The sequence below is a fragment of the Paraburkholderia sp. PAMB 6770 genome (assembly GCF_057748135.1).
Genome location: NZ_CM173239.1, coordinates 2508016 through 2623358, shown reverse-complemented (window position 1 = coordinate 2623358; position 115343 = coordinate 2508016). Strand labels below are relative to the sequence as shown.

The 115343-nt window shown below is 66.6% G+C and carries 102 protein-coding genes and 1 pseudogene (2 of these 103 only partly in view); 57 read left to right on the top strand and 46 right to left on the bottom strand.

Features of this window, described 5'->3' with window-relative positions; genetic code table 11:
* The 3 genes from AC3AP7_RS29240 to AC3AP7_RS29230 all read left to right on the top strand — a co-directional run.
* Positions 1-1579: the 3' portion of an adenine deaminase C-terminal domain-containing protein gene (locus AC3AP7_RS29240; RefSeq protein WP_487363778.1), read on the top strand. 191 nt of this gene lie to the left of the window's left edge; the window shows 1579 of its 1770 coding nt (coding positions 192-1770); its start codon lies off the left edge, out of view; its stop codon occupies positions 1577-1579.
* Between the two features lie 31 nt (positions 1580-1610).
* The gene (locus AC3AP7_RS29235) at positions 1611-2471 is read left to right on the top strand and encodes a YczE/YyaS/YitT family protein (protein WP_488324843.1); all 861 of its coding nucleotides are present in this window, start codon (positions 1611-1613) and stop codon (positions 2469-2471) included.
* A gap of 226 nt (positions 2472-2697) precedes the next feature.
* Complete coding sequence (locus tag AC3AP7_RS29230; protein WP_487365053.1) at positions 2698-3774, top strand: porin; 1077 nt, start codon at positions 2698-2700, stop codon at positions 3772-3774.
* 173 nt (positions 3775-3947) lie between these two features.
* Here AC3AP7_RS29230 and AC3AP7_RS29225 read toward each other — a convergent pair whose 3' ends face one another.
* From AC3AP7_RS29225 to AC3AP7_RS29205, 5 genes are all read right to left on the bottom strand, one after another.
* Entirely contained in the window at positions 3948-5474 is a 1527-nt protein-coding gene (locus AC3AP7_RS29225; protein ID WP_487363776.1) for an efflux transporter outer membrane subunit, read from the bottom strand.
* Positions 5471-6547 (bottom strand): HlyD family secretion protein, encoded by a 1077-nt coding sequence (locus AC3AP7_RS29220; RefSeq protein WP_487363775.1) that lies wholly within the window; start codon positions 6545-6547, stop codon positions 5471-5473. The genes AC3AP7_RS29225 and AC3AP7_RS29220 overlap by 4 nt, the downstream gene beginning before the upstream one ends.
* A 12-nt stretch (positions 6548-6559) precedes the next feature.
* On the bottom strand, positions 6560-8176 hold the full coding sequence (locus tag AC3AP7_RS29215; RefSeq protein WP_487363774.1) for an MFS transporter: 1617 nt from the start codon (positions 8174-8176) through the stop codon (positions 6560-6562).
* 319 nt (positions 8177-8495) lie between these two features.
* Positions 8496-9026 carry a G/U mismatch-specific DNA glycosylase gene (mug, locus tag AC3AP7_RS29210; RefSeq protein ID WP_487363773.1) on the bottom strand — a complete coding sequence of 177 codons (531 nt, stop codon included), beginning with the start codon at positions 9024-9026 and terminating at the stop codon, positions 8496-8498.
* Complete coding sequence (locus AC3AP7_RS29205) at positions 9023-10048, bottom strand: GlxA family transcriptional regulator (RefSeq protein ID WP_487363772.1); 1026 nt, start codon at positions 10046-10048, stop codon at positions 9023-9025. Before AC3AP7_RS29205 ends, mug begins: the two co-directional genes overlap by 4 nt.
* A 428-nt stretch (positions 10049-10476) precedes the next feature.
* Here AC3AP7_RS29205 and AC3AP7_RS29200 point away from each other — a divergent pair, with 428 nt between their 5' ends.
* The 4 genes from AC3AP7_RS29200 (at position 10477) to AC3AP7_RS29185 (ending at position 15106) form a co-directional block, all read left to right on the top strand.
* The gene (locus tag AC3AP7_RS29200) at positions 10477-13278 is read left to right on the top strand and encodes a 2-oxoglutarate dehydrogenase E1 component (protein WP_487363771.1); all 2802 of its coding nucleotides are present in this window, start codon (positions 10477-10479) and stop codon (positions 13276-13278) included.
* A 6-nt stretch (positions 13279-13284) separates the two neighbouring features.
* Complete coding sequence (locus AC3AP7_RS29195) at positions 13285-13917, top strand: AraC family transcriptional regulator (RefSeq protein ID WP_487363770.1); 633 nt, start codon at positions 13285-13287, stop codon at positions 13915-13917.
* Positions 13918-13929: 12 nt separating this feature from the next.
* The gene (locus AC3AP7_RS29190; protein WP_487363769.1) at positions 13930-14229 is read left to right on the top strand and encodes an ArsR/SmtB family transcription factor; all 300 of its coding nucleotides are present in this window, start codon (positions 13930-13932) and stop codon (positions 14227-14229) included.
* Positions 14230-14398: 169 nt separating this feature from the next.
* Positions 14399-15106 (top strand): SDR family NAD(P)-dependent oxidoreductase, encoded by a 708-nt coding sequence (locus AC3AP7_RS29185; RefSeq protein WP_487363768.1) that lies wholly within the window; start codon positions 14399-14401, stop codon positions 15104-15106.
* Positions 15107-15149: 43 nt separating this feature from the next.
* Here AC3AP7_RS29185 and AC3AP7_RS29180 read toward each other — a convergent pair whose 3' ends face one another.
* Entirely contained in the window at positions 15150-16082 is a 933-nt protein-coding gene (locus AC3AP7_RS29180) for a LysR family transcriptional regulator (RefSeq protein ID WP_487363767.1), read from the bottom strand.
* A 274-nt stretch (positions 16083-16356) separates the two neighbouring features.
* On the opposite strand from AC3AP7_RS29180, the gene AC3AP7_RS29175 reads away from it, so the two are divergent.
* The gene (locus AC3AP7_RS29175) at positions 16357-16821 is read left to right on the top strand and encodes a RidA family protein (protein WP_487363766.1); all 465 of its coding nucleotides are present in this window, start codon (positions 16357-16359) and stop codon (positions 16819-16821) included.
* A gap of 51 nt (positions 16822-16872) precedes the next feature.
* On the opposite strand, the gene AC3AP7_RS29170 is transcribed toward AC3AP7_RS29175, so the two are convergent.
* The 6 genes from AC3AP7_RS29170 to AC3AP7_RS29145 all read right to left on the bottom strand — a co-directional run bounded on the left by AC3AP7_RS29170 (position 16873) and on the right by AC3AP7_RS29145 (position 24383).
* On the bottom strand, positions 16873-18435 hold the full coding sequence (locus AC3AP7_RS29170; protein WP_487363765.1) for a DHA2 family efflux MFS transporter permease subunit: 1563 nt from the start codon (positions 18433-18435) through the stop codon (positions 16873-16875).
* 103 nt (positions 18436-18538) lie between these two features.
* Positions 18539-19861, bottom strand: a complete 1323-nt coding sequence (locus AC3AP7_RS29165) for an EmrA/EmrK family multidrug efflux transporter periplasmic adaptor subunit (protein WP_487363764.1) — start codon at positions 19859-19861, stop codon at positions 18539-18541.
* A gap of 34 nt (positions 19862-19895) precedes the next feature.
* Positions 19896-21338, bottom strand: a complete 1443-nt coding sequence (locus AC3AP7_RS29160) for an efflux transporter outer membrane subunit (RefSeq protein ID WP_487363763.1) — start codon at positions 21336-21338, stop codon at positions 19896-19898.
* A gap of 90 nt (positions 21339-21428) precedes the next feature.
* Positions 21429-21866, bottom strand: a complete 438-nt coding sequence (locus AC3AP7_RS29155) for a MarR family winged helix-turn-helix transcriptional regulator (protein WP_487363762.1) — start codon at positions 21864-21866, stop codon at positions 21429-21431.
* Positions 21867-22233: 367 nt separating this feature from the next.
* Entirely contained in the window at positions 22234-23217 is a 984-nt protein-coding gene (locus AC3AP7_RS29150; protein WP_487363761.1) for a T6SS immunity protein Tli4 family protein, read from the bottom strand.
* Between the two features lie 98 nt (positions 23218-23315).
* The gene (locus AC3AP7_RS29145; protein WP_487363760.1) at positions 23316-24383 is read right to left on the bottom strand and encodes an esterase/lipase family protein; all 1068 of its coding nucleotides are present in this window, start codon (positions 24381-24383) and stop codon (positions 23316-23318) included.
* Here AC3AP7_RS29145 and AC3AP7_RS29140 point away from each other — a divergent pair.
* The 4 genes from AC3AP7_RS29140 to AC3AP7_RS29125 all read left to right on the top strand — a co-directional run bounded on the left by AC3AP7_RS29140 (position 24376) and on the right by AC3AP7_RS29125 (position 26846).
* Positions 24376-25556, top strand: a protein-coding gene (locus AC3AP7_RS29140; RefSeq protein WP_475764380.1) for an IS3 family transposase whose coding sequence is annotated in 2 segments (ribosomal slippage) — positions 24376-24628 and positions 24628-25556 — 1182 coding nt in all. Because the reading frame shifts where the segments join, the coding sequence is not laid out codon by codon here. The two genes, AC3AP7_RS29145 and AC3AP7_RS29140, sit on opposite strands and share 8 nt — an antisense overlap.
* Positions 25557-25735: 179 nt before the next feature.
* On the top strand, positions 25736-26311 hold the full coding sequence (locus AC3AP7_RS29135; RefSeq protein ID WP_487365052.1) for a recombinase family protein: 576 nt from the start codon (positions 25736-25738) through the stop codon (positions 26309-26311).
* 29 nt (positions 26312-26340) lie between these two features.
* Positions 26341-26568: a helix-turn-helix transcriptional regulator gene (locus tag AC3AP7_RS29130; protein WP_487363759.1), complete on the top strand. Its 228-nt coding sequence runs from the start codon at positions 26341-26343 to the stop codon at positions 26566-26568.
* Entirely contained in the window at positions 26565-26846 is a 282-nt protein-coding gene (locus AC3AP7_RS29125; RefSeq protein ID WP_487363758.1) for a helix-turn-helix transcriptional regulator, read from the top strand. Before AC3AP7_RS29130 ends, AC3AP7_RS29125 begins: the two co-directional genes overlap by 4 nt.
* 105 nt (positions 26847-26951) lie before the next feature.
* Here the strand turns inward: AC3AP7_RS29125 and AC3AP7_RS29120 are convergent, their stop codons facing one another.
* Genes AC3AP7_RS29120 through AC3AP7_RS29105 form a run of 4 tightly spaced genes read right to left on the bottom strand, consistent with a single transcriptional unit; the run spans position 26952 to position 31227 of the window.
* Positions 26952-27698, bottom strand: a complete 747-nt coding sequence (locus AC3AP7_RS29120; RefSeq protein WP_487363757.1) for a DUF2894 domain-containing protein — start codon at positions 27696-27698, stop codon at positions 26952-26954.
* Positions 27691-28338 (bottom strand): OmpA family protein, encoded by a 648-nt coding sequence (locus tag AC3AP7_RS29115; protein ID WP_487363756.1) that lies wholly within the window; start codon positions 28336-28338, stop codon positions 27691-27693. The genes AC3AP7_RS29120 and AC3AP7_RS29115 overlap by 8 nt, the downstream gene beginning before the upstream one ends.
* Positions 28335-30452, bottom strand: a complete 2118-nt coding sequence (locus AC3AP7_RS29110) for a DUF802 domain-containing protein (protein ID WP_487363755.1) — start codon at positions 30450-30452, stop codon at positions 28335-28337. Before AC3AP7_RS29110 ends, AC3AP7_RS29115 begins: the two co-directional genes overlap by 4 nt.
* Positions 30453-30477: 25 nt before the next feature.
* On the bottom strand, positions 30478-31227 hold the full coding sequence (locus AC3AP7_RS29105) for a DUF3348 domain-containing protein (RefSeq protein WP_487363754.1): 750 nt from the start codon (positions 31225-31227) through the stop codon (positions 30478-30480).
* 124 nt (positions 31228-31351) lie between these two features.
* On the opposite strand from AC3AP7_RS29105, the gene AC3AP7_RS29100 reads away from it, so the two are divergent.
* From AC3AP7_RS29100 to AC3AP7_RS29080, 5 genes are all read left to right on the top strand, one after another.
* On the top strand, positions 31352-32467 hold the full coding sequence (locus AC3AP7_RS29100; protein ID WP_487363753.1) for a succinylglutamate desuccinylase/aspartoacylase family protein: 1116 nt from the start codon (positions 31352-31354) through the stop codon (positions 32465-32467).
* A 44-nt stretch (positions 32468-32511) separates the two neighbouring features.
* Entirely contained in the window at positions 32512-34449 is a 1938-nt protein-coding gene (locus tag AC3AP7_RS29095; RefSeq protein WP_487363752.1) for an amylo-alpha-1,6-glucosidase, read from the top strand.
* A gap of 491 nt (positions 34450-34940) precedes the next feature.
* The gene (locus tag AC3AP7_RS29090) at positions 34941-37667 is read left to right on the top strand and encodes an MGH1-like glycoside hydrolase domain-containing protein (protein WP_487363751.1); all 2727 of its coding nucleotides are present in this window, start codon (positions 34941-34943) and stop codon (positions 37665-37667) included.
* Positions 37668-37785: 118 nt separating this feature from the next.
* A complete protein-coding gene (zwf, locus tag AC3AP7_RS29085; RefSeq protein WP_487363750.1) occupies positions 37786-39411 on the top strand; it encodes a glucose-6-phosphate dehydrogenase in 1626 nt (541 codons plus the stop codon).
* 10 nt (positions 39412-39421) lie between these two features.
* Positions 39422-40261: an ROK family protein gene (locus AC3AP7_RS29080; RefSeq protein WP_487363749.1), complete on the top strand. Its 840-nt coding sequence runs from the start codon at positions 39422-39424 to the stop codon at positions 40259-40261.
* Between the two features lie 24 nt (positions 40262-40285).
* On the opposite strand, the gene AC3AP7_RS29075 is transcribed toward AC3AP7_RS29080, so the two are convergent.
* Both AC3AP7_RS29075 and AC3AP7_RS29070 read right to left on the bottom strand, forming a co-directional pair.
* Positions 40286-41281 carry an aldo/keto reductase gene (locus AC3AP7_RS29075; RefSeq protein WP_487363748.1) on the bottom strand — a complete coding sequence of 332 codons (996 nt, stop codon included), beginning with the start codon at positions 41279-41281 and terminating at the stop codon, positions 40286-40288.
* 258 nt (positions 41282-41539) lie between these two features.
* Positions 41540-42355, bottom strand: a complete 816-nt coding sequence (locus tag AC3AP7_RS29070; protein WP_487363747.1) for a HigA family addiction module antitoxin — start codon at positions 42353-42355, stop codon at positions 41540-41542.
* On the opposite strand from AC3AP7_RS29070, the gene AC3AP7_RS29065 reads away from it, so the two are divergent.
* Entirely contained in the window at positions 42332-42859 is a 528-nt protein-coding gene (locus tag AC3AP7_RS29065; RefSeq protein ID WP_487363746.1) for a ProQ/FinO family protein, read from the top strand. The two genes, AC3AP7_RS29070 and AC3AP7_RS29065, sit on opposite strands and share 24 nt — an antisense overlap.
* Before the next feature lie 114 nt (positions 42860-42973).
* Here the strand turns inward: AC3AP7_RS29065 and AC3AP7_RS29060 are convergent, their stop codons facing one another.
* Positions 42974-43423 (bottom strand): hypothetical protein, encoded by a 450-nt coding sequence (locus tag AC3AP7_RS29060; protein WP_487363745.1) that lies wholly within the window; start codon positions 43421-43423, stop codon positions 42974-42976.
* 421 nt (positions 43424-43844) lie between these two features.
* On the opposite strand from AC3AP7_RS29060, the gene AC3AP7_RS29055 reads away from it, so the two are divergent.
* Positions 43845-44639: a TSUP family transporter gene (locus tag AC3AP7_RS29055; protein ID WP_487363744.1), complete on the top strand. Its 795-nt coding sequence runs from the start codon at positions 43845-43847 to the stop codon at positions 44637-44639.
* A 29-nt stretch (positions 44640-44668) separates the two neighbouring features.
* On the opposite strand, the gene AC3AP7_RS29050 is transcribed toward AC3AP7_RS29055, so the two are convergent.
* Positions 44669-45400: a hypothetical protein gene (locus AC3AP7_RS29050; RefSeq protein ID WP_487363743.1), complete on the bottom strand. Its 732-nt coding sequence runs from the start codon at positions 45398-45400 to the stop codon at positions 44669-44671.
* Between the two features lie 100 nt (positions 45401-45500).
* Here AC3AP7_RS29050 and AC3AP7_RS29045 point away from each other — a divergent pair.
* Positions 45501-46076: pseudogene (locus tag AC3AP7_RS29045) on the top strand (nitroreductase); the annotation flags it as partial.
* A 49-nt stretch (positions 46077-46125) separates the two neighbouring features.
* Here AC3AP7_RS29045 and AC3AP7_RS29040 read toward each other — a convergent pair.
* The 11 genes from AC3AP7_RS29040 to AC3AP7_RS28990 all read right to left on the bottom strand — a co-directional run bounded on the left by AC3AP7_RS29040 (position 46126) and on the right by AC3AP7_RS28990 (position 56302).
* Positions 46126-46479 carry a DOPA 4,5-dioxygenase family protein gene (locus AC3AP7_RS29040; RefSeq protein ID WP_487363742.1) on the bottom strand — a complete coding sequence of 118 codons (354 nt, stop codon included), beginning with the start codon at positions 46477-46479 and terminating at the stop codon, positions 46126-46128.
* A 248-nt stretch (positions 46480-46727) separates the two neighbouring features.
* A complete protein-coding gene (locus AC3AP7_RS29035) occupies positions 46728-46892 on the bottom strand; it encodes a glycine zipper 2TM domain-containing protein (protein WP_487365051.1) in 165 nt (54 codons plus the stop codon).
* Between the two features lie 91 nt (positions 46893-46983).
* Positions 46984-47577 (bottom strand): DUF4337 domain-containing protein, encoded by a 594-nt coding sequence (locus AC3AP7_RS29030; protein WP_487363741.1) that lies wholly within the window; start codon positions 47575-47577, stop codon positions 46984-46986.
* A 97-nt stretch (positions 47578-47674) separates the two neighbouring features.
* Positions 47675-47851, bottom strand: coding sequence for a DUF1427 family protein (locus AC3AP7_RS29025; RefSeq protein ID WP_487363740.1), 177 nt, complete (start codon positions 47849-47851; stop codon positions 47675-47677).
* 124 nt (positions 47852-47975) lie between these two features.
* Positions 47976-48938 carry a quinone oxidoreductase family protein gene (locus tag AC3AP7_RS29020; RefSeq protein ID WP_487363739.1) on the bottom strand — a complete coding sequence of 321 codons (963 nt, stop codon included), beginning with the start codon at positions 48936-48938 and terminating at the stop codon, positions 47976-47978.
* A 276-nt stretch (positions 48939-49214) separates the two neighbouring features.
* A complete protein-coding gene (locus AC3AP7_RS29015; protein ID WP_487363738.1) occupies positions 49215-49754 on the bottom strand; it encodes a hypothetical protein in 540 nt (179 codons plus the stop codon).
* Between the two features lie 227 nt (positions 49755-49981).
* Positions 49982-51082, bottom strand: a complete 1101-nt coding sequence (locus tag AC3AP7_RS29010) for a GlxA family transcriptional regulator (RefSeq protein ID WP_487363737.1) — start codon at positions 51080-51082, stop codon at positions 49982-49984.
* Between the two features lie 6 nt (positions 51083-51088).
* On the bottom strand, positions 51089-52471 hold the full coding sequence (locus tag AC3AP7_RS29005) for an MFS transporter (RefSeq protein ID WP_487363736.1): 1383 nt from the start codon (positions 52469-52471) through the stop codon (positions 51089-51091).
* Between the two features lie 97 nt (positions 52472-52568).
* Entirely contained in the window at positions 52569-53846 is a 1278-nt protein-coding gene (glyA, locus tag AC3AP7_RS29000; protein WP_487363735.1) for a serine hydroxymethyltransferase, read from the bottom strand.
* A 62-nt stretch (positions 53847-53908) separates the two neighbouring features.
* Positions 53909-55120 carry a M24 family metallopeptidase gene (locus AC3AP7_RS28995; RefSeq protein ID WP_487363734.1) on the bottom strand — a complete coding sequence of 404 codons (1212 nt, stop codon included), beginning with the start codon at positions 55118-55120 and terminating at the stop codon, positions 53909-53911.
* A 159-nt stretch (positions 55121-55279) separates the two neighbouring features.
* Positions 55280-56302 (bottom strand): GlxA family transcriptional regulator, encoded by a 1023-nt coding sequence (locus AC3AP7_RS28990; protein WP_487363733.1) that lies wholly within the window; start codon positions 56300-56302, stop codon positions 55280-55282.
* Positions 56303-56664: 362 nt separating this feature from the next.
* On the opposite strand from AC3AP7_RS28990, the gene AC3AP7_RS28985 reads away from it, so the two are divergent.
* The 5 genes from AC3AP7_RS28985 (at position 56665) to AC3AP7_RS28965 (ending at position 61227) form a co-directional block, all read left to right on the top strand.
* Positions 56665-57921, top strand: a complete 1257-nt coding sequence (locus tag AC3AP7_RS28985; RefSeq protein ID WP_487363732.1) for an amino acid ABC transporter substrate-binding protein — start codon at positions 56665-56667, stop codon at positions 57919-57921.
* 83 nt (positions 57922-58004) lie between these two features.
* Entirely contained in the window at positions 58005-58886 is an 882-nt protein-coding gene (locus tag AC3AP7_RS28980) for a branched-chain amino acid ABC transporter permease (RefSeq protein WP_487363731.1), read from the top strand.
* Complete coding sequence (locus AC3AP7_RS28975; RefSeq protein ID WP_487363730.1) at positions 58879-59820, top strand: branched-chain amino acid ABC transporter permease; 942 nt, start codon at positions 58879-58881, stop codon at positions 59818-59820. The genes AC3AP7_RS28980 and AC3AP7_RS28975 overlap by 8 nt, the downstream gene beginning before the upstream one ends.
* Positions 59810-60517 (top strand): ABC transporter ATP-binding protein, encoded by a 708-nt coding sequence (locus AC3AP7_RS28970; RefSeq protein WP_487363729.1) that lies wholly within the window; start codon positions 59810-59812, stop codon positions 60515-60517. Before AC3AP7_RS28975 ends, AC3AP7_RS28970 begins: the two co-directional genes overlap by 11 nt.
* Positions 60517-61227 carry an ABC transporter ATP-binding protein gene (locus tag AC3AP7_RS28965; protein WP_487363728.1) on the top strand — a complete coding sequence of 237 codons (711 nt, stop codon included), beginning with the start codon at positions 60517-60519 and terminating at the stop codon, positions 61225-61227. The genes AC3AP7_RS28970 and AC3AP7_RS28965 overlap by 1 nt, the downstream gene beginning before the upstream one ends.
* Before the next feature lie 467 nt (positions 61228-61694).
* On the opposite strand, the gene katG is transcribed toward AC3AP7_RS28965, so the two are convergent.
* Positions 61695-63875, bottom strand: a complete 2181-nt coding sequence (katG, locus tag AC3AP7_RS28960) for a catalase/peroxidase HPI (protein ID WP_487363727.1) — start codon at positions 63873-63875, stop codon at positions 61695-61697.
* A gap of 340 nt (positions 63876-64215) precedes the next feature.
* On the bottom strand, positions 64216-64425 hold the full coding sequence (locus tag AC3AP7_RS28955) for a hypothetical protein (protein ID WP_487363726.1): 210 nt from the start codon (positions 64423-64425) through the stop codon (positions 64216-64218).
* Positions 64426-65283: 858 nt separating this feature from the next.
* Here AC3AP7_RS28955 and hpnJ point away from each other — a divergent pair.
* From hpnJ to AC3AP7_RS28940, 3 genes are all read left to right on the top strand, one after another.
* Positions 65284-66705 carry a hopanoid biosynthesis associated radical SAM protein HpnJ gene (gene hpnJ / locus AC3AP7_RS28950; RefSeq protein WP_475763454.1) on the top strand — a complete coding sequence of 474 codons (1422 nt, stop codon included), beginning with the start codon at positions 65284-65286 and terminating at the stop codon, positions 66703-66705.
* Between the two features lie 91 nt (positions 66706-66796).
* On the top strand, positions 66797-68032 hold the full coding sequence (gene hpnI / locus AC3AP7_RS28945) for a bacteriohopanetetrol glucosamine biosynthesis glycosyltransferase HpnI (RefSeq protein WP_487363725.1): 1236 nt from the start codon (positions 66797-66799) through the stop codon (positions 68030-68032).
* Positions 68033-68136: 104 nt separating this feature from the next.
* A complete protein-coding gene (locus AC3AP7_RS28940; RefSeq protein ID WP_487363724.1) occupies positions 68137-69177 on the top strand; it encodes a lysylphosphatidylglycerol synthase domain-containing protein in 1041 nt (346 codons plus the stop codon).
* 126 nt (positions 69178-69303) lie between these two features.
* Here the strand turns inward: AC3AP7_RS28940 and AC3AP7_RS28935 are convergent, their stop codons facing one another.
* Positions 69304-70248, bottom strand: coding sequence for an AEC family transporter (locus AC3AP7_RS28935; RefSeq protein ID WP_487363723.1), 945 nt, complete (start codon positions 70246-70248; stop codon positions 69304-69306).
* 100 nt (positions 70249-70348) lie between these two features.
* On the opposite strand from AC3AP7_RS28935, the gene AC3AP7_RS28930 reads away from it, so the two are divergent.
* Both AC3AP7_RS28930 and AC3AP7_RS28925 read left to right on the top strand, forming a co-directional pair.
* Complete coding sequence (locus AC3AP7_RS28930) at positions 70349-71242, top strand: LysR family transcriptional regulator (RefSeq protein ID WP_487363722.1); 894 nt, start codon at positions 70349-70351, stop codon at positions 71240-71242.
* Positions 71243-71429: 187 nt separating this feature from the next.
* Entirely contained in the window at positions 71430-72836 is a 1407-nt protein-coding gene (locus AC3AP7_RS28925) for a beta-1,3-glucanase family protein (protein ID WP_487363721.1), read from the top strand.
* Positions 72837-72903: 67 nt separating this feature from the next.
* Here the strand turns inward: AC3AP7_RS28925 and AC3AP7_RS28920 are convergent, their stop codons facing one another.
* Both AC3AP7_RS28920 and AC3AP7_RS28915 read right to left on the bottom strand, forming a co-directional pair.
* Complete coding sequence (locus tag AC3AP7_RS28920; protein ID WP_487363720.1) at positions 72904-74064, bottom strand: sensor domain-containing diguanylate cyclase; 1161 nt, start codon at positions 74062-74064, stop codon at positions 72904-72906.
* 220 nt (positions 74065-74284) lie between these two features.
* The gene (locus AC3AP7_RS28915) at positions 74285-75034 is read right to left on the bottom strand and encodes a GNAT family N-acetyltransferase (protein ID WP_487363719.1); all 750 of its coding nucleotides are present in this window, start codon (positions 75032-75034) and stop codon (positions 74285-74287) included.
* A gap of 107 nt (positions 75035-75141) precedes the next feature.
* Here AC3AP7_RS28915 and pdxR point away from each other — a divergent pair, with 107 nt between their 5' ends.
* Entirely contained in the window at positions 75142-76623 is a 1482-nt protein-coding gene (gene pdxR, locus AC3AP7_RS28910; RefSeq protein WP_487363718.1) for a MocR-like pyridoxine biosynthesis transcription factor PdxR, read from the top strand.
* A 22-nt stretch (positions 76624-76645) separates the two neighbouring features.
* Here pdxR and AC3AP7_RS28905 read toward each other — a convergent pair whose 3' ends face one another.
* A complete protein-coding gene (locus tag AC3AP7_RS28905) occupies positions 76646-77470 on the bottom strand; it encodes an AraC family transcriptional regulator (RefSeq protein ID WP_487363717.1) in 825 nt (274 codons plus the stop codon).
* 220 nt (positions 77471-77690) lie between these two features.
* Here AC3AP7_RS28905 and AC3AP7_RS28900 point away from each other — a divergent pair, with 220 nt between their 5' ends.
* The 8 genes from AC3AP7_RS28900 (at position 77691) to AC3AP7_RS28865 (ending at position 83207) form a co-directional block, all read left to right on the top strand.
* Entirely contained in the window at positions 77691-77990 is a 300-nt protein-coding gene (locus AC3AP7_RS28900) for a YXWGXW repeat-containing protein (protein ID WP_487363716.1), read from the top strand.
* Between the two features lie 78 nt (positions 77991-78068).
* Positions 78069-78704: an RNA polymerase sigma factor gene (locus AC3AP7_RS28895; protein WP_487363715.1), complete on the top strand. Its 636-nt coding sequence runs from the start codon at positions 78069-78071 to the stop codon at positions 78702-78704.
* Complete coding sequence (locus AC3AP7_RS28890; RefSeq protein WP_487363714.1) at positions 78701-79120, top strand: hypothetical protein; 420 nt, start codon at positions 78701-78703, stop codon at positions 79118-79120. The genes AC3AP7_RS28895 and AC3AP7_RS28890 overlap by 4 nt, the downstream gene beginning before the upstream one ends.
* A complete protein-coding gene (locus AC3AP7_RS28885) occupies positions 79117-79602 on the top strand; it encodes a periplasmic heavy metal sensor (RefSeq protein WP_487363713.1) in 486 nt (161 codons plus the stop codon). Before AC3AP7_RS28890 ends, AC3AP7_RS28885 begins: the two co-directional genes overlap by 4 nt.
* Before the next feature lie 88 nt (positions 79603-79690).
* Entirely contained in the window at positions 79691-81091 is a 1401-nt protein-coding gene (locus tag AC3AP7_RS28880) for a DUF1800 domain-containing protein (RefSeq protein ID WP_487363712.1), read from the top strand.
* Between the two features lie 5 nt (positions 81092-81096).
* Positions 81097-82245: a DUF1501 domain-containing protein gene (locus tag AC3AP7_RS28875; protein ID WP_487363711.1), complete on the top strand. Its 1149-nt coding sequence runs from the start codon at positions 81097-81099 to the stop codon at positions 82243-82245.
* Between the two features lie 57 nt (positions 82246-82302).
* Positions 82303-82521: a YXWGXW repeat-containing protein gene (locus tag AC3AP7_RS28870; RefSeq protein WP_487363710.1), complete on the top strand. Its 219-nt coding sequence runs from the start codon at positions 82303-82305 to the stop codon at positions 82519-82521.
* Between the two features lie 104 nt (positions 82522-82625).
* Positions 82626-83207 carry a flavin reductase family protein gene (locus tag AC3AP7_RS28865; RefSeq protein ID WP_487363709.1) on the top strand — a complete coding sequence of 194 codons (582 nt, stop codon included), beginning with the start codon at positions 82626-82628 and terminating at the stop codon, positions 83205-83207.
* 9 nt (positions 83208-83216) lie between these two features.
* Here AC3AP7_RS28865 and AC3AP7_RS28860 read toward each other — a convergent pair whose 3' ends face one another.
* On the bottom strand, positions 83217-84251 hold the full coding sequence (locus tag AC3AP7_RS28860) for a methyl-accepting chemotaxis protein (protein WP_487363708.1): 1035 nt from the start codon (positions 84249-84251) through the stop codon (positions 83217-83219).
* Between the two features lie 234 nt (positions 84252-84485).
* Positions 84486-85157, bottom strand: a complete 672-nt coding sequence (locus tag AC3AP7_RS28855) for a glutathione S-transferase family protein (protein WP_487363707.1) — start codon at positions 85155-85157, stop codon at positions 84486-84488.
* A gap of 191 nt (positions 85158-85348) precedes the next feature.
* Here AC3AP7_RS28855 and AC3AP7_RS28850 point away from each other — a divergent pair, with 191 nt between their 5' ends.
* Positions 85349-85963, top strand: a complete 615-nt coding sequence (locus AC3AP7_RS28850; protein WP_487363706.1) for a cytochrome b — start codon at positions 85349-85351, stop codon at positions 85961-85963.
* Between the two features lie 145 nt (positions 85964-86108).
* Here AC3AP7_RS28850 and chrA read toward each other — a convergent pair whose 3' ends face one another.
* Positions 86109-87341: a chromate efflux transporter gene (gene chrA, locus AC3AP7_RS28845; RefSeq protein WP_487363705.1), complete on the bottom strand. Its 1233-nt coding sequence runs from the start codon at positions 87339-87341 to the stop codon at positions 86109-86111.
* A gap of 305 nt (positions 87342-87646) precedes the next feature.
* On the opposite strand from chrA, the gene AC3AP7_RS28840 reads away from it, so the two are divergent.
* Complete coding sequence (locus AC3AP7_RS28840) at positions 87647-88633, top strand: chemotaxis protein CheW (protein ID WP_487363704.1); 987 nt, start codon at positions 87647-87649, stop codon at positions 88631-88633.
* 150 nt (positions 88634-88783) lie between these two features.
* Positions 88784-89029: a hypothetical protein gene (locus AC3AP7_RS28835; RefSeq protein ID WP_487363703.1), complete on the top strand. Its 246-nt coding sequence runs from the start codon at positions 88784-88786 to the stop codon at positions 89027-89029.
* 350 nt (positions 89030-89379) lie between these two features.
* Here AC3AP7_RS28835 and AC3AP7_RS28830 read toward each other — a convergent pair whose 3' ends face one another.
* On the bottom strand, positions 89380-90657 hold the full coding sequence (locus AC3AP7_RS28830; protein WP_487363702.1) for an MFS transporter: 1278 nt from the start codon (positions 90655-90657) through the stop codon (positions 89380-89382).
* Positions 90658-90765: 108 nt separating this feature from the next.
* Between AC3AP7_RS28830 and AC3AP7_RS28825 the strand changes: the two genes are divergently transcribed.
* Positions 90766-91680 (top strand): LysR substrate-binding domain-containing protein, encoded by a 915-nt coding sequence (locus AC3AP7_RS28825; RefSeq protein WP_487363701.1) that lies wholly within the window; start codon positions 90766-90768, stop codon positions 91678-91680.
* A 122-nt stretch (positions 91681-91802) separates the two neighbouring features.
* On the opposite strand, the gene AC3AP7_RS28820 is transcribed toward AC3AP7_RS28825, so the two are convergent.
* The 4 genes from AC3AP7_RS28820 to AC3AP7_RS28805 all read right to left on the bottom strand — a co-directional run bounded on the left by AC3AP7_RS28820 (position 91803) and on the right by AC3AP7_RS28805 (position 94639).
* A complete protein-coding gene (locus AC3AP7_RS28820) occupies positions 91803-92117 on the bottom strand; it encodes a hypothetical protein (protein ID WP_487363700.1) in 315 nt (104 codons plus the stop codon).
* The gene (locus AC3AP7_RS28815) at positions 92114-92596 is read right to left on the bottom strand and encodes a DUF2778 domain-containing protein (protein ID WP_487363699.1); all 483 of its coding nucleotides are present in this window, start codon (positions 92594-92596) and stop codon (positions 92114-92116) included. Before AC3AP7_RS28815 ends, AC3AP7_RS28820 begins: the two co-directional genes overlap by 4 nt.
* 19 nt (positions 92597-92615) lie before the next feature.
* Positions 92616-93092 (bottom strand): Hcp family type VI secretion system effector, encoded by a 477-nt coding sequence (locus AC3AP7_RS28810; RefSeq protein WP_487363698.1) that lies wholly within the window; start codon positions 93090-93092, stop codon positions 92616-92618.
* A gap of 443 nt (positions 93093-93535) precedes the next feature.
* Positions 93536-94639, bottom strand: a complete 1104-nt coding sequence (locus AC3AP7_RS28805; protein ID WP_487363697.1) for a LacI family DNA-binding transcriptional regulator — start codon at positions 94637-94639, stop codon at positions 93536-93538.
* Positions 94640-95074: 435 nt separating this feature from the next.
* On the opposite strand from AC3AP7_RS28805, the gene AC3AP7_RS28800 reads away from it, so the two are divergent.
* From AC3AP7_RS28800 to AC3AP7_RS28770, 7 genes are all read left to right on the top strand, one after another.
* Entirely contained in the window at positions 95075-96823 is a 1749-nt protein-coding gene (locus AC3AP7_RS28800) for a solute:sodium symporter family transporter (protein ID WP_487363696.1), read from the top strand.
* A gap of 39 nt (positions 96824-96862) precedes the next feature.
* A complete protein-coding gene (locus AC3AP7_RS28795) occupies positions 96863-98890 on the top strand; it encodes an alpha-glucosidase (protein ID WP_487363695.1) in 2028 nt (675 codons plus the stop codon).
* Entirely contained in the window at positions 98887-99699 is an 813-nt protein-coding gene (locus tag AC3AP7_RS28790; protein WP_487363694.1) for a TSUP family transporter, read from the top strand. The genes AC3AP7_RS28795 and AC3AP7_RS28790 overlap by 4 nt, the downstream gene beginning before the upstream one ends.
* Positions 99696-101447: an IlvD/Edd family dehydratase gene (locus AC3AP7_RS28785; protein ID WP_487365050.1), complete on the top strand. Its 1752-nt coding sequence runs from the start codon at positions 99696-99698 to the stop codon at positions 101445-101447. Before AC3AP7_RS28790 ends, AC3AP7_RS28785 begins: the two co-directional genes overlap by 4 nt.
* A 73-nt stretch (positions 101448-101520) precedes the next feature.
* Entirely contained in the window at positions 101521-102354 is an 834-nt protein-coding gene (locus AC3AP7_RS28780) for an HpcH/HpaI aldolase family protein (RefSeq protein ID WP_487363693.1), read from the top strand.
* 48 nt (positions 102355-102402) lie between these two features.
* The gene (locus AC3AP7_RS28775) at positions 102403-103212 is read left to right on the top strand and encodes an SDR family NAD(P)-dependent oxidoreductase (protein WP_487363692.1); all 810 of its coding nucleotides are present in this window, start codon (positions 102403-102405) and stop codon (positions 103210-103212) included.
* 77 nt (positions 103213-103289) lie between these two features.
* On the top strand, positions 103290-104402 hold the full coding sequence (locus tag AC3AP7_RS28770; protein ID WP_487363691.1) for a porin: 1113 nt from the start codon (positions 103290-103292) through the stop codon (positions 104400-104402).
* Positions 104403-104442: 40 nt separating this feature from the next.
* Here the strand turns inward: AC3AP7_RS28770 and AC3AP7_RS28765 are convergent, their stop codons facing one another.
* Positions 104443-105267: a hypothetical protein gene (locus tag AC3AP7_RS28765; RefSeq protein ID WP_487363690.1), complete on the bottom strand. Its 825-nt coding sequence runs from the start codon at positions 105265-105267 to the stop codon at positions 104443-104445.
* Positions 105268-105890: 623 nt separating this feature from the next.
* Here AC3AP7_RS28765 and AC3AP7_RS28760 point away from each other — a divergent pair.
* From AC3AP7_RS28760 to AC3AP7_RS28730, 7 genes are all read left to right on the top strand, one after another.
* Positions 105891-106433 (top strand): cysteine hydrolase family protein, encoded by a 543-nt coding sequence (locus AC3AP7_RS28760; protein ID WP_487363689.1) that lies wholly within the window; start codon positions 105891-105893, stop codon positions 106431-106433.
* Between the two features lie 947 nt (positions 106434-107380).
* Positions 107381-109858, top strand: coding sequence for a type VI secretion system Vgr family protein (locus AC3AP7_RS28755; protein WP_487363688.1), 2478 nt, complete (start codon positions 107381-107383; stop codon positions 109856-109858).
* Positions 109859-109916: 58 nt separating this feature from the next.
* Entirely contained in the window at positions 109917-111488 is a 1572-nt protein-coding gene (locus tag AC3AP7_RS28750; protein ID WP_487363687.1) for an alpha/beta hydrolase, read from the top strand.
* Entirely contained in the window at positions 111488-112558 is a 1071-nt protein-coding gene (locus AC3AP7_RS28745; RefSeq protein ID WP_487363686.1) for a T6SS immunity protein Tli4 family protein, read from the top strand. The genes AC3AP7_RS28750 and AC3AP7_RS28745 overlap by 1 nt, the downstream gene beginning before the upstream one ends.
* A 294-nt stretch (positions 112559-112852) precedes the next feature.
* Positions 112853-113821, top strand: coding sequence for a T6SS immunity protein Tli4 family protein (locus AC3AP7_RS28740; protein WP_487363684.1), 969 nt, complete (start codon positions 112853-112855; stop codon positions 113819-113821).
* A 10-nt stretch (positions 113822-113831) separates the two neighbouring features.
* On the top strand, positions 113832-115088 hold the full coding sequence (locus AC3AP7_RS28735; protein ID WP_487363683.1) for a hypothetical protein: 1257 nt from the start codon (positions 113832-113834) through the stop codon (positions 115086-115088).
* Positions 115089-115168: 80 nt separating this feature from the next.
* Positions 115169-115343 carry the 5' portion of a PAAR domain-containing protein gene (locus AC3AP7_RS28730; RefSeq protein WP_487363682.1) on the top strand. Its footprint extends 116 nt past the window's final position, so 175 of the gene's 291 nt are visible here — the first part of the coding sequence; the start codon lies at positions 115169-115171; its stop codon lies off the right edge, out of view.

Genomic DNA, 115343 nt, shown 5'->3' with positions numbered 1-115343 from the left:
CGACAAGCGCATCGTCGCATTGAATCCCGATGAGGCATCGATCAAGGTGCGTCAGGTATTCGACGGCGAAGGTCTCTACGCGATTCCGGGCCTGATCGACGCGCACATCCACTTCGACGCGCAACTGGCGCATCCTGCCGCATTCGGCGAGGCGATCGTGCCGTGCGGGACCACCACGATCTTCTCCGAATGCCTCGACTTCGTCAGCGCGGCGGGCGCGGAGGCAGTGCAAGCCACCGAGCAGCTGTTCGAGAACCGCGAGCGGCTGCCTTATCGTGTGTTCGCGTTCGCTCCCGGCAAGAAGACGTCCGTCGAGGTGACGGATGCGCTGCTGAAGATGGATCCGGTAATCGGCCTGGGCGAACTCGCGCACCTGACCTACAGCGTCGGCAATGACGACGACTTCCGCAAATCCGCGCTGGGCCGCGCGAAGGGCGGCTTCATGAACACGCACTGGGGCGTGACCACGCTGTCGGACATGATGCTGAACTATATGCCCGCAATCGGCGCGTTCGCCAATCACGATGTATGGAAGGAGGACGACATCGAGAAGAGCGTGCGCTACGGCCTCCAGACGCAGGTCAAATTCGGCGTGGGCAGCAGCGAGGTGATCAAGATCATGTTGCGCGCGATCGTCAAGCGCAAGTGGCCTGCCGAGAATTTCCAGTTGTGCGCGGACAATATCTCGGTCGACCGCCTGCTGACGAAAGGCCACATGGACTGGGTCGTGTCGCTGTGCGCCGAGATGGGTATCGATCCGATCAAGGCGATCAAGATGGCCACGCTCTACACGGCACGTGCGTTCCGGATGGACAACCGCTTCGGCTCGCTGACGCCGGGGCGGTTCGCCGATATCGTGCTGACCGACAGCCTGTCGAAGATCAATCCGCGCTTCGTCTTCAAGGACGGCGAACTGGTCGCGCGGGACCGCAAGCTGCTGAAGCAGGCCGGGATCGATTATTCGGGCATGGTGAAAAAGCCGAATCCGGGGCTCGGCGATCTGACGCCGGCGCAGCTCGACCTAGTGCCGCTCGAAGTCTCGGCCGACGGCCAGCAGGCGAAGGTGTACCTGTTCGACGTCTACGGTCGCGGTCACGAGAAGTTCTACCAGGAAGTGTGGGTGCCGTTTCGCGACGGCAAGGTCGTGCCCGAAGTGGCGGGGACGACGCTCAACCGCATTTCGGTCGTCCAGCGCTATGCGAACGGCAAGCGTCATGTGGTCAACGGCCTGTTCAAGGGCGTGTTCGTCGACCGCGGCGCGGTGGCGACGTTCTGGCCCGCGCCGAAGGCCTACTTTGTCGCGGTCGGACAGGACAGCGCGGAAATGTGCCACTGCCTGAAGCAGGTCGACACGTATGTGGGCGGCTGCATCGTCACGGAGAACCAGACCGTGAAGGCGGTGCTGCCCCTTGACATCTACGGTGTGATGGCGAACATGAGCCTGTCCGACCTGCTTGCCGCGACACGGGCAATCGACACCGCACTCGAGGAGATGGGCAACCGCAATGAGGGCGAACCCGTCGTGAACAAGCTGCTGACGCTGTTCATCTCGCTCGACCGCTTCGGCTTCATGGCGTGACGCCGAGCCGATAGGAGGAGACGGCCGGCGAGTGTTCCAGGACACCGTCGGCCGGGGAGCGGAGGCGCGCGCCGGACATCCGGGCCGGGCCCTCCTCTGCATCCCCGCCATAGCGCGGCGCCCCGCTTTCGAACGAAGCGACTACGACCGCACAAAACAGGAAGACGACCAAGAGGCAGTCATGGCGCACCATGCAAGGGAAGCTGAAATCGTCGATACCGGCAGCCTGATACGGCGCTGGATCACATACGTCATCGGCATCTACATTCTGACGATGGGGATCAGTCTGGCGATCCGGGCAGGCATCGGCATTTCGCCGCAAAGCAGCCTGACCCGCACGATGACCCTCGTGTATCCGCATCTGAGCCAGGGTTCATACAACTTCATGCTCGAGTTGTTCATGCTGTTCCTGACATTCCTAGTCATGCGCAAGGATTTCAGGCTGAAGAATTTTGCGTCGCTGATTCCGGCATTCGTGCTTGCCACGTGCCTCGATCTGAACCTGATGCTGACGCGGCCGATCCATGTTCAGGAATACATGGTGAGGCTGTCCCTGCTGGCCTTCGCCGACGCACTGCTCGCGTTCGGCCTGTTCCTGATGATCCGCGCGAATCTGGTGCTCATGCCGATCGACATGTTCGTCAATACGCTCTTCAAGCGCACCGGATGGAAGTGGGGGAACATCAAGACGACCTTCGACTGCACGCTGCTGGTCATCAGTGCGGCGATCGGTTTCGCGTTCCTCGGGGAGCCGCACTTCATCCGGGAAGGCACGTTCATGAACGCGATCCTGGTCGGGCAGTACATCAAGCTCTATTTCTTCGTCTTCAGGAAGATCAAGTCCATCACCGATTCGCACTACAGAAGAACATTCGAACATCGGGCGAACTGACGCCGCTTCCGACGCGCCGCAGGGACGTACGGCCGCCTGGCCGGCTCCCGGTCGCCTGACGATTGCATCGGGCACGCGGGCGTCACCGATCCGCAACGCACCCGCAGGCCGCGGAGCCGGCTTCGGGGATCCGCTACACCTTCGCTCATCACGGGTTGGGAGACGTCGTTCATGACGTCGGCCGCCTCACGTCATTCAAAACAGTTGAAGAGACAACATCATGGTCATGGAATGTGATTGCATTACCACGCTGAAGAGAATCTGCCGCGTCGCGGCGGCGATTGCCCCTGTGGTCATGAGCACCCACGCTCATGCGCAATCGAGCGTGCAGTTATACGGGATTGTGGATAGCTGGACCGGTTATCAGCGGATCCCCGGCAAGTCCGGCGCGCTGGAGCTGGGCGGAGGCGGACTGTCGACGTCGTTCTGGGGATTCGGCGGCCACGAGGACCTGGGCGGCGGGTATAAGGCCGTGTTTGCGGTGGAGGGATTTTTCCGTCCGCAAAGCGGCCAATACGGTTCATACAATGGCGACGCGTTCTTTTCGCGCAATGCATACGTCGGCCTCGCATCGCCTGTCGGGACGGTGACGCTGGGGCAGCAAAGCAGCCTGCTTTATCTGCAATCCGCGCAGTTCAACCCGTTCTACGCGTCGTTCACGTTCTCGCCGACCATTCTCCAGCTGTATTCCAGTCTCGGTACGTACCCGGGCTATGCGACCGATCAGGGCATTCTGGGCGGTACGTCGTGGAGCAACGCGATTCAATATGCGACGCCCGGCAACAGCGGGTTGAGCGCCCACGTGATGTATGCACTCGGTAATCAGCCGGACGATAACGGCGCCAAAAAATTCGCGGCACAAACCGCGTTCACGCGGGGCGCGCTGGCGGTGGGCGCGACCTATCAATACCTGAACTTCAGCGCCACGCCCGGCGATCTCGGAAGCGTGCTGCGCGGTCTGCAGAGCCAGACGGCGGCGCAGTTGGGCGCATCGTACGATATGGGCGCCGTCAAACTCTACGGCGAATACACCTATACCGGCGACAAACTGCTCGCCAGCCGTTTCAGCGTGAACATGCTGCAAGGCGGACTGGCAATTCCGCTGGGGGTGGGCCGCGTGCTGGCGTCGTATGCGTGGTCGCATGACGACAGCGCGCTCGACCAGACGCGCCAGACTGCCACGCTTAGCTACGACTATCCGCTGTCCCGGCGGACCGACGTGTACGCCGGTTATATGTACGACCACGTATCGCGGCTGTCTGGCGGCATGACCGCAGGGGCGGGCATCCGGACGCGCTTCTGAGCGATTCAGGCGGTAACGGGGTTCGACCTTCAGTGCAGCCGTCCCGAGCCTTGCCTGGGACGGCTGCGGTGCCTCGGCAGGATTCGGCCGCCATGGATGGCACACCGCGCATTGAACGCGGTCTGAACCTGGCGGCGCGCAGGACCCGCGCACGATACGGGTTGCGCACGCACCTATTGGCTGGAATCGGCCGATTCCCACCCTCCGCCGAGCGCCTTGCACAGCGCGACGAGATTCGTGTCGGAGGCCGCGCGGCTGCGCTCCAGATTGCTTTGCGCGTCGAGTAACTGCTTCTGCACGTTGAGCACGTCGAGATAGTCGCCCGCTCCTTCCCTGTACCGCTGCTGCGCGATGGCGAGCGCGCGCTGGTTCAGCGCCACGACGGTCGCGAGCCGGTCGCGCCGGCGTTGCTCCGCATCGTAAAGGGTGAGCGCGTCGTCCACCTCCCGCCACGCTTCAAGGACGGTCCGCTGATAGCGGATGGCCGCTTCCTGCTGCTGTGCTTCGCGCAGGTGGAGCATGGCCTTGAGGCGTCCGCCCTCGAAGATCGGTAGCGTAATGGAAGGGCCGACGACAAACTGGCCCGATGCCCAGTCGCCGAGGCTCGAAAGCTGAAGACTCTGAAATCCCGCGCTGCCGTTCAACGATATGCGTGGATAGAAATCCGCCTTCGCCACGCCGATCATCGCGGTGGCCGCGTGCAACTGCGCCTCTGCCTGTCTGATGTCAGGGCGGCGGCGCAGCAGTTCGGACGGAAAGCCAATCGGTACCTGCGCGGGCAGCGCCGGAACCGCTTGCGGCTTGCCGAGGGTTGACGTCAATGCGCCCGGTTCTTCCGCGAGCAGCACGCCGATTGCGTTGAGGGTGGTCTCGGCATGGGATTCGAGCACAGGAAGGCTGCTCTGGATCGACTCGACCTGTGCGGCGGCGTTGGCGACGTCCAGATCCGTTGTGACGCCTTCGCGCGCGCGGATCTCCGTCAATCTCTCCGCATCTTGCGCAATCTGGAGATTTTGCCTGGTAATCCGAATCAATGACTGGGTTGCGCGCAGCTCGATATAGTCCCGGGCGAGTTCCGAGCGGGCGGACAGCAACACCGCGTTGCGATTCTCGTACGAGGCTTGCGTCAGCGCGGTGGCGCTTTCGACGCCTCGTCGGACGCGGCCCCAGATGTCGATCTCCCACGACGCATCGAAGCCCGACTGATACAGGTTGTACGCGGGCGAGCCGCTGGATCCCGGCAGCGGTGCTACGCCGAGCGGCGCGCCGCCCGAGGCGGATTGTGACGGCGTCTGCGTCGGCGTGACGCCGAGCAGCGACAAGATACCGTTCTCGCTTCCGCGCTCGCGGTCGTACGAGGCGGCGCCGTCGAGCGTCGGATATTCCGCTGCCCCCGCCGCGTGCTGCTCGGCACGGCTTTGCCGCAAGCGCGCGGACGCGGCGGCAACGTCGAGGTTCGCATCGGCAAGCTGCTTTTCGAGGGCGTTCAACGTGGGATCGTCGAACAGGGTCCACCAGGCTGCATCGAAGCGGGCTTCAACCGGCTTGCTCGGCGCGAGCGCCGAACCGGTACGGTCAAAGACGTCGGGCGTGACGGTCGTTGGGGGCTGGAAGTTCGGCCCCAACGTGCAACCGGTCATTGCAAGACAGGCGAGGAGCGCTGCGACCGGTTTCCGGATGGAGAGCGTGCGCGTGTTCATGTTCTGTCCGCTCCCGCCGCTGGGGCATGACGATGCTGACCGACGGCCACGTCCACTTCGACGGACAGTCCCACTTTCAATGCGGACGCAACCGCTTGCCCGGGATCGATCGAGATTCTGACCGGTACGCGCTGCACGATTTTCGTGAAGTTGCCTGTTGCGTTATCCGGCGCGATCGGCGCGAAGCTCACGCCGGTGGCCGGCGCGAGACTGTCGACGCGGCCCCGGATTACGCGGCCGGGAAGACTGTCCACCCGGATCTGCACCGGTGCGCCGTGCCGGATGTTCGTGATCTGGTTTTCCTGAAAGTTGGCAACCACGTAAGCTTGCCGCAGCGGAACGACCGCGAGAACCGGGGCGCCGGGCGTCACGAATGCGCCCACTCGCGCCGAGCGCCGCCCCACCGTTCCGTCGACCGGGGCACGGATCTGCGTGTACGAGAGGTTGAGTTCGGCCTGCTGGAGCGCGGCCGACGCGCGCGCCTCGACAGCGGTCGCCTTGTCGCGTTCGGTACGCAGGATTGCGAGGCTTTGCACGGTGGTCGTCAGCGCCGCTTCGTCATGGGCCTCGCGCGCGAGCTGTTCGGCAAGCGCGCTCGAAGCGCGCTGCTGCTCCTGTGCCGTTCCCGCTCCAGTTGCCGAAAGCGACTGATAGCGTGCGGCATTTGCTCGCGCAAATGCGATGGCTGCTGCATCGGATTGAAGCGTCGCGCGAGCCTGTGCGACGAGCGAAGGCTGCTGCGCGATCTCGGCGTCGTAGTTCGCGACAGACGCGCTCGCCGCCGCGACATCGGCCTGCGCGCTCAGCAACGCCGCGCGGAAGTCGCGGTCGTCGATGCGCACCAGCAGTTGGCCGGCCTTCACAGGCTGATTGTCCGCGACCAGCACATCGGCAATCTGGCCGCCGACCCGCGGCGCGACGAGCGTGAAGTCCGCCTGCACATAGGCATCGTCGGTGGACTCCGTCGAGGAGCCTGGGAAAAGTCCGGTGCAGCCGCATACGGCAGTGCCGAACAGAATGAGCGACGCGGCGATGCCTGCGATCTTGAGGGAAGCACGGTTAACGGTTGACATGAATTTCGACCCTTAAGGGGAGGAGGGGCGCGTCGTGCACCACGGCGGATAGATCCGCACCGGCAGCACGGGCACAAGGAGAAGCAGCGCGATGGCGACACCCGCCATCACGCGATACAGATCGGCTGACGCGAGCACCAGCGCCTGTTCGTGGATCCGCTGCGCAAGCGTGGCGAGATCCTGGGGGGTGCCGGCAGACGCGTCCGTCGCGGCGGTGTGATTGCCGAGATAGTCCACCAGCATGGTCGAGTGGAAGCGTTCGCGCGCCGTACCCACGCCTTCGATGAGACCCGTTGCCGCCGCCGCGGCGAACGTCTTGAGCGAATTGAACATTGCGGAGGCGAACGGGCCTTCTGTGGGGGGCAAGCCGGTCGTCACGCCCATCAGGATCGACAGGATCACCATCGGTTGCGCCACGATCTGCAGTGACTGAAGCAGGTAAAAGTTCTCCCGGTTCCACGCGGGGGTCATGCGGCTGCCCATCACGCACGTGGTGGCCATCAGTACCAGTCCGATCGCCAGCACCCATCGGGAGTCCACGCTGCGGAGGTTCAGCACGGCGGCGGTCAACGGCAGCGTGATCAGGAGCGGAATCGCCACCAGCAGCGACAGCGGTGTCGTCTGCAACGGACGATACGCGTGAAGCTCGGCGAGGTAGTGGCCCGGAATGACCGCGACGCCCGCCAGCAGCACCACGGCGCCCGCGAGCGTCAGGAGTCCGTGCGTGAAATTGCGGCGGGAAAGCAGCCGGAGCCTGAAAAACGGCAGCGGATGAAACCATTCGTTGACGAGAAACGCGGCAAACAGCAGCGTGCCGCCGCACAGCATCGCGCGTATGAGCGCCGAATTCAGCCAGTCGAGGCGATCGCCTTGCAGCAGCACGATCACGAGCATCGCCACGGCGGGAAATCCTGTGAGAAATCCAATCCAGTTGAACGAACGCAGCCGTTCGAGCTTGAGCGGATCTGCCGGCAGACCGAACTGGATCGCGAGGCAACTCACGACACCCAGCGGCACGATCTGAAAGAACGCCATGCGCCAGCTGACGTATTCGGTCCATAACGCCGCGAGCGGGGTGCCGAGCGCCGGTCCGACCGTCGCGGTGAGCGCGTACCCGGCCAGTCCGTAGAGCTTGATCTTCGGCGGCAGATAGCGCAGGGCGACGATGATCAGCATGGGCGGCAGGCATCCGCCGGCGATCCCCTGCAGCACGCGCAGCGCGTACAGCGCGGGCAAATCCGGAGCGAACGGACACAGAAACCCGAAGACCAGCGCGGCGAGCACGGCGCCGATCGTGAAGCGCTTCAGCGTGAACGTCATCCCGAACCACGGCGCGAACAGCATCGTCGCGACATTGGCCGCTTCGAACAATGCGGTCAGCCAGGTGCCGTCGTCGTGGCCGATCGAGAGCGCGCCCTGAATGTCCGCCATCGCCGACGCCGTGACATGCTCGTTGAGGATGGCGAGCAAGGACGCGAGCAGCATCCCGATCAGCCCGACCGCGATACGAAGCGACAGTACCGGTTGCACCTGGGGCGAGGGCGCGGATGACGTGGGCGGCCCGAGGGCGGCCGGCTGGATTGCGGCCGACAACGGCAACTCGACTATCAAATCGTTTGCAGTACTCATAAATATTCGAAGAAAGCCTGGGTTTGAAGAAGCGGTGCATCAAGGTGTGCATCACGCGTCGGCTGAATTCCGGTGTACCGGGCCATCGCGCTATCGCACCTACATGGCGACGGGATTCATTGTCGAAGATGCGCGGGTTTTCCCGAAGTCAAAACGTGTCGTGTTTTGGGCCAAAGATCGAGCGATTTTTGCCAACGCGTCGATCAGGGGCCGGCAACCGTCCTCCGCGCGACGCGGGCGATCGCGGTGCGCGTCGCCTTCGTTGAAACCCGTCGTCGAATACGGGACGTGTCAGCGACGCTGTACGTCGTATCCGCGCTCAACGGGCAGATGCGACGGCAATATGAAATGCGCGATAGGCGTCGACCAGCGATTCGAGGCTGAATGCGCGGTTGAGTCCGCTCGGATTCGGCAAAACCCACACGCGTGCGCCGCCGAATCGTTCGGCCTGCGGCCCCCACGGAATGTCGCGCGTGCCGGAGATCGCCGCGAGCGCCATTTTCCCGAGAAAGGCGACGTAACGCGGTGCATGGTGCTCGATCTTCCGGGCGAGCCCCGAGGCCGCCGCTTCGATCTCCTCACGCGACAGTTCGCCGGCGCGCGCGGTCGGACGCGAAACCACGGTGGTGAGGCCGCAACCATACCGAAGCAGCGTATGGTCCTCTTCGGGACGAAGCCGTTCGGCGGAAAACCCGGCGAGGTGAATCACGCGCCAGAAGCGGTTGCTGCCGTTCGCAAAGTGATGACCCGCCGAGGCCGAGCCGAGCCCGGGATTGATGCCGCAAAATATCACCGACAGATGCGGCGCGAGAATGTCCGGCAGCGCCTGAACGGCCTCCACGCGCTTCACGGATGCACCCGGCCGTGCGCACTGGGCCGCTGCCCGGCCTCGCTGCGGTGGGACGGCTGCGCGTCGGCCGCGCCCCGGAACCGCTGGCGGTATTGCTGCGGCGTCACGTTCAGGCGTCGGGCGAACGTCAGGCGCATATGCGTCGCGTTGTGAAAACCGCACTGGAATGCGACGGTCTTTAGCGGCGCATCCGAGGCCTCCAGCAGCTTTCTTGCCGTGTCGACGCGAATCTGCTCGACGAATGCAGACGGCGTCACATTCGCGTGCCTGGCAAAGAGCCTCGAAAACGTCCGGCGGCTGACCGACACGGCATTGGCGAGCTGTTCGATCGACAGCGCATCGGCAATGTGCTCGGTGACATACCGGTGCACGCGGCTGATGATCGGATCCTCTTCCTTGTCCGCCGAGATGAACGGGCTGTACTGGGACTGCCCGCCTTCGCGCTGGATATAGACCACCAGTTGCTTCGCCACGCGCACCGCCATCTCGTGTCCCCAGTCTTCCGACACGAACGACAGGCACAGATCGATGCCGGCGGTCACGCCCGCGGAGGTGAACAGGCGCCCGTCGCGGATGAAGATGCGGTCCGGCTGTACCTGGGCGAGCGGAAACGCGTCGGCGAGGCGGTCCGCGACGGCCCAGTGGGTCGTCACCTGCTTGCCGTCGATCAGGCCCGCGTGTCCGAGCAGGAACGTGCCGTTGCAAACCGAGCCGAAGCGTGCCGCGCCGTGCGCCTGATCCTGCAGCCAGATCAGGACGTCGCGCGACGGCTCGGCGTCCGGCAGATGCGGGCCCCCCGCGACGAGGACCAGGTCGTATTGCGCAGCGCGGTCTGCAAAACCGGACGGAACCGACAACTGCATGCCGTTCGAGCAGCGCACGACGCCCGCGCGGCTACCCACGAGCGAGACCTCGTATTGCTGATGCGTGGGAAGGGCGGTGTTGGCTTCCGCAAAAACGTCCAGCGGGCCCGCGACGTCCAGCGCCTGCACACCATCGAATACCACAATGGCGACTTTCATGTCTGACCTTCAACAAGGGTGGGCGGCGCCGGTGGGCGTCGCGGATCAGTGTCGCATCATGGCGTCCCGGCCTGGCACGATGGGCTGCGATAACGCGCGTTGCGCCAGCTTACTGCAAGCGCCGCAGCGCAAGACCGGCCACGGCGGCAAATGACTTTTGCGTCCGTGTAAGAAGCCGGAAGAGCCGTCGCCGCGCTGGCCGAAATTGCATCGCGATTGGCCCGGCACCGCGCCACACGCGTATTTCCGCGCGCCCAGGCGCCGACTAGACTGGGTTCCGGAAACGCGGCGAAACAGAGTACCCGGAATGACGGGCGCCGCAAGGCACCTGGCGCAACTTCGGGCGCGCCAGGACGAGAGGCGATGTGCGCCTCACGATGCGCACCGGTTTCACCCGGAACCCGGCGCGACGCAAGGATGGATTCATCATGTTGATTCAGGAACGTCAGACTTCTTTTTTGTTCGGCGGAAACGCACCGTATGTCGAAGAGCAGTACGAGCGCTACCTCGCCGATCCGGCGTCGGTCACCGACGAATGGCGCGCGTATTTCGACGCGTTGCGCGAGACGCCCGCCATCGACGGCACGGATCGGGATGACGAGCCGCACGCGCCTGTCGTGTCGCGCTTCGTCGAACGGGCGAAGCAGACGCCCCGCGCGGCGTTGCCCTCTGACGATGGTCTGCGCGTCGCGCGCAAGCAGGTGGCCGTGCAGGCGCTCATCGCGGCGTTTCGCACGGTCGGCACGCGGGCTGCCCGCCTGGATCCGCTGCAATGGACGCCGCCGCGCGCGCTGGCCGAACTCACGCCCGCCTACTACGGGTTGACGGCGGCGGACATGGCCACGCGGTTCAGTACCGCCGATACGTTCTTTTTCGAGGAAGACGCGCCGCTGCAGGCGATCGTCGACGCACTCGGGCAGACGTATACGGGGACGCTGGGCGCGGAGTTCATGCATCTGACCCACGCCGACGAGCGGCGCTGGTGGCAGATGCGGCTGGAGTCGACACGGGCGCGGCCTGCGTTCGGGGCCGCGGAGCAGCACCGGATGCTCGAACGGCTGATCGCGGCGGAAGGCATCGAGAAGTATCTTCACACGCGCTTTGTCGGGCAAAAGCGATTCTCGCTGGAAGGTGCCGAATCGCTGATCGTGCTGCTCGACGAAATCGTTCGCTATGGCGCATCGAAGAAAGTCCGCACGGTCGTGATGGGCATGGCGCATCGCGGACGCCTGAACGTGCTGGTGAACGTAGTGGGCAAGCCCTTGCGTGCGCTCTTCGACGAATTCGACGGCAAGGACGTCGACGCGCTTGCGGCCGGTGACGTCAAGTACCACAAGGGCTTCAGCGGCGTCACGCAGACCGCCGACGGCCCGGTCGACGTGGTGCTGGCGTTCAACCCTTCGCATCTGGAGATCGTGAACCCGGTGGTGCAGGGCATGGCGCGCGCGACGGCGGACCGGGACGGCGGGCAAGACGGCGCAGCAGTGCTGCCGGTCGAGATTCACGGCGACGCGGCGATATCCGGGCAGGGCATCGTGATGGAAACGCTGAGCTTGTCCTATACGCGCGGACATGGGACCGGCGGCACCGTGCACGTGGTCGTGAACAACCAGATCGGCTTCACGACTTCGGACCCGCGCGATACGCGTTCGTCGTTCTACTCGACCGACGTCGCCAAGATGATCGAGGCGCCGATCCTGCACGTCAACGCCGACGATCCCGAGAGCGTCGCCATGGCGGTGCGCCTCGCGCTCGACTATCGGACGGCGTTCAGGCGCAGCGTCGTCATCGATCTGGTCTGCTTCCGCAAGCACGGGCATCAGGAACAGGACACCCCTGCGATCACGCAGCCTCTGATGTATCGCGCGATCGCGGCTCATCCGGGTGTGAAGACGCTGTTTGCGACAAGCCTGATTGCGCAAGGCGTGCTGAGTGCCGGGCAGGTCGAGGACGACGTGCGGGCGTGGCGCGACACGCTCGATCGCGCATACGGCAGCGGCTCCGGCGAGGCGTCGGCTGCGGCGTCTGCCGCAGCCGAACCGCGTCAGTACAGCGCGCCGTCGCCGGCGCACCTGCGAGACCTCGCGCAACGGATTGCACACGTACCGGACGGGTTCGAGCTTCATCCGCTGGTGGGCAGAATGATGGCAGCACGGCGCGAGATGGCGGCCGGGCAGAAGCCGCTGGACTGGGGGATGGGAGAACATCTGGCGTTTGCCTCATTGCTGGGTGCCGGCACGGATGTCCGGTTGAGCGGGCAGGACAGCGAGCGAGGCACGTTCAATCATCGTCACGCGGTCCTTCACGATCAGCGGCGCACCCGCCGTGCGGACGGCGTATTCGTTCCGCTCGATCATGTCGCGCCCACGCAGGGGCGCTTCGGCGTGAGCAACTCCATTCTCTCGGAGGCCGCGGTGCTGGCATTCGAGTACGGCTACTCGATTGTGAATCGCGATGCACTCGTGATCTGGGAGGCGCAGTTCGGCGATTTTGCGAACGGCGCGCAGGTGGTGATCGACCAGTTCATCGCGGCCGGCGCGGCCAAGTGGGGGCAGCGCAGCGGGCTGACGCTGTTCCTGCCTCATGGCCAGGAAGGGCAAGGACCGGAACACGCGTCGGCGCGGCTCGAACGCTATCTTCAGCTAAGTGCTCAGGATAACTTGCGGATAGTGCAGCCGACGACACCCGCACAGCTGTTCCATGTGCTGAGGATGCAGGCGCTCGCGTTCGACCGCCGGCCGCTCGTCGTGATGACGCCGAAGTCGCTGTTGCGCCACCCGGCGGCGGTCAGCACGCTCGACGAACTCGCTCACGGCGCGTTTCAGGCGATTCTCGTGAACGCGGGAGACGAGCCGCTGCGGACGTCCGACGTCGAACGCGTCATCGTCGCCTCGGGGAAGGTCTACTACGACCTGCTCGAACACCGCCGCGCGTCCGGCATCGGCAATATGCCGCTCATCCGTGTCGAACAGTTGTACCCGTTTCCGTCCGGGCAACTGGCGGCCGAACTCGCCCGCTATCCGAAGCTGAAAGAAGTCGTCTGGTGCCAGGAAGAATCGCGCAACCAGGGCGCGTGGCGCCACGTCGAGCCGCAATTGCGCGAGATCGCGCCGGCGGGTGCGGCACTCGCGTACGCGGGCCCCGACGAGTCCGCCTCCACGGCGCCAGGCCATCACGCGGCGCACGTGGCGCGGCAGAAGGCGCTGGTTTCGCGTGCGTTTGGGGAGTAACAGCGAATGCGCGTCGCGATGATGCTGTATGCCGGGTTCCGTCTGCTCGAGGTGAGCGGACCGTTGGACGTGTTTCATGAAGCAAACCGCCTGGTCGGCGACGGGTTCTACGAACCGCATCTGGTCGGACCGTCTCGCGCTCCGGTCATGTGCTCGAACGGAACGGCGGTGAGTACCACGGCGTCCCTCGCCGATGCACCGGCTTCGTTCGACATCGTCCTGATACCCGGCGCCCCGTCCGTCGGCGCGGCGCACGAGCACCGGGAACTGGTGGACTGGCTCCATGAAAGCGGCCGCCGTGCGCAACGGCTCGCGTGCGTGTCCAACGGCGCGTTTCTGCTCGCGCGGGCCGGCCTCGCCGATCATCGCCGGCTGACCACGCATCGGCGCGACGCGCAGCGTCTTGCAAACGAACATCCGCGCGTTCACGTGATGACGGGCCTGAGTTGCCTGAAAGACGGCAATCTCTATTCGGCCGAAGGCGTAAGCGCGGGTATCCGTCTCGCGCTGGCGCTCGTCGGCGAGGATCTCGGCACAAGCGTGGTCGCGCGCATCGCCGCAGCAGGGCGACAGTCGCCGCCACAGTCGGGCAACGCTTCGGCGGAGCCGTTGCGTGTACAACCTCCTTTTCCCCATTGAGGGTCGAGCTTCATGATTGACGCGAATCTGATTCACAAGGCACTCGCCAACCCTTTCCGGCGCGACATTCTCGCGTGGCTGAAGACGCCGGAAGGCGTGTTCGGACGCGGACCGGTTCATTTTGGCCACGGCGTGCCGCCGAGCGCGATTCATGCGCACAGCGGCCTGTCGCAATCGACCGTATCCACGCACATCGCGATGCTGATGTCGGCCGGACTGCTCGTCTCGACCCGTGTGGGGCAGTGGACCTTTCTGTCCAGAAACGAAGCGGTCATACGCGCGTTTGCCGAGCAGGTCTGTTTGCATCTTTGACCCGCAGCGTCTTTGCTGCGAGGGCGTTGCGATTTGTTCGCGTGACGCAAGACTCTTGGTCCATGGTGGGTGTTCGAAATCGGCAGGCGCGCGCATACAGTGCATATCCATCGGATCCGTCGATTCGACCGGCCGTCAGGCCGATACCTATCTGATTTCGAGGCATATCATGAGCAACTCCAAGGTCATCATCGTTACGGGCGCATCGCAAGGCATCGGCGCGCAGACGGTCGACGCGTTTCTCGCGCAAGGTCATCGGGTCGTCGCGACGTCGCGCTCGATCGCACCGTCGAATAACGCCAATCTCGTCACGGTCGCCGGCGACATCGGCGACGCCGACGTCGCGCGACGCGTGATCGAGGCCGCGATGGAGCACTTCGGCCGCATCGACACGCTCGTCAACAACGCGGGCATTTTCATCGCGAAGCCGTTCACGCAGTACACCGCGCAAGACTACGCGGCGATCGTGAACGTCAATCTGACGGGCTTCTTCAACATCACGCAACTCGCGATCGAGCAGATGCGCAAGAGCGGAAGCGGTCACATTGCCACCATCACGACGAGCCTGACGGATCATGCGATCAGCGGCGTGCCGTCGGTGCTCGCATCGCTGTCGAAGGGCGGCCTGAACGCAGCGACCAAATCGCTGGCGATCGAATATGCGAAGGACGGCATTCGCGTCAATGCGGTGTCGCCGGGCGTGATCAAGTCGCCGATGCATCCGGCCGACACGCATGAATGGCTCGCGGCGCTGCATCCGGTGGGCCGCATGGGTGAAATGCAGGATATCGTCGACGCCCTGCTGTATCTCGATTCGGCGCAGTTCGTGACCGGCGAGATCCTGCACGTCGACGGCGGCCAAAGCGCGGGCCACTAGGCGAGTGACTGAGCGCGGGTCACCGGGCGCCGGCCTGCGGCGCTCAGTGCTTGCGCTTCTCGCGTGTTTGCCCCAGATGCTCGACGAGGAAATCGACGAACACCCGCACACGCGACGACAGATAACGTGCATGGGGATAAAGCAGAATGAAGGGGCGCGTGCGGCCGCCGCGCTCCTTCAGCACTTCCACGAGCCGGCCGTTCCGAAGGTCTTCGTCGACGACGAAGCGGTACACCTGAAACAGCCCCGCGCCGCTTCGCGCGAGGGTCGCCCCAGCAAGAAAGTCCCCCGACGTGCCGTAATTGCCGTTCGTGATCACGTCGGCTTCGCCTGCTCCATCGTGGAAAGTCCACGGAATATTGCGTCCGCTGCTCGGCAACTCGAACTGAATGCACTCGTGCGACTGCAGCGCCTCGATGGACTTCGGCACGCCCGCACGCTTCAGATAGTCCGGCGCCGCCACCACGACGAGTTCGGCGTCTTCGAGCTTGCGCGCCACGAGGCTCGAATCGGCCGGCGCGCGGCCGCGTATCGCAAGATCGAATCCTTCATCCGCGAAGTCGATGTTGCGGTTGCTCAAATGCGTCTCGACCTGCACTTGCGGATACTGCGCGCGAAACGCGGGCAGCAGCGGCAGCACCCGGTAGTGCCCATAAGGCGTCGGCATGCTGATCCTGAGCATGCCGGCCGGCGTCGTCTGCTGGCCCGTCACTTCACGCTCCGCGTCGACCAGTTGCGATAGCGCGGCGCGGCTCTGCTCGAAATAGCGCCGCCCGGAATCCGTCAGGCGGATCTGGCGCGTGGTTCTTACGAAAAGCCGTACACCCAGGCGCTCTTCGAGGCGCGCGACCGACCGGCTGACCGCCGCCGGCGTGACGCTCGCGGCCGTGGCGGCCAGGGTGAAGCTGCCGAGCTCCGCCGCGAGGCAGAACAGTTCGATGCTGCCCAGCAGCAAATCGTCGAATTTGCGTTGCATGTGGGGTTCCGTGCTGTCGTCGGTGAATGTGCCACGGCATCGGACGGGGCAGACAGGACGTGCCCGGCCGCGGATCGCATGCGTGAAAGTGTGCCCGAATATCGGGCCGGCAACCAGCGGAGCGCGGGCATTCGTTACATTGCGTCGCGAGACATTTTCCGCTTCGGCATTTACCCCGTACCGACGCAAAAGTACAGTGCGTGACAGGCGGCCGGTCCCGTGGCGCAGCAAGCTGCGCCGGCCTTTTCGACACCTGAAACGTAAGAGGAATGATATGGACATCGAACAGAAACTCGCGGAACGCGGCCTGACCCTGCCCGCGCCGCCGGCGCCGCTCGGAGCCTATACGGCGGTCAGCGAAGCAGGCGATCTGCTGTTTATTTCGGGGCAGGTGCCGATCGCGGCCGGGAAGATGATCTATGCGGGGCGCGTCGGCGAGCATCTGACGCTCGAACAAGGGCAGCACGCCGCGCAGCTCGCGGCGTTGAACGTGCTCGCGCAGATCCGCCAGCATCTGGGCGGATTCGAACGACTGCATCATATCGTCCGCGTCGAAGGGCACGTGAGCAGCGCGGACGGCTTTCACGACCAGCCGGCCGTGATCGACGGCGCGTCGGCGCTGTTCGCCGCGGTGCTGGGCGAGAAGGCCGGCCACGCGCGCTCGGCGTTTTCGCACGGACAGTTGCCGGCGAACGCGGCGGTCGTGCTGGTCGTCATCGCACAGATTCTGCCGGCCTGAGCGCAGGTCGCGCGCGGTGCGGGAGCACCGGCGCGCGCTTGCGCCGACGGGTCAATGGCCGCCCGCACCGGCCGCGCCGGCGCTGCCGCCCTTCGCCGGCTTCGTGAGCCAGATGAGTGGAATGATCGCGATGAAGATCACCGCCGAGAGCCAGAAAATATCGTCGAGACCCAGCATTGCAGCCTGCGCTGTCAGCGAGTGTTCGAAGAACGCAAGCGCCTGTTGCGGACTGCCGCCGAGCACGCTGCGCAGCGTATCGAGCGACGAAAGAAACACTGGATTGTCCACGCTCGCGCGCTCGGCGAGACGCGCGTGATGGAAGATCGTGCGGTCGTTCCACCCCGTGGCCGCCAGCGACGTGCCGATCGCGCCCGCGAAGACGCGCGCGAAGTTGGACAGTCCTGCGGCCGCGGGAATCTTGTCCGGCGACAGCCCCGACAGGATGATGGCGGTAAGCGGCACGAAGAAGAGCGCAGTCGGGATACCCTGCAATAGCGTCGGCAGCACGAGCGTCACCGTATCGACGCCGGTCGTGTAATACGAGCGCATGAAGAACACCGCCGCGAAGCCGAGAAAGGCCATTGTCGCGAGCACGCGTGCGTCCGAGCGCGGCATCACTTTGGCCATTACCGGCGCGAGCAGCACGGCGAACACGCCGAGCGGCGCGGTCACGAGGCCGGCGTCGACCGCCCGGTAGTTCAGGTAAGCCTGCATCCATTGCGGCAACAGCACGAGATTCGAAAAGAAGACGGCGTATGCGACTGAAATCGCCACCGTGCCGCCGAGAAAATTGCGCCCGGCAAAGAGCCGCAGATCGACAATCGGCGTTCGTTCGGTCAGCTCCCAGATCACGAAGAACACGAACGTCACGAGCGCAAACACGCCGAGCATGACGATCACGGGCGAATTGAACCAGTCGAGGTCCTTGCCCTTGTCGAGCATGATCTGTAGCGAGCCGACCCAGCCGATCAGCGCGAGGAGCCCGATCTTGTCGATCGGCAGGCGCTTGACCGGCGTCTCGCGGGTGCGGTAGATCGCCCACGTCACGCCGGCCGCGAACAGGCCGACCGGGACGTTGATATAGAAGATCCACGACCACGAGTAGCTGTCCGTGATCCAGCCGCCGAGCGCCGGCCCCGCGATCGGGCCGACGGTGGCGGTCATCGCCCACAGCGCGAGCGCATGCGAGCTCTTTTCCTTCGGATAGGTGTTGAGCAGAATCGCCTGCGAGAGCGGGATCAGCGGGCCGGCCACCGCGCCCTGCACGATGCGTGCGCCGAGCAGCACCGTCAGGTTCGGCGCGATGCCGCACAGCCACGACGACAGCACGAAGAGCAGGATTGCGCTGACGAAGAGCCGGATTTGCCCGACCCGCTGCGTGAGCCAGCCGGTAAGCGGAATCGAAATGGCGTTCGCCGCGGCGAACAGCGTGATGACCCAGGTTCCTTCGTCGATCGATACTCCGAGATTGCCGGAGATCGTCGGAATGGCGACGTTCGCAATCGACGAGTCGAGCACGTTCATGAAGGTTGCGAGGGCGACCGCCAGCGTCGCGAGCGCGAGCTTGCCGCCAGTCAGCGGCGGGTGTGTGGCGGGATGTGTCGGGTTGTGCATGGTGTCACCTGAATGCGTGTCGGAGAAGCCGTGACGAAGATTTATCAGACCTGTCAGTTAATTGGACGCGAAACGTCGTGCCGTTATGCCGTCGCGCCATGCGTCAGCCGGCGGCCCGCGCGTTGCCAGGCTTCGTCACCGGCTGCCGCGCCGGACCCGTGGCTGCCGCCTGTGTCAGCGGCAGATTGCGTGCAACGATCCGTGCGATCTCGGCGTCCGCCTGTTCGCCTTCGTCCGCGAACACGTCGGTGTGGTAGGTCGGGAGCAGGGCCGCGCCGAGCCGTGGGCCCGAGTCGTCGTGGGTGTCGACGTCGACGTTCATCGAGAGCCCGATGCGCAGCGGGTGCGCCGCCAGTTCGCGCGGATCGAGCTGGATTCGCGCGGGCAGGCGCTGCACGATCTTGATCCAGTTGCCCGTTGCGTTCTGTGCGGGCAGCACGGCGAACGCCGCGCCGGTGCCCGCCGAGAAGCCGACGACGCGTCCGTGATACACGACGCCGGAACCATAGGCATCGGCCGTGAGCGTGACGGGCTGGCCGATGCGCATGCGCCGCAACTGGACTTCCTTGAAGTTCGCATCGACCCAGACGCCGTTGAGCGGCACGATCGCGAGCAGCGGGGTGCCTGGCGAAACGCGCTGGCCGACCTGGACCGAGCGTTGCGCGATATAGCCGGTCACGGGCGCGGGCAGCGTGTCGCGCGCGGCGTTCAGGTAGGCGGCACGCACGTCGGCCTCGGCGGCGATGACGTCCGGATGCTGGGCGATCGTCGTGCGATCGGTGAGCACGCGGTTTGCGTCGGCCCGCTCGCGCGCGGCGTCGAGCGCGGCGCGTGCGGTGTTTACCGTGTCGCGCGCATGGGCGAGGTCTTCGGCGGATACCGCGCCGGTCGCGGCGACGGCTTCGCGTCGCTGGAGGTCGGCCAGCGCGCGAGCGAGATCGGACTCGCGTCCGGCGACGTTCGCCGCATAGAACGCGTCGTCCGCATACAGTCCGCTCACCTTGCGCACCGTGCGGGCGAGCGTTGCCTCGCTACGCTGGAGCGCGACGCGCGCGTCCGCGTGGTCGAGCGACACCACTGTTTCGCCCTGGTGGACGATCTGCGTGTCGTCCGCATTCACCGCGATCACGGTGCCGCTCACCTGAGGCGTGAGCTGCACGAGATTGCCGCTCACGTAGGCATCGTCGGTGGTCTCATGAAAGCGCCCGATCGTGTCGTAGTACGCGCCATAGGCCGCACCGGACACGGTGACTGCGGCGGCAAGCAGCGACAGCAGCAGCTTGCGCTTGCCGGACGGCGGCGTGGGGCGCGCGGGCGGCGGGGCGCCTTCCGGCGCGCGCGGCGGCGATGCGGCGTGGCGCGCTTCGTCGGTGTGGGGGGGCGCGGTGCGCTCGGCTGCGTATTCATCGTGCGAGATCTCGCTCATGTTGGGCTCCAGGCGAAAGACAAGAGGGCGCGGCTTAGCGCGCGGTATCGGTAGAGGGTTGGGCCGCGGCGTCCTGCACCGCATGCGACGGATCGACATAGCCGCCGCCGAGCGCCGACGCGAGCGCGATCTGGCGGTCGCGCCGGTCCATTTCGAGGTTGGCGACGCGGCGCTCGTCGTCGAGCACGTTCGCGTCCGCGTTCAACACCGTGAGCTGGTTCGCGAGGCCGGCGCGGTACTGCACGACCGCAAGCCGGTCCGCGTCCCGCGCGCAGGCCTGCGCGGTGCGCGCATCGGCAAGCTGCGCGTCGATCGAGCGGATCTGTGCAAGCTGCGTGGCGACGTCGGCGAACGCGGACACCAGCGTCTGGTTATACGACGCGACGGCGTAGTCATATTGCGCATAGCGGTCTTTCAACTGGGCGCGCAGCGCGCCCGCGTCGAAGATCGGCAGATGCAGCGCCGGTCCCGCCGAGGCGAAGCGGCTGCCCGCCGTGAGGAAGCGGCCGAAGCCGAACGCGTCGAGCCCGATTGCCGCACTCAGGTTGAGGTCGGGATAGAACTCGGCCTTCGCTTCCTTGACGCCGTGCGACAGCGCCTCGATACGCCAGCGCGCGGCAACGAGGTCGGGGCGGCGGCTCACGAGATCGGCCGGCAGGTCGTCCGGAACCTGAATTGCGTCGCTCGCGCGAAGCGCGGGACGCGCGATCGCGAGCCCGCGGTCCGGGCCCGCGCCGACGAGCGCCGCGAGGCGGTAGCGCGTCGTGAGGATGTCGCCGTCGAGCGCCGCAAGCGACGTGCGGCTCGCCGCGAGATCGGCTCGCGCGGTTTCGCGTTCGACTTCGCTATCGAGTCCCGTCGCAATGCGGCGCCCGGTGATCTGGTCGATCGATGCGCGCCGCGCCACTTCGGCTTGCGCAATGTCGCGCAGCGCGTAGAGCCGCGCGAGATCGTTGTAGGTGCGCGCGATCGACGTCGTCAGCGTGAGCTTCACGACTTCGGCGTCCGCGCGGCTCGCTTGCCACTGCGACAGCGCGGACTTCAGCGCTTCACGGTGCTTGCCCCACAGGTCGAGGTCGTACGAGGCCGACAGCAGGCCTTCGTTCCCGGTTTCCCAGGCACCGGCATAGGGCGGCGGAACCAGCGCGTTGCCGGTATATTGCTGACGGGTCAGAGAATAGGACGCGTCGATGCGCGGCATCGTGCTGGCACGTGCCGATTCTCCGAGCGCGGCGGCCGCGGCGACGCGCGCGCGCGCTTCGGCGACCGTCGGGTTGCCGCGCAATGCTTCGTCGATCAGCGCCTGCAACTGGGGATCGCCGAACGGCGCGGCCCAGTTTGCGGCCGGCCACCGGCCATGATCCGCCGGGATGCTCTGCGCGGTGCCGAGCGTCTGCGCCGGCATGATCCGGCTGTGGGCGCGAATGCCGGCGTAGTTGGCGCATGCGCTCAGCACGAGGGCGGATACCAGCGCCATGCCGCGCGCTGCGATGGGCCGCATACCCGGCCATTTAATCTGCAATTTCATTTTCTGACCTGTCAAATAAATAGGCAAAAAAAGACCGCATCAGTCTTCGAGAAATTTGTCGAGCAGACGGCGGAACTCTTCGAACTCGGCCTTGGTGAAGCGCTTCAGGCGGGCGTTCAGCACGGCGGGCGCGATAGACGGAATGCGCTCGGCGGCCGCCAGGCCCGCCTTTGTCAGCGCCAGGTTGACGACGCGGCGATCTTCGAGGTTGCGCGACCGCTTGAGCAGGCCCTTGGTTTCGAGCTTGTCGAGCAGGCGGGTCATCAGGCCCGTATCGATGCCGAGCAGCCTGGACAGTTCGAACGGCGTGGTCGCGATCTTGCGCTGCAGCGACAGCATGATGCCCATCTGCTGGCTCGTGATGTCCAGTTCCTTGAGCGCGGCGTCCATCTCGGCCACGAGCAGGTTGCGCGCCTTGTTGATCGCGAAGCCGATGCTCTGGGTGAGGGTGAAGGTGCCTTTCGTGTAATGGTCCATGATCCGCATTCCGCAAGTTGACGGACAGAACAATATCTGCAAAGTCAGATATGTGCAAGTGGAATTTTAGCGTTTTTTGAGGGACGGTTTCCGGCAGGTCCGGCGCGTCACCCGTGCGGTGCCGCAACGCACCGCACCGCCGGCGCTGGGCCGGCAGCCGCTGCAAAATCGTCCAATACTTCCGGCAGGCGTGCGGCTAGCATTTTCTGCGATTGCTTCGTCAGGAGAAAGCCCTTGCTAGTCCCTACCTGTAACGACCTGCAATCAAAGCTGGCCGGACCTGCAATCGACGGAATTTTCGGCCAGCATTAACTGCAACTGACGGCGCGCGCGAACCCGGATTATCTGCAACTGAAAAAGCGCTGAATCACAATGCGCCGGGTCTGAGCCTCAGCGTTCGCGATACGGCGTCCCATAGCGCAACGGCTTCGCCGGTGGTGAGGGAGGGTGGGTCAAATTTTACAAACTGCCCCTGAACCTCGTACTGACCGCCGGTGCTCAACCCCATCGAGAAGTATGGCGAGGCAGGTCTGCTCGTGGTTTCGTTGACGGCAATCGAGAAGGTGTCGCCACGTCCATCCCCCGGTTTCAGGCTTTCGTATAACCATTCTGTAGCCTTAAGGCCCGACAATTCCAGGGCCCCTTTGCGGACGTCCTTACCCCTCATGGCCTTGAGTGCCGCGCGCGCTTCGGCACTGTCGGCGTGCTGCGCTACGGTCGTGTCGTCAAGGAAATCAGGCGAGGTGAACATGTTCCAGATTACGTCTCGCATGTGAGTTGGGCTGAAGAACCCGGCATTCACCTCTTCGTTGCTTCCCGCTGGCGCTGGCAGAAATCCCCCTGCAAAGCACACGCCCGGCTCAGTCGGAATGTCGTCCGGGGAGCGTCCACGCAGCTTTTCCAGCAGGCTGAACATCACCGCTGTTTTCTCGGGAACTTCGTTCTTCACGTCGAACTGCTTGACGATGGGATCACTACTCCTGTCTGGATTGGTGTAGTCGTAGGTTTTTACCTTCAGCAGGAAGCGATAACCCCGATCCCACTTGTAGCCCTCTATATATCGCCTGTTCGGGGCTTCGTAGATAGTGCCGCGATGGATAAAGTAGTAGGTGTTTTCTCCGCGCGCCTTGCCTGCCTCATACAGGAACGGATACGCATCCCGGCTCTTCGTTGCTTTCAACACTACCTCGCGCTGCGCAATTTCCTGCCGCCACGCATTTTCCGTCATCGCCTTTGCCTCGATGCTGACGCCCTGTATCTTCGCGTAGCCGGATTCCTCGGCTTCCCCCGGCATGTCGATCAGATAGCGGCCCACACACCGCGTTTTGAGATTCGCAGTCAGTTCAGTCACGGTTAGCTTTTCCTGTTGGCTCAGCGGTGCCGCCTTGTGATCGCACGCGGCAACGGTAAATATCAGGCAGGCAACAGCGAGTGTTGCACGCGTTTTCCTCATGCCTTGTAGTCCAGCGCGGTGCCCTTCACGCTTTGCGCGATGCGTGTAATGGCGTGAAGCGTGAAGCGTCGGGTCGCATCCAGCTTGTAGGCCCCTTCGTGATCAACGCCAGCGAAGGCTGCACAGGCTCGGACCCGGTGGGCAGGCGCACGGCCCGAACGCACCGGCACCGTACCATCGCCATGTTCGTCGGCATCACGCAGGACGAACCTGGCGAACGAGGCTTTTCCATCGAGCATCGTCTTGACCAGTTGACCGCCGGTCGCAGGGTCATCGCTGCCGCGTGTTCCAAGCAGGTCGGTCATCGACGGAACGCCACCGCGCAGCAGCGGTGGCGTCTGCTGCATCCACGTAACGTTGCCGTATGCCTTGTGCTTTTCATCGTCACCGTAAAAGGCATAGGTGTTGGCGTGATACTTGCCACTGATATCGTCGTGGAATGGCTGAACGTCGTCTAGTATTAAGTCCGCAAACGTCTTCCAATCCTGATCGATGGTTTTCTTGGCTGGATCGAGCGGATTGAGCAGGTTGTCATCGCAGAGCCCCCACCATGTACCGCGCACGGTATAGATTTGGCTGTACGGATCGACTTTATTGTCCTTATCGGGCTGAGGCAGCGTGACGAACCGCTCACCATCCCGGATCCGCAGCCAGCCCATGCCGTAATCGCGGCCCGGCAATAACTGCAGGGGCCCAGGCGCACTGCCAACCACGGCGGTCATGGCTGCGGCGGTCGGCCCCAGCGCCAGCCCGGCTACGCCTTCGGTCCCGGTCTTCATCCGTTTGTAGGTCGCCGCTGCACCCGTGGCGGGCATCACGCCGTGCACGATGCCCAATACCTTGTCGCGCAGCCCCATGACTTCCGAGTAGTAGCGGGCTACCAGCCCGCCCATCGAGTGGGTGACCAGGATGACCCTGTCGCAGCGGTAGTTGAACTGCTTGCGGTACCAGGCAGTGATTTCATCGATCCGAGTCGCCAGGCGGGCTGAGCTTCCCCTGAATTTTCGCCTTCCAGCAGGTCGTGTATAAACTCGACCCAAAGGAAGGAAAGAAGAAATGTTCAAGGTACCGCACCAGGTGTACACGGCAGAGTTCAAGGAAGCTGCCGTGCAACGAGTCAAGGACGGGCAAGGCGTGAGCGCCGTGGCCCGCGAATTGGGTATGTCGACGCAGACGCTGCGCAACTGGCTCAAGGCGTCCGAAGCCGGCAAGCTGAACGGCGCCGGGGCGAAGGTCGTCACGGCAGAACAGATGGAGCTCTCGCGCCTTCGAGCGGAGAACAAGCGCTTGCAGATGGAGCTGGAAATCGCAAAAAAAGCGGCGGCGTTCTTCGCGAAGGACCTCCTGTGAAGTACGCCTGGATTGACACGCAGTGCCGGCACTATCCGCTGTCGGCGTTGTGCGAGGTCCTTGATGTCAGCGTGAACGGCTATCGCGCCTGGAAGCGCGGCGGCACGCCCGAGCGTCAGCGGCTGACCGATGCGCAGTTGCTCACGTTGATTCGGACGATTCACGCTCAGTACAAGGGCGCCTACGGCTCGCCGCGCATGACTGAGGAGGTTCGCGCTCGCGGCTTTCCAGCCAGCAAAGCACGGGTGGAGCGGCTGATGAGCAACAACGGTATTCGAGCCCGCCACAAGCGCCGTTATCGGGTGACAACCGATTCTCGACACAAACTGCCGGTCGCGCCGAACGTGTTGAACCGCAACTTCACGCCGGCCGAGCCCAATCAGGTGTTCACGTCGGACATCACGTACATCTGGACGGACGAAGGCTGGCTGTATTTGGCCGTCACGCTGGACCTGTTCAACCGGGAAGTCGTGGGCTGGTCCGTCAAGCCGCGCATGACGGCGGACCTTGTGACCGATGCACTGACGATGGCATGGTTCCGCCGCCGGCCCGCGCCCGGCGTGCTGCATCACTCGGACAGAGGCAGTCAATACGCGAGTCAAGAATTCCAGCGCAAGCTGAACTCGTACGGCATGCGCTGCTCGATGAGCCGCAAAGGCAGTTGCTGGGATAACGCGCCGACAGAAAGCTTCTTCAACAGCCTGAAGAACGAGCGGGTACACGGCACGAGGTATCGCACGCATCGCGAAGCCGTGGCGGACTTGTTCGAATACATTGAAGTGTTTTATAACCGCAGTCGTCGTCATTCATCACTCGGCTTCGTGTCGCCAACCCAGTTCATGCAAAACTGGCTTGCGGCTCAGCGAACAAAGGAAACGGCTGCATAACCCGGGGCCTCTGGAAGGCGAAAAACCGAGGGAACCTCAGTCCAGCAAACGATGGTTTGATGGACGCTGACGGTCCTGACGCCCGTCAGGTCGCGAAGCCGCATAAAAAACGTCCGGAATCGGCGTCCTTCTTTCAATGTCCGACTATAGTAAATTTTTATCTCAAAACTGGAATTCGTATATTGATTGGCTACGCACGGGTTTCGACCGACGACCAGCATCTCGACCTGCAACGTGACGCGCTCACGAAGGTCGGCTGCGAACGTGTCTTCGAGGACACCGCGAGCGGGGCAAAGGCCGAGCGCACCGGTCTGACCGCATTGCTCGCCATGTTGCGACCGGGTGATACCGTGGTGATCTGGCGCCTGGATCGGCTGGGGCGCCTGCTGAAGGATCTCATCTATCTGGTTGAACGGCTGGATACCGCCGGCGTCGGCCTGCGCAGCCTTCAGGAAAGCATCGATACGGCGTCGATCGGCGGCGGCCTCGTGTTTCATCTGTTTGGCGCGCTGGCTGAGTTCGAACGCAACCTGATCCGCGAGCGTACCCAGGCCGGCCTGTCGGCCGCCCGCGCCCGCGGGAGCAAGGGTGGGCGCAAGAAGCGGCTCGATCCGGAGCGGGAGCGCCTGGCCCTTCAGCTTTATCACGAGCGACGGCACACCGTTGCGGAGATCTGCCGGCTCATGGGCATTGGCAAGTCCACGCTCTATAGCTATCTGACCGAGGCGGAACGCAATGCCCAGCGGGCGGCGTAAGTCGATTCCGCCCGACTCCCTGATTTGCGGTGACGCCGTTCGTGCTGCTGCGTGCGTTTGTGCGCGAGGCGGGGCTCTGTCCGCACGCGTTCCAGCAGCAGGAGCGCGTGCGCCATGCGGTGCCGCTGCTGCGCGAAGGCCGGCCTATTGCCGAGGTGAGCACGCTCACGGGCTTCTTTGACCAGTCCCATTTCACGTGCGTTTTCAAGCAGCAGACTGGCGTGACGCCAAGGAGGTATCAGGCGGCGTTTTCGTGACCGGGTTCGCCGCCCCGTCGGCGGCGCTGACCCTCGACGCGGCGGCGGCGCATGTCGGGCTGAGTCGCCGCACCTTCACCCGGCTGTTTCGCGAGCAATTGGGGACGAGTTTCGTCTCGTGGCGCGAGCAGGCGTGCGTGCTTGCCGCCATCGCACGGTTTGCGCAGGGTGAATCGGTCACGCGCGTCGCCTATGACCTGGGCTATGGCAGTTCGACCGCGTTTTCCAGCATATTCAAGCGAGTCGCGGGCGTTGCACCGCATCGGTACCGGCCGTAAACGTCCGCGGGATGCGCGCGGTACGGCGCCGCGCAATCACCGAATGCGTCCGCCCTTGCTCCATTCGCACCGCGCCTACCGCCCGATTCGGCGTGCCGCTCTGCGCTAACGCCCCTTCCCGCGCCCCCCCGCGCGCGGCACGCCCGCGCTGCGCGATGCGTCCTTGCCCGCGCTGCGCGCGCCGGTCCGCGCATCGAGCGCTTCCAGCCATGACAGCGCATCCACGTATGCAAGAAACTGCTTCAGATAGCCCGGCGACATCGCGCGCATCAGCGTCAGCGAACGATGCACGAGGCTGCTCGAATTGAGCGGGCCGGCCTGGCTTGGCACCTGGTCGAGCGCGTCGCGCAGTTGCGTGCGTGCACTCACGCTCGACCAGACTTCGCGGAAGTAGTCGAGCAGCGGCGGCTCCGTCGAGCCGGCGTCGCGGTCCTGCCCGCGGGCGGCGGCGAGGCGGTCGAGCAGCGTGTGCAGCGCATGCAGCGAATCGTGCGGCGCGACGACGTGCGTGGCCGCGTGCGCCGGCATCCCGGCGTCGTGCGCCGGCATCGCGGCGTCGCGTGCGGGCACCACGGCGTCGTGTGCGGGCACCGCAGCGTCGTGCGCCGGCACCGCAGCGTCGTGCGCCGGCACCGCAGCATCGCGCGCCGGCAGAGCGTCCAGCATGCGCGCGTAGTCTTGCATCAGCGCGGCGATGCGCGTGTCGAGCAGCGCGCGCGCTTCGCCACGATGCGCGGCGGCGCGCCGCTCCAGCGCGTCGATGAAGCCGAAGCGCAGCGGATCGGCCCGGTCGGCGCCGCTTGCGCGCCAGCGTTCGAGTTGCGCCCGGGCGGACGAAGCGGCCTCAGTCACGGTGCGCGCCGGTGACGGGTGTGCGCTTCGGCACCGCCGCGATCTCGACGCGCCGGTTGCGCGCGCGGCCCGCGTCGTCGGCGTTCGAGCTGACCGGCTGTTCGGAGCCGAACGCCGCGGCGAACACCGACGAAGCCGGGATGCCTTCGTCGATGAACGCACGTGTCACGGTCAGCGCGCGTTCGGCCGACAGTTCCCAGTTGTCCGCGAAGCCGTGGTTGCCGGCGCGCACCTGCCGGTCGTCGGCGAAGCCGCTGACCATCAGCATTTCGTCGCGCGACTTCAGATAGACCGACAGCGGGCCCGCGAGGCTCTGCAGCAGCGCGCGCCCGGCCGGCTGCAACTGGTCCGAGTTCGGCGCGAACAGCACGTTGCCGCTGATGCCGATGCGCCCGTCGACGAGCGTCACGCGTCCCGCCGCGAGCGGCGCGGCGAGCGCGTGTTCGAGCGCCGCGCGCCGTTGCGCTTCCTGACGCTGCGCGGCAAGCGCGTGATCGAGCCGCGCCGACAGCGCAAGCTGCGCGCCGATCACGCCGACAAGCATCAGCACGAACACGCCCAGCAGCACCGACATCAGGTCGCCGAAGGCCGCCCAGACCGGCGTGCCCGGCTCGACGCCGGTGTCGATTTCGTCGCTCATGCGGGCTGTGCTCCGTCGATGGTGCGCGTCTCGGCAAGCTGTTGCAGTTCCTCGATGATCTGCTGCTGCGCGCGCAGGCTCAGGTCGACCACGTCGCGGGCCTGCGCGACGTAGTACGCGAGCTGCTCGTCGCCGCGCGCGGCGGACTTGTCGAGTGCCGCCTCGATGTGCTGCAGCTGCGCCACGAGCGCATCGTTCGACGCGCCGAACCGCTGCACCGCCGCGCCGAACGTGTCGCCGAGGCTTGCCACCTCGGCCGCGCCGCTCGCGACCTGGGCCGATACGGAGGCGAGACGGTCGGCTTCGCGTTCGAGCTGCGCGCTGAACTGGCTGCCGGCCCGCGACAGCAGATCGGCCGACGTCGTGACGAGTGCGTCGATCGCGGTGCGCTGCTCGGTCGACGCATGATTGAGCGCGCCGAGCAGCGTCTCGACGTTCTGCAGCAGACGGCTGCGCTCTTCGAGCATCGCGGCGTCGCGCGCCATGCTGTCCGACAGCCTGGCGCGCAGCTCGCCGATGGCCTCGGCCGCGGCCTGCGGGGCCTGCGCTGCGGCGTGCACGAGCCGTTCGATCTCGGCGATCGTGTCGCGCGCCTGCGCCTGCGTGTGGACGCCGATGTCCTGCGCGGTGCGCGCGAGCGCGTCGCAGATGTCCTGCTGGCGCCGCGCCGTTTGCACGCCCACGGCTTCCCATTGCTCGCGCAGCGCCGCAGCGATCGCATCGAGCGCGCCGTGCCACGCGGCGAGCCGCTCGTCGTCGCGCGCGGCGAGTTCCGCGCGCAGGCGCGCATGGGCGTCGTCGAGCGTGTGCACCAGCGCATCGGCGTGCTGCGCGAAGGTTGCCGCCGCGCTGTTCAAGGCGCGCTCGTGGCGACCGGACAGCGCGGCGTGCGCGCTTTCCTGCGCGGCGAGCGCGTCGCGCCACGCTTGCGCGACGTGCCCGGTCGCGCTATCGAGGCGCGTCGCGACGCGTGCGAGCCATTCGCCCGAGCGCTCGTCGAAGCGCGTGCTGAACTGTTCGAGCGTGCCGTGCAGATGCTGCGCGCGCGCTTCGTCGACGCGCTGCTGCGCCTGCTGCGCGTCGTGCCAGATGCCGGCCAGTTTCGCGGTGCTCGCGTCGAATCCGCTCGCGAGGCTGTCCAGTTGCCGCTGCACCGCGTGCGATACGCTGTCGTGCAGCGCGGCGGTCTGGCGTTCGAGATGCGCCATCGTCGTTTCGACGAGCGGGGTCAGCGCGGCGCCCGCCGCGCGCGCGCTGGCTGCGGCGCTGTCTTGCAGCGTCTGGCCGAGCGATGCCGCGAGTTGCGCATACGCGGTGCGCGTGCTGTCGATGAACGTTTGCTGGCTCGCGATCTGCTGCGCGTGCGATGCGTCGCTGCGCTGCGCGATGGTCTGCATCAGCGTCTGCAAACCGTCGATCAGCGTGGGCATCAGCGCGCTTTGCTGCTGCATCAGCGCGAAGTGATCGTCCTGGCGCTGCGCGCGCGAGTAGCGCCTGAGCGCGGTCGCGCGCGCCGTGTCGAGTTGCCGCGTGGCCTCGATCCGTGCGCGCCCGCACAACGCGGACATCAGCCCGAGCGCCGCCGAGGTCGATACGCCCGCAATCGACGTGCCGAACGCGAACCCGAGACCCCGGACCGGCGCCGCGAGCGCGCTGCGGATCGCATCGAGATCGGCCGCGCTCGCGAGCGCCGCGCCCGTGCCGCGCAGCGTGACGACCATGCCGAGCAGCGTGCCGAGCATCCCGAGCAGCACCAGCAGGCCCACCAGATAGGGCGTGAGCGCGGGCGCGGGCAGTGCGGCGCGGCCTTCCTCGATGCGCAGGCGGACCGCGCCGCGCAGGCTCGCCGGCAGTCGCCCGAGCCAGTCGTCCAGCTGCGCGGGCGCGGCGGGGAGCGTGGCGAGCGCGTGCACGAGCGCGGCGTTCGCCGCGCGGTAGCGCCACAGTTCGAGCGCGCCCGCGACGTAGCAGGCGCCGATCAGCAGCGTGACGGCGCTGGCGGCCGGGTTCGCGACCGCGTAGCCGGCGGCGACCCAGCAGACGGCCGCTAGGCCGGCGAGAAACACGAAAAACACGAGAAACACGAGAAACACGAAGCGGTCGAGACGAAGCATGCGAAGTCCGGGCATAACGTTCTGGTTAGCGGGTGCGAAGTGCGGCAAGCAGCCCTTCGACCGGTTGAAACCGAACCTCCAGTTCGGCGAGCAAAACGCTCTGCATATCCTGGCGAAACACGTCCAGCCATGCGGCGGCCAGCGGTGGCGCGGCGTCGCCGGCCGGTTGCCGGCCGGTCTCGCGCAAGTGTTCGAAGTGCGCCGCGAGCAGCGCCGGCACACCGGCGAGCAGGCTGCGCTCGCGCTCGCCGAGCGTGCGTTCGAGCGCGGCGTCCAGCAGCGCGAGCCGCGCGAGGCCGGAGTCGCGCGCGGCAAGCACCGCGCGCAGACGGCTGCGCAGCGCGGCGATCTGCGTTTCCATGGCCTGCTGCATCGCGAGGTAGTGCTGGCGAAACAGCGCATAGTCGGCTTCGCCGTCATCCGGCAGCGCTGCGCCGCGGGTGTCGCGTGCAGCGCGCGCGTGACGCATGTCGCGTATGTCGCGCGCATGGCGGCCGGCGTCGCGGCGCTCGCCTGCTATCGCTGCGGCAAGCGCCGCGCGCACGCGCGCGCACTCGCGGGCGTCGTCATGGTCGAGCGCGCCGCCGCACTGTCCGCCGGGCGGTGCGCCGTTGAGCGCCGCCGACAGCGCAAGGGCGTCGGTCCATCCGAACCAGCCGCTCAGGCGGTCCGACAGCGATTGCGCCGGCTCTGCGACGTCGGTGCCGGCCACGCGGGCGAGCAGGCGAATCAGCGCCGGCGCGCAGGGCGCCGTTCGCGAAGGGGCTTGCACCATACCACAAGAGTCGAAAAAGGCAGCAGTTTACACGGCCGCGCGTCGCGCGCGGCGAAACGCACAGCCGGCGGGGCGCGCGCGATAATGCACGAATTCGTCCCACCGCTTTCTACACGGCCCGGTCATGAAAAAACACGTCACGCCGCTGGTGTCTCCGGTCATCGGCACGCAGCGCGAACTGGTGAGCTACCATTTCGGCCCGCAGGACAGTGCGCAAAAGATCTACATCCAGGCATCGCTGCACGCGGACGAAACCCCCGCGATGCTCACCGCCGTGCTGCTGCGCCGCCGTCTGCTCGAACTGGAGGCGCAGGGCGCGCTCGCCGCGGCCATCGTGCTGGTACCGGTCGCCAATCCGGTCAGCCTCGGCCAGAACGTGCTCGGGCAGTTCATCGGGCGTTTCGAGCTGGCGAGCGGCAAGAATTTCAACCGGCATTTCCTGCCGTTCGCCCCGGTGCTCGATGCTGCCCGCGCGCGTCTCGGCGCCGATCCGCTCGAGAACCGCCGCATCGTTCGCGCGCTGGTGCGCGATCTGCTCGCGCGGCAGACGCCGCACAGCGAGTTCGAATCGCTGCAACTCGCGCTGCTGCAGGCATCGTACGACGCGGATGTCGTGATCGACCTGCACTGTTCGCTCGAAGCGACGATGCACCTGTACACGAGCGAAGCCGCATGGCCCGCGTTCGAGCCGCTGGCCCGCTATCTCGGCGCGCACGCCTCGCTGCTCGCGACGGATTCGGGCGGCGCCTCGTTCGACGAAGCGCACAGCCTGCTGTGGTGGACGCTGCGGCACAACCTGCCCGCGCACCAGCCGCTCGGCGAGGGGACGATTGCGGTGACCGTCGAATGCCGTGGCCAGCGCGACGTGTCGTACGCGCTCGCGCAGCAGGATGCCGATGCGCTGATCGACTACCTGATCACGCGTGACGCGATTCGCGGCACGCCACGGCCGCTGCCCGCGCTGCTGGCGCCCGCGACGCCGCTCGCGGGCAGCGAGCATTTCTTCGCGCCGGTGAGCGGGATTCTCGTGCATCGCGCGAGCCTCGGCGCTGCGATCCGCGCGGGGGACCCGCTGTTCGACATCGTCGATCCGCTGACGGACGAGACCACGACGATTTGCAGCGGGACAGACGGCATCTTCTACATGCGCCGCGCGATCTGCTTCGTGAGCGCGGGCGCGCCGCTCGGACGCGTGAGCGGCACGCGCGCGCAGCACACCGGCGTGCTGCTGAGCGCCTGAGCACGCGCGCGCCGCCCCGACCCCACCGAGACCGATCCGCCGCGATGACCCGCATCGAAACCTTGCTCGATCCCACCCGCTTCGACGACGAATGGCTCGAAACGGACGGCCGGGGCGGCTTTGCGTCCGGCACGGCCGGCACCGAACGCACCCGCCGTTATCACGCGCTGCTGCTGGCCTCGGTGGACGCGGCGGGCCGCCGCGTCGTGCTCGTGAACGGCGTCGAAGCGTGGCTCGAATGCGCGGGCGCGCGCATCCCGCTGACGATGCAGCGCTACGTGCCCGATGTCGTCTACCCGGACATCCGCGCGGGCCTGCTGAGCTTCGACACGACGCCGTGGCCGACCTGGCGTTACCGCATCGCCGCCGATACGGTGCTGCGCGCCGAGGTGTTCGTCGCGAAGGCGAGCGGCGAGACCGTGCTGGGCTGGCGCGTCGAAGGCGGCGAGCCGCCGGGCGCCTGCACGCTGAACGTGCGGCCGCTACTGTCGGGCCGTGATTATCATGCGCTGCATCACGAGAACGGCGCGTTCGATTTTCGCGCGGACGTGTGCGCCGATCCGCGCCAGGTCAGCTGGCAGCCGTATCGCGCGGTGCCGGCGATTCACGCGTCCGCCAACGGCCGCTACGATCACGCGCCCGACTGGTACCGGCAGTTCTGCTATGCGCGCGAGCGCGAGCGCGGTCTCGACTTCAGCGAAGACCTCGCGACCCCGGGTGTGTTCGTATTCGACCTCGCGCAGCGCGAAGCATGGCTGATTCTGCGCAGCGGCGCACAGCACGATGCGGAGCCGGCCGACGCGCGCGCCGCCGCGCTCGCCGACGCCGAATTCGCGCGCCGCGGCGCGTTCGCGTCGCGCCTGCACCGGTCCGCGGACGCCTACCTCGCGACGCGCGGCGCGGGTCCCACGCTGATCGCGGGCTTTCCGTGGTTCACCGACTGGGGGCGCGATACGTTCATCGCGATGCGCGGGCTGCTGCTCGCGTGCGGCCGGCGTGACGCCGCCGAGGCGATCCTGCTGCGCTGGAGCCGCGCGCTGTCCGAAGGGATGCTGCCGAACCGCTTTCCCGACGACGGCGACGCGCCCGAATACAACGCGGTCGACGCGTCGCTGTGGTTCGCGGTGGCGGTGCACGACTATCTGGCTGCCGACCACGCGAGCGACGCAACGCGCGCGCGGCTGCAGCAGACCGTCGACGCGATTCTCGCCGGCTATACGCAGGGCACGCGCTACGGCATCCGCGCCGACGGCGACGGTCTGCTGCGCGCGGGCGCACCCGGCGTGCAACTGACGTGGATGGACGCGAAGGTCGGCGACTGGGTCGTCACGCCGCGCATCGGCAAGCCGGTCGAGGTGCAGGCGCTGTGGATCAACGCGCTGCGGATCGCGAGCGCGTGGAATGCGCGCTGGGCGCCGGCTGCCGCGCGCGCGGCACAGGCCTTGGCCGCACGGTTCGTCGATCCCGCGAGCGGCGCGCTGTTCGACAACGTCGACGTCGATCACGTGGCCGGCACCTTCGACCGCGCGATCCGGCCAAACCAGATCCTCGCGGTCGGCGGCCTGCCGTTCGCGCTGCTCGACGGCGCGGCGGCGCGCGCGGTGCTCGACCAGGTCGAGACGCATCTGCTCACGCCGCTCGGGCTGCGCTCGCTCGCGCCGTCGGACCCCGCGTATCGCGGCCGTTACGCGGGCGGCCCGCGCGAGCGCGATGCGGCCTATCACCAGGGCACTGTCTGGCCCTGGCTGATCGGGCCGTTCGTCGAGGCATGGCTGCGCGTGCATCGCGCGGAACCGGGCGCGCGCGCCGAGGCGCGCCGGCGTTTTCTCGAACCGCTCGTCGCGCATCTGGATCATGCCGGACTGGATCACGTGAGCGAAGTCGCCGACGGCGACGCGCCGCATACGCCCGGCGGTGCGCCGTTTCAGGCGTGGTCGCTCGGCGAGCTGCTGCGGGTCAAGCGGCTGCTCGCGCAGGGCTGAGGCGGCCGCGCGGGCGCTGCGGCGGGGTGCCGCGAGCGGCGGCGGAGCCGCGGCGCGTTGCAGGACGCGCGCGCTGCGACAGCACCGCGGCACCGCAGGACAGCAGGACAGCAGGACAGCAGGACAGCAGGACAGCAGGACAGCAGGACAGCAGGACAGCAGGACAGCAGGACAGCAGGACAGCAGGACCGCAGGACCGCAGGACCGCAGGACCGCAAGACCGCAGGACCGCAGGACCGCAGGACCGCAGGACCGCAGGACCGCAGGACCGCAGGACCGCAGGACCGCAAGACCGCAGGACCGCAAGACCGCAAGACCGCAAGACCGCAAGACCGCAAGACCGCAAGACCGCAAGACCGCAGCACCGCAGCACCGCAGCACCGCAGCACCGCAGCACCGCAGCACCGCAGCACCGCAGCCGCATCCCTGCGGCAGGCAAAACGCGCTAGCATGAGAGTCCCGCCGCCAGGCTTACTGCAAGAGGTCGCGCCATGCCGCCGCTGCGTGCCGCCAATCTGCTCGCCACTGTCGAAGGCAGCCGCCTGCATTCGGGCGAGGCCGCCCGCTGGCAACGCTGGGGGCCGTACCTGAGCGAGCGGCAGTGGGGCACCGTGCGCGAGGACTACAGCGCGAACGGCACCGCGTGGGACTACTTTCCGCACGATCACGCGCGCAGCCGCGCGTATCGCTGGGGCGAGGACGGCATTGCCGGCTTCGGCGACGAGATGCTCGACTGGTGCGTGTCGCTGGCGCTGTGGAACCGGCGCGACCCGATCCTGAAGGAGCGCCTGTTCGGCCTCACGAACGCGGAAGGCAATCACGGCGAGGACGTCAAGGAGCTGTATTTTTACCTCGACGGCACGCCCACGCATTCGTACATGCGCATGCTGTACAAGTACCCGCAGGCCGCGTTTCCGTATGCGGACCTCGTCGACGAAAACCGGCGGCGCGGCACCGACATGCCCGAGTACGAGATCCTCGACACCGGCGTGTTCGACGACGAGCGCTATTTCGACGTGCAGGTCGAATATGCGAAGCACACGCCCGAAGACATCGTGATGCGCGTGACGATCGAGAATCGCGCGAACGAACCGGCCTCGCTCGACGTGCTGCCGCAGATCTGGGCGCGCAACAGCTGGTCGTGGAAAGGTGGCACGTCGCGCGCGCGGCTCACGAAACAGCGCGTGCAAGGCGAAACGCGAGTCGTCGGGCGGCATTATCGTCACGACGGCATCGTCGTGACCGCGTGGACGCCCGACGGCCCGGCGCCGCGCTGGCTCTTCTGCGAAAACGACACGAACGTGCAGCGCCTGTTCGGCGCGGCGGCGGACGGCCCGTTCAAGGACGGCTTCAACGACTACCTGGTGCAGGGCAAGCGCGACGCGGTGCGCGACGACGCCGGCAGCAAGGCGGGCGCGCTCGTGCCGCTCGAATTCGCGCCGCACGCGCGCAAGGTGATCTATCTGCGCTGGCGTCCGGACGCGATGCCCGACGAAGTGCCGCTCGATGCCGATGCACTGTTCGCGCGCCGCCTCGCGGAAGCCGACGCGTTCTACGCCGCGCTGCAGCACGACATGCCCGACCCCGACGCGCGGCTCGTGCAGCGCCAGGCGCTCGCCGGCATGCTGTGGTCCAAGCAGTACTACCAGTACGACGTGCAGCGCTGGCTCGACGGCGATCCGGCCCAGCCCGCGCCGCCCGCGAGCCGCCGGCGCGGCCGCAATACGGACTGGCGGCATCTGTGCAATGCGGACATCGTATCGATGCCCGACAAGTGGGAATACCCGTGGTACGCGTCATGGGACCTCGCGTTTCATGCGGCGGCGCTCGCGCTGATCGATCCCGCGTTTGCGAAACATCAGTTGCTGCTGCTCGTGAAGGACCGCTACCAGCATCCGAACGGGCAATTGCCGGCCTACGAGTGGGCGCTCGGCGACGCGAATCCGCCGGTGCACGCGTGGGCCGCGTGGCGCGTCTACGAGATCGACCGCGCGCTCAACGGCACCGGCGACCGCGCCTTTCTCGAACGCATGTTCCACAAGCTGCTGCTGAATTTCTCGTGGTGGGTCAACCGCAAGGACGCCGACGGACACAACATTTTCCAGGGCGGCTTTCTCGGTCTCGACAACGTCGGCATCTTCGACCGCTCGGCGCCGCTGCCGACCGGCGGGCGGCTCGACCAGGCGGACGGCACCGCGTGGATGGCCGCGTATGCGCTCGACCTGATGCGCATGGCGCTGGAGCTCGCCTACGAGAACCACGTGTTCGTCGATATCGGCGTGAAATTCTTCGAGCACTTCCTGTACATCGCCGAGGCGGTCAGTTGCGACGACGGCTGCGATACGGGCCTGTGGGACAGCGTCGATGCGTTCTTCTACGACAAGCTGCGCCTGCCCGACGGCAGCAGCGAACCGCTGCGGATGCGCTCGATCGTCGGCCTGATTCCGCTGTTCGCGGTGCACGTGCTCGAAGAGCGTCTGCACGGCGGATTGCCGGGCCTGCGCGAGCGCCTCGTCTGGTTTCTCGAACATCGGCCCGATCTCGCGCGGCTCGTGTCGCGCTGGAACGAGCCGGGCAAGGGCAATACGCTGCTGCTGTCGCTGCTGCGCGGCCACCGGATGAAGGCGCTGTTGCGGCGCGTGCTCGACGAAGCGGAGTTTTTGTCGGACTACGGCGTGCGCGCGCTGTCGCGCGTGCACCGCGACGAGCCGTTCGTGTTTCGTCATGCCGGCGACCGGTTCTGTGTGAAATATTTGCCGGCCGAATCCGATTCGCGCGTGTTCGGCGGTAATTCCAACTGGCGCGGCCCCGTCTGGATGCCGGTCAATTACCTGCTGATCGAGTCGCTGTACGAGTTCCACCGCTACTACGGCGACGATTTCCGCGTCGAGTATCCGACCGGGTCGGGCCGCACCTGCTCGCTGAGCGAAGTCGCCGACCAGCTCGCGCAGCGCACCACGCGGCTCTTTTTGCTGAACCGCGCGGGCGAGCGTCCAGTGATGGCGGCGTATCCGCTGCTGCAGGCTGATCCGCGTTCGCGCGACCTCGTGCTGTTCCACGAGTACTTTCATGGCGATAACGGGCGCGGCGTGGGCGCATCGCACCAGACGGGCTGGAGCGGGCTCGTCGCGCTGCTGTTGCAGCCGCGCGTGAGCGCGCCGGCGGGCAGCATCCCCGCGCCGGCCACCGGCGAAGCGGAGCTGGCCGCGACGAAGTAGCGCCGGGACGCCCGGGCCCGGGTCTTGCGTCAACCGGATTGAACTGACCGGCCGCGCGCGGTGTCAGTCATCAGGTGTCCCATCCGCTTGACAGGCTTCCAGGAGGTGAGCGCTACCCATGTCGAATACCGCCAATCCATCCGCATCCGCCGCCGGGTCCACTCCCGCGGCCACGTCTTCCGGCGCCGCCGCCGGTTCGCGTCCGCCACCCGCGCCGGCCGGCACGCAGCCCGCGCCGCCGTGCACGCTCGTCATCTTCGGCGCCGCGGGCGATCTCACGAAGCGCCTGCTGATGCCGTCGCTCTACAACCTCTCGGCTGCCGGCCTGCTCGATGCGCAGATGAAGATCATCGGCGTGAACCGCGGCGACGAGCAGACGAGCGCGTGGCGCGATGCGCTTCATGACGCGCTGCATCAGTTCGCTGCCGACAAGGCGAGCACATTTCATACCGCGCACCTCGACGAAGCCGTGTGGGAGCAACTCGCGCAGAGGCTCGAATACATGGCCGGCGAGTTCACGGACGATGCCGCGTACACGCAGCTCAAGCAGAAACTCGCGGATACGCCCGGCGGCAACGTGGTGTTCTACCTCGCGGTGGGCGCGCAGTTCTTCCGGCCGATCGTCGAACACCTCGGCAAGGCGGGGTTGTTGAAAGAGGGCGAGGGCGCGGCGGGATTCCGGCGCATCGTGATCGAAAAGCCGTTCGGCACCGATCTCGCGTCGGCGCGCGACCTGAACGCGCATCTGCTGCGCTACGTGAAGGAAAACCAGATCTACCGGATCGACCACTTCCTCGGCAAGGACACGGTGCAGAGCATGCTCGCGATGCGCTTCGCGAACGCGCTGTTCGAACCCGTCTGGCGTCGCGAGTACATCGAATGCGTGCAGATCACCGCCTCGGAGACGATCGGCGTCGAGGGGCGCGGCAAGTTCTACGAACAGACCGGCGCGTTTCGCGACATGGTGCCGAACCACCTGTTCCAGCTGCTCGGCATGATCGCGATGGAGCCGCCGAACTCGTTCGACGCCGAAGCGGTGCGCGACCGCAAGGCGGACCTGTTCGCGGCGATCCAGCCGCTCGGACCCGGGGACGTCGTGCTCGGCCAGTATGCGCGCGGTCCGGCCGGCCCGGCCTATCGCGACGAGCCCGATGTATCGGCCGCGAGCCGCACCGAAACGTATGCGGCCGCGCGCGTGTTCGTCGAGAACTGGCGCTGGGCCGGCGTGCCGTTCTACCTGCGCACCGGCAAGCGGCTCGCGGCGCGCCGCACCGAAGTGTCGGTGTATCTGAAGGCGGCGCCGTTGCAGATCTTCCGCGACACGCCGGTCGATACGCTGAAGCACAACGTGCTCACGCTGCGGGTCGATCCGAGCCACGGTACGAGCTTCGCGTTCAACGTCAAGATGCCCGGCCCGGTCATGCAGGTCAGCCCGGTGCAGGCCGCATTCGACTACGACGACTTTTTCTCGCAACGCCCGAACGTCGGATACGAAACGCTGCTGTACGACTGCATGCTCGGCGACCAGACGCTGTTCCAGCGCGCCGACAGCATCGAGACGAGCTGGGCCGCCGTCGATGCGGTGCTGCATCCGCGCGGCGGCGACGTGCCGGTGCGCGACTACGCGGCGGGCAGCGCAGGTCCGGCCGAAGCCGACGCACTGCTCGCGCGCGACGGCCACGCATGGGCGCCGCTCGACAGGCAGCCTGCGGAGAACCCCTCGGCAAGCCCCGCCACACGATAAGGAAAACGACATGTCGACACGCAAAGCCACAGTCAGGCAACGAACCCGTGCCGCCGGTAGCGGGCAGCCGCAGGCGCACGGCAACCCGGAGCGCATCCTCGCAGTCGATGTGGGCGGCACGGGGCTGAAAGCGGCGATCCTCGATGCGCACGGCAAGATGCTCACCGAGCGCGTGCGGGTGGCGACGCCGCACCCGTGCACGCCGGCGCAGCTGGTCGACGCGCTCGTGAAGCTGGTCGAGCCGATCAACGCGCAGCAGCCGCCGACGCATGTTTCGATCGGTTTTCCCGGCGTCGTGCGCGACAACTGCATCCTGACCGCGCCGCATTTCGGCAACGAAGGCTGGCACGGGGTGCCGCTCGCGGAGTCGTTTGCGCATCGGCTCGGCGGCCTGCCGGTGCGGATGATCAACGACGCGGAAGTGCAGGGGCTGGCGGCGATCGAAGGGCGCGGCATCGAGTTCGTGCTGACGCTCGGCACGGGCGCGGGCACCGCGCTCTTTCGCGACGGCGAGCTGATGCCGCATCTGGAACTCGCGCATCACCCGGTCAGCAAGAAGCACGCGTACGACGAATACATCGGCGACGCCGCACGGCAGAAAGCCGGCAACAAGCGCTGGAACCGCCGGGTCGAAAAAGTGATCGGGATTCTCGCGTCGCTCGTGAATTACGACAAGCTGTGGATTGGCGGAGGCAACGCGACGCGGCTGACGTTCGCGCTGCCGCCGAACGTCGCCACGGTGTCCAACGACAAGGGAATCGAAGGCGGTGCGAGGCTGTGGCATCCGCGTTCGTGGCGCGACTCGCGCCAGTTGCCCGACGCCACGCACCGCACCGGCGTGTTCGGCTAACCCGCGGGCGCGGGGACGGCGTGCTCAGCGCGCTGCGTCGCCGAAGCGGTATTCGCGCGTGGCTTCGTCGAGCTGCGTCTTCAGCTCGGGCGCGAGCACGAGATCGGAGGCGCCGAGGGTGTCGGCCAGCTGATCCGGCCGGCTCGCGCCGATGATCGCCGACGTGATCGCAGGATGCGCGAGCACCCATGCAAGCGCGGTTTGCGTGAGCGACAGGCCGGACGGCGCGACGAGCGCGCGCAGCCGCTCGATGGTCTCGAACTCGCGTTCGTGCCAGTAGCGCTCCTGGTACATCGCGCCGGCCTTGCCGACCGTTGCCGTGAAACGCCCGTCGGCCGGCGGCGCGTCGTGCCGGTGCTTGCCGGTCAGCAGGCCGCCCGCCAGCGGGTTGTACGGGATCACCGCCAGCTGCTCTTCCGCGGCGAGCGGCAGCAGTTCGCGCTCGATCTGGCGGAACAGCAGGTTATAGCGCGGCTGCACCGAGACGAAGCGCGCGACGCGCAGCACGTCGGCGCGCCCGAGCGCCCGCGCGAGCCGGTAGGCGAGAAAATTCGACACCCCCACATAACGGGCGCGGCCGGAGCGCACGATCACGTCGAGCGCTTCGAGCGTTTCGTCGAGCGGCGTGTCGCGGTCGTCCGAGTGCAACTGGTACAGGTCCACGTAATCGGTGCCGAGACGATGCAGCGATGCGTCGATTGCATCGAGCAGGTGTTTGCGCGACGCGCCCTGATCCCATGGCGACGGCCCCATCTTGCCGACCGCCTTGGTGGCAACGATGAAGCGCGCGCGTTGCCCCTTCAGCCAGCGCCCGACGATTTCCTCGGTGCGCCCGACGATGTCTTCGCCGCCGCCGAGCGGGTACACGTCCGCGGTGTCGATGAAGTTCACGCCGGCATCGGCGGCCCGGGCAAGGATGTCGTGCGACACGCGTTCCTCGGTCTGCAAACCGAAGGTCATCGTGCCGAGGCACAAACGGGAAACGGTCAGGCCGGTGCGGCCAAAGCGGGTGTATTGCATGGTGGACTCCGCGAGAGGCGAGGATGGGGAACGGGCGACGCCAGAGCATAGCGCGGATCGGCAAAGCGGGTGCGGCGGCCGCACAGCGGCGCCGCGATCGCGCCGGGTCAGGCCTCGTCTGCAGATTGATCAGTAAAACTAAATAAAATGGACGGCACGCGAAGACGGAACGAACGTCATGCGATTGAAAGCGGAGAGAAGGCGGAGAGAAGGCGGAGAGAAGGCGCAGAGCCAGCGATTGCGCCGCGCAACGCCGGATCAGAACAGGCCGGGCTGCTGTTCGCCGACCACGCGCACGACGTTCAGCGCGTCGAGCCGCTTGCGCGCTTTCGCGAGGTCGTGCACGAGCTGCCGCTGCAGCCACGTTTCGGCGCCGCCGCCGAAGGCCTTGTCGAGCCGCAGCGCCATTTCGGGCGAGATGCCGGCCCGGCCGCTCAGCAGGTTGGTCAGTGCCTGGCGGCTGACGCCGAGCGCGGACGCCGCCTCGGTCACGCTCAGGTTGAAGCGTTCGAGGCAATGCTGGCGCACGGTCACGCCGGGATGGATGGAATCGGAATCGGCCATGACGCGCACGATATCGGCTCGAACGCGCTGCGTCAACTGACAAGCGATGCTTGCCGCAACCCGATGGCGACGCCGTGCGGCGCGCCGCGCGAACCGGCCGGCGGTTTTCGGTCGAACTGCTACAATCCACGCATTTTCCTTGTCGTAGACGGCATCATCATGGGTTTCGAACAACTCGCTGCACTGAAGGAGCAGCTCGCGAAGCAGGCCGAAGAGAAACGCGCGGCCCGCAAGGCGAAGCACGCCAAGCCGGATCGCGCAGCGCCTGCGCAGGGCCGCGGCGCGCCGGCACAGGGCCAGGGCCGTCCCGCAGGCGCGCAGGGCCAGAACCAGGGCCGCGCCGCAGCGGCGCAAGGCCAGGGTCGTGCAGCATCCGCGCAAGGTCAGGGCCGTGCAGCATCCGCACAGGGTCAGGGCCGTGCAGCAGGCACGCAAGGCCAGGGTCGTGCCGCGCCGGGACAGAGTGCGAAGCCCGTCGATCCGGTGGTGCTGACGATCGGCAAGCTGCAAAAGCGCTTTCCAAAGGCGTTTCCGCGCAATCCGGCGCCGAAGGTGCCGCTGAAGATCGGCATTTTCGAAGACCTGCTGCAGCACGCGGAAGAACTGAAGCTGTCGGAAGCGCAGTTGCGCGACGCGATCAAGGTCTGGTGCTGGGGCAGCCGTTACTGGGCGAGCGTCGTGGAGAACGCGGCACGCGTCGACCTGAACGGCGAGAGCGCGGGCCAGGTGCAGCCCGGTGAAGCGGCGCGCGCGCGCGGTTTGCAGGCGCGGCGTCAAAAGCCGAAAAACCCGGCGCAGCGCACGCAAAAAGCCGACGCGGCTGCGTCATCGGGCGGCAACGCGCCGTCCGCGCAAGCCGCGCCGGACCACGCGCCGGCACAGGAGGGCGCGCCGCAGCAAGGTGTCGCGCAAGCCGACGCCGCGCCGCAAGAGACCGCGCTTGCGGAAAACACGGCCGCACCGGAAACGGGCGCGTCCGATCCTTCCGCGCAAGGGCCATCCGGCGACGCCTGACGCGATCCGCGCGAGCGAGGCTCGCGGCGAGCGCGGCGTACCCGGTCCGGTCGCGCACACTGTCTGTGCCGCTCGCTTTCACGCGGTCTGCGTGAGCGAAGCGGCGGCCCTGTCTCACGCCATCAATGTAATCAATCCGCCTATCGTGATGCCGGCTGCGATCCAGCGCCCCAGTGTGTAATACGGATTGGTGTCGCTTTGCGGCTGGTCCGGACGTTCGAGGCCGAGTGTGCCGTAGGTGAGCGACGTGAGCGCAGAGGGGGCGTCCGCATCGGGGCTTGCGCCGCCGTCCGGCGCGCCGTCGGGGTTCGCGCTCTCGCCGGACGTGGAGGGCGTATCCGCGGATGCGGGCACGGTGCTCGCGTCGGCCGTGCTGCTATCGCGTGCGGCGGCGGCTGCGCCCGCCGCGGAGATCGTGACGGCGGCATCCTGGCTCGGGGCGTCCGGTGTTGCGCCGGCGCGCGGCGTCTGCGCGGCGCCGCCGCCGGTGGCATCGTCCGCTGCCGGGCCGGTATCCGACGGCGCAGGCAGCGTCGGTGACGACGCGGCGTTGCTGATCTGCATGGCAGTCTGTCCTCGTCCTGTTCGTCCTGTTCATGCGGTGCGTTCCGGTGGGAACGGCGCCGCCGGTATCGGGCGGCCTTGACCGGCCTATCGTCCGGTTCCGCGCCGGGCTTGAGGGTTGGTAAGACGGCGTAAGGCGCCGGCCGCGCCGTCCCGGTTCTTCACGCTTCGTGCCGCTCCGTGCTGCTTCGTGCCGCTTCGTGCTGCTTCGTTCCGCGCCGTCCCGGTTCGTCCCGCGCTGTCCCGCGCCGTCCCGTTCGCCGTGCGCGGTCGTATGCAAGCCGGGTTATGATGCGGCTCCGGCGCGGCACGTGCCGGTTGGCCAGCCGGCTTCGCGCGGCTGGCGCGGGCCGGGCGGGCAGCCGTCGAGCCTGAGCCACCGTGGCCGCCGCGCGGCCTTTGCAGACAGACTCCACCGGACATGACTCATATCGATCTTCTCCAGGGCGTGCTGGGCCCTGCGCTGCACGCGCTCAACGCGCCTGCCCTGATTGGCGTGCTCGCCGCGCTGGTGCTGGGCGGCATGGTCAAGGGCGTGGTCAGCATCGGCGTGCCGCTCGTCGCCATGCCGATTCTCAGCCACTTTCTGACGATCAAGCAGGCCGTGCTGCTGCTGTCGATGCCGATCGTGCTCGGCAATATTCCGCAGGCGCTCGAAGGCGGCGAGATGGTCGCGACGGTGCGCCGGATCGCCGCGCCGCTGGTGGGGACGGTGCTGGGCAATATCGTCGGCGTGACGGCGCTCATCTCGCTCGCACCGCATCGCGCGCAGGCGGCGGCCGGCATTGTGCTGATCGTGGCGGCGCTGCTGCTGTTCGTGTCGCCGCGCTTCTCGCTGACGCCGCGCATGGCGCGGCCCGCCGGCTTCGCGCTCGGCTTCGGCGCGGCCGTGATGGAGAGCATCGCATCGGTGCCCGGGCCGCTGCTCGCGATGTATCTGCTTGCGACGGGCGCTACCGGCAAGGCGTTCACGAAGCAGATCGCGATCATCCTCGTCGTCTCGGTGATCACGCTGATCGTTGCGTTCAGCGGCGGGGCGCACGCGAGCTGGGTCGATCTCGCGATCTCCGCGGCGGCCAGCGTGCCGGTGATCGCCGGCATGCTGATCGTGCGTCCGCTGCGCGACCGCCTGCACCCCGATACGTTTCGCAAGCTCGTGCTGCTGTTCGTCTGCGGCGCGGCTGTCCAGATGATCATCAAGTCCGGCGTGCTGTAGACGCGCGCACGTCCCCGCGCGCTGCGCACTCAGATCGCGACGTCGACGATCGCGCCCACCGGCTGCCACCCGAGGCTGCCGGCGCGCGTCGACAGGGCATCGAGCACGTCGGCGAGGCTGGGCGCCGCCACCTCGGCATTCGCTGCAAGCGCGGCGGCGTGCGTCTGCAGCGCGTCGTTCAGGCTCGACAGCGCGTCGGCGAGCGGATCCTGCGAGGCGTCCGCGGGTGCTTCACCGGGGGCGCTCACATCGCCGAAATCCGGATCCCATGCGCTCGCGGCGCTGCCCGCGAAGCCCGACACACGCGCTGCGTTCGACAGATCCGCGATGTGCGCGCCGAGGTCGCGATAGGCGGCGAGCATGTCGCCGGACGATGCGGTTTCGGCGCCATTCGAAGCGCCGCGGCCGGTGTCCGTTGCGGGCGTGACGCCAGTGCTGGCCGCAATCGACTGTTGCAGCGCGAGCGCCTGATAGAGCGCGGCGAGGAACTGTGCGGCGGTCGTATCCGCTGCGTCGGACGCGGCGGCATGGCCGTCGGCGCCGACGCCCTCGCGCGGCTCGGGCGAACCGGCGGGCATCTCGTAGCCGAGCTGGGTGAGGGTTTGCGACAGCGCGGCCAGCAGCGGGTCGGCATCCGCGCCGGAGGCCGATGCGGCGGCGCCCGTGGCGGAAGGCCCGGACGACGCGGCGTCGAGCGGCGCAGCGGCCGACGCGGCGGACGATAGCGACGACATCGTCAAATCAAAGGAATCGGACGGCATGGGGGGCTCCTCCTCGTGAGCGGGTGCGGTCGCCCGGGTTATCGGAGTGCGGTGCGCTTGCCTTGATGGTTTGTAAGGGCGGGAAAGCGGACCGGCGCCGCGCCGCGCGCCGTCCGGCACCAACACGCAGCCGTGGAAGGTTTATGTGGTGACCGGCGAGTCGCTGGCGCGCCTGTCGCAGGCGCTCGTGGCCGCCTACGACGACCCGCGGCGCGACAGCCTGTATCAGGAGGAGTACGCGTATTACCCGGGCCAGTGGGTGTCGCCGTATATCGACCGGCGCCGCAAGATCGGCTGGGATCTTTATGGACTCCTTGGTATTGGAAAGGGCGACAAGGAAAAGATGCACGCGCAACATGCGCAGAACTATCGCTTCTTCGGTGCGCCGGTCGGGCTCTTCTTCACGATCGACCGGATACTCGAACGCGGCAGCTGGCTCGACTACGGCATGTTCCTGGAGGCGGTGATGATCGCGGCGCGCGGCCGTGGCCTCGATACCTGCCCGCAGGCCGCGTTCACGCCGTTTCATCGGGTGATCGGGCAGCATCTGGAACTGCCGGAAAGCGAGCAGCTCGTATGCGGGATGTCGCTCGGCTGGGCCGACGAACAGGCGCTCGTGAACCGGTTGCGCACGACGCGCGAACCGGTCGGCGGATTCACGACGTTTCTCGACTAGCGGCTTGCGGACCCCGCGGGCCGCGCGGCTCACCTGTGCCGCGGGATGCTCAGCGCGCGAACGCGTCCAGCCGCAGCGTATGCGCGTGCCCGATCCACAGCGCGCAATCGCGATGGTCGCGCAGCGCGTCGTCCGTGTTCGGGTGCAGGAAGACGTCGAGCGCGCCGTGATTGAGCGCGAGCCAGCCGACGACGTCGGCGAAATGCGGGGTGCCGAAGGCAAGCTGACAGGACCATGCGGGATGCGGTCCCACCGGGCGTTCGTGGAAGCGGCCGATCTGCACGCGCCCGGCAAACCGCTGCGCGATGACATCGCGCAAAGCCCACGCGGCATCGCGGGACGTGGTGTCGAAATAGACGTGCGCGTGCCAGTCGCGGATGGCGGATGTGTCGAGTTCGGTCATGGCGGGAATCCCGGTTGCGGAAGCACCAGCTTATGCCAGTCTGGGCTCGCGCGGCGAAGGTTTGCCGCCTGAATCCGATCTGACAACCCGTGCGCAGTCAGAATGGACAACGGTCGGATCGAGTCGCAACTTCACTTCTACCGTTCTTGCGACCACACCCGCTCGCTATCCATAGGAGCCCGCTGCGTTCTCTCCCTCGACCGGGGCGCGGCCTGCGGCGCTCGCCTCATCCTCCACGCCGCCCGCGCTCATTTCCCCAGCTCATACCCCACCACGCCGCCCGCCACGGCGCCGCCCACGGTGCCGAGCGTGCTGTGGTGCGTCACTTCATTGCCGATCACGCCGCCTGCGGCCGCGCCGCCCAGCGTGCAGCCCGTCGTGAACGAGGCGAGCGTGAACAGTGCCGCAAGCATGACTTTGCCGATACCCTTGTTCATGATGTCCACCTTTACCGGTGACGTCGATACCGGCGAGGTAGCAATCCGCGTGCCCCGGCCCTCGTGCTCAGAGCGACAGAAACGCCGCCGCGCCCGCGAGCAGCCCCGCAACAGCGAGTCCGAGCGACAGGTTGCGCAGCCAGTTCTTGCGCGTGAGCAACGTGATCGCGGTCAGGGCGATTGAGATCTGGATCAGCGTCGTGGCTTGCGCCCAGCGGTGATGTCCGTGCAGCAGCTTCTCGCTGCGGGCCTCGTTGGCCGCGACTTCCTTTTCGAGCGCTTCCGCATTCGCGCGAATCGGGGCCTTCTGCTGCGTATACTTCGCGACGTCGGCGACGAACTTCGTGTGGGCGTCGCTGCCCGGCGCCGACAGCGCCGCGCCAAGCGCGGCGAGATTTTCCTTCTCGCCCTTCGCCTGGTAGTACCCCCATTGGTTTGCGGCTTCGGTCTTCTTGATCGCCGCTTCGTTCTTGTAGTAGAGCGCGAGATTTTCGCTCGTGCCGCTCTGGTACGCGTAGATCGCGCCCACCGACGCGAGAATCGCCGTCATCACCGCCATGCGGCTCGCGAACGGATCGGCGTCGCGATGCGCGTGATGGCCCGCGCCCACGTGTTCAACCGCATGGTCGTGCAGACCATGCACTTCGTACTCATCTGACATGCGTTGCTCCGGACACACTGAATCATGGCTGCATCGCGCACGGTGCAGGCCGCGCGCCATGCAGTGCGCAAGATTATCAGAGGCCGCTACCCGTTGCTCAGTTCACACCGAAACCGAGCAGCGAGCGCACGAGCGGCAACAGATGCTCGCCGCCCAGCATCCCGAGCAGGCCGACGAGCGCGACCGTCGGCGGCGCCGGCGATTTCACGTTGAGCGCGCTATAAAGCATGCCGACGAGGCCGCCGACGGCAAGCGAGACCAGGTACGCTTTCATGACCGTCGTGCCTCGCGAAGCCTACCGCCGTGCGCACGGTTCGCCACAGTCCTTGCCGTAGTTTTCGCCGCAATCCCCGCCGCAATCCCCGCCGCAACCCCCGCAGCAGTTCTCATGGCGCCGCTCACAGCGTGATCACCACGCGTCCGCGCGTGCCTGCGGCGACCGCGTGATACGCGGCGCGCGCGTCGGCCAGCGGGAAGCGCTGCGCGATCACCGGCGGCTGCAGCGCGCCGCTGTCGAAGCCGGCGGCAAGCGCGTCCATCAGCGGCGCCGAGTCGGCGACGCCGAGCTTCGCGCTGTCGACGCCGAGCAATTGCGTCTCGTTGTGATAGAAGTCGATCAGATCGAAGTCGACGCGGCGCTTGCCTGTCGCGCTGATTTCGATCACCCGGCCGCGGCGCTTCACGAGGCCGAGCGCCGTCTCGAACACGACGCCGCCGACCGAATCGTAGACCACGTCGACGCCGCCCGCGCTCAACGCCTTCACACGAGCTACGGCGTGCTCGTCGAGCGGCACGAAGTGATCGGCGAGGCGCGCCGCCGGTGTGTCCGCGGGCAGCGGATGGCGGTCCACGGCGATCACCCGGCTGCCGCGCGACTTCGCGATCTGCACGACCGCGCCGCCCACGCCGCCGCCCGCGCCGATCACCGCGATCGTCTCGCCGGCCTGCAGTTGCGCGTAGTCCACCGTGCCGAGCCATGCGACCACGAAGTTCACGCCGATCGCCGCCGCCTGCTCGTGGCTGAGTGCCGCGGGCTTGCGCGACAGGGCGGCCACGGGGATGCGCAGGTACTCCGCGTGGCTGCCGTCGCACGTGAAGCCGATGTCGCCGCCGGTGCCCCACACTTCGGCGCCGAGCCACGCCTGCGGTCCTTCGACGACCACGCCGCTGAAGTCGCGCCCCGGCGTGCGCGGCAGCGCCGTATGATCGAAATGGCCCGCAACGTTTTTCACATCGCTCGGATTCACCGACGCGCCATGCACGCGCACGACGGCGCCCTCCGCGCCGGCCGTCGGGGTCGGCAATTCGACGTAGTCGAGCGCGTCGGGGGAGCCGAAGGATTTGAACTGGATCGCTTTCATCGACAATGCTCCTGAAGAGTCCGCCGCCGGTGGGCAGCGCTGGACGCATTGTAGGTGGCCGGAACGACGTCGACCGGACAACGGATGTCGAATTTCGGACAACGAGCGTGCGGGGATATGCGTGTGGGCGAGGTGCAGGCGGCGTGTGGGCAAGGTAGACCGCGCCGGGGCGGGCGCCCGTCATGCAGGCAGAGCGCGACGCGCGGCCGGTGCCCCGGCGAGCGATTCGCCGGGCGTTCGGGCCGCGCGGATGCGCGCGCTCAGGCCTTCAGGGCGTCAAACCTTCAGACCCGGCGTGTGCGTGGCGGACGGGGGCGCATGCTGCGGCGCGACCACGAAGACCGCAGGCAGGCTGTCGAGCGTCACGGCCGGCGACACGAACATCACCGACAGCGGTGCCGGAAAACCGAATGTCTGCGTGAGCGCGGCCTGTTCGAGCGGCTGCATCGGCGGTCCGTCGAACACCGCTTGCTGGAGCGGCTGCGTCGGGACGGTGTCGAGCACCGCCTGCTGCAGTTGCTGCATCTGCGATTGCACCGCCATGAACTGCGTCTGCATCAGTTGCATCTGGCGCATGGCCCAGGCCGGCGGCGCGCCGCCCGTGCTCGTTTGCATGAAGAAGCTCGCATGGCCTTTCGGGCTGTGCCAGCTCCAGGTGCTGACCTTGGCCGGACCGGCGGAGGTCTGGACGATATGGGTCGTCTCCTGCGCGGGAACGGTCTGCCCATCGACGCTCACCATGACGGGCCCGGCGGCCATCGCCAGAGCCGGCGCCAGGGCAAGGGCGCCGGCCGTGAGTGCAGTATGAAGTCGCATTGTGCTACCTCCTTGTTTCAGCCTTGCTTCGAACGGATGAGACTCCGGTCGGAGTCGTATTGAATATGTCCGACGACTCTTAAGCGGCGCTTAAAGGAGGCGCGGCAGGCGCGCTTTCGTCGCATCGCATCGCAGTGCATCGCAGTGCAGCGCAGTGCAGTGCAGTGCAGTGCAGTGCAGCGCGGCCGGCGATGCTTGCAACGCGCTGTCGACTGCATGACGGCGCGTCAGCAATCCAGCCCGATACATGCGGGCGGCGGCGGATAACGCGTCGGGGCGCAGTCGGCCGGGCTAGCGACGCGCGTCGTGCCGATTTCGCGGAAGCGCTGCGGCGCTATCCCGTACTGCTTGCGGAACGCGCGCCCGAAGTGCGACGCGTCGGCGAAGCCGCAGGTGGCGGCGATGTCGGCGATCGTGCGTGGCGAACTCGTCAGCAGCCAGGCGGCGGTTCTCACGCGGATACGCCGTGCGTAGACGTAAGGCGTGTCGCCGGTCTGCGTCTTGAAGAGCCGCTGCAGATGACGCACCGACAGCTCCAGCCGTTCCGCGAGCGCCGGCAGGCTGAGCGGGCGGCCGAGATTCTGCTCCATCAGATGCACGGCGCGCTTCACGCGCGGATGCGTGACGGGCTCGCCGCCGGGCGGATGCGGTTGCGGTGCGCTCGCGCGCTGCGCATCGTCGACCAGCAGGATGCGCAGCGCCTTCTGCACGATCGATGCGTCGATATGGCGCTGCAAGATGGCGGCCGCCACATCGATCGACGCCCGGCCGCCCGAGCAGGTGATGCGCCCCCGGTCGATCACGAACAGCCGGTCCGCGACGACCCGCGCCGGGTCCGCGTTCGGAAAGCGCTTCACGAAGTCCCAGTAATGGAACCAGCTCACGCATGCGCGGTAGCCGTTCATCACGCCCGCATGTTCGAGCACGAAGGTCGCGGTGCACAGACCCACGAGCGTCGCGGAGGCGGCCGCGCTCCGGCGGATGAAGCGCAGCGTTGCGGCGCTCGCGAACGGCGCGCGATGCAGCAGGCCGCCGACCACGACCACATAATCGAACGGACCGGCTTCGTCGAACGTGCGCCACGGCTGCACCTCGATTGCGCAACTCGCGCGCACGGGCGCGAGCGTTTCGCCGACGATCGTCCACGTGCAGCGCACCGGCTTGCTGAAGTCGCTCTCGTCGCTTGCGAGCCGCAGCAGGTCGACGAAGCCCGAGAACGCGGTGAGCGTGAAGTCCGGCAGCAGCACGATGCCGAAGCGTACCGGCTGCGCGTGAGCGGGGCGGCTGTCGCGCATGCCGTTCGCCGGCGGGTTCGTCGGTGTGCGCATCGGGCGTTACTCGTCCGCGAGCGGACGGTATGACGTTTCGCGGCTGCAGATCATCGCGATCATCGCAACGGCCGCCGCGCCGACCAGGTACCACGCGGGTGCGAGCTTGTTGCCGGTCGCGCCGATCAGCCACGTCGCGACGAGCGGCGCAGTGCCGCCGAACAGCGCGTTGGCGGCGTTAAAGCAGAACGCGAAGCCGCTGTAGCGCACGCGGGTCGGAAAGATCTCGGACAGGAAGCAGGGCAGCGTGCCGTCGTTCATCGTCAGCAGTGCGCCGAACGCGACCTGGATCGCGACGATCGTCGCGAAGCCGGCCCCCGCGAGCCCCTTGAAGAGCGGCACCGTCAGCACGATGAACAGCACGGACGCGCCGATCAGCATCGTCTTGCGGCCGACCCGGTCGGACAGCGCGCCCATCAGGAAGATGAAGCCGATGTACGCGGCGAGCGAGATCGTCGCGGCGACGAACGACGCGGTCTCGCCCATGCCCATCTCGGTCGACAGATAGGTCGGCATGTAGCTCAGGATCAGATAGAACGCGACCGCATTCAGACACGTGACGCCGAACGCGATCAGCATCTTCGCGCGGTGGCGGCCGAGCAGTTCGGCAATCGGTGTGCGCGCAACATGATGGCTCTGGTCGAGCGCCCTGAAATGCGGCGTGTCTTCGAGCCGCACGCGGATGTAGCGGCCGATCAGCCCGAACGGCGCAGCGAGCAGGAACGGCAGGCGCCAGCCGAACGTGTGCAGCTGCCCGGTGCTGAGCACCGCATGCAGCACCGCGACGAGGATCGAGCCGAACAGCAGGCCCGCCGCGGTGCTGGCCGGCACGATGCTCGTATAGACGCCGCGCTTGTGCTGCGGCGCGTATTCGGCGAGAAACGCCGAGGCGCCCGCATACTCGCCCGATGCCGAAAAGCCTTGCACGACGCGCACGAGCAGCAGCAACAGCGGCGCGCACAGGCCGGCCTGCGCGTAGGTCGGCAGCAGCGCGATCAGGAAGGTCGAGCACGACATGATGAGAATCGACAGCGATAGCGCGGTGCGTCGGCCGACCCGGTCGCCGAAGTGCCCCCAGACGATGCCGCCGAGCGGCCGCACGACGAACGAGATGGCGAACACCGCGTAGGCGGCGAGCAGACCGGTCGTCGCGCTGGTTTTCGGAAAGAACACGACGGCGATGATCGTCGCGAGATAGCCGTACGACGCGTAGTCGAACCACTCGACGAAGTTGCCGATGAAACTGGCCAGCGCGGCGCGCCGCAGCAAGGCGCGCGCGGGGCCCGCGGCCGTGCCGGCCGCGTCGTGCGCGCGAGGATCGTGCCGGTCCGGCGCGGCGACGATGCCGGCCGCGGCCGGCTCACTCAACACAGCTTTTCTCGGATTCATTTGTCTGCCTCCCAACCCTGTCTGATGCGATTAGTGTGCACCGGCGACGATCGGATGCTTTTGACATCGTCGCACCGCCGCCGGTACCTGCGGATGCTTAATTGCGCAGTGCTCCACCCAGTGCCCCATAAACCGGCAGGCGCGCGCACAGCTGCGCGACTTCGTCGCGTACGCGCGCCTCGGTCGCTGCGTCGCCGAGCCGGTCGAGCACGTCGCAGACGAGCGAAGCGGTGTGCCGGGCGTCGTCTTCGAGGAAGCCGCGTGTGGTGATCGCCGGCGTGCCGATCCGAATGCCGCTCGTGACGAACGGCGATTGCGGATCGTTCGGCACCGCGTTCTTGTTGACCGTCATGTGCGCGCGGCCGAGCGCCGCGTCCGCTTCCTTGCCGGTGAGGCCGCGCTCGACGAGATTCACAAGGAACAGATGATTGTCGGTGCCCCCGGAGACGATCGTGTAGCCGCGCTGCGCGAATACGCCGACCATCGCCTGCGCGTTGGCGAGCGTGCGCCGCTGGTAGGCGACGAACCCGCTGCCGAGCGCTTCGCGCAGGGCGACTGCCTTGGCGGCGATCACGTGCATCAGCGGGCCGCCCTGGGTGCCGGGAAACACCATCGCGTTCAGCGCCTTTTCGATCGCGTCGTTCGCGCGGGCGAGGATCAGGCCGCCGCGCGGGCCGCGCAGCGTCTTGTGCGTCGTGCTCGTGACGACGTCCGCGAACGGCACCGGGTTCGGATAGAGACCGGCGGCGACGAGTCCGGCCACGTGCGCGATATCGACCAGCAGATACGCGCCGACGCGATCGGCGATCGCGCGAAAGCGGGCGAAATCGAGCACGCGCGAATAGGCGGAGAAGCCGGCGACGATCATCCGCGGCCGATGCGCGAGCGCAAGGCGCTCGACCTCGTCATAGTCGATCAGGCCGCTGCGCGCATCCACGCCGTATTGCACGGCGTTGAACACCTTGCCCGAAAACGACACCCTGGCGCCGTGCGTCAGGTGGCCGCCGTGCGCGAGACTCATGCCGAGAATCGTGTCGCCCGGCGCGAGCAGCGCGAGGTAGACGGCCGCGTTCGCCTGCGAGCCGCTGTGCGGCTGCACGTTCGCGTAGTCGGCGGCGAACAGCGCGCGGGCGCGTGCGAGGGCGAGCGACTCGACCACATCGACATGTTCGCAGCCGCCGTAGTAGCGCTTGCCGGGATAGCCCTCCGCATACTTGTTGGTCAGTACCGAGCCCTGCGCTTCGAGCACACGCGGGCTCGCATAGTTCTCCGAAGCGATCAGCTCGATGTGATCTTCCTGCCGGTGCCGCTCGGCGAGCATGGCCGCCGCCAGTTCCGCGTCGAAGCCGGCGATCGTCTGTTCCGATGAAAACATGAATGAACTCTCCTGCAAGGGCGCGGGCGCCGCGGATGCGGGCCCGTGCGCGGCGCGGCCGCTCAGCCCGTAATGATGTTGTGCGCGGGACCGTACGGGAGCCCGGTGAGGTTGGTCGCGCCGGTTTCGCCGACCACGAGGATGTCGTGCTCGCGATAGCCGCCCGCGCCGGGCAGCCCTTGCGGCAGCATGATCATCGGCTCCATCGACACCACCATGTTCGGCTCCAGCACGGTATCGATGTCCTCGCGCAGTTCGAGGCCGGCTTCACGTCCGTAGTAGTGCGACAGCACGCCGAACGAATGGCCGTAGCCGAACGTGCGGTACTGCAGCAGTCCGTACTCCGCGTAGATCCGGTTCAGTTCGCGTGCGATGTCGCCGCAGCGCGCGCCTGGCCGGATCAGCTTCAGCCCCGCCTCGTGCACCTCCACGTTGATCTTCCAGAGCCGCAGATGCGCATCGGAGCAGTGGTCGAAGAACATCGTGCGTTCGAGCGCCGTGTAGTAGCCGGCGATCATCGAGAAGCAGTTCAGGCTCAGGATGTCGCCCTTGCGGACCTGGCGGGTCGTCACGGGGTTGTGCGCGCCGTCCGTGTTGATGCCGGACTGGAACCACGTCCACGTGTCCATCAGTTCCGCATCCGGAAAGCGGCGCGCGATCTCGCGCACCATCGCCTGGGTCGATGCGAGCGCAACCTCGTGCTCGGGCACGCCTTCGCGCACCGCTTCGGCGAGCGCGGCGCCGCCGATGTCGCAGACGTTCGCGCCGTGCCGGATCAGCGCGATTTCCTCGTCGGACTTGATCATCCGCATGCGCATTGTCTGCGCGCCGACGTCGACGAACTCGACGGACGGCAACGCGGCCTTCAGCTTCGCGAGCACCTCGACCGGCACGTGATCGAACTCGATGCCCACGCGTCCGCGATTGTCGATTTCAGCCTGCACCGCGCGAAAGAAGTTGTCGCGCTGCCAGTCCGTGTAGACCACGTTGTAGTCGCCGACCGTGCGTCGCCACGGCTGGCCGCCGTCGATGTTCGCGGAGATCGACACGACTTTCGCGAGCGTGACGACAAGGCCGTACTTGCGGCCGAACGAGCAATAGAGAAAGTCCGCGTAATAGTTGATGTTGTGGTACGACGTGAACAGCACCGCATCGATGTTCTCGCGCGCCATCAGTTCGCGCAGCCGGCGCTGCCGGTTCGCGTACTCCGCATCCGTGAACGTGTGCTTCGCTTTCTCGCCGTTCTCGATGCGGATCAGGTTCTCCATGTTCATGCGCTCTACTCCTCGTGAAAAGATCGGGTGTGAGCGAATGGTAGAAGTCCGGCGATTTTTCAAATTTCCGGATTCGACGGATAACTCTGTCAATTCGACATCGAGGGTTAACCACAGGCGCGCGGCCGCGGCGGCCCTGCGCGCGTTTTCTGCGTCGTTCTAGAGCGCGGACTGGTAGCGGCGCCGGTCGGCCATCGGCGTGGTCCTGAACTGCGCCTTGTAGCGCGTCGAGAAATGCGTGAGCGACGCGAAGCCGGTGCGCGCGCAGACCTCTTCCAGCGCGAGCGCGGTGCGATACAGGAGTTGCCGTGCGCGCAGCAGGCGAATCTCCAGATACGTCTGCGCGGGCGTCTTGCCGAGCCGCTCGTTGAACCAGCGCTCCAGTTGCCGCTGCGACACCTGCAGCAGCGCCGCGATCTCGGCGACCGGCAGCGTCTCTTCGACGTTGCTCTCCATGAGCTGCAGCGCGGCGTCGAGCGGCGCATGCGCGGCGCCGATGTATTGCCGCAGCGACGTGACCTGCTGCTGCTCGTGGCTGCGCCGCTCGGCGACGAGCAGTTCGAGCACGCGCGCCGCGAGCGGGCGGCTGCCCGGCGGCAGACCGAGCAGATGCACCATCAGGTCGAGCGGCGCGACGCCGCCGCTGCACGTATAGCGGTCGCGATCGACTTCGTACAGACGGTTCGATACGGTGACGCGCGGGAACTGTTCGAGCAGCACGACCTGATCTTCCCAGTGGATCGTGCACCGGTAGCCGTTCAGGAGCCCCGCGCGCGCGAGGAAGTAGCTGCCGGTGTCGAGCCCGCCGAGCGCGGTGCCGCGGCGCGCGAGCAGGCGCAGCCAGTCGAGCACCCCGCCCGTGCCGCGCCGCGGAATCGGATTGGGGCCGACGACGAACACCGCATCGAACTCGCCGGCCTCCGCGATCGACGTATCGGCGATCACGCGAATGCCGTCGCTCGATCGCACGAACTCGCCGGCCGGTGCGATCAGCTGGTAGTCGTAGACGCGTCGCTCGACCAGCGCGTTGGCGATACGCAACGGATCCACTGCCGCGCCGAGTGCGATCAGCGAGAAGTGATCGAGCAGCAGAAAGCCGTAGCGCGTGAGGCGCAGATCGTGCAGCGGCGTGTCCGCGCGCGAGGGCGGGCGGGGCGAACGGGGCGCGTGGGTCGATGGCATGGCGGGCGGGAAGGGCGCGTTGTGAGCGGCGTAGCGTCATCATAGCGACGAATGACGTCGGTTTAGCGCGTACGCGTCATGGGGCGTCGAAAGGCGCGTGTCAGGCACGCGGGCAGCATGCGGGCAGCACGCGGGCCGCCAGCAGGCGATGGGCACGGCGCACGACGCGCCATGCATCTGCGGCAAAAATGCAATTGTGTGAGGTTTTCCCCAATGGGCATTCTGGCGTTCGCGGCGAAAAATAGTGTTGGAACGTCCAACGTTCCCTACCTCGAGCATCCTCAGAATGATGCGGCGCGCGACGATCCGTCGCCGCGCACCAACAAGGTTTCGCGATGGGAACCCACGCTATGGAGACATCGATGCACTCTGGCAACATCCGCAAGTCCCGCCGCTTCATGAAGACCATCGCCGCCTGCGCGGCGTCCGCCGCATTCAGCATCGGCGCGCATGCCGCGCCGGCCCCCAGCGAGATCACGATCGGCACGCTCTACGCGAGCACGGGCCCGTTCGCCGTGGCGTCGCTCGGGCAGTACGAAGGCCTCCAGTTCTGGGCGAGCGATGTCAACAAGCAGGGCGGTGTCTTCGTGAAAGCCTATGGCAAGAAGATTCCGGTGAAGATCGTCGCATACGACGACCAGAGCTCGACGTCGACGGCCACCACGCTCTACAACCAGCTGATCACGCAGGACAAGGTCGATCTGCTCGTTGCCGACTTCGGCTCGGTGCTCACCTCGGTCGCGGTGCCGCTCGCGGCCGAACACCACATGCTGCTGATCGACCCGACCGGCTCGGGCGCGAACTTCTTCACGCAGAAAACCGACTACCTTGCGGACGTGAGCATTCCGTCGTCGACGGTCTGGCCGATTCCGCTCGCGAACTTCCTGCTGAAGCAGAAGATCAAGCGTGTCGCGATCATCTACGGGGCGAACGACTTCGACGCCTCGCAGGCCGAGACGATGAAGGCGGTGCTCGGCAAGAGCGGCGTGACACCGGTGTATTACCACAGCGTGCCCACCAACGAGTCGAATTTCAGCGTGCTGCTGCATACGGTGAAAGCAGCCGATCCGCAGGCGCTGCTCGAATTCGGCTATGCGCCGAACGACATCGCGTTCCTGCGTCAGCTGTCGCAAAGCGGGCTGCATTTCGACATGACGTTCACGATCTTCCCGGGCCAGCTGCTGCAACTGGTCACGAAGAACGTCGGCGCGGCCGCGCTCGCCTATACGTACACGTACCCGACGCCGCCGCTCGTCAAGTACGACAAGGTCAGCTACGGGATGAACACCGCGCAGTTCGTGTCCGCCTTCCAGGCGGCCCAGCACAAGGATCCGACCTTCCTCGATTCCGCCGGCTACAACACGGGCATCGTGATGCAGAAGATGCTCGGCGATGCGCCGCAGTTCACGCAGACCGATTTCCACCGCGCGCTGATGGACATGTCCGGCAAGACGACGACGCTGCTCGGCGCGTTCGAGATCAATGCGAACGGCGCGCAGCTCGGGCAGCCGTTCCCGGTCGCGCAGATGGTGCCGGACGGCGACGCGCTGAAGATGGTCGTCGTGTACCCGCAGGAGCACGCGACCGGCAAGCCGGTGTATCCGGCGCCGGCGCATTGACGGTTGCGCCACCGGCGTTCTGACGGACCGCGTCCGGCGTGCTGCGCGCCGGGCCCGGTTCGTTTGCTTGCGGAGACACGAACGTGGAACTTCTCGCGTATGCCGTCATCGGTGGAATCCTGTACGGCATCTTCTTCACGCTGGTCGGCCTCGGCCTGAATCTCGTATTCGGCGTGATGCGCATCATCAATCTGGCCCACGGGCAGTTCATCGTGCTCGGCGGCTATGGGGCGTGGCTCGTCTCGCAGCATTTCGGGCTCAACCCGCTGTGGGCGATTCCGCTGTCGGTTGCGGGCGCAACGATTATCGGCTGGCCGCTGTACCGGGCCGTCGTGCCGCGGCTGCAGCGCAGCGACGACCCCGAAATGCTGTCGTTCATCCTGTTCTTCGGCATCGGCCAGATGCTCGAAGCGCTGACGGTGCTGCTGTTCGGCGCCGACCAGCGCTCGCTGCCCGACGATGCGCTCGGCAGCGGCAATCTGGGCGCATTCGGCCAGCAGTTTCCCGATAGCTGGTGGTGGGCGGCCGGCGTCAGCATCGCCGCGCTGGTCGTGCTGTGGCTGTATTTCTCGCGCACGCGGCTCGGCTACGCGACCCGCGCGGTGATGGCCAATCGCGACGAGGCGGTCGCCACCGGCATCGACGTGCGCCGCGTGTCGACGATCGCGTTCGTCGCGGGTCTCGCGCTCGCGGGCATCGCCGGGGTGTTCGTGCCGTATCTGCTCGGCTCGGTGTCGCCGGACATCGGCAGCAATCTGACCACCACCGCGTTTGCGATCGTGATCATCGGCTCGCTCGGCAATCCGCTCGGCACGATCGTCGGCGGACTCGTGTTCGGTCTCGGCACGATGCTGATGCAAACCTACTATTCGTCGTGGTCCAACGTGGTGCCGTACGTGCTGCTCGTGATCATCGTACTGATTCGTCCCTCGGGCCTGCTCGGAAAGGCGGTGCGTCTTGCGTAACGGAAACGCTTCACGGGCGCCCGGCCTGCGCACCGGCATCGTTCTGCTCGCGGTGCTGGCGGCGGTGTTCATCGGCGCGCCGCACGTGTACGGCAACGAGTCGCTGCTGTTCACGATCATGACGTTCATCGTGCTTGCCCAGGGGCTGAACCTGCTGTACGGCTTCACCGGCTATTTGCCGTTCGGCTACGTGGGCTTTTTCGGCAGCGGCGCGTATGCGACCTCGCTGCTGGTGTTGCACGCGCATCTGCCGGTGCTCGTGTGCGTGGCGGGCGGCGGACTCGCGGCGGCGCTGATCGGGCTCATCCTCGGGCCGCTGCTGCGGCTCTCGGGCGCGTACTTCTCGATTGCGAATCTGGCCGCATCGCAGATCATCTACTTCGTCGTGTCGAACCCGAACCTTGCCGGCATCACGGGCGGCCCCTACGGGCTCAAGATCGAGCAGGTCTATGCGCCGCAGGCGAGCTACGACACGATGCTCGTGGTGCTGCTCGTCACCTGTGCGCTCGCGGTCTATTTCCGCCTGTCCGGTTTCGGCATGGCGCTGCGCGCGATTCGCCAGGACCCGGTGAGCGCGGCGATGGCGGGCGTCGACGTCGTGCGCGGGCGTCTTGTCGCCTGGCTCGTGTCGGCGCTGGTCGCGGGGCTGGCGGGCGGCGTGTATGCGTGGAACCTGTCGGTGTTCTATCCGGATGCGGTGTTCACGCTGCAATTCTCGGTGTTCGCGATCGTGTTCGCGCTGTTCGGCGGCGTCGGCACCGTGATCGGTCCGGTCGTCGGCGCAGCGGCGCTGTACGTGCTGTACGCGGCAATCGGCATCTCGGCGCCGCAGTATTTCCAGCTCATCTATGGCGCGCTGATCGTGCTGCTGGTGCTGTTCCTGCCGGGCGGACTGCTGTCGCTGCTGCAACGCCGGGGGTTCCATGTCTTCTGAGCTGCTGCGCCTCGCCGGCGTCCACAAGCATTTTGGCGCGCTGGTCGTGCTGAACGACGTGGCGTTCGGCGTCGCGCCGGGCGAGATTCTCGGGCTCGTCGGGCCGAACGGCTCGGGCAAGACGACGACGATCAACGTGATCTCCGGCCTGCTGCAGGCCGATGCCGGCGAGATCGACTTCGAGGGCAGGCCGATCAACCGGCTGCCGATGTTCCGCCGCGCGCATCTGGGTATCAACCGCACGTTTCAGGTGCCGAAGGTGTTCCGCGACATGACGGTGCGCGAAAACATCGAAGTGGCCGCGCGCAGCGTGCGGCTGCCCGATCACGAGATCGAGCCGATTCTCGAGGAGATCGGCCTCGCCGACATGGCGACGCGCCAGGCGGGCGCACTGACCGTGAACCAGCAGAAACTGCTCGACCTCGGGCGCGCGCTCGCGACGCGGCCGAAGCTGCTGCTCGTCGACGAGATCGGCGCGGGGCTGAATCCGGCCGAACTGCACGCGATTGCCGGGTTGCTCGAACAACTGTCGGCGCGCGGCATCGCGATGATCGTGGTCGAGCATCTGCTCGATTTCCTCAACCGCATCACCGACCGCGTGATCGTGCTCGGCGCGGGGCGCATGCTGTTCGAAGGCCCGCTCGAAGCGGCCTCGCGCGATCCCGAGGTGGTGGCGGCATTCATTGGAGCGGCGTGATGGCGGGATCCCTCCTGGTGGAAGGCGTGGAGGCGGGCTACGGGCCGATGCAGGTGCTGTGGGGCGTCGACATGCAGGTCGAGCCGGGGCAGACGGTGCTGCTGCTCGGCGCGAACAGCGCGGGCAAGACGACGCTGCTGCGCACGCTGATCGGCCTGCTGACGTGCCGCGGCGGGCGCATCAGCTTCGACGGCGAGCGCATCGACACGCTGCGGCCCGATCAGCGCATCCGGCGCGGCATCGCGTTCATGTCGGAGCTGGGCGTTTTCCCGACGCTGTCGATCGACGAGAACATCGCGCTCGGCGGCTATTTCATGGCGCCGGCCGTGGTCGCGAAACGCCGCGACGCGCTGTTCGCACTCTTTCCCGATCTCGCGAAGCGCCGGCGCCAGCCGGCCGCGAGCCTCTCGGGCGGGCAGCGCAAGATGCTCGGCATTGCGAAGGCGCTGGTCGCGCAGCCGCGCCTGCTGCTGATGGACGAACCGTCGTCCGGGCTCGCGCCGGTGTTCGTGAAGCACGTGATCGACGTGTTGCGCACCGCGCTCGCGCAGGGCGAGGGCACGTCGCTGCTGATCGCCGAGCAGAACATCGCGTTTCTCGGGCTGGCCGATCGCGGCTATCTGCTCGACCACGGCAAGGTGCGCGTATCGGGCACGCGCGCGGAACTCGAAGCGAGCGATGCGGTGCGCGAGACGTATTTCGGGCTCTAGCTGTCGCCGTGCGGCGTCGGCGCGGTTGTTGTTGCCGTAGCGTAGCGCATGCTGCAACCGCAACCGCAACCGCAACCGCAACCGCAACCGCAACCGCAACCGCAACCGCAACCGCAACCGCAACCGCAACCGCAACCGCAACCGCAACCGCAACCGCAACCGCAACCGCAACCGCAACCGCCACCGCCGCTGCCGCTGCCGCCGCTACCGCCGCTGCAGGCACGGCAGAACCTTGACGATACGCGCGCGCTGCGCGTGCAGGGCCGCGTGACGCGGGTGAAGAATCCCGGCGGCGGCTGGCAGTGGGAGGCGCAGCAAGAGACGGCGGGCGGGGCGGCGAAGCACGCGCACGCGCGGTAGTGCGGCGCGCGAACGCGACGCGTTTGGGCCGATAAAAAAACGGCCGGTCGCGAGACCGGCCGTTTTCGTTCGTTCGTGCGCGCCGCGCCCATGCGGCGCGAATCGCGTTACGCGAGATCGAAGCGATCGAGGTTCATCACCTTGTTCCAGGCCGCGACGAAGTCGTGTACGAATTTCTCCGATGCATCCGCGCTGCCGTAGACCTCGGCCAGTGCGCGCAATTGCGCATGCGAGCCGAACAGGAGATCGACGCGCGTACCGGTCCACTTCAGCTCGCCGCTGGCGCGGTCGCGCCCTTCGAACACGTCCTGCGCCGCCGAAGCCGGTTGCCACGCCGTGCGCATGTCGAGCAGGTTGACGAAGAAGTCGTTGGTGAGCGTCTGCGGGCGCTTCGTGAAGACTCCGTGGGCGCTTTCGCCGACGTTCGCGCCAAGCACGCGCAGGCCGCCGATCAGCACCGTCATTTCCGGCGCGCTCAACGTGAGCAGTTGCGCCTTGTCGATCAGCAGCGTTTCGGGCTTCACCGTGACGCCGGCCTGCACATAGTTGCGAAAGCCGTCGGCGCGCGGTTCGAGCACCGCGAACGCATCCACGTCGGTCTGCGCCTGCGATGCATCCGTGCGCCCCGGCGAGAAAGGCACCGTGACGGCATGGCCTGCCTGCTGCGCCGCCTGCTCGACGCCCGTGCAGCCGGCGAGCACGATCAGGTCCGCCAGCGAGACCCGCTTGCCGCCGGCTTGCGCGGCGTTGAATTCGCGCTGCATGCGCTCAAGTGCGGCGAGGACCTGCGCGACGCGCTCGGGCTGGTTGACTTCCCAGTCCTTCTGCGGAGCGAGGCGCAGACGTGCGCCGTTCGCACCGCCGCGCTTGTCCGAGCCGCGGAAGCTCGCTGCGGCGGCCCATGCGGTCGAGACCCGTTGTGCCACCGACAGCCCGGCCGCGAGGATCTTTTCCTTCAGCGCCGCGATGTCCTGCGCGTCGATCAACGGATGATCGACGGCCGGCACCGGGTCTTGCCAGAGCAGCACTTCGGCGGGCACTTCCGGGCCGAGGTAGCGGGCACGCGGGCCCATGTCGCGGTGCGTGAGCTTGTACCATGCGCGCGCGAACGCGTCGGCGAACGCCGCCGGGTCCGCGTGAAAGCGCCGCGAAATCTTCTCGTAGGCCGGATCGACGCGCAGCGCGAGGTCGGTGGTCAGCATCGACGGCGCGCGGCGCTTCGCCGGGTCCTGCGGGTCGGGAATCGTGCCCGCGCCCGCGTCGCCCTTCGGCTTCCACTGATGCGCGCCGGCCGGGCTTTTCGTAAGCTCCCACTCGTAGCCGAACAGGTTGTCGAAGAAGGCGTTGCTCCACTGTGTCGGGGTGGATGTCCACGTGACTTCGAGACCGCTCGTGATCGCGTCGCGCCCCTTGCCGCTGCCGAAGCTGCTCTTCCATCCGAGACCCTGCTGTTCGAGGCCGGCGGCCTCCGGCTCCGGGCCGACGTGCGAGGCTTCGCCCGCGCCGTGGGTCTTGCCGAAGGTGTGGCCGCCGGCGATCAGCGCGACCGTTTCCTCGTCGTCCATCGCCATGCGCGCGAAGGTCTCGCGGATGTCGCGCGCGGCCGCGGCCGGATCGGGGTTGCCGTTCGGACCTTCGGGGTTCACGTAGATCAGGCCCATCTGGACGGCGGCGAGCGGATTTTCGAGGTCGCGCTCGCCGCTGTAGCGCTGGTCGCCGAGCCACGTGGTTTCGCTGCCCCAGTAGACGGCTTCGTCCGGCTCCCACGCGTCCTCGCGGCCGCCGGCGAAGCCGAAGGTCTTGAAGCCCATTGATTCGAGCGCGACGTTGCCAGTGAGGATCAGCAGGTCGGCCCACGAAATCTTGCGGCCGTATTTCTGCTTGATCGGCCACAGCAGGCGGCGCGCCTTGTCGAGGTTGACGTTGTCGGGCCAGCTGTTCAGCGGCGCGAAGCGCTGCTGGCCGGATCCCGCGCCGCCGCGGCCGTCGCTCGTGCGATACGTGCCGGCGCTATGCCAGGCCATGCGGATGAACAGCGGCCCGTAGTGGCCGAAATCCGCGGGCCACCAGTCCTGCGAGTCGGTCATCAGCGCGCGCAGGTCCTGTTTGACGGCGGCGAGGTCGAGGCTGTTGAACGCCTGCGCGTAGTCGAACGCGGCGCCCATCGGATCGGAGCGCGGCGACGGCTGCTGCAGGATCTTCAGGCTCAGTTGATCGGGCCACCAGTCGCGGTTCGATGTGCCGCTGCCGGCGGCATGATGGAAAGGACATTTCGATTCGGTGGACATGGGTTTGCTCCTTGGATCGCGCGCGCTCGGATGAGTCGCGCAGGGTGGGGGCGGGACAGGTGTCTTGAATGGTAATGGCTTTCGAACGAACGCGGAAATAGGTTGGTTTGATGGACGCGCTTGAAAAAATCTAATGCGCGGAGGAGAGACGCCGCCCGCTGGCATGCGTAGCGGCAGGCGGTGACGCTACGCAGTGACGCCGCGCGATGCGGGCGGGCTGCGCGCGTCGGCGGACCGGCTGCGCCGCGCGGCCGATCCCGTCAAATGCGCTTCAACGCGCAGCAGGCGGGCAGCATGCGCAGCAGACAGGTTGCACTGCGCCGCCCCGCCCCGCCCCGCATTACAACAGCGACTGCCCCTGCGTCAGGATTTTTTCGCAGATCTGCTTCGTGAGCGACTGCTTCAGCCCGCTGCCGCCGAGATAAGGGTTGCGGATGCAATAATCGAGTGCGCCGGCGACGTTGTCCGTGCTGCCCTGATTCGGCAGCCCGTTCAGTTGCGCGCGCGCGGCGGGAGCGAGGAGCAGAGGGGCAATGCGATGGCGGACCAACGGACGTTGCGAGTCACCATGAGCTCACCGGTTTTGTGATGGGAACGGTGGGCACCATAGTGCGTTTCGGTGCGGCCCGGTGCTGCGTGATGGCGGAATCACCCTGATTTTTAAATACCTTTGCATTCCTGATTGATAAATTCATTGGCGCAATAATAAATGCTCGGCGTGTTGTGTCGTCGTCTGACGGATGGGCGGCTCAACGGGCAGCCGAGGCGATGGTCCGCGCCGTGCGTGTGCGCAGCGATCCGTCGTGACGCGTTTCACACAATCTCCATCTGCCGGGCCGACAATCGGGCGGCGCACGCCGCGGCGGGAGCGTGCACCGCCCGCGCGGGGACGTGCGGGATTGCGCGGATTCAATGCGAGGATGTCGAAGCCGGCGTATGGTGGCGGGTTGGGACCGCGTCCGCGTGGCACGGAAACCGGAACCCGCGAGGAAGGCGCGGAGAAGGCGCGAGGAACCGGCAAGGAAAGTGCGAGGTAGCGAGGAAAGCGCCAGGTGAGCGCCAGGTGAGCGCGCGGGACGGCATCGGGCCCCACTGCGCGTGTGGCGATGCGCGCGGTGCATTACGTCGAGCTTTCGCGTGCCGCTGCGGGCTTGTCCCGCGCGGGACTCGGGGACGCGCCGGGTTGCTGGATCGATTGCGGCGAGGTATGGTTTTGGGCGCCGTCGCGCCGCGCTGCCCCGGCGTGCGCGGCGCAGGCGAACGGGGTGGGAACGGGGTTGTTGCAGCGCGGGGGGGCGCTGCCGGGATGGGGCACGCATGCCGGGCCCAGCCGCGGCGCGGATCCGTCGCGCGCCGCCGCGTTGGGTTTCCCCTGTCGACACGATCTACGGAACTGGCGGGAGTGTTCATGAAAACGCTGTTTTTGCAGGCGCCGTCGTATGACGGATTTGATGGTGGCGCGGGTTCGCGCTATCAGGCGAAGCGCGAGATCCGCTCGTTCTGGTATCCGACGTGGCTCGCGCAGCCTGCGGCGCTGGTGCCGGACAGCCGGGTGGTGGATGCGCCGGCGGACGGGCTGTCGGTGGAGGAGACGCTGCTGCTTGCGCAGCAGTACGAGCTGGTGATCATCCACACGAGCACGCCGTCGTTTCCGACGGACGCGATGTTTGCGCAGGACCTGAAGCAGCGCAAGCCGTCGGTGGTGATCGGGATGGTGGGGGCGAAGGTGGCGGTGGATCCGCACAATTCGCTGACGGCGAGCGAGGCGATCGATTTCGTGTGCCGTGAGGAGTTCGACTTCACGTGCCAGGAGGTGGCGCAGGGCAAGCCGTTTGCGCAGATTCTGGGGCTGAGCTACCGGGGTGCGGACGGGTCGATCGAGCACAACGAGGCGCGGCCGATCCTGGAGAACATGGACGAGCTGCCGTTCGTGGCGCCGGTGTACCAGCGGGACCTGAAGATCGAAAACTACTTCATCGGGTATCTGAAGCACCCGTATGTGTCGATCTACACGGGGCGGGGTTGCCGCTCGCGCTGCACGTTCTGCCTGTGGCCGCAGACGGTGGGGGGACACCGGTACCGTACGCGTTCGGTGGAGAACGTGCTGGCGGAGGTGAAGTGGATTCGCGACAACATGCCGGAGGTGAAGGAGATCATGTTCGACGACGACACGTTCACGGACTTCAAGCCGCGGGTGGAGGAGATTGCGCGGGGGCTGGGGCGGCTGGGGGTGACGTGGTCGTGCAACGCGAAGGCGAACGTGCCGTATTCGACGCTGAAGATCATGAAGGAGAACGGTCTGCGGCTGCTGCTGGTGGGCTACGAGTCGGGAGACGACCAGATCCTGCTGAACATCAAGAAGGGGCTGCGCACGGACATTGCGCGGCGCTTCAGCGAGGACTGCCGCAAGCTGGGGATCAAGATTCACGGGACGTTCATCCTGGGGCTGCCGGGGGAGACGCCGCAGACGATCGAGAAGACGATCGAGTACGCGAAGGAGATCAATCCGCACACGATCCAGGTGTCGCTGGCGGCGCCGTATCCGGGCACGACGCTGTACCGTCAGGCGGTGGAGAACGGGTGGCTGGAGGAGAACAAGGTGATCAACCTGGTGAGCAAGGAGGGGGTGCAGCTGGCGGCGATCGGCTACCCGCACCTGTCGCGCGAGGAGATCTATCACCACGTGGAGCGGTTCTACAAGCGGTTCTATTTCCGGCCGTCGAAGATCTGGGAGATCGTGCGGGAGATGCTCACGAGCTGGGACATGATGAAGCGGCGCCTGCGCGAGGGCGTGGAGTTCTTCCACTTCCTGCGCGCGCACCAGGCGTGACGATCATGTATCGCGCCCGCTGTTTCGTCCGGCATTTCTTCCCGCATTGCTTGAGGCATTTCGTGCAGCATCGCGTCCGCAGGAGCGGTTCATGAAGCGCGTCGTCTGGCCGTTGGGCCTCGTCGCCGTGGTTGCCTTGAGCGTGCTGGTCGAGCAGGAAGGTCTGCCGCGCGCGGCGCATCTGCTGCTGGCGACGCTCGCGGCGACGTGCGGTGTCGGCGCGCTGCTCGGGGTCGGCTATACGCTGCTGGCCGGCATCCTGATGCGGCGCTTCTTCGCGCGTCCCACCGCCGAGCCGGAGAGCTTCCCGGCCGTCACGATCGTCAAGCCGCTGCACGGCGCCGAATGGGCGCTGTCCGGGAATCTGGCGAGCTTCTGCGAGCAGCGCTATCCGGGGCCGGTGCAGTACCTGTTCGGCGTGCACGATTCGGACGACCCGGCGCTCGAGGCCGTCGAGGCGCTGCGGCGCCGCTATCCGCAGGCGCACATCACGGTGGTGGCCGATGCGCGGCTCTACGGACCGAACCGCAAGATGAGCAACGTCATCAACATGCTGCCGCAGGCGCAGCACGACGTGCTGGTGTTTGCCGACAGCGACGTGCGCGTCGGCCCCGACTATCTGCGCCACGTGATCGGCGAACTGCAGAAGCCGGGCGTGGGCCTCGTCACCTGCGTGTATCGCGGCGCACCCGATCCCGGCTTCTGGCCGCGGCTGTCCGTGAAAGCGACCAACTACCAGTTCCTGCCGGGCGTCGTCACCGGGCTCGCGCTCGGCATGGCGCGGCCGTGCTTCGGCCAGACCATCGCGATGCGGCGCACGACGTTCGACAGGATCGGCGGCTTCCGGCAGTTCGTGCATCACCTCGCGGAAGATCATGCGATCGGCGAGGCCGTGCGCAAGCTCGGCGAGAAGGTGGCGATTCCGCCGGTTGCGCTCGCCCATGCGTGCGTCGAGACGAGCGCCGCGCGGCTCGTCGCGCACGAACTGCGCTGGAGCCGCACGATCCGCAGCATCGATCCGCTCGGCCATCTCGGTTCGGCGCTGATCCATCCGCTCGCGTTCGCGCTGCTTGCGCTGATGCTGTCGGGCGGCGCGCGCTGGGCGGGGCTGCTCGTGCTGCTCGCGCTCGCGGCGCGCATCGCGCTGAAGCTGCAGGCCGACCGCGCGCTGCGGCAGCGCTGCCGCGATCTGTGGCTGCTGCCGTTCTGGGATATCGTGTCGTTTTCGATTTTCGTCGCCAGTTATTTTTCGTCGCGGGTCATCTGGCGCGGCTTCAGTTTTACCGTGGACGGCAACGGCATGCTGTTGCCGGTACAGGACGAGTAATTGGTTATGCAGATTTTTCACAGGGGCGGCCGCAATCCGGCGGCCCGCCGCAGTCGTGTCGCGCGCCGCGCGCAACGGATGTCGCCGGTGCGCGCGGAGGCACGATGATCCGGCATCTCGGCCGTCTTGCGGCGCTTGCCGGTTTGCTGCTGTCGTTATGGCTCGTGCTGCGCGATCATCCCGGCGAGGTGCTCGGGCTGATGCGCGCGGCCGGCGCGGGGCTCGTGCTCGCCGCGCTGGCGCATGGCTTGCCGATGCTCGCGAACGCGCGCGACTGGCAGACGCTGATCCGCGGCGCGAACCGGCCCGGCTTCCTGTGCATGCTGCAGTTCGTGTGGATCCGCGAATCGGTCAACGGGATGCTGCCGGTCGCGCGGGTCGGCGGCGAGGTGGTGTCGTTTCGCCTGATGCGGCGGCACGGGCTGCGCGGCTCGACGGCGGCGGCGAGCCTCGTCGTCGACATGCAGCTCACGCTGATCAGCCAGCTGATGTTCACGATGATCGGCATCGGCTTCCTGTTCGCGCATGCGGCGTCCGGCACGCTGCGTCTCGCGTCGGATCTTGCCTGGGGGATCGTGGCGCTCACGCCGGTGCTGGTGCTGTTCTCGCTCGTGCAGCACGCGAGCCCGTTCGAGCGCGTGACGCGCATGCTCAATCACGCGACGAGCGGCAAGCTCGCGGCGCTCGTCGGCCAGTCCGCGCAGATCGACCAGGCGATCAAGCTGATCTGGCGTCGCCGCGGCGTGGTGCTGCGCTATCTGTTCTTCTGGCAGACGCTGCAGTGTCTCGCGACAGCGCTCGAAATCTGGATTGCGCTGTATTTTCTCGGCGCGCACGTGAGCTTCGTCGAGGCCGTCGTGATCGAATCGCTGATCCAGGCGGTGAGCAGCGCGGCGTTCTTCGTGCCGGGCGGGCTCGGTGTGCAGGAAGGCGGCTTCGTGCTGATCGGCGGTGCGCTCGGCCTCGATCCGTCAACCTGCCTCGCGCTTGCCGGCGCGCGCCGCATCCGCGATCTGCTGATCTACGTGCCGGGGCTGTTCGCGTGGCAGTTCGCGGAGTCGTCTGGCAGCGGGCGTCTGCGGCTCGCGAGCGCGCTCGCGCCGGTAGCCGCCAGTTCGAGCGGCGACAGCGACACGTCGCGCTGAACGCACGGCGTGCGGAACCTGGCGGGCGGCGTGGCCCATGACGTGGTCCGTGACGTGACTATCGCGGTTGCGTGCCGTCGCCCGGCGGCGTGAACGCGGGGTGCGTAACGCCCCCGCGCGGGCCGCTCAGGCGCCGTGCCGCAGATACATCAGCAACGCGGACAGTGTCCCGAGCGAGACGAGCGTCGACAGCAGAATCGTGCGCGACGTGATGTGCGCCTCGCGCCGGTAAAACTCCGCCAGCATGTACGGCCCGGTGCCGGTCGGCAGCGCCGCCAGCACGACCGTCATCGCGACGAGCGGCCCCGGCAGCGCGAACACGCGCGCCGCGAGCCACCACGCGAGCGCCGGCTGCCCGACCAGCTTGATGCCCGTGAGCCACCACGACGCCGCCGCGCCAGGCGTCTGCGCGGGACGCTTCTCGGCGAGGAACAGCCCGAGGCTGACCAGCGCGCAGGGACTCGCCGAGCCGCTCAGCAGCTTCAGAAACGTGTCCGCGCCGTGCGGCAGCGTGATGTGCGCGCCTGCCACCAGCACGCCGGCAAGCGGCGCGACGATCAGCGGATTGCGGCCGAGCGCGCGCAGCACCTTCAGCGCGAGCCGATGCGGGGCGCGCTCGCTTTGCAGCCCGATCTCGATCAGCACGATGGCGAGCGCGAACAGCACGCACGCGACGAGGATCGTCGCGATCGTGGTCGGCGCGAGGCTCGCCGGGCCGAACGCGATCAGGCACAGCGGGAAGCCGATATAGCCGGTGTTCGGATAGGCGCCGGCGATCGCATCGACGCTCGCATCCGCGAGCGGGCGGCCGGCGCCGAGGCGCACGGCGAGAATCAGCACGAATACGCCGACGCACGTCAGCGAAAACGCCCCGACGAACGCCGGCTGATCGAGCTGCTGCCAGCTCGCATGCGCCATCGTGTCGAACAGCAGCGCGGGCAGCGCGAGCCAGACGACGTAGCGGTTCAGCTCGGAGGCCGCGGTCGGGCCGAGCAGGTCGCGCCGGCGGCACACAAAGCCGGCAAGGATCAGCCCGAAGACGGGCAGCAGGATTTCTAGCGTCGAAAGCATCGGGACAGCGGGGGCGCAAGGGAACAGGCTGCCAGCGTAGTGCGTTGCGTTGATACAATCCAATACTGTTTTCGCTGCGTATCCATACCTTTTTTGCATCGTGATCGATATCCGGCCGCTGCGCTACTTCGTCACCCTCGCCGAAACCCGCCATTTCGGCCGGGCCGCCGCGCGGCTCAACCTGTCGCAGCCGCCGCTGAGCCGGCAACTGGCCGCGCTCGAAGCGAGCCTCGGCGTGACGCTGATCGAGCGCAGCCCGCGCAGCGTCACGCTGACGGCGGCGGGCGAGCGGTTCTACGCGGATGCGAAGGCGATCCTCGGCGCGCTCGAACAGGCCGCGCACAATGCGCGCGCGGCCGCGCTCGGCTCGGTCGGCACGCTGTCGATCGGCTTCACGATGTGCGCGGCGTATAGCGTCGTGCCGGGCTACGCGCGCGCGTTCGGCGTGGCCTGGCCGGAGGTCGAACTGCATTTGCGCGAAGTCGTGTCGAACGATCTTGCCGCGCAGGTGCTGGCGGGCCAGATCGATGCGGCGATCATGTTTCCGGCGGCCCCGAACCGTCATCTCGCCTCCCGCACGATCGTGCGCGAACCGCTGTGCGTCGCGCTGTCGCGCGCGCATCCGCTCGCCCGCGCGCGGCGTCTGGAGATCGCGCAACTGGCGCGCGAGCCGTTCGTTCTCGCGCTCGAAGACGTCGCGCCCACGCTGCGCGCAGCGATTCTCGACTGCTGCCGCACCGGCGGTTTCGCCCCGGACGTGCGCTTCGAGGTGCAGTTGCAGCAGACGGTGCTGAGCCTCGTCGACGAGGGCGTCGGCGTGGCCCTCGTGCCCGCGTCGATGCGCAAGGCGCAACTCGCCGGCGTCGTGTTCCGGCCGCTTGCCGGCGCGCCGCTGATCGAGCAGCAGCTCGTGTGGTCGCCGGCCAACCGCAACCCCTGTCTTGCGCGCTTTCTCGAACTCGCCTCATCCGCGGGGGCCGCGGCGCCCGCCTGAGCGCAGGCCCGCACAGGTTCCCCTCAAGCCATTCGCCTTGGTGCCGATAACCCGGGTAGAGGCCCCGGATCCGCGAGCAATCTGCGGACATGGGCATACATCTGCGGACAGCAGGCCGTTCGAGCCGTATGATGCGCATTGCGCGCGCAGTTCATTTTGCATGCCGTAATAAATAAAAGGATCGAGGATGACAACGAAAGGCATCAGCAGACGCTCGTTTCTGCTGGGATTGGGGGCATCCGGCATCCTTGCCGCATGCGGCGGCTCAGGTTCGGGATCCGGTTCGAGCTCGGGCTCGGGCAGCGGCGCAAAGACGGTCAAGACGCCGCTGACGATCGATGCGACGCAGACCGACCTGCCGTCCGGCACCCAGGTCTATGCGTATGTGATCGGCGAGGTGCAGACGGGCGCGGGCGTAACGCAATACCGTCTCGACTCCGGCGGCATGCCGCACGTGATGAGCACGGCCGACAACACCAACGCGGCGGGCACGTTCCCGGGCTCGGCTTCGCTGTCCGGCAACGACGCGCAGACGCTGGCGGCGAACTATCCGCTCGCGTGGGCCGACTACAGCATTCCGGTGACGGTCGGATCGACCACGGTCATCGACCTGTCGAACCTCAACACGACGAACCTGCCGGGCCTCGGCACCGGCACCGCGGCATTCAGCGGACGCATTTACCTGTCGGTCGGCGTGCCGAAGCTGCCGTTTTCGCCGCAGAGCAGCAGCGCATATACGGCGCCGGTGCCGAATGCTTATCCGGGCATGCTGACGCTGTTCGACTGGATCGAGTTCTCCTACGACAGCGAAGGCAACTTCAACGGCAATACGACCCAGGTCGACCAGTTCGGCTTTCCGCTGCTGCTCGACGGCACGCCGGGGGGCACGCTGCAGGGCCAGTTCAGCGAGTCGCGTCCGGCGATCCTGAGCGCGGTGGCGGGCCTGCCGTCGGGCTTCAACGTGCCGGTGACGGTGCAGGCGGCGTCGGCGTTTCCGGCGGCGCTCACGGTCAACGGCAGCGCGACGCTGCGCGCGCTGTCGCCGAAGAGCATTTCCGCGGAGAACGGCTATTCGGGTACGCTGACCACCTATTTCGATTCGACCATCGAGAGCTGGTACACCACGTGGGCCACCACGCCGCTCGTCACGAACGATCTGTCGACGGGCACCTATACCGGCATCGTGCAATCCGGCGTGCTCACGTTCTACAGCGGCACGACGACCACCGGCACGCCGGCGTTCACGGTCGGCGGCTCGGGTAGCCCGGGCATTCCCAGCTATGACGTGTGGCAGTGCGCGAATTCGCTCGCGACGGGCAGCGCGGCGGCCAAGAACGTGCAGAAGATGCTGGCGGCGGCGTTCAATCGCGGTTTCGTGTCCAGCTCGCTCGACGACGCGACCTGTCAGAACGATGCGGCGAGCTTCTACCCGGGCACCCAGGTCTACAACCCCTGGGCGAAGCTCTTTCACCAGTTGAGCAGCAACGGCCTCGCGTACGCGTTCCCGTATGACGACGTGTGCAACCAGAACCCGTCGATCGGACTGACGGGCACGCAATCGGTGACGATTACGCTCGGCAAGTTCTTTAGCTGACGAACGCGCACGGAGCGGCGGCGGGCGACGGCATCGATCCGGCCCGCCGGATTACCGGATTACCGGATCACAGGGGCGGGCTGGATTGCGCGGGGGACGGCAGTCCGCGCAGGATCGCCTTGCGGGCTTTCTTGCAGCGGTACATCGCGGCATCCGCGAGGTCGAGCGCCTGCTCGGCCGATACCAGGCTCACTGCCACGATGCCCGCGCTCGCGCCCGGGTAGTCGATGCTCATGTCGGCAAGCGTATAGCGGCCGCACGAGATGCCGGTCACGCGCTCGGCGAGCGCGCTCGCCGCCGCGTCGGCCAGTTCGGCATCGGCGGGGCCCGGGCCGACGATCGCAAACTCGTCGCCGCCGAGGCGCGCGAGCACGTCGGTGTCGCGCGCCACGCCCTGCAGGCGCTGTGCGAAAGCCTTCAGAAAGGCGTCGCCTGCGGCATGGCCATGGACATCGTTGATCTGCTTGAAGTCGTCGAGGTCGATCATGCCGACGATCACGCGCGTGCCGTCCCGCACGGCGCGCGCGAGCAGCCGGCCCAGTTCGTCACGCAGCGCGCGGCGGTTGGGCAGCCCCGTCAACGCATCGGTCAGCGCGAACTTTGCCAGATACTCGTTCGATTCGCGCAAACGCGTGAGCAGATGCTCGCGCTCGATGTGCTGCGCGATCAGCTTCGAAAACAGGTTGAGCGTGCTGCGCCCGCGCGGCGTGACGTTGCGGCTACGCCTGCTCGCGGCGCACAGGGTGCCGATCACCACGCCATTGCCGTCGAGCACCGGCGCGCTCGCATACGAATGAATGCCGATTGCGCGCGCGGCGTGCGCGTCGGGCCACGTCATCTCGACATTCGACACGCTTCGACGGCCTTCTTCCAGGCAGCGCCTGCAGAGCGTGTCCGACCAGGGCACCGCGAGGCCCTCGGGGATGTGCAGTTCATCGGTGTTCAGCGCGAACTCGACGGACTGGATGCCTGCCTGTTCATCGATCGACGTCAGGTACGTGGACTCGAAGCCTGTGAACTGGGCCAGCATCTGCAGCAGCGGCCTGACGAGGTCTTCAGTTGTGCGTGCTGCCGTGATGGACTCCGACAGCTGCTCGATGACGACGCCTTTCATGCGGACCTCTTGGATTGCGCGGCGTTTCATTCTAATCAACGCGAGCGATCCGGTCCAAGCGGATTCGAGCGGATTGCGGCGGCATGCCGGGCGGGACGGCACAAAGCGTGACAAGACCATTTCATCGCGGGGCGCGACGGCTATATTTTTCTACCGCGCAGAATATTCGTATTCCTTAGTATTCAGGAATGCGTTTCCGTCATATTGACGTCATCGGTCGCTGTCACAGGAAAATGCGCAGGTAGGCCCGCCGGCCAATCCGGGCGGCGCGGGGGCCGCGAGGCCGAGGCCGAAGCGCTCGCCCCGGCGTCCTGCACCCTCCCGCACCTTCCCGTCACGCACCGCTCCCCTGGCGCCCCGGCTGCTGTGCGATCAGATCCGCGAGGCGGGCGATCTGCCGGCCTTCGGCGTCGAAGTTCGCGGCGTCGAGCCAGCGCGCGTAAGCGTCGCGCAGCGCCGGGTATTCGCTGTCGATGATCGAATACCACGCCGTGTCGCGACTGCGTCCGCGATAGACGGTCGCCTGGCGGAAGATGCCCTCGAAGCGAAAGCCGTAGCGCAGCGCCGCCGCGCGCGACGGGCCGTTCAGCGCGTCGCATTTCCATTCGAAGCGGCGGTAGCCGAGCGTCTCGAAGACGTACCCGAGCAGCAGCGCCATCGCATCCGTGGCGATCCGCGTGCGCTTCAGGCGCGGCGAGTAGGTGACGTGGCCCACCTCGATCACGCCGTTGGCCGGGTCGATGCGCATCAGCGCAATGGTGCCCACGGCCTTGCCGGTGGCCAGATCGATGACCGCGTAATGCAGCGGATCGGTCAGCGCGACCGCCTTCGCGAGGTAGTCGCGATAGTCGGCAAGCGAGCCGAACGGCCCGACGCCGAGATAGGTCCAGTCGCGGCCGTCCGGTGCGTCGGCGTAGGCGGCATACAGGTCGGCGGCGTGCTGCTCGATCCCGATCGGCTCGATCCGGCAGTAGCGGCCGGTCAGCGACGCGGCGCCGGGGCGCGGCGCGCCCTGCCAGTCCGGCAGCGCCGGGCCGACCGGTTGACCATATTCGTTCAGACGGGGGGGATTCGTTTCGCTCACTTCGTTCTCCTGGGGGCGGGCCGCATGCGGCCCCTGTGGACAGACGATACGCGACACGTGGTATGTTAAAAAGATCCATCCAAAGCAATTCTGATAGGTCCAGTCGCATGATCGAGATCATCGGACCGCTGACGCCGCGCGCCGGCACGTCGGCGGGCGCGCCGCTCCAGCGGCAGCTCATTACCCGCTTGCAAAAAGCGATCCTGTCCGGGCGCCTGCCGGCGGGTACGCGGCTGCCGGCGTCGCGGCTGCTGGCCGCGGAGCTCGGCGTGTCGCGCAACACCGTCGTGATCGCCTACGAGCATCTGGCCGCCGAGGGTTACGTGATGGCCGACCGCCGCGGCACGCGCGTCACATCGCTGTCGCACGCGGGTGCGCAGGCGCCGGCGCACGTCACGCCCGCGCGCGTGGCGTTCGCGGCGCGTTTCGCGCCGCTTGCCGCGCTGCCGGCGCAAGCGACCCGTGCGAGCCGGCTGATGCCCGGCATGCCGGCGCTCGACCGGTTTCCGCTCGCGGCCTGGCGGCGCTCGCTCGACCGCGCGATGGATGGCGCGGCGCCCGATGCGCTCGGCTACGGCGCACCGGCCGGCGAGCCGGCGCTGCGCGACGCGGTGGCCGCGCACCTGCGCATCGCCCGCGGCGTGCGGTGCGACAGCGCGCAGGTCGTGATCACCGAGGGCGCGCAGGAGGCGCTGCAGCTGTGCGTGCGGCTGCTGAGCAATCCCGGCGACGTCGCGTGGGTCGAGGACCCCGGCTACCGGGGGGCGAAGGCCGCGTGCCACGCGGGCGACCTGCGCATCGTGCCGCTTCGCGTCGATGCCGAAGGGCTCGTCGCGCCGCCGCACGCGTGGCAGACCGACCCGCCGCGGCTCGTGTACACGTCGCCCGCGCATCAGTATCCGAGCGGCGCGGTGCTGTCGGTGGCGCGCCGCCTCGCGCTGATCGCGCACGCGCACCGGGCGGGCGCATGGCTCATCGAAGACGACTACGACGGCGAGTTCCGCCACACCGGCGAGCCGATCGCGAGCATGCAGGGGCTCGTGCCGGATGCGCCGGTGCTGTACGTCGGCTCGTTCAGCAAGACGATGTTTCCGGCGCTGCGCACCGGCTTCGTCGTGCTGCCGCGCGGCGTCGCGGCGCAGGCCGGCGACGCGCTGCGCGAACTGCTGCGCGGCGGCCACCGGCTCGAACAGCGCGCGCTCGCCCACTTCATCGAATGCGGCGAATTCGGGCGGCATCTCGGACGCATGCGGCGTCTGTATCGCGAGCGCCAGCAGGCGCTGCGCGATGCGCTCGCGCGTCACTTCGCCGGCGCGCCGATTCTCGGCGGCGACTGCGGGATGCATCTGACGCTGCGTTTGCCGGCCGCGCTCGACGATCGCGCGCTCGTCGGGCGCGCGCTGCCGCACGGCATCGCGGCGCGCGCGCTGTCGAGCTTCGCGCTCGCGCCGCAGCACCGCGCGAGCGGACTCGTGATCGGCTACGGCAATACGGCGGTCGAGGAGATCGAGCCCGCCGTCGCGGTGCTTGCGCGGCTCGCGCGCGAGGCGGGCATGAAGCCGCCGCGCAAGGCGCACGACCGCGCCTGAGCGTTCGCCCGCCCGACCCGCTTCAGCCGGCCTCCCCGGCTTCGCGTTCGCCCGTGTCCGAGGCCGCGGGGCCGCCCTGGAAGCCGAGCGGCGACGCGCCGAGCGCGCGCCGGAACATGTCGCTGAAGCTGCTCGGCAGGTAGCCGAGCGAGCGCGCGACGCCGCCGACCGGCCGCCCCTCCGCGAGCGCCGACACCGCGACCGCGAGTTGCACCTGACGCCGCCATTCGGCGAATCCGATGCCCAGCTCCCGCTTGAACAGCCGCGCGAGCGTGCGCACGCTCGCGCCGACCGCGGCCGCGTGCTGCTCGAAGCCGATTTCGATCGACGGGTTGTCGATCACCGCGCGGCACAGCGCGTGCAGCCGCCGGTCGGAGGCCGTCGACGGATCCGGCAGCGCGATGCGCAGCGCCGAGCGCGGCGCGTGCGCGAGTTCGAGCATCGCGAGCCGGTACGCGGCGTCCAGATACGCGCGGTCGCGTGCCCCGGTCTGCTCGTACTCGGCAATCTTCGTGATCAGCACGCGCAGCAGCCCGTTGATCTCGAACACGTCGCTGTGCGCGCTCAGATGCTGGACCGCGTGCGGGTTCAGGTACAGATTGCGCATCTCGACCTCGCTCATCATCAGGATCGAGTGCACCGTGCCGGCGGGCAGCCAGACGGCCCGCTGCGGCGGCACGACGAGCGCCTCGCGGCCGACTTCGACCCACATCACGCCGGCGACCGCGTAGAGCAGCTGGCCCCATGCGTGCGCGTGCGGCTCGATCTGCAGCCCGCGCGGATAGCGCCGCGCGAGGGCGCGGGCGGCGTCGTGTTCGGGCAGTTCGGGCGGACGGGCTTCGGGCACGGGACGGCAGGGCGGTCAGGCAGTTGAAAGGCCGGCGGGCACGAACCGCGCGGCCGCCGGTGCGCCTCCCGTGCATCTCGCACCGGTTGCACCCGGTCGTTCCGGCGGTCGCGCATCGCGCGCAATATGTGCAGAATACGCGACGGATTTTCCCGTGTGCGTCGTTTAACCGGTATCCACGTCGTTTCAACCCCTCATATCCGCTTTCGGAGAAGTGCCTATGAAACCTGTTGCCCTCGTGCGCAGCCTTGTCCTCGCCGCGCTCACGCTGACGGCCTCGTCCGTGTTCGCCCAGACGGTGATCATCGCCCCGAGCCCGCCGCCGCCGCCGCGCGTCGAAGTCGCGCCGGCGCCGCGTCCCGGCTTCGTGTGGGATCCCGGCCACTGGCACTGGATGCACGGCCGCTACGTGTGGGTGCGGGGGCACTGGCGGCCGGTGCGCATGGGCCAGCACTGGGTGCCGGGCCACTGGGTGCAGCGCGGTCCGAACTGGCGCTGGGTGCCGGGCCACTGGCGCTGATGCCTGTCGCGCGAGGCGGCCGGTCATGAGCATCATGCATGCGCGCCGTGCGCTGCGGACGGCATCGGAGCGCGCCCCTTGAGCGAGCGTCCCGCGCGCGAGCGTTCCCGCGACGCGCGTCCCGCAACCACGGACGCGCCGGACGGGCATGCGCCCGACGAGCGCGATCCCGACGCGGAACTCGTCGCGCGCGTCGGCGCGCAGGATCCCGCGGCCGTGCGCACGCTGGTCGCGCGCAAGCTGCCGCGGCTGCTCGCGCTGGCCACGCGCATGCTCGGGGACCGGATGGAAGCGGAAGACGTTGCGCAGGAGGCGTTCGTGCGGATCTGGAAACAGGCGCCGCGCTGGCAGGAGGGCGAGGCGCGCTTCGATACATGGATTCATCGCGTCGCGCTGAACCTGTGCTACGACCGCCTGCGCGGACGTCGCGAGACGCCGCTCGACGTGCTGCCCGACGACGCCGATCCGTGCGATCCGCCGGATCTGCAGTTCGAGGCCCGCGTGCGCGACGCGCGCGTGCGCGCGGCGCTCGCCGCGCTGCCGGTGCGGCAGCGCGAGGCGCTGGTGCTCAACTACTACCAGGAGCTGTCGAATATCGACGCGGCAGCGCTAATGGGCATCACCGTCGATGCGCTCGAAAGCCTGCTTGCGCGCGCGCGCCGCAACCTGCGCGCGCAACTCGCGGACAGCGGCTTGAGCAAGGACCTGCGATGACACCTGAGCGATTCCGAACCCTCGTCGACGCGTATGGCGCCGATTCACGCCGCTGGCCGGCCGCCGAACGCGAGGCCGCCGTGGCGTGGGCCGCGCAGCACCGCGCCGAAGCCGACGCACTGTGCGCGCAGGCCGCGTCGCTCGATGCCTGGCTCGCCGGCGCGACGGTCGAGCCGCCGGCGCGCGCGCTGGTCGAGCGGGTCGTCGCGCGTGCGCCGGCGCGCCGCGCGCCGCGCGCGCGCGGCCGGTTCTGGTGGCAGGGCGCGGTGTTCGCGGGCGCGGGCCTCGCGGGCGGACTGGCCGGCGCGTTCGCGGTGTCGTTCTTCGTGCTGACGAGCGCGCCGCCGACGCTGCACGAGGCTTCGTATTTCACGTCGGGGTTTGGCGGGACCACCGCCAGCTGGAGCGGCGAATGAGCGATCGCAGCCTGAAATTCGTGCTCGTGGCGTCGCTCGTGTTCAATGCGTTTTTGCTGGGCGGCATTGCCGGCGGCGCGTATCAGTGGTTTGCCGCGCACGATCACGCGCGGCACGCGCCGCCGCGCACCGCGTTGCGTTTCGCCGCAGACGAGCTGTCGCCGCAGCGTCAGCGCGAGTTCGTCGAGGCGCTGCGCGCCGCGCGCATGACGGCGCGCGCCGACGCGCGCGCCGGCCGCGAAGGCCGGCGCGACGTGCTGAGCCTGCTCGCCGCGCCGCAGCTCGATCGCGCGGCGCTCGACGCGGCGCTGGCGCGCACGCGCGCGGCCGACAGCGCGTTGCGTGCGCAGGTCGAGAGCGGCGTCGCGGACTTCGCCGCCACGCTCACGCCCGAAGAGCGCCTGCGCTTCGCCGACGGCCTGCGCGAGGCCGGCCAGTGGCGTCAGCCGAAGCCGCCCGGCAAGCGGGCGGCGCCGCAATGAGCGGCGGCGAAAACCGCGGCCGCGCGCGACGGATTGCCCGGGCATCCCGCGTTTAAGCCACATACCCGACGCCTGAAGAGGAGCGCGCATGGTCACGTCACCCCACGACACCGCCGCGGCGATCGCGCTCAACCGCTTCGGCCTCGGCGCCCGCCCGGACGAGCGCGCGCCCGCCGATCCGCGCGGCTGGCTGCTCGCGCAGTGCGGCGCCTACTCGCCGCAAACGGCCGCCTGGGCGGACCAGCCCGGCAGCGTCGCGCTGGCGACCCAGCTCGGCGAGGAGCGTCTGCAGCAGGCCCGCGAAAAGCTGGACCCGGCCGACCGGCTCATCGCCAACAAGGCGTTGCGCGAGGAGGTGCTCGCGATCTATCGCGGCGCGGTCAACGCGCGCATCGCGAGCGCGCTGACAACGCCTACGCCGTTTGCCGAGCAGCTCGTGCATTTCTGGGCCAATCACTTTGCGGTGTCGGTCGACAAGCCGCAGGTCGCGGCGCTCGCCGGCGCGTTCGAAGCGGAGGCGATCCGTCCGCACGTGATGGGCCGCTTCGAGGACATGCTGATCGCGGTCGAGCAGCATCCGGCGATGCAGCTCTTTCTCGACCAGGCGCGCTCGGTCGGCCCGGACAGCGTGGCGGCGCTGCGCGCCGATGCGCGCCATCCGGGCGCGCGGCGCGGCCTGAACGAGAATCTCGCGCGCGAGATCATGGAGCTGCATACGCTCGGCGTGCGCAGCGGCTATACGCAGGCGGACGTGACCGAATTCGCGCGCGCGCTGACCGGCTGGAGCATCGCCGGCGTGAAAGGGCCGCAGCCGCACGATGCGGCGCCCGGCAGCTTCGTGTTCCGCGCCGCGCTGCACGAGCCCGGCGCACGCGTGATCATGGGCCGCCGCTACGCCCAGCCGGGCGAGCAGCAGGCGCGCGCGATCCTCGCCGATTTCTCGGCGTCGCCGGCTACCGCACAGCACATCGGCTTCAAGCTCGCGCGCCATTTCGTCGCCGACAATCCGCCGCCCGCGCTCACCGCACGGCTGGCCGACGCGTTCACGCGCAGCGGCGGCGATCTGCCCACGGTCTATCGCGCGCTGATCGATTCGCCGCAAGCGTGGGCGCAGCCCGGCGCGAAGTTCAAGACGCCGTGGCAGTGGACGCTTTCCGCGCTGCGCGGTCTCGGCTGGCAGGACCTCGGGCGCCTGCAGGGCGCCCCGCTGCTCACGCAGCTCGGCCAGCCGGTGTGGCGGCCGGGCTCGCCCGCCGGCTACGACGACATTGGCGCGAGCTGGGCCGGACCGGACGCGCTGGTGCTGCGCGTCGACGTCGCGCAGCGCTTCGCGGCGCGCGCCGGCGACCGTTTCGATGCGCGCGTGCTCGGCCAGACGCTCACGGCCGGCACGCTCAGCGCGCCGACCGCCACGGCGCTTGCCCAGGCCGACAGCGGCACGACCGCGCTCGCGCTGCTGCTCGTCTCGCCCGACTTTCTGCGGAGGTGAATGCCATGCTGTCCCGTCGTCGCTTTCTTCATGTCGCGGCTGCCGGCGCGGGCGCGATGCTCGTCGCGCCGCGCATCGCGTTCGCGCGCGTCGCCACCGAGCGGCGCTTCGTCTTCGTGATCCAGCGCGGCGCGGCCGATGGCCTGAGCATCGTCGTGCCGTATGCCGAGCCGGCCTATGCGGGCCTGCGCGGCGAGATTGCCGTCGATACGGCCGCCGCCGCGAAGCTCGACGGCACGTTCGCGCTGCATCCGGCGCTCGTGCAGACCGCGCAGATGTACGCGGCCGGCGACGCGCTGTTCGTGCATGCGGTCGCGTCGCCGTACCGCGACCGCTCGCATTTCGATGGCCAGAACGTGCTCGAAAGCGGCGGCGCCGCGCCGTATCAGGTCCGCGACGGCTGGCTGAACCGGCTCGCCGCGCAACTGCCCGCCACGCACGAGAACGCGATCGCGTTCGCGCCCACCGTGCCGCTTGCGCTGCGCGGTCCGGCGGCGGTCACGTCGTATGCGCCGTCGGCGCTGCCGCGGGCCTCCGACGATCTGCTCGCGCGGGTCGCGCAGCTTTACGAGCACGATGCGCAACTGCACCCGCTCTGGACGTCCGCGATGATGGCGCGCGAACTCGCGGGCGACACCCGCGCACGCCAGGATCCCGCGAGTCTCGGCAAGCTCGCGGCGAGCTTTCTCGTGCGCGACGACGGGCCGCGCATCGCGATGATCGAGACCGGCGGCTGGGACACCCACAGCGCGCAGCCGCCGCGCCTCGCGAACCAGCTGAAGGCGCTCGACACGATGCTCGCCGCGCTGCGCGACGGGCTCGGGCCGCAATGGAACAACACTGCGGTGCTGGTGGCGACCGAGTTCGGCCGCACCGCGGCCGTCAACGGCACCCAGGGCACGGACCACGGCACCGGCTCCGCGGCGATGCTGATCGGCGGCGCGGTGCGCGGCGGGCGCGTGATCGGCGACTGGCCCGGCCTGCGGCCCGGCGACCTGTATCAGGCACGCGACCTGCGTCCGACCACCGCGCTCGACGGCCTGATTGCGGGCGCCGCGAGCGAGCATCTGCGGCTCGATCCGCAGCGCACCGCCCGCGCGCTGTTTGCCCAGGCGGGCAATACCCGGCCGCTCGACGGCCTGATCAAAGCCTGATGACGTCCGTCGGGCCATCCACCGAAGCTCCACCTTCACCGATAACCGGAGAGTGCAATGCAAACAAGATCGACCTTGCAGGCGGCCTTGCTGTCGTGCGTCTGCGCCGCGCTGCTGAGCGCGTGCGTCGTTGCGCCGGCGCGGCCGCCGCAGCCGGCGCCGCTCGTCGAGGCAGTGCCCGTGGCGCCGGGGCCCGGCTACCACTGGGTCAAGGGCCATTACCGCTGGGCCGGCAATCGCTGGGTCTGGGTGCGCGGGCACTGGGCTGGCTACTGAGCCGCGCCCGAGCGCGCGAGGCGCACCCCCGGCTAGAATGTGACCGCGCGAGGCGCGCTGCAGCGGCGCCTCGCCGATACCACGTCCAGACCGGCAGGGGAGCGATGGAAGACACGAAAGCAACCGTGGAGCTGGCGCGCGCGACGCGCCTGCTGAACCACGGACCGGTGACGATCGTCACCAGCGCGCATGCGGGACGCACCAACGTGATGGCGGCATCGTGGGCGATGCCGCTCGATTTCGATCCGCCGAAAGTCGTCGTCGTGGTCGACAGCCGCACGCTGACGCGGCAACTGATCGACGCGAGCGGCGTGTTCGGGCTGCAGCTGCCGGGCTGCGGCTTCGCGCGCGAGACGCTGGCGGTCGGCACGACGCCCGGTGCCGGGCTCGACAAGTTCGCGGCCTTCGCGCTGCAGACCTTTCCCGGCCGGCGCATCGACGTGCCGATGCTCGCGGGCTGCGTCGCGTGGCTCGAATGCAAGGTCATTCCGGACGACAGCCAGCGCCACGACATGATCCTTGCCGAAGTGCTCGCGGCCTATGCGGACAGCCGCGTGTACTCGAACAACCGCTGGCACTTCGGCGATCACCCCGATCTGCGGACCTGCCATTACGTCGCGGGCGGCACGTTCTTCGCCACCGGCGACGCATTCGAGGTGGCGCCGGCCGGCGGCGCGGCGACCTGACGCGCCGCGCTACGCGGCCTTCTGGCAGATCACGCCGTACCAGCCGAGACCGCGGTAGGTCTCGTAACCCGGCGTCGCGGCGAACGAAACGATCGTGCCGTCCGGCGCGCGGTAGAAGCCGGTTTGCCGGCCGTCCGCCTGCAGCGGAAAGCGCTCGTTGAGCGCACCTTTGTCGTCGGAGGCGGCGATGACGCGGGACGACGCATCCACGATCAGACAGCGCGTGCGCGACCATTCCTCGTCGCTCAGCCGCACGCCCTTCACGACCGCGCTCGCCTGCGGCGCCCAGTCGAAGAAGATCGCGAGCACGCCGAGCACGCGGCCGTCCGCGAGGCCGCCTTCGCGGACCGCCGTCGCATAGGTGGCGACCTGCGCGTCGCGCAGCAGCGGCAGCGTGTCCACGTCGCGGGCGACATAGTCGGCGCCCGATTTCGTCTTCATCGCGTCCTTGAACCACGTCATGCCGGCGACCTGCTGGCCGCGCACCGGATACTGGCCGGGACGTCCGTTCGCCACCACCACGCCGTGCTCGTCGACGATCCACAGGTCGCGGTAGACCGTGTAGCTGTCGAGAATCACCGACAGCCGCTCGCCGGCATGATCGGCCGCGGCCGGATCCTGCGTCGACACGCAGTGCACGACCGACGAGTCGGTGGCCCACCAGCGCACGTCGCAGGAGCGCTCGTAGAGGTTGCGATCGATCACGTCGATCATGTTCAGCGCGAGGTCGGCGCAGCGCTGGCCGTCGTGCGAACGCAGGCGCTCGATCATGCTGTCGCCGAGCTGCGTGAGCGTATTCAGCGAGCCGGCGAGATCCTTGTTCAGGTCCGTGGTGATCTCGGAGATGCGTTTCGACACGTGCTTTACCTGGTTCGCGACGACCGCGAAGCCGCGGCCCGCATGGCCGGCGCGGGCCGCCTCGATGAGCGCGTTCAGCGCGAGAAAGGTAGTCTCGCGATTGATGTCGTTGATGTCGCTGATCTTTCGGGTGGCGAGCCGCTTCACTTCGTGCGTGAGCTCGACGATGGCTTGAGGATTCGACATGGCGCGGTTCGTAGTCGTGGTTTCGGCTACGTGACGTTGCAAGCTTCGGGCCTGCGCAGGCGCACCGGCCTGCGCGCAAGGGCAAACGTTTTCGCCGCGCGCGCATGACCGCGAACGAACCGGCACTGCACTACGCGGGGGGATGCAGGCACCGCGACGGGGCGCGACGCGATCCCGCGCGGCGGGTGTATGCCGTCGCGTGTCGTGACGGCGCGCGCATCGCATGCGGTCCTTCTAGCTCAGCAATTCATACTTGCCGCCGCGTTCGAGCGCACGCTGATAGGCCGGACGCGCATGAATGCGGGCGAGAAAGTCATTGATCGCGTGCAGCGATCCGTCGAGCGGACCGCGCGCGCTGGCTGCTTCGAGCGGAAAGCTCATCTGGATGTCGGCCGCGCTGAACGCATCGCCGACGAACCAGCCGGTCGGCGCAAGCGCATCGCTGACGTAGCCGAGGTGCAGCTTCAGTTGCGGATCGATGAAATTCGCCTGCAATGCCGCGGAAATCTTGCGCGCGAACGGCCGCGCGAAAAACGGCATCGGCGCGCTCGCGATGCGCAGCGCGACCAGCTTCAGCAGCAGCGGCGGCATCGCGGAGCCTTCCGCATAGTGCAGCCAGTACGTGAAGCGCAGACGCTCGGGCGTGCCCGGCGCGGGCGCGAGACGCCCGTCGCCGTAGCGGTCCGCGAGGTACTCGACGATCGCGCCCGATTCGGCGAGGGTCTGCCCGCCGTCCGTGATGACCGGCGACTTGCCGAGCGGATGAACTGCGCGCAGCTCGGGCGGCGCGAGCATCGTGCCGGGGTCGCGCTCGTAGCGTTTTACCTCGTAGGGCACGCCGAGTTCTTCGAGCAGCCACAGGACGCGCTGCGAGCGGGAGTTGTTCAGGTGATGGACGGTGATCATCGGCGGCGGGTTCCGGGCAAGGGCGTGTCACATCATAGCCGGGACGGGCGGCGGCATTTAGAGGGGCACATCGACTCGCCCGCCTTCAGCAAATCTTCAGATTGAGCCGGTAGACTCGGGCGGGTTGCTGTGGCGCCGCATGCCGCTGACGGAGGCGAAGCGGCTCACGCGTGGCACTTTTGAGAGGAAACATGAATACCCGACAGGAAACCGCTTACCCAAGACAGGCAGTGGCACGCGGCGCGGCCGGCGATGCCCGCGCGTACGACGGCATGACGATCGCGTTGCACTGGGCCACGGCCGCCGTGGTGCTGTTCCAGTTTCTGACCGCACAAATCTGGGACTTTTTTCCGAAGCCCGAGCGTCACCTGATCATCGTCTCGCACACGTCATTCGGGCTCATTCTCGCGGCGGTGCTCGTCGTGCGCATCGTGTGGCGGTCGAGCGCCGGGCGGCGCATCGACGGGCACGGCGCCGGCTGGTCCGGCGTCGCGGCGACCGCGGCGCATCATCTGCTGTACGTGCTGCTCGTGGCGGAGGTCGTGCTCGGCTTCGTGCTGCGCTGGTCCGGACACAACCCGCTCAGCTTTTTCGGCGTGCTTATCGCGTCGCCGTTTGCGCCGTTTTCGCATGCCGCGCACGAGATCGTCGACGACGTGCACGATTTCATCGGCTGGTCGATCATCGTCCTCGCGGCCGGGCACGCGGCGGCCGCGCTGCTGCATCATTACGTGCTGGGCGACGGTATCCTGCGACGGATGCTGCCGGGCCTCGCCGCCCGCCAGGACGATGCGCACCGGCATTGACCGGTATTGACCGGTATTCCCGGCGCTTCCGGCGCTTCCGGCGCTTCCGGCGCTCCCGGCATTCCCGGCACACCCGGCAAACCCGACACACCCGGCGAGCGGCTCGACGGCTTGACGTGTCCCGCTCGCGCGCCCGGTTCGCGCGTCACTGCAGTGCGGCGGCGGCGATGCCGGCCGCCGCGCACAGGACCACCACGCCGAGCGGCGCGACTTTCCAGCGCGTGAGCAACGCAAAGCCGATTGCGGCGATCGCGAAGTCGCGGCCGGACTGCACGGCGCTCGTCCACACCGGCGTATAGAGCGCGCTCGCCAGCAGGCCGACCACGGCGGCGTTCACGCCCGCCAGCATGGCCGCCATCGACGGCCGCGCCCTGAGCCCCTGCCAGAACGGCAGCGCGGCGACCACCAGCAGCAGTCCCGGCAGAAAGATCCCGGCCGTCGCGAGGAGCGCGCCGAAACCGCGGTTCGGCGCGTCCGTCATGATCCAGCCAAGGTAGGCGGCGAAGCTGAACAGCGGGCCCGGCACGGCCTGCGCGGCGCCGTAGCCGGCGAGGAAGTCGGCGGGCGCGACCCAGCCGGTCGCCACGGCTTGCTGCTGCAAAAGCGGCAGCACCACGTGACCGCCGCCGAACACGAGCGCGCCGCTGCGATAGAACGCATCGAACACCGCGAACGCACGGGGGCCGCCCGCCTGCGCGACGAGCGGCAATACGGCGAGCAGCGCAAAAAAAAGCGCCAGGGCGGCGATGCCCGTCGCGCGGGACAGCCTGAACGTGTGCGCGGGGGCGCCGCCGCCTGGCGTGCCGTCGCGGCATAGCGCGAGCCCGAGCACCGCGCCGGCTGCGATAACGATTAGTTGTGCATACGAAGTATGCAGCAAGGCGAGCGCGGCGATGGCGGCCAGCGCGATGCCCGCGCGACGCCCGCCGACGCACAGGCGGCGCGCCATGTCCCAGACCGCTTGCGCGACCACCGCGACCGCCACCAGTTTCAGGCCGTGCACGAGGCCCGTGCCGACGGGGCCGTTCAGGTGCGGTGCAACGGTGGCGAACGCGATCAGCAGCAGGATCGACGGCAGCGTAAAGCCGCACCAGGCGGCAAGGCCGCCGGCCCAGCCGGCCCGCAGCAAGCCGATCGAGAAGCCGAGCTGGCTGCTCGCGGGGCCCGGCAGGAACTGGCAGAGTCCGAGCAGGTCGGTGAAGGCGTCGTCGTCCAGCCAGCGGCGGCGCTCGACGAACGCACGGCGGAAATAGCCGATATGCGCGATCGGGCCGCCGAAGCTGGTCAACCCGAGTGCCAGAAACGCGCGCAGCACTTCGCCGGCGGAGCCGGCATGGACGGCGAGCGGGGCATGCGGGGTATGCGTGGGCGTGTCCATGAGTCTCGTGGGGGGTCGCGGCGCGGCGTTCATGGCCCGCGCCACAGGCGTGAACCGCGCGAGTATGCCATGACGGCTGGCCGGCGCGCCCGTCGGCCCGGCTGTGCGTATTCCTCCGAACAAACCGGCGTTTCGCCGCGGGGGAGCGCGCGTGCGCCGGCTGCCGGGACGGACCGGGAAATCGTTCGGCACACTGAACTTTGGCGGCCGTGCGCCGTTAACCCGTCTACAGGGGGGCGCACGGGCGCCCGGCGCGTGCCGGCAGGGCTGCCGCGCTTACCGTCATCGATCCGGAGACCATGCCGATGTCCGCAGAGTTGCGAGCAACCGACGAACGCACCAGCCTGACGAGCTCGAACAAATTCGAATTGCTGCTGTTCCGCCTGGGTTCGGTGCCCGGCAGCGACGCGCACGAGCTATACGGCATCAACGTGTTCAAGATACGCGAAATCTCCACGATGCCGTCGGTCACGCCGATTGCCGGCGCCTCGTCGTTCGTGATGGGCGCGGTCGACATCCGCGGCCAGGTGATTCCGGTGATCGACCTGCCGCGGCTGATGGGCTGCGAGCCCACGCGCGGCCTGAACATCCTGCTGGTCACCGAGTTTGCGCGCTCCACGCAGGCGTTCGCGGTCGAGGAGGTGGACGACATCGTGCGGCTCGAATGGAACCAGGTGCTGACCGCCGAAGGCGCGGCGGCCGGCAAGTCGATCACCAGCATCGCGCGCATCGACGGCAATACCGGCGACTCGCGTCTCGCGCAGGTGATCGACGTCGAGCAGGTGCTGCGCGACGTGTTTCCGGCGCAGCACCCGTCGGTCGATCCGAAGGACGTCGGTGCGCATCTGGCGATGCCGCCCGGCGCGAAGATCCTCGCCGCCGACGATTCCGGCTTCGCGCGCAAGATGATCGAGCAGGCGCTCGAGGCGATCGGCGCCGAGTACGTGATGGCGAAGACCGGCGAGGAAGCCTGGCATATCCTGCAGCAGGTCGCCCGCGACGCGCAGGAGCAGAAGCAGCGCGTACGCGACCGGATCGCGCTGGTGCTGACCGACCTCGAAATGCCCGAGATGGATGGCTTCACGCTGACGCGCAACATCAAGGCCGATGCCCGCATGCGCGACGTGCCGGTCGTGATTCACTCGTCGCTCACCGGGGCGGCGAACGAGGCGCACGTGCGCAACGCCGGCGCGAACGGCTATATCGCGAAGTTCGCGGCCAACGAACTGGCCGAGGCGCTGCGCAACGCGCTGGCGACGCCGTCCGAGGGGTTTCGCGCGCAGCCGGTCTAGCGGGCGCCGCGGCGAACGTTGTGCCGCTTGCTGCAACTGAGGTTTGCAGTCGCGGGTCCCCGGGTGTCGAAGCGATTGGCTACACTGGAATCTTCACTGTTCCCGAGTGCGCCGGCGCGGGCTGAAGCCGGCGCCGGCGCCACAGATGCCATGAAGATCGTCAAGCCGCTTGCCTGTATGGGCCTGCTGGTGGGGAGCGTCGCCAGCACGTTCGCTCTCGGCGCGCCCGCGCACGACGCGGGGCCGCCGGCCCAGGCGGCGCCGCTTCGCTGCGACGCCGTTTCGTTTGCATCGGGGACCCCGCAAGGGCGCGCTGCGTGCCGCCGGCAATTCGCTCGCGAGACGCGTCCCGATGTCCAGCAGGCGCCGTTGACCGCGTCCGATTACGCGTCGTGAGCGGCGTCGCCGGTCGAGCGGCGGCGCGTCACGTCACGGCCCGCGGGGTCCGAGGCGGGCCGCTTTGCGCGGCACGTCACGGCGTTTTTGCGAAGTCCGCTCCGATCATGACCTCCACGGCCTTCCCGCACGGCTTCAGGCGTGTCACCGACTGATCGAACCGGCTCTCGGGCTTGCCGAAGCTTCCGTGACGGCACGCGGCGTCGCGATCGGCATCGACGCTGTTTGCCTCGCATGGGGTGATGGTTGCGGGGCATAAAGCGCGCGGCGTTCCGATCAGGGCATTGATGTCAGCGCGTTCGCTGACCGCGGATGGACGCGCGATCGCGCGCGGCGTATCGCGCGTCCAGTCACGACGCGTGTTCTGCGCGCTTGAAGCAGGCCGGCTGGGCGCGCGCCGGCTTCGGAAACAGCGGTAACGCCAGGGCTGCGCACAGGCCGGCCAGCAGCCATACCACAGCCCATGAGCCGGATGCGAGCACGCGGGGAATGACGAGCGGCGTCAGGAAGAAGCCCGCGTACACGGCGGTGTTCGCCATGCCGAGCGCGGTTCCGGCGCGTGCCGTGCCGGCCAGCGTGGCAAGCTCGGTATACGCCACGCCGTGCCACGCGGATACGCAGACGCCCGCGAAAACCAGCACCGCAGCGAGGGCGAACGGGCGGTGCGCGAGTCCCGTTGCGGTGGCCGCCGCCAGTGCGACGAACGACGCAGCCGCGATCAGGACCGACGCCCGCAGATAGCCGCGCCGGTTGCGATGACGATCCGTATGACGCCCGCTCCACACGCGCATCGCCATCGCGCCGAGCTGGATCGCGCCCATCGTGGCGCTGATCGCGGACACGCCGAAGCGGGCGTCGTCGTGCAGGAACACGGTTGCAAACGTCAGCACGGCGAACTGCGGAATGCAGAGTACGCCGATGCCGATCACGAGGCGCCAGATCAGCGCGTCCTTCAGGGGCGCAGCGGCGGCGGGCGCCGACAGCGCGCCGGCCGCGCGCGCCGGCTTGTGCGCGGGCTCATGGACCCAGCGCCATGCGAACGCGCCCGACAGGGCGCACATCGTTGCGAGCGCACCGAATACCAGCCTGAAGCCATGCGCCGACGCGAGCCACGGGAGCAGCGCGGCGCCGAGGCCGCCGCCGAGCGGAACGGCGGTCTGACGGATGCTCATCGCAAGACCGCGCTCGCCTTCGCCGAACCACGCCATCACCGCGCGTCCGCTCGATCCGTTGACGCTGCCGCCGAGCAGGCCGAGTGCGAACATCGAGAACACCAGCCAGCCAGCTGCCGGCGCGGCGCCGCCTGCGGCCGGCACGGCGCAAAGACTCATCGTGACGAGCGCGGCGGCCGTGGCGAACAGGCCCGTCAGCAGCACCGGCCGGTCGCCCCAGCGATCGGTCAGCATCCCCCACGGCATCTCCGATACCGCCACGCCGAGCCCTAGCGCGCCAAGCACCACGCCGAGCCCGCCGTTGCCGAGGTGATAGCCGCTGCGCATCCAGACTGCTGTCGTCGGAATGCCGGCCGCCGCGGCGGAAAAGCTCGCATTGGCGGCCACGCCCGCACCCAGCACCTTCCAGCGATGCGCGCCGCCGTGCTGGCGCGCGTTCCTGTCGAAAGAAACCATCTTGTAGCCCCTGCCGTTGAGGTTGACGGTTGCCAGTGTGAGCGTCTACGATAATCCTGAAAATCAAAAAGTTATGAACGAATCGTTCGATAAAACGGGATTATTATCATGAGTTCAACCAGCTTTGATCTCGCTGTGCTGCGCAGTTTTGTCGCCGGGATGGAGCTGGGGAGCTTCGCGAAGGCGGCCGATCGCGTGGGGCGCTCGACCTCGGCGGTGAGCGCGCAGATTCACAAGCTCGAAGAGCAGGCGGGCACCGCCTTGTTTCGCAAGTCCGGCCGCGGTCTCGCGCTTACCGAAGCGGGCGAGGTGATGCTCGCCTATGCGCGCCGTCTGGTCGACCTGAACGATGAAGCGGCGGTTGCGGTGCGCGGCGCGGATCTTCACGGGTGGATCCGGCTCGGCTTGCAGGAGGATTTCGGCGAGGGCGTGTTACCCGATGTGCTCGGTCGGTTTGCGCGCGCGCATCCGAAGGTGCGGATCGAGGCGCGGGTTGCGCGCAATACGGAATTGTTCGAGCGGATTGCGTCGGGTCGACTCGATCTGGCGCTCGCATGGGGGACGGGCCGTGCGCAGGACGACGGCAATGCGGCCACGCTGCCGACGCCGATCGCTGTGCCGCCGATGCGCTGGATTGCTTCGTCGTCGGTCCCCTGGCAACCCGAGGCGAACGAACCGTTGCCGCTCATCGCATTCGACCGGCCGTGCCTGTTCTATAGCGCCGCCGTGGCGGCGCTGGATCGCGCCGGCATCAGATGGCGCATTGCGTTCACGAGTCCGAGTCTGTCGGGCCTGTGGGCGGCCGCGGCGGCCGGTCTTGGCGTGACGGTGCGCACGACCTACGGTCTGCCGCCGGGCGTGCGGGTGCTGGATGCCGGCGAGAGCGGCCTGCCGTCGCTGCCGTCGCTGCCGCTGGCTTTGCATCATGCGTCGGGCGCAGCGTCGCCGCTCGTCGCGCGGCTGGCCGCGCTGGTGATGGATTCGGTGCGGGTGCTGCATGTGTCGGGGGAGGGGCTTGTTTAGCGGGGGAGGCACGCATTACGCCTTGAGCGTGCGCTTTACTTCGTGAGGAAGGTGTCGGAAGCCACGGAGCGGGACTTCAGACATAACGGCGATCACGCCGGAAATGGCGTAAGCCGATGACTCTAATGTTTCGGACGTCGCCCGGTTTTTCTGAACCGATACTGACGTAGGGCGTGATAGCCAGATAAAAGTAGTGCACCGACAAGCAGGGTCGCTATCACCCAGTAAATCAGCAGTGCAAGCGTTGCTATATCCTCTGGATTTTCAAGGTGGCTCGCCCCGGTCGCGGAAAGAAGAAATTCAATCAACGAATCAAGGAAAACGGGCATATTGAATGGCAGCGATACAATGACATATGTCAATTGCCACCCTCCGATAGCCGCGGCAACGATCAGGCCGATGCGTGAAAGTACCTGTTTCAGAAGTGAATTTTTCACTTGACCTCTACGACACCATAGGCTTTTAAGGTCGTTCCAGGCACTGGCAAAGTTTGCCCGCGGGAGCGGATAAATTTCTGAAGCCGATCGAACTCGTAAGGAGAAACGACCGTAATGCAGCCGTGACTCAATCCCAGTGGGCCTTTGGGATGCAGTCTGAAATTGCCGCGCTTTATTCCGCTGATGCGGGTCGTGTCGCCGGAGACAGGATTCCAAAGCATGAACCAACTATGCTTGTCTGTCGAACCGTAGCCGTGTGCATCCCACCAGTCGTAAAGAAATCCCAGGCGCCCTCCCGATTGACGATCTACAAGATAGTAGATTCCTTTCGGAAGAGCGCCAATATTTTCTATGCTCGTCTCTGCGGGGTTGTCCCGACCCTCGTCCGCACCAGAAAATGCGGAAACCGGTGCGGTTCCCTCACAGGTGAGCATAGAAGTCCTTTTGTTGTTGAGAATAAACGTGCATCTCACAGGCATTGGGATTCCTCCAGAAAGATCATCGGGTTGTATTGTTCCTGATATGCAGTGTTGCCGTTACGGCACCGGAATTTCCGCCCATTTCGTTCTGTACGAAATATTCGTGCTTCATGGTCGAAAAGGAGAGGCGAACGCTCTCGTGGCAGACGTCGCCGCCGCCGACTGGCTCCACGTCGGAAATTACCACATCGTATAACGTGATTTTCAGGTACTCAAATGGCAGGCCACCGGCTTTCCGGGCGGTTAACTTTGCCTGATCGATATGCTTGCCCGTAAAACAGTATTTCACAAGATTCGGGCTGGCGCGGTCCAGCTGATGCGTGAATTCGAGACCGGAGACAGTGGCTTTGCTCGCGCCACCGCCCGAACCTGACATCACGGCCGGTTGTTGCGAAATCTTCCAGCGCCACCCGATTACATCTATTTCGTTCGGATGATCGGCGTCCTGTGATTCGCCGTCGATACCATTGATCTTGATAAAAATATCCTGCGCCATTCGATAACTCCAGGGCGATGAAGACGTGTACGATAGCCAGATAACCGCGTTATATGGGCATAAATTGGCACGATAGCCCCGTATGCCATAAGCAGTGCGTAAAAAATTCAGGATTGCATAAGTTATAGCGTGATTTTGTGGGATTTTTTTGCATTGTCCCGCCTATTTCCTGACCGCTGACGCGATGAATTTCAATGCCCGAGCGGACTGCCCTGCGCAGCGTAGAGCGAGGTATGCGTGTGCAATGTGCACAAGAAGCTACGGGACATCAGATGGGCCGTCAACACTGACCAGTCCGAAAATTGACTGGATGACCCGTTTATTCAACAGGAATTCCAAGCGAATTTCGCCCACGTAGCCGGCGGCGACGCGAGCCGGACGCCGAAAATATCGAGGTTATCGAGTCCGATCAAAAAGATGCCGATAGCTGAAGCGCTTGCCGGTCAAGTGTCCGCGGAGCCATCAGACCATCCGTCAACCTTCGCGTCCGCCCCCACGCCCCCACGCTGCGTGCTCGCGCGAATCACCACGTCGAAACCCACGTCGACGACGTGAGGCGTTCGCACTGCGTCCGATTCGGCGAGGCGCGGCATCAGTTCCTGCGCGATGCGCGTGCCGATTTCCGCCGCATGCGGTTGCACGGTCGTGAGCGGCGGCACGCATTCCGCGCTGAACGGCAGGTCGCCGAACCCCGCTACCTTCAATTGATCGGGCACCGCGATGCCGCGCCGCTGCGCCTCGAACAGCGCGCCGAGCGCGAGCACGTCATTCGAGCAGGCGAGCGTGTCGACGTCGGGCATGCGCTGCAGGATCTGCGCGAGCGCCTGCGCGCCCGTGTGCGGCGATGCGCTCGCCGGCATGTCTTCGACCTCGACGTCGATTCCGCCGTGGCCCATCGTGCGGCAAAAGCCGTCGCAGCGCTGTTGCGCGCGCACGTCGCTCGACATCCGCGCGCCGATGAACGCAACGCGGCGCGCACCGGCTTCGAGCAGATGCCGCGCGATCGCCGCCCCCGCTGCGTCGTGCGAGAACCCCACCTGCAGGTCGAACGGCTCGCCACCCAGTTCCCACATCTGCGCGACCGGCACCCGCGCGCCGCGCAGCAGCGTGCGCGTCGCATCGTCGTGGCGGCAGCCGGTGACGATCAGCGCGGTGGGCGACCACGACAGGAAGGCCCGCACGAGGTGGGTTTCGCGGCCGGGCGCGTAATCGGTGGCGCCGAGCAGCAACTGGTAGCCGTGCTGGTCGAACACTCGCTGCATTGCCGAGACCGTCGCGGAAAAAAACGCGTTGCTCAGCGACGGGACAACCACGCCGATCGCCCGGGTGCGCGCGGCAGCGAGGCTGCCCGCAAGCCGGTTCGGGACATAGCCGAGCAAGTCGATGGCCTGCTGGATGCTTGCCGCGAGCCGTGGCGACACCGCTTCGGGATTGCGCAGGAACAGCGACACGGAACTCGGCGACACGCGCGCGCGCGCGGCGACATCGTCCATCGTGACCCGGTTCGTGCTGCGCCGGGTGCGGGGGGGTTTGCTGATCAGGGACATGGGAGTCGGCGAACAGGGCTGACGGGCGGGCGCCTCATCGGGACGCCGCGCCCATATCAAAAACAGTATCTTAATCTTCGCAGCGCAACAAATCATCCGCTCAGGGCTATCCCTGGTAACGGTCCTGCAAATCGCAGCGCTATTATTTCCGGACATCTGGGGTTACACTTTTCATCCGTGCCCGTTCAGGCGGCCCGCGTCGGGCCGGGCGGCGGGCTACGGCGCACCGTGTGCGCACGAGCGCGTCTTCGCAATGCGCGGAAGCGGCCGGCGCCGGGTTGTCCGGCACCGGCGGTCGACCCGGCGGTCGACCCGGCGGTCGGCCGCGCTGCGCCGTCTTGCCGCGTGGCGTTCGCCCAGAAATCGCAGCGCTGCGAAAGCGGCGCGACGGCGCGCGCAGTACCCGCACCACCCTACAGGAACGACGAGGAGACGATGCTATTCACCCTGTTCAGTTTTGCGTTCTTCACCGCGCTGGTCGGCCTCGTGTCGTACCTGTTCACGCGGCGCGCGAAGGATCACGGCGCGCGCGGCTACTTCATGGCGAGCGGCGGGCTGACCGGCTGGTTCATCGCCGGTTCGATGATGCTCACGAACCTCTCGGTCGAGCAGATGGTCGGCCTGAACGGCGACGCGTACGCGCACAACCTGTCGGCCATGGCGTGGGAATGCACGGCGGCGGTGTCCACGGTCGCGCTGGCCATGTTCTTTCTGCCGCGCTACCTGCGTGGCGGCTTCTCGACGCTTCCGCAATTCCTCGAAGAGCGCTATGACGCGACCACGCGCCGCGTGGTCAGCGCGTTCTTCGTGATCGGCTACATGCTGGTCGTGAATCCGTCCGGTCTGTATCTCGGGGCGATCACGTTCAACCAGGTGTTCGACGTCCAGCATCATCTGGGCCTGTCGTACGCGAGCACGATCACGCTGCTGGTCTGGCTGTCCGGCGTGATCGGCGCGCTCTACGCGATCTTCGGCGGCCTGCGCGCGGTGGCGGTGTCGGACACCATCAACGGGATCGGCCTGCTGGCGGCGGGCCTGATGGTGCCGGTGCTCGCGCTCGTCGCGCTCGGTCACGGCAACCCGCTCGCGGGCGTGCACACGGTGATGACGAATGCGCCCGAAAAGCTCTCCGCGATCGGCGGCCCGCACGATTCGGTGCCGTTCGGCACGCTGTTCACCGGGATGATCTTCGCGAACCTCTTCTACTGGTGCACGAACCAGTCGATCGTGCAGCGCACGTTCGCCGCGAAGAGCCTCGCGGAAGGGCAAAAGGGCGTGCTGCTGTCGGGGCTGATGAAGCTGCTGGTGCCGCTCATCATGATGATGCCCGGTGTCGTGGCGTACCACCTGTACGCATCGCATCCGCTGAGCCGGCCCGATCTCGCGTATCCGCAACTCGTCGCGGACGTGCTGCCGTGGTGGGCAAAGGGCTTTTTCGTCGCGGTGCTGTTCGGCACCGTGATGAGCCACTTCAACGCGGTGATCAACAGCACCGCAACGCTCGTCGCATTCGACTTCTACCGGGCATGGAAGCCCGCCGCAAACGACGACACGCTGATCCGCGTCGGCAAGACCGCGAGCGTCGTGGTCGCGGTGGTGTCGCTGCTGGTCGCGCCGCTGCTGATGTACGCGCCCGACGGCATCTACATGGTGATGCGCCGTTTCACCGGCTTCTTCAACATCCCGATCATCGCGGTTGTCCTCGTCGGCTTCTTCAATGGCCGCATCGCCGCATTCCCGGCCAAGGTCGTGCTGCTGCTGCACGTGATCGTGTACACGTTCGGCATTCTCGTGTTCAAGCTCGACGAACGCTACGGCATCAATTTCATTCACGTGATGGGCATCCTGTTCGTCTGCGAGGTCGCGCTCATGGTCGTGCTGGGTCGCTGGCACGTGCGCGCGCGTCCTTACGAGCCGCAGCTACGCCAGACCGGCGACATGACGCCGTGGCGCTTCGCGAGCGCGATGAGCGTGTTCCTGATCGCCATGCTCGTGAGCCTGTATCTGACGTTTTCGCCGCTCGGCGTTGCGCGGCACGGCGGCGTGACGACGCAGTACGAGGTCTGGCTGGCGCTCACGTGGGGCATCGCGCTTGTGCTGATCGTCCTGTTGCGCCGCCGGGCGGCGAGCGCGGCGGGCGGTTGGCGCTGGGCGCCGGCAACGCGCGAACCCGGCAGCCAGTAGCACAAGAAAGAATCAAGTAACAATTAGTAAGGATTGCATATGAAGTGGCAGATCGAAGCGAACGGCAGGCTCACGCTCACGGTGGCGGGACGCACGCTGTTCGAGCATGCGCCGCACGCGCCGGCCGTCTTCGTCGGACAGGGGGTGGAAACGATTGCGATGGCGCGCGGCAATTTCGACATCGAGGATTACGTCGAAGAGCGCGTCGCGTTGCGCGCCGCGCGTCTCACGCAGATCGACGCGCATTGCGCGCGGGTCGAACTGGCACGCGAGGCGGGTGGGCCCGCCGAGATCACGATCGCCGCGACCGGTAACGCCGAGGGCGTGCGTCTCGCGCTGTCGGCGCAAGGCCAGCCTAACCGGCTCTGGTGGCGCGTGCCCGCCGAAGCAGACGAGCACGTGTGGGGCTGCGGCGAACAGATGTCGTATTTCGATCTGCGCGGCCGGCATTTTCCGCTGTGGACGTCCGAACCCGGGGTGGGCCGCGACAAGCGCACCTACATCACGTGGCAGGCGGACACGCTCGCGAATGCGGGCGGCGACTATTACCACACGAACTATCCGCAGCCGACTTACGTGTCGTCGCAGCGCTACTGCCTGCATGCGGAAACGACCGCGTATGCAGACTTCGACTTTCGTCATCCGCAGCGGCACGAATTGCAGTTCTGGGCGGTGCCGGAGTCGCTCGAATGGTTTGTCGCCGACGACTTTCCGTCGCTCGTCGAGCGGATTTCGCGCCGCTTCGGGCGCCAGCCGGCGTTGCCCGAGTGGGTGCACGACGGCGCGATGCTCGGCCTGAAGGACGGACGCGAACACGCGCAGCGCATTCTCGACCAGAGCCGCGCGGCGGGTGTGAAGGTCAACGCACTGTGGTGCGAGGACTGGGCGGGCATCCGGCAGACGTCGTTCGGCCGGCGTCTGTTCTGGGACTGGCGCTGGAACGATGCGCGCTATCCGGATCACGACGCGTGGGTTCGCGCGCTGCGTGAGCAGGACGTGCGGCTGCTCGGCTACGTGAACCCGTATCTGTGCAACGACGGCGTGCTGTATGCCGAAGCGCGGCGCGCCGGTTATCTTGCGACGCGCGAGGACGGCAGCGACTACCTGGTCGATTTCGGCGAATTCGAGTGCGGCGTCGTCGACTTTACGCTGCCCGAGGCAACGCGCTGGTTCGAGCAGCGCGTCATCGTGCAGGAGATGCTCGAACGGGGCCTCGACGGCTGGATGGCCGACTTCGGCGAGTATCTGCCGACCGACGTGAAACTCGCCAATGGCGTCGACGCGAAGCTGATGCACAACGCGTGGCCCACGCTCTGGGCCGGCGTGAACGCGCGCGCGGTCGCCGCCGCGGACCGCACCGGCGATGCCCTGTTCTTCATGCGCGCGGGCTACACCGGCGTGCAGGCGCATTGTCCGCTGCTGTGGGCCGGCGACCAGTCGGTCGACTTCTCGCGCCACGACGGCCTGCAGACGGTGATCTGCGGCGCGCTGTCGTCCGGCTTGCTCGGCAATGCCTACCATCACAGCGACATCGGCGGCTACACGAGCATGTTCGGCAACTGCCGCACGCCGGAACTGTTCCAGCGCTGGGCCGAAATGGCCGCGTTCACGCCGGTGATGCGCACGCACGAAGGCAATCGGCCCGGCGAAAACTTCCAGTTCTGGCAGGACGAGGCAGTGCTCGCGCACTTCGCACGCATGACGCGCGTGTTCGTCGCGCTGAAGCCGTACGTGCGTCAACTGGTCGACGAGGCGCTGACGCGCGGCCTGCCGCTGCAGCGGCCTCTCTTCCTGCACTACGAGCACGACCGCGCAACCTATGCGGTCCAGGACCAGTACCTGTACGGCCGCGATCTGCTCGTCGCGCCGGTTCACGCGGCCGGCGCGGAACGCTGGCGCGCGTATCTGCCGCAAGGCGACGCGTGGATCCATCTGTGGAGCGGCGCGCGCTTCGACGGCGGCCAGCACGTCGAAGTCGCCGCGCCGCTGGGTGCGCCGCCGGTGTTCGTGCGCAGCGGCGCCGCGCGCGAAGCGCAACTGTGCGCGCTGGCGCGGGATGCCGCATGAGCGCGACGCCGTTTGCCCACCATCTGCTGTTCGTGCTGAGCGTCGCGCTCGCCACGTTCACGCAGAGCCTGACGGGCTTCGCGTTCGGACTCGTGCTGCTCGGCCTCGTCGCGATGCTGCATCTGGCGCCGCTGCCCGTGGCGGCCAACGTCGTCACCGTCATGGTTCTCGCGAACGCGGCGCTGATCGTGCGCGGCGTCCCCGCGCTGCCGCGCCGGCTGATCGTGCCGGCTTACGGAAGCAGCCTCGTCGGCGTCGCTTGCGGCACCTGTCTGCTCGCATGGCTCTCCGATAACGCGATCGGCGCGGCGCGCTTCGCGCTCGGCGTTGCGATTCTTGCAAGCAGCCTGCTGCTCGTGCTGCATAGCCGGCCGCGCGCAGCCCTCGCCTCGCCCGCCTCGTTTGCGCTGTATGGCGGAGCGTCAGGCGTGATGGGCGGCATCTTCGCCAGCGCCGGACCGCCGATGGTGTTTCACCTGTACCGGCAACCGCTCGATCGCGTCGTCGTGCGCGACACGTTGACGTTGCTGTTCGCGGTGAACGCCGTGCTGCGCCTCGTCATCGTGCTCTACCAGGGGCGCTTCGACGCAGCGTCGGTCGCGCTGAGCGCCGAAGCGCTGCCGGTGGTGCTCGCCGTAACGTGGCTCGTGCGTCGTTATCCGCCGCGCTGGTCGTCCACCGTCGTGCGGCGCGTCGTCTTCGTGCTGCTGGCGGGCGCGGGGTTCAGCCTCGTCGGACCGGCGCTCGCGCAATGGCATAGCGTCGTGTCGTGCCATTCCTGCTCCTCTTCTTCGCCCTCCGTGGCCTGACTACCGTGCACACTCCCCTCAGACGACTCGACGAACTGCGCAGCCAGCGTTGGCTTGCGCCCGACAACATGCGCTCGTTCGCGCACCGGCAGCGGCTGCAGCAGATGGGCTTGCGCCGCGAGGAATTCCTGTCGCGGCCGGTGATCGGCATCATCAATACGTGGAGCGACCTGTCGCCCTGCCACGCGCACCTGCGCGAACGCGCGGAAGCGGTCAGGCGCGGCATCCTGCTCGCGGGCGGCATGCCGTTCGAACTGCCGGCGATGTCGCTCGGCGAAGTGATGGTGAAGCCGACCACGATGCTGTACCGGAACTTCCTCGCGATGGAAACCGAGGAACTGCTGCGCTCGCTGCCGATCGACGGCGCGGTGCTGATGGGCGGCTGCGACAAGACCACGCCCGGCTTGCTGATGGGCGCGCTGTCGGCCGATCTGCCGTGCCTGTTCGTGCCGGCGGGCCCGATGCTCAACGACCGCCATCGCGGCGCGGCAGTCGGCGCGGGCACGCATACGAAGAAGTTCTGGGACGAATACGCCGCCGGCAATCTCCCGCGCGACGAGTGGGTCGCGCTCGAAGCGCGCATGACGCGCGCGCCCGGCACCTGCAACACGATGGGCACGGCGAGCACGATGACCGCGATCGTCGAGGCAATGGGCTTCACGCTGCCGGGCGCCACCAGCATTCCGGCCATGGACGCCGCGCATCCGCGCATGTGTTCGGCGAGCGGCGAGCGCATCGTCGGGATGGTCTGGGAGGACCTGAAACCGAGCCGCTTCTTCACGCGCGCGTCGGTCGAGAACGGCGTGGTCGCGTACATGGCGCTCGGCGGCTCGACCAACGCGGCGATCCATACGATCGCGATCGCCGGACGCGGCAACGTGCCGCTGACGCTGGACGATATCGCGCGCATCGGCCGCGCGATCCCGGTTCTGGCCGACGTGTTTCCGTCCGGCCGCCGCCTGATGGAAGATTTCTATTACGCGGGCGGCGTGCCCGCGCTGCTCGGGCATCTGAAGACGCATCTTGCGCTCGGCTGCATGACCGTCACCGGCGCGACCCTCGGTGAGAATCTCGCCCGTGCCGAGGCCGCCGCGCGGCCCGGCGGCGAGGATGCGATCCGCACGCCGGACGATCCGGTCAGTCCGCGCGGCGCGCTCAGCGTGCTGCGCGGCAATCTCGCGCCCGACGGCGCAGTCATCAAGCCGAGCGCGGCGAGCCCGCATCTGATGAAGCATCGCGGCCGCGCGCTGGTGTTCGACTCCGTCGCCGACATGAACGCGCGGATCCACGCGCCCGAACTCGACGTCGACGCGGACACGGTGCTCGTGCTGCGCGGCGGCGGCCCGGTCGGCGCGCCGGGCATGCCGGAGTGGGGCAACCTGCCGATTCCGAAGAAGCTGCTCGAAGCGGGCGTGCGCGACATGGTGCGCATCTCGGACACCCGCATGAGCGGCACGCACTACGGTACCTGCGTGCTGCACGTCGCGCCCGAAGCGGCGGTGGGCGGACCCCTCGCGCTGATCCGTACCGGCGACATCGTCGAACTCGACGTCGAGGCTGGCCGGCTCGACGTGCTGCTGTCCGACGCCGAACTCGCGCGTCGTCGCGAGGACTGGCGCGCACCGCCGCCGCCGCGCCGGCGCGGCTATGTGCGCCTGTATGTCGAGCAGGTGTCGCAGGCCGACAAGGGCTGCGACTTCGCATTCCTGAGCGGCTTCGAGGAACCCGTCGAGCCGCAGATCTTCTGAGCGGCTCCACGCTGCTTCGGACCCGCTTCGGACCCGCACTGAACCCGTATTCAACCCAACCGGACTTCGCACGATGGCTCACCCGCACTCAACGGATTTCACCCGCAACGCGTTTCGCGACGCGCTCACCGAGCCGCGCAGCGGCACAGCCCGCCCGCAGCCGCTCGGCAGCTGGCTGATGTCAGGCTCGCCGGCAACGGCCGAGGCGCTCGGACACGCCGGCTTCGACTGGCTCGTGATCGACATGGAGCATGCGCCGCTGGAGTTCACCGACACGCTTCACCTGCTGCGCGCGGTCGAATGCGGCGGCGCGGCCGCGGTCGTGCGGCTCGCCTGCAACGACGCGACGCTGGCCAAGCGCGCGCTCGACATGGGCGCTGCCACGCTGATGTTCCCGCACGTGGAAGACGCCGACGAAGCGCGCGCGGCGGTGGCTTCCGTCAAGTTTCCGCCGCTCGGCACGCGCGGTTTTGCCGCGATGCATCGCGCGAGCCGTTATGGCACGTGGAGCGGGTTCGCGCGCGACGCGAACGATGGCACTGCCTGCATCGTGCAGCTGGAAACGCCCGAGGCGATCGCGCAACTCGAAGCGATCGCCGCCGTGCCGGGCGTCGATGCGCTGTTCGTCGGTCCGGGCGACCTGTCGATGGTGATGGGTAAATCCGGGCAAATGGCCGACCCCGAGGTGCTCACGGTGCTCGCCGATTGCGCGCGCCGCGCGCGGGCAGCCGGCAAGCCGATCGGCATTGTCGGACCGACGCCCGCGCTTGCGCGGCAGTTCGTCGAGATGGGCTACGACTACGTCGCGATCGCGTCCGATCTGGGGATGGCGATGCGCCAGGCGCACGCATTCGTCGCCGAGTTCGATCAGGTGCAGGCGCGCGCGCATGCGGGCGGTCCGTACTGAGCGCGGCGGTGTGCCGTGGTTTCGCTAGCGAATCAACAGGAGAGCAGCATGCAATCAACCCGTCCGCTTTACCCGGCGTTCGCGGGGCAGGCGGTATTCGTGTCGGGCGGTGCTTCGGGGATCGGTGAAGCGATCGTCGAGGCGTTCTGGGAGCAGGGCGCGCAAGTCGCGTTCTGCGATCTCGACGAGGCCGCCGGCCACGCGCTGTGCGAGCGGCTCGGCCACGCGCTCCCCGGCCAGACCGCCGTGCCGCGCCTGCGGCCGTGGTTCGCGCGATGCGACGTGCGCGACATCGGCGCCTATCGCGATGTGCTCGACGCGGCCGCGCAGGCACTCGGCCCGGTGCGCACGCTCGTGAACAACGCGGGGCGCGACACGCGCCACGCGCTCGACGAACTCGACCTCGACATGTGGAACGAGATGCTCGCGGTCAACCTCACGCATCACGTGTTCGCGACGCAGCGGGTCGCGCCCGGCATGCGCGCGGCGGGCGGCGGCGCGATCGTCAATCTCGGCTCGATCTCCTGGCTGCGCGGCCGCCCGAACCTGATCGGCTACACGGCGGCCAAGGCCGCGATCTCCGGCATCACGCGCACGCTCGCACGCGAGCTCGGCGCGGACGGCATCCGCGTGAACGCGGTGCTGCCGGGCGCGGTGGTGACGCCGCGGCAGACCGCGCTGTGGCGCGATCCGGCCGCGGACCAGCAGTTCCTCGACCTGCAGTGCCTGAAGTTTCGCGTCGAGCCCGCGCACGTCGCCGACGCGACGCTGTTTCTCGCCAGTCCGCAGGCGGCCGCGATGACCGGCCAGAACCTGATCGTCGATGCCGGGCTTGCGCAGGTGTCGGTGGTGGGATAGCCGTCGCGCGATGTGCGCGGCCGTCGGGCCGCACAGAAAATATGTTGTAACCACAACAATATCAAGGAGACATTCGCATGCATGACCAGAAACCAAAGCGGGCCCGCGAAAACGCCGCCGTGCGCGTCGCGCTGCACAAAGGGCTGACCTGTGCCGCGCTGGCGGCTGGCTGCGCGTCCGCGCACGCGCAGTCGACGCTCACGCTGTACGGCATCGTCGATTCGGCGCTGCAGTATGGCAAGTTCGACAGCACGGTCAGCCCGACCGCGATGGCCGCGAGCGGCAACCTGCAGGCGTCGCGTTTCGGCTTTCGCGGCAGCGAGGATCTGGGCGGCGGGTATCGCGCGAATTTCCAGCTCGAAACGGGCTTCAATACCTATACCGGCGTGGGCGGCGGCGCGACGATGTTCAACCGCGGCGCGTCGGTCGGCTTATCGAGCACCCGGTACGGCAGCGTGGATGCCGGCTACCTGTATCTGCCGATCTACTGGGTGTTTCTGGCCTCCGACGTGTCGACGTACGGCCTCTCGAACCCGTCCGCGATCATGTCGCTCGAACACACGGCGGAGCTCGGCTACTCGGGCACCGGCGGCTTCTACCCGAACGCGGTGCGCTACCGGACGCCGGTCTACAACGGCTTGTCGAGCGAAATCGGCTATTCGACCGGCGCGCAAAACGTGACCGGGCAGACCGCCCAGGGCCGCAACGTCGGGGTGAACCTGATGTACACGCATCGCGGGCTGTTCGTCGGCTACGGCTTCAATCGCTATAGCTATTACGGCAATACGGCCACGTCGACCGTGTCCTCGCAACTGACGCACGTGCTGGCGGCGACGTACCAGATCGGCAGCAGCCAGATCGGCGCGAACTACGTGTACTCGAAGCGCACCGATGCCACCGCCTGGTTCGCGTCCGCAGTGATGCTGAACGCGAAAATTCCGCTTGGACCGGGCGACGTCGAACTCGGCGCCGCCCGGCGCATCGAGAACGGCGATGCACGTGCGCTGGCCTATCACGCTGGCTATGTGTACTTCCTGTCGAAGCGCACGCAGCTTTACGGGTATGCGTCGATGATTTCGAACAACAGCCACTCGACGCAGGGCTTCGCGCTGCTGAATTCCGCTTATGCGACCGTGACGCCGGGCTTCGATCCATGGTCGGCCACCGTGGGGGTGCGCACGTCGTTCTGAGTGTTCGTGGGGACGCGCCGCGACCGGCGGCGCGGCGGGCTCAGTTCGACAACCGCAGGTTCTTCGCGAGGATCGTGCCGCTCGGCGGGCTGACCAGCCACACCGCGCGCACGTCGGCGAACAGCGTCGACGTGCGCGTCGTGATGTCGGTCGGGTTCTCGTCGGTGGGATCGGTGTGGTCCTGCCGGTCGACGAGGTAGGGCGGCGCGAGCCGGCACAGCAGCGCGATCGCGAAGTGGCCGTCGGTTTGCGCGAACACGCCGGGCGACACCGTCAGGTCGCCGCGGACTTCGGTCTTGTGGCTGTCGCCGCGTCGGAGGGCGACGATGTCGACGTGCTGGATATAGCCTTTCGCTTTCGCTTCGGCCGCGACCACGAGATCCCGGCCGCTCGGCCCGACGACGGTTTTGTCCAGCAGCACGGCGTTCGGCGTGTCGTCGCTCGACAGGTCCGCATCGACGCTCAGCCGGTGCGACGATGCCTGGTATCGCACGCCGTACGGCACCGGCACGACGAACAGCAGTTCGCGGTCGAGGCCGGTGGTGTGCAGTTCACGCTGCACCGCGCTGTTGCGATCCGGGATCAGCGTGCGCAGGCGCTCGCCGAGCGTCTGCGTGGTGCGGGGCAGATCGAGCGCGGCGAGCGCGTCGCGGACGGCGACGGGGTTGTCGCCCACCACTGGCCGTGCGGCCAGCACCTGGGCAAGCGTGGGCCAGCGCGCGGCACGCGCGCCGGAGGCGGCTGTGGCTGAAGCGGCTTCAGGCGAGGCGGCCGCGGCTGAAGCGGTCTGGACAGCGGCTGCTACACCGGGGAGCAGGGAAGCGCTCAGGCAGACCGCTACGCAGAGCTTTATGCAGAGTCTCATGCAAAGTCTCATGCAGACGCGGACACGGAAACGCACCGCGGGCACGCGCGGCAGGCGCACAGCAAAGACGGTCACGACAGGCTTCTCCGGGAACGAGGGGACAATGACGATCTATCGTAACCGCAATCGGCGGGAGCCGGCTGCGAACGGTCATGTGTTTCAGGGGACGCAGGCAATCCGCGCGTAGAGGGGGCGCCAGGCCCCCTGACGATGGGGCTGCCTGCTTCATTGGCCATGCGCCGGCTCGCATTCCGACCCGGTGCCTTTTGCGCCAGCTACCCGGAGGGCGATGTTCATCGGCGTTTCGATATCACGCTATCCCATGTGTGGCACGGTGGCGTGGACGTTGCTTCACGACGGGCAAGGTTCATGGCCCGGCGTGACCGTGCAGAAGCCGATGTTCGAGTGCCTTACGACGATCGTTGACGCCGCAAAGCGGTTACTGCATCATGCTTCGGATGAACTTCTTCACGCTCACGACCAGCACCATCACGACCGCTTATGGCGGGCTGTGAGGTCGGTACGTGAGTTTCAAACGCCGTATTGCCCCAAGGCCTCGCCAGTGATGGACGGGGCCTTGAAGTTTCTCCGTGCGTCACCTGGCACATTTAAGGAGAAACGCCATGCAGAGTCCTCAGCCTCGACGCCGCGCCCTCTTGATCGTTGACATGCAAGTCGGGTTGTTTCACGGCCCAGAGACGCCTCACGACGGGGCGCAGGTTCTTGCGAACATCAACACGTTGATCGGAAAGGCTCGCCGGGCCGGTGCCTCAATCTTCGTTGCGCGACACACCGGCCCGAAAGGTTCACTCATTGAGCCCGACAGCCCACTTACGCAACTGCTGCCAGACCTGGCCATTGATGCGAAGGCGGACACCGTGTTCGAGAAAAGCCGGCCTGACAGTTTTCTGGGCACTGGACTGGCGGACTTGCTGCGGGCAGCCTCCGCCGAGGAACTGGTTGTCGTTGGAATGAAAACGGAATACTGCATCGACACAACTTGCCGTGCAGCGGCAGAGTCAGGTTTTCAGCCCGTATTGGTGGCCGACGCGCATACCTCGACGGATACGCCGGTGTTGTCTGCGCAGGACATCATCGACCACCACAATCTGACATTGAGCGGCCCATTCGTGAAGCTTGTGAGTACGGCCGAATGCGAGTTTTAGGGATCCGCGAGCGTGAGCCGGCTCACCGGATTTGCGGGTGCGCGTGATTTCATATAAGCGTTCGGGATTGCCCCCGGCCTTTGGACACGCGCAGCGATGAATGGTAGCTCAGGAGCGGCCTGCGACTTCCACCCTGGTGCCGCAAAGGGATGATATTCACGTTTATGGTTTGGATATTTGTATACCCTATGCATATGTCTCAAGGTGCATATTTGTTGAAATAAATTAACGTTAAATCTGTATTTATCCGCGAAAGGGCGTCACAAAAAACTTCAATATACGATTTTCTTGATATGGGTTGTCTATTTCTGACGATCGTCAGGGAAAGTCTTAAGGCAGGAGGGGCTTCAATGCCGATGTGGATTGCCTTTGCGATCTCGCTCCGGTCCTGGAATTGTCAAATTTCCACGAGAATTTCGCGGCTATCTCATTAAAGGCGTCCGTTGAAGTGGTGCTTGCGTATTTATCTCATTAAAGTGGAATCGATTTTGCCGGTTGATGGAGAATTTTCTTTGACGGTCCGATAATAATCCGGTCTAATACGCCACGGTAAACCAAGCCGCAAGAATGGAAGCCTCACAATGGGGCGTCGTCAGCGCGGTTGCAGTTGCCTGATGATCGCAGGGGCATGATGCTGGCTTCCCTATCGCTACGGGCGAATTCGGTGGAGATCGTCAGCGTGATTTAGTAAGGAGTGTTACGGAAATCTTCCCGGGAAAAATTCCAGAAGGTCGGGTCTCCATTGCGCTTGACCTTCATCCGGGAGGGGCACAGTAGAAGGGCTTCCAGGTCGAGGGCATGGACATCGGGCTGTCGGTGGTGTCGCAGATGCCGGAGGCCAAACGTTAAACCGGACTGATCCGGTCAGTCTCGTATGCCGGTCGCCGGAGCCGTGATGGCTCCGGCGGTGCTGTTCAGATCTCCCACCCGTTCAACGGAGTTCTTGCGTGTCGTCAATCCTGCCTACCCAGGCCTATGAGTTGAAGCTCGCGCCGCATCCGGCGCTGTTCTCGGTGCTGAAGTTCAGCGGCCGGGATGCCGTGAGCGAGCTGTATCACTACGACATCGAGTTCACCAGTCCGACGGCCGGTATGCCGATGGATCAGGTGGTCGGCCGACCGGCGAGATTCACCGTTGCTCCGGTTGACCCGAACATGGATTCTCTGCGCAAGATGTTCGGGGAGAACGCCGGGCAGTTCAGCAAGATGCCGCCCGCGCGCACCATCCACGGCATCATCACGGAGTTCGATGAATTTGCAACAACGGCCGACCAGACGCACTACCGGGTCCGGCTCGAGCCGGTGCTCGCGGACCTGAACCGGGGCGTCACGAGCCGGTTGTTCCAGAAGCAGTCGGTCGAGGAAATCGTGACCGACACGCTGCGCCATTATGGCTACCGCGCCGGCGTCGATTTCATGTTCCAGCTGCGCGGCAAGTACAAGCGGCACGAATACGTTACGCAATACCACGAGACAACGTTTGCCTTCATCCAGCGCATCTGTGCGCAGGAGGGCATCTGGTTCCGCTGGGAGCAGAAGAAGGATCACGCCGTGATCGTGTTCGGCGACGATCTCGATGCCTATGCGCGCAAGCAGCGCACGGTCGCGTACCGGCGTGACTCGGGGCTCGAGAGTTCCGGCGCGGATGCGATCAAGACGCTTGAGAAGCGTACCCGGCGCGTGCCTGAAGCGGTGCGCCTGCACGACTACAACCACCGGCAGGCGGGCGTATCGCTCCTCGTCGAGGAAAACGCTGCGCGTGCCGACAAGTCGACGAACGGGATCGATTACCGCTGGGGGGAGCATTACGAGACGCCGGAGGAGGGTAGGCAGATCGCCCGTCTGCGTCACGAGGCGTATCTGGCGAACCAGATCACCTTCAAAGGCACCGGCAATCCGTTCTGGCTCGAAGCGGGTGAAGTCATGCGCGTCGAGCCGGTCCAGGCCGACGCGAAACACGGGCTCTTCATCACGGCAGTGGAGTCGAGCGGTGGCCGTAGCCAATCGTATTGGGTGACCTTCGAAGGCATCCCGTCCGATCGTGTGTATCGGACGCCGATCGCTTCGGTCACACGACCGGCCATTGACGGCATCCTGCCGGCGCGCATTACGTCGCCGGGGAACTACAGATACGCGTACCTGACGGAGCAGGGCTGGTACGTGATCAAGCTGCCGTTCGATCTCGACGAGTGGAGTCCGGGCGGAACGAGCCGGCCGGTGCGGCTTGCCAAGCCCTACAGCGGCAGCAACTATGGTCATCACTTTCCGCTGATCGACGGCGCGGAAGTGGCCATCATCTTTACCGATGGCGATCCGGACCGGCCCGTGATCATCGGGGCCATGCATGACAGCCTGCATCCTGACCTGGTCAATAACCTCGATCACACCCGCAACATCGTTCGCACGGCGGCGCAGAACGAGCTGCGGATGGAGGACAAGGAAGGCGTCGAACACATCCATCTGACGACGCCCTTCCAGACCAGCGAGCTCAATCTTGGGCACATGGTCGACGGTGATCGCAAGGAGCGTGGGCGTGGAGCCGAGTTGCGATCGGATGATCATGTGACTGTTCGCGGAGCGAAAGGGGTACTAATTTCCGCCGAGGCCCAGCCTGCCGCGAACGGGCAGCAGCTAAACATGGAAGTCGCCCAAGGCTTGCTTGAGCAGGCCCTGCAGCAGATGGAAGCGCTCTCCGAAGCTGCGAAGTCTGCACAAGCGGTTGCTTCGGATTATCAACGTCAGCGTGAACTCTTTGACGGAACACTGAAAGCTCTTAAAAGAGCGGGCATTCTGCTCAGCGCGCCAGAGGGAATGGCGTTTGCATCGGGCGACAGCCTGCAGCTCAGCGCCGAAAAGAATCTGATCGCAACGGCTGGGGGTAATGCAGATATCGGCGTCCTGAAACGCTTCTCGGTCGCTGCAGGCGAAATGGTTTCACTGTTTGCACAAAAGCTCGGGATAAAGCTCATAGCGGCCAAGGGAAAAGTCGAGATTCAGGCACAGAGCGACGACATGAACTTGCTCTCCGACAAGAACTTGCGAATCACTAGTGCCAATGGCCGCGTCACGATCGAGGCAAAAGAGGAACTTCTCCTCAAATGCGGCGGATCGTATGTGCGTATTTCTTCGACCGGTATCGAGGACGGCACACGCGCCAACCGTACGATCAAGTCAGCAGCCTTTAGCAGACAAGGGCCAAGCTCACTCGCAGAGACGGTCAACAATTGGAAGCATGCACCGTTTGACGAGGAGTTTACATTGAAGTGGCCCTTCAGTGATGAACCTGTGCATAGCCAGAAGTTCTCGATCATCCGGGATGACGGCAGTGTTATTCAGGGCAGCACCGACGCAGCCGGCAAAACGAGCCTCCAGCGAGCGCTGTTTGCCGAAAGCGTACGCCTTCGGATTGACAGCGAATTGGCATGATCCCCATTGGACACGTAACGCCGCAGGCTAATTGGTTTTGACAAGGAAACCCCGGGATATGGCTACAAATGAACGAATTATCCCCGTCAGGATTGCGGATGACGGGTCCGCGCACTACACCTCTGTCATGTCCGCGCCGGACAATAGCACGGCCGTGTGTTACATGGTGCCCAATCGCGTCATTCCCGTGATCTTTGTGCCGGGGGTCATGGGAAGCAACCTTATTTCGATCGATGGAAAATATAAGGGGAAGAAGGTCTGGCTGGTAAATAGCGAAGCGGGTGTCGCTTGGGACTGGATAGGTAGTGGTGCGGAGACACGAAAGCAGAAACTCGATCCAAAGACCACGGATGTCTACGAAGGCGGAGACATTCCATCGGGGACCGCACAGAGTGAGGCCGAGTTGCGCCGACGAGGCTGGGGTACGGTGGCGAAAATGAGCTACGGCACGTTTCTGTCATTTCTGGAGAACGCGCTGAACGATGCCCATGAATGCAAGTCCGGCTTGCGAGCCCAGCTTATGGGCGAACGGGTGGCGGATGCCCCGGGCGTCAGCGTACTAACGCGCGACGAGGTGGCACTATCATATAAATATTACATGCCGGTCCACGCGGTCGGCTACAACTGGCTTCAATCCAACGCGGATTCGGCGAAGCATCTCGCAGACAAGATCAAGGAATTTACCGACTACTACAAGAGGCTGAACAAGATCTGCGAAAAGGTCATCATCGTTACTCACTCGATGGGTGGACTGGTCGCGCGGTGCTACTCTGAAGTCGATGGACATCGCGACAACGTATTGGGAATTGTCCACGGTGTCATGCCAGCAACGGGAGCGGCAACGGCGTACAAGCGGGTGACGACCGGCAGTGAAGGGCCGGCTGGCCCGGTCCTCGGACCAGACAGCGCCACGATGACCCCCGTGTTTGCCCAGTCCCCCGGCCCCCTGCAACTGCTCCCCAGCGCGGAGTACGGGATGGGTTGGCTCAAGATCAGGAACGGCAAGGAGCAGATTTCGCTACCGACGACCGACCCGTATAAGGACGTCTACGTGCAACGCGGGCAATGGTGGAGTCTGGTGAACGACCGGTTGATCAATCCGCTCGATCCGGAAAAGAAGACCATCGATGCAGATTGGGCCGCATACGTGTCGATAATTAAGAAGGACGTTAAGCAGTTCCACGAGGCCATGGGCGGAAAATTCCATCACGCTACCTATGCGTTTTACGGTAACGATGAGAAACACAGCACATGGGGTGACGTGGTATGGGAGAGCAAGATCAATCCGGTTCTGAAGTGGGCCGATGCGTATGCGAAAGTCGACAGCCTCCAAAATGGCCAGGTAATACAGAACTACGGAACAGGAAGCCAGTCGCTGCTCCAGCGCAGTAACGGCGATCCCATTTATATGCAATACAACTTGATGCCTCCCGCGGAGAATGGAGACGGAACGGTTCCTGTCCGATCCGGCCGTGCCCCTGCCGGACAAGCGGGCGTGCAAGCCTGTGTGGCCTACCGAGGGGTGGATCATGAGGGAGCATACAAAGGGCGACCTCAGCAGCTATTTGCTCTGTGGGCCGTCACGCGAATCGTCGCCAATGTCAAGGGTACGTCACTGGAATACAAATAATGAAATTCCGTACGTGCAAGTGGCTTGTTGTACTTCTGTTACTCATCGCTGCCGCGTGTGGGCGTCAGCCGGAGCAACTGACCGAACTGGAGAAACATAACTTGAGCAAGCTGACTGAGAACATGAAGACGCACTGCGTTGGTCGATATCTGATCGACATGCCGTCCGATGTACTGGTTTCCGGTGACGCGAGAGTTCAGGGCGTAATGATCGAGTCGGACGCGATGTCGCACGAAGCGTTTCTGCAGGCCATTGCGAATCGCAAGGCGGAACTGAGAGCAACGAAGAGTATCGACGCGTATCCGTATCTCTATGCCGATGATCAGGTGGACGGTCCGGATACGCACTACTTTATCTATCGTGGAAATTTGCATGCCGACCCTGGAAACCGTGTATTCGAGGCGTACAAATGGGACCACGGATATCGTTTCAAGCTTGGAATAGAGGGTAGCGACTTTCTCCATCCGGATCAGACGAAGGATCCCATCGTCCAACAGATCCCTGTGAAGAACGACGTTCCCGAAAAAACAGCTCTCATATTCGATCTCGTTAAGAGACTACGCTGGCGTGCCGGGGATGAGATTCCTGCGGGGCCTGGCCTGTGTTTTCCGACTGCATTTATTCCAGGAAAGGCTGGCGAGAAAGAGGTTGCCGGGGTGCAGTTTGTCCTGGCGAGCAACCGGGACGTGAGTATCGGAATCGAGAGCAATTCCGGAATTCGCGAACCCAACACGCTCCTGCAACGCGGTGAGGAGATCAACCGGGATCTAAAGGCGGTGGGAGGGAGAACCATACGGAAAGGCACAGTTTCATTGCAGGGTATAAATGCCGAGGAATGGCTTTTCGCCGGCAAGACAGATTCAGGAGTTCAAGGGACTAAGTGCCTGCTTGAGGCGAACTCGGTGACGAGCGGGGCGCAATCACCTCTGCTCACGCTTGATTTGGACGCAGGTTCGACGAACGCGTTTATGCAGGATCGCATCAAAGCCGCGTCCATGAGCGAAGGCGAAGCAGTTGCACTGTGGGACGTCATCTCGCGCACCTTGCGTCCGCGCCCCAATGCGTTCTGAAGGAGGGGTGATGACCGTTGACTTCACCAGGTTGCCACCGGAAGAGCCTGTACCCGATAGCCCGCCGTCGCGACTCGTTTGGACGATTGTTTTTTTTATCGCGATTGCCGGTGTTTTCTCGATCCTGCTGCTCTGGCCAAAAGAGGAGTCGACGCAGACACTCTGGTTCTGGATATGCGTGACATGCAAGTAATGAAATTCCGTACTCGCAGGTGGCTTGTTGTACTTCCGTTAATCATCGCTGCCGCGTGTGGGCGTCAGCCGGCGCAACTGACCGAACTGGAGAAACATAACGTGAGCAAGCTGACTGAGAACATGAAGACGCACTGCGTTGGTCGATATCTGATCGACATGCCGTCCGATGTACTGGTTTCCGGTGACGCGAGAGTTCAGGGCGTAATGATCGAGTCGGACGCGATGTCGCATGAAGCGTATCTGCAGGCGATTGCGAACCGCAAGGCGGAACTGAGAGCAACGAAGAGTATCGACGCGTATCCGTATCTCTATGCCGATGATCAGGTGGACGGTCCGGATACGCACTACTTTATCTATCGTGGAAACGTGAGCGATGGTCCAGCGAATCGAGTGTTCGAGGCATACAAATGGGATCACGGCTACCGCTTCAAGTTCGGAATTGAGGGCCACGATTACTTCCACCCTGATCAGACATACAAGTCTTATATTCAGGATATGAGTGTTAAGAACGACGTTCCCGAAAAAACAGCTCTCATATTCGATCTCGTTAAGAGACTACGCTGGCGTGCCGAGGATGAGATTCCTGCGGGGCCTGGCCTGTGTTTTCCGACAGCATTTATCCCAGGAAAGGCTGGCGAGAAAGAGGTTGCCGGGGTGCAGTTTGTCCTGGCGAGCAACCGGGACGTGAGTATCGGAATCGAGAGCAATTCCGGAATTCGCGAACCCAACACGCTCCTGCAACGCGGTGACCAGATCAATCACGACCTGAGGGCGATTGGAGGGCGAACGATACGGAAAGGCACAGTTTCATTGCAGGGTATAAATGCCGAGGAATGGCTCTTTGCCGGCAAGACAGATCTGGGTGTGCTTGGGAACAGGTTTACCCTTGAGGCGAACTCGATGACGAGCGGGGCGCAATCTCCGTTGCTGATACTCGATTTGGATACAGGTTCGCCTAATGCGTTTATGCAGGATCGCATCAAAGCCGCGTCCATGAGCGAAGGCGAAGCAGTTGCGCTGTGGAACGTCATCTCGCGCACCCTGCGTCCGCGCCCCAATGCGTTCTGAAGGAGGGGTGATGGCCGTTGACTTCACCAGGTTGCCACCGGAAGAGCCTGTACCCGATAGCCCGCCGTCGCGACTCGTTTGGACGATTGTCTTTTTCCTGATCGCGATTGCCGGTGTTTTCTCGATCCTGCTGCTCTGGCCAAAAGAGGAGTCGACGCAGACACCCTGGTTCTGGACATGCGTGACGGTTTATCCGTTCGGCGTCGCCGCGTTCGTCGTTCTGCGCCGCTATAGCGCGTACGAAGGCCGCCGACTCGATGCGATCGCGTGGAACGTCGCTCGCGAGGACTACGTGAATGGTGTATTTGACGAAGCAAGTCGACCGCTCGCCGTTCTTGCGGCGACATACAGGTTCTCGAGCGACGCAAATGAGGACGAATTTGGGAGGCTGATGGATGGATCCGTCAAGCTCGAACCCCAAACTCCTCCGAAGCCGGACGCTCCTCCGATCCATGCACGCTGGTTTGAGAAACCCGACGCCGATGAAAACGGGATCAGGTTCAAGCGTGATGACGAGCGCCAACGTTCTGTGCTGGAGTGGGCGTTCAGCGCAGTGAGCGAGACGGTTGCTGATGCTGTACGTTCGCTGTCGACTGACTTGAGACTGAAGGTGCTTCTGGTGTTGCCCGGTATCGCGAATACGGACGAGGCACTCGCTATCTGGAACAGGCGGTGGGCGAAGTCGGATTTTCGACCAGCGCAGGCTAGAGTCCTGGTTGAGTTTCCCGACCTCATGTATGTCGACGAGTGGCTTGATCGGGTCAACCGGCGGCTCGACGGAGAAGCGCGGCTTATCGTTTGCGTGAGGCTGAATGGCATTCATCAAGTACTCCCGCCCGACGGGAGTGCGGAAGCGGTTGTTGCCATGCTCCTCGTGCCGGAAGCGGTATGTCGAAGCTTCAAGCTGGCTCCGTTGGCCATGCTGCACCGTCCGAACGGAACAGAGGATTGCACCATTGACGACGCCCTCGCGCGGGCTATGCAATGGGGTCGTGTTGAAGCGACTGAGATCAAACTTATCTGGCAAGGCGGACTTGACGTCTCTGAGGTCAATGCGGCAACAAAAGCTGTGGTCAAGGCCGGTATCGGCGCGAAGGTTGCAAATACCGATTACATGGTCGGTCATACAGGGTTCGCCGCGCCCTGGTTTGCCGCGGCATGTGCGGCTAGTGCGGTTGTTCAGGACGGAGCCCCCCAGCTTGTTGTGACAACGTCGGGCAGCGCCAGTCCGTGCTTTGTCGTTGTGCGCGATACCAACTCACGATGACGTATACATGAGTGCGCCGGCATGTGGCTCCAATAGCGGTCGCACCAGACATACGTTCCATATCAATACGAGGGCTCATCATGGCCAGGCGATACGATATTCTGAAAGGCGACCGAACCACGTCAGACGGTACGGTGATGGGGGGCGATTCGAACGACAGGATCGGCAATCGCGAGCAGGCTTACGAACTGGATGAAGTCTGGTGTCCCGCATGTCAGTCGATCGGCCGCATTGTATGTGACGGTCCGCGCCTGT

Coding starts and splice junctions, on each gene's coding strand:
- AC3AP7_RS29185 (WP_487363768.1), top strand. CDS start 14,399: ATGAGCAACTCCAAGGTCATCATCGTTACGGGCGCATCGCAAGGCATC.
- AC3AP7_RS28805 (WP_487363697.1), bottom strand. CDS start 94,639: ATGTCCCTGATCAGCAAACCCCCCCGCACCCGGCGCAGCACGAACCGG.
- AC3AP7_RS29080 (WP_487363749.1), top strand. CDS start 39,422: ATGTCGACACGCAAAGCCACAGTCAGGCAACGAACCCGTGCCGCCGGT.
- glyA (WP_487363735.1), bottom strand. CDS start 53,846: ATGTTTTCATCGGAACAGACGATCGCCGGCTTCGACGCGGAACTGGCG.
- AC3AP7_RS29105 (WP_487363754.1), bottom strand. CDS start 31,227: ATGGTGCAAGCCCCTTCGCGAACGGCGCCCTGCGCGCCGGCGCTGATT.
- AC3AP7_RS29225 (WP_487363776.1), bottom strand. CDS start 5,474: ATGAACACGCGCACGCTCTCCATCCGGAAACCGGTCGCAGCGCTCCTC.
- AC3AP7_RS28900 (WP_487363716.1), top strand. CDS start 77,691: ATGAAACCTGTTGCCCTCGTGCGCAGCCTTGTCCTCGCCGCGCTCACG.
- AC3AP7_RS28800 (WP_487363696.1), top strand. CDS start 95,075: ATGCTATTCACCCTGTTCAGTTTTGCGTTCTTCACCGCGCTGGTCGGC.
- AC3AP7_RS29175 (WP_487363766.1), top strand. CDS start 16,357: ATGGACATCGAACAGAAACTCGCGGAACGCGGCCTGACCCTGCCCGCG.
- AC3AP7_RS29015 (WP_487363738.1), bottom strand. CDS start 49,754: ATGCGACTTCATACTGCACTCACGGCCGGCGCCCTTGCCCTGGCGCCG.
- AC3AP7_RS29035 (WP_487365051.1), bottom strand. CDS start 46,892: ATGCTTGCGGCACTGTTCACGCTCGCCTCGTTCACGACGGGCTGCACG.
- AC3AP7_RS29040 (WP_487363742.1), bottom strand. CDS start 46,479: ATGACCGAACTCGACACATCCGCCATCCGCGACTGGCACGCGCACGTC.
- AC3AP7_RS29090 (WP_487363751.1), top strand. CDS start 34,941: ATGCCGCCGCTGCGTGCCGCCAATCTGCTCGCCACTGTCGAAGGCAGC.
- AC3AP7_RS28995 (WP_487363734.1), bottom strand. CDS start 55,120: ATGAACATGGAGAACCTGATCCGCATCGAGAACGGCGAGAAAGCGAAG.
- AC3AP7_RS28880 (WP_487363712.1), top strand. CDS start 79,691: ATGGTCACGTCACCCCACGACACCGCCGCGGCGATCGCGCTCAACCGC.
- AC3AP7_RS28860 (WP_487363708.1), bottom strand. CDS start 84,251: ATGTCGAATCCTCAAGCCATCGTCGAGCTCACGCACGAAGTGAAGCGG.
- AC3AP7_RS29005 (WP_487363736.1), bottom strand. CDS start 52,471: ATGAATCCGAGAAAAGCTGTGTTGAGTGAGCCGGCCGCGGCCGGCATC.
- pdxR (WP_487363718.1), top strand. CDS start 75,142: ATGATCGAGATCATCGGACCGCTGACGCCGCGCGCCGGCACGTCGGCG.
- AC3AP7_RS28795 (WP_487363695.1), top strand. CDS start 96,863: ATGAAGTGGCAGATCGAAGCGAACGGCAGGCTCACGCTCACGGTGGCG.
- AC3AP7_RS29170 (WP_487363765.1), bottom strand. CDS start 18,435: ATGCACAACCCGACACATCCCGCCACACACCCGCCGCTGACTGGCGGC.
- AC3AP7_RS28990 (WP_487363733.1), bottom strand. CDS start 56,302: ATGCCATCGACCCACGCGCCCCGTTCGCCCCGCCCGCCCTCGCGCGCG.
- AC3AP7_RS29230 (WP_487365053.1), top strand. CDS start 2,698: ATGGAATGTGATTGCATTACCACGCTGAAGAGAATCTGCCGCGTCGCG.
- AC3AP7_RS29075 (WP_487363748.1), bottom strand. CDS start 41,281: ATGCAATACACCCGCTTTGGCCGCACCGGCCTGACCGTTTCCCGTTTG.
- AC3AP7_RS28780 (WP_487363693.1), top strand. CDS start 101,521: ATGGCTCACCCGCACTCAACGGATTTCACCCGCAACGCGTTTCGCGAC.
- zwf (WP_487363750.1), top strand. CDS start 37,786: ATGTCGAATACCGCCAATCCATCCGCATCCGCCGCCGGGTCCACTCCC.
- AC3AP7_RS28840 (WP_487363704.1), top strand. CDS start 87,647: ATGTCCGCAGAGTTGCGAGCAACCGACGAACGCACCAGCCTGACGAGC.
- AC3AP7_RS29165 (WP_487363764.1), bottom strand. CDS start 19,861: ATGAGCGAGATCTCGCACGATGAATACGCAGCCGAGCGCACCGCGCCC.
- AC3AP7_RS29055 (WP_487363744.1), top strand. CDS start 43,845: ATGACTCATATCGATCTTCTCCAGGGCGTGCTGGGCCCTGCGCTGCAC.
- AC3AP7_RS28750 (WP_487363687.1), top strand. CDS start 109,917: ATGGCTACAAATGAACGAATTATCCCCGTCAGGATTGCGGATGACGGG.
- AC3AP7_RS28825 (WP_487363701.1), top strand. CDS start 90,766: ATGAGTTCAACCAGCTTTGATCTCGCTGTGCTGCGCAGTTTTGTCGCC.
- AC3AP7_RS29220 (WP_487363775.1), bottom strand. CDS start 6,547: ATGTCAACCGTTAACCGTGCTTCCCTCAAGATCGCAGGCATCGCCGCG.
- AC3AP7_RS28770 (WP_487363691.1), top strand. CDS start 103,290: ATGCATGACCAGAAACCAAAGCGGGCCCGCGAAAACGCCGCCGTGCGC.
- AC3AP7_RS29010 (WP_487363737.1), bottom strand. CDS start 51,082: ATGCGCACACCGACGAACCCGCCGGCGAACGGCATGCGCGACAGCCGC.
- AC3AP7_RS29155 (WP_487363762.1), bottom strand. CDS start 21,866: ATGGACCATTACACGAAAGGCACCTTCACCCTCACCCAGAGCATCGGC.
- chrA (WP_487363705.1), bottom strand. CDS start 87,341: ATGGACACGCCCACGCATACCCCGCATGCCCCGCTCGCCGTCCATGCC.
- AC3AP7_RS28775 (WP_487363692.1), top strand. CDS start 102,403: ATGCAATCAACCCGTCCGCTTTACCCGGCGTTCGCGGGGCAGGCGGTA.
- AC3AP7_RS29180 (WP_487363767.1), bottom strand. CDS start 16,082: ATGCAACGCAAATTCGACGATTTGCTGCTGGGCAGCATCGAACTGTTC.
- AC3AP7_RS28940 (WP_487363724.1), top strand. CDS start 68,137: ATGATCCGGCATCTCGGCCGTCTTGCGGCGCTTGCCGGTTTGCTGCTG.
- AC3AP7_RS28935 (WP_487363723.1), bottom strand. CDS start 70,248: ATGCTTTCGACGCTAGAAATCCTGCTGCCCGTCTTCGGGCTGATCCTT.
- AC3AP7_RS28835 (WP_487363703.1), top strand. CDS start 88,784: ATGAAGATCGTCAAGCCGCTTGCCTGTATGGGCCTGCTGGTGGGGAGC.
- AC3AP7_RS28855 (WP_487363707.1), bottom strand. CDS start 85,157: ATGATCACCGTCCATCACCTGAACAACTCCCGCTCGCAGCGCGTCCTG.
- AC3AP7_RS28890 (WP_487363714.1), top strand. CDS start 78,701: ATGACACCTGAGCGATTCCGAACCCTCGTCGACGCGTATGGCGCCGAT.
- AC3AP7_RS29050 (WP_487363743.1), bottom strand. CDS start 45,400: ATGCCGTCCGATTCCTTTGATTTGACGATGTCGTCGCTATCGTCCGCC.
- AC3AP7_RS28865 (WP_487363709.1), top strand. CDS start 82,626: ATGGAAGACACGAAAGCAACCGTGGAGCTGGCGCGCGCGACGCGCCTG.
- AC3AP7_RS28875 (WP_487363711.1), top strand. CDS start 81,097: ATGCTGTCCCGTCGTCGCTTTCTTCATGTCGCGGCTGCCGGCGCGGGC.
- AC3AP7_RS29200 (WP_487363771.1), top strand. CDS start 10,477: ATGTTGATTCAGGAACGTCAGACTTCTTTTTTGTTCGGCGGAAACGCA.
- AC3AP7_RS29115 (WP_487363756.1), bottom strand. CDS start 28,338: ATGAGCGACGAAATCGACACCGGCGTCGAGCCGGGCACGCCGGTCTGG.
- AC3AP7_RS28985 (WP_487363732.1), top strand. CDS start 56,665: ATGCACTCTGGCAACATCCGCAAGTCCCGCCGCTTCATGAAGACCATC.
- AC3AP7_RS28970 (WP_487363729.1), top strand. CDS start 59,810: ATGTCTTCTGAGCTGCTGCGCCTCGCCGGCGTCCACAAGCATTTTGGC.
- AC3AP7_RS28885 (WP_487363713.1), top strand. CDS start 79,117: ATGAGCGATCGCAGCCTGAAATTCGTGCTCGTGGCGTCGCTCGTGTTC.
- AC3AP7_RS29100 (WP_487363753.1), top strand. CDS start 31,352: ATGAAAAAACACGTCACGCCGCTGGTGTCTCCGGTCATCGGCACGCAG.
- AC3AP7_RS29025 (WP_487363740.1), bottom strand. CDS start 47,851: ATGAAAGCGTACCTGGTCTCGCTTGCCGTCGGCGGCCTCGTCGGCATG.
- hpnI (WP_487363725.1), top strand. CDS start 66,797: ATGAAGCGCGTCGTCTGGCCGTTGGGCCTCGTCGCCGTGGTTGCCTTG.
- hpnJ (WP_475763454.1), top strand. CDS start 65,284: ATGAAAACGCTGTTTTTGCAGGCGCCGTCGTATGACGGATTTGATGGT.
- AC3AP7_RS28815 (WP_487363699.1), bottom strand. CDS start 92,596: ATGCCTGTGAGATGCACGTTTATTCTCAACAACAAAAGGACTTCTATG.
- AC3AP7_RS28760 (WP_487363689.1), top strand. CDS start 105,891: ATGCAGAGTCCTCAGCCTCGACGCCGCGCCCTCTTGATCGTTGACATG.
- AC3AP7_RS29095 (WP_487363752.1), top strand. CDS start 32,512: ATGACCCGCATCGAAACCTTGCTCGATCCCACCCGCTTCGACGACGAA.
- katG (WP_487363727.1), bottom strand. CDS start 63,875: ATGTCCACCGAATCGAAATGTCCTTTCCATCATGCCGCCGGCAGCGGC.
- AC3AP7_RS29205 (WP_487363772.1), bottom strand. CDS start 10,048: ATGAAAGTCGCCATTGTGGTATTCGATGGTGTGCAGGCGCTGGACGTC.
- AC3AP7_RS28745 (WP_487363686.1), top strand. CDS start 111,488: ATGAAATTCCGTACGTGCAAGTGGCTTGTTGTACTTCTGTTACTCATC.
- AC3AP7_RS28810 (WP_487363698.1), bottom strand. CDS start 93,092: ATGGCGCAGGATATTTTTATCAAGATCAATGGTATCGACGGCGAATCA.
- AC3AP7_RS28735 (WP_487363683.1), top strand. CDS start 113,832: ATGGCCGTTGACTTCACCAGGTTGCCACCGGAAGAGCCTGTACCCGAT.
- AC3AP7_RS29030 (WP_487363741.1), bottom strand. CDS start 47,577: ATGTCAGATGAGTACGAAGTGCATGGTCTGCACGACCATGCGGTTGAA.
- AC3AP7_RS29160 (WP_487363763.1), bottom strand. CDS start 21,338: ATGGCGCTGGTATCCGCCCTCGTGCTGAGCGCATGCGCCAACTACGCC.
- AC3AP7_RS28790 (WP_487363694.1), top strand. CDS start 98,887: ATGAGCGCGACGCCGTTTGCCCACCATCTGCTGTTCGTGCTGAGCGTC.
- AC3AP7_RS29110 (WP_487363755.1), bottom strand. CDS start 30,452: ATGCTTCGTCTCGACCGCTTCGTGTTTCTCGTGTTTCTCGTGTTTTTC.
- AC3AP7_RS28925 (WP_487363721.1), top strand. CDS start 71,430: ATGACAACGAAAGGCATCAGCAGACGCTCGTTTCTGCTGGGATTGGGG.
- AC3AP7_RS29215 (WP_487363774.1), bottom strand. CDS start 8,176: ATGAGTACTGCAAACGATTTGATAGTCGAGTTGCCGTTGTCGGCCGCA.
- AC3AP7_RS28765 (WP_487363690.1), bottom strand. CDS start 105,267: ATGAGACTCTGCATAAAGCTCTGCGTAGCGGTCTGCCTGAGCGCTTCC.
- AC3AP7_RS29020 (WP_487363739.1), bottom strand. CDS start 48,938: ATGAAAGCGATCCAGTTCAAATCCTTCGGCTCCCCCGACGCGCTCGAC.
- AC3AP7_RS29190 (WP_487363769.1), top strand. CDS start 13,930: ATGATTGACGCGAATCTGATTCACAAGGCACTCGCCAACCCTTTCCGG.
- AC3AP7_RS28965 (WP_487363728.1), top strand. CDS start 60,517: ATGGCGGGATCCCTCCTGGTGGAAGGCGTGGAGGCGGGCTACGGGCCG.
- AC3AP7_RS29060 (WP_487363745.1), bottom strand. CDS start 43,423: ATGCAGATCAGCAACGCCGCGTCGTCACCGACGCTGCCTGCGCCGTCG.
- AC3AP7_RS28850 (WP_487363706.1), top strand. CDS start 85,349: ATGAATACCCGACAGGAAACCGCTTACCCAAGACAGGCAGTGGCACGC.
- AC3AP7_RS28870 (WP_487363710.1), top strand. CDS start 82,303: ATGCAAACAAGATCGACCTTGCAGGCGGCCTTGCTGTCGTGCGTCTGC.
- AC3AP7_RS29195 (WP_487363770.1), top strand. CDS start 13,285: ATGCGCGTCGCGATGATGCTGTATGCCGGGTTCCGTCTGCTCGAGGTG.
- AC3AP7_RS28830 (WP_487363702.1), bottom strand. CDS start 90,657: ATGGTTTCTTTCGACAGGAACGCGCGCCAGCACGGCGGCGCGCATCGC.